Below are 99,336 nucleotides of genomic sequence, written 5' to 3' on the forward strand. Positions count from 1 at the left end.
GATGGCCTGCATCCCCTCGTAATCGAAGCGGCTGGGGGTAGCCATGGGCGAATCCTCCGGGTGTCAAGTTGCTTCATTAAGATGATAGCCACCAGCCCTCCTCCACCCCGTTCCCATTTTCCGGTTTTCATTGAACGGGTGTGAGGGTATCCCGAAATCCGTCGAAGGGTGCGGGTGTTTCAGGGAACGGAGGATGAGCTGAACGTGGAGAGGGCCTACGCGCTCCGGATCCGCTATGGGGCGGGTTTTGGAGATCGGGGGGCTGGGAGCGTCTCAGATCTCCGGAGGGGCAGTGGGGGTGTCTTTCTGCGGGGGAGGGCTGGGCTCGTGAGCCGGGATCCCGCACCGACATCTCCGGCTGCTGCGGGGAAGGTTGAAGGCGGCGGGCCCAGACAGGCTACCGCGGGGCCCGCTGGGTATCGCCCTTTTGAGCCATCCTGTAATAAGGGGGAGGCGGAGATCCCGGGGGCAAAGCCCTTCTATCCGTGGACTGCGGGGAGGGCACCGGTTTGGAAGGCGGCTTGCCGGCCCGGGACGCGGGGGGAGCGGCTACTTCTCCTCTCGGTAGAGCCGTTCCCGGATGGCCATGATCTCCCGGCGCAGGCGCTCGTTGTGCTCCAGCTCGCTCTGCACCTTCTCGATGCCGTAGAGCACTGTGGTGTGATCGCGGCCCCCGAAGGCCTCGCCGATCTGCGGCAGCGAGGCCCCCGTCTCCTCCCGGGCCAGATACATCGCCACCTGGCGGGGATAGACCAGCTCCTTGTTGCGCCGCGGCCCCCGAATGGCTTCCGCTGAAACCCCGTAGAAATCCGCCACGACCTCGATGATCTGATCGATGGAGAGGGAACGGCGCCGGGGCAGCAGATCCGCCAGGGCCCGGGTGGCCGCCTCCATGGTCAGGGGCAAGCCCATCAACTGCGCGTACGCCACCACCCGGTTCAGCGCCCCCTCCAGCTCCCGGATGTTGCTCTGGATCTGCCGGGCGATGAACTCCATCACATCGTCCGGCACCGGCACGGCCAGCCCTTCAGCCTTCGCCCGCAGGATGGCGATGCGGGTCTCCAAATCCGGCGGCTGGATGTCGGCGATCAGCCCCCACTCGAACCGCGAGCGGAGCCGCTCCTCCAGGGTCACCAGGGCCCGGGGCGGGCGGTCGCTGGAGATCACCAGCTGCTTGCCGTTGCTGTGGAGCGTGTTGAAGGTGTGGAAGAACTCCTCCTGCGTGCTCTCCTTGCCGGCGATGAACTGGATGTCGTCGATCAGCAGCACGTCGATGGAGCGATACTTGTCCCGGAACTGGTCGGTGGTCTGGGCCCGGATGGCGTTGATCAGGTCGTTGGTGAACTCCTCGGAGGAGACGTAGAGCACCCGCAGCCCCTTGCGCAGGCAGACGTGGCCGATGGCGTGCAGCAGGTGGGTCTTGCCCAGCCCCACCCCGCCGTAAATGAAGAGAGGGTTGTAAGTCTGGGCCGGGCGCTCGGCCACCGCCAGGGCCGCCGCATGGGCCAGGCGGTTGCTCGGGCCCACCACGAAAGTCTCGAAGGTGTAGCGGGGGTTCAAACGCTGGGCCCACAGGGAGGCGAGGGAAGCATCCTCCTCGCCCGGGTTGGAGGCGGGGCCCTGGATTCGGCCGTTCTCGTAAACCACGAAGTCCACCGCCACCGGGCGCCCCAGGGCCTCGGCCAGCGCCCGCGCGATCACCGTCCGCAGCCGATGGGCCAGCCAGTCCCGGGCGTAGGCGCTGCGGGCCCCGATGACGAAGGTGTCCCCCCGCACCGAAACCACCTGCGTGCCCTTCACCCAGGTCTCAAAGGTGGGGCGAGGGATCTGTTGTTGCAGCGACTCCAGGACCGTCTGCCAGACCTCGTTTGGGTTCTCGATCCCGAGCATCCCTTCTCCCTCCTCATCCCTGCCGGAGGACGAGCCGGCCGGGGGAGGCCGCCGGAGCCTTCCGGATCCGCATCACGGGCGCGAAGGCCGTGGAGGATGTTCCGGATGGACGTTTCGGATGTTCCCGAAAAGCGGAGGGTGTCGTTCCTCCGGGCGATGCCCTTCTGATTCTACGCGGGGTCCCTGGGGTGGGCAATCCTTCCCCCAGCGGTTTAACCTCCCGGCTGCCCACAGGCTTTTCCACAGCCTGCGCGCCCCCTCTCCGGCGATCGCAGCCGGTTTTCCCCAGAGGGTTCCCCGTTTTGCCAGAGTTATCCACAGAGTTTTCCACAGCGGATCCGGCGGCGGGGCTTGGGGAAGGCGGACCGCCGCTGATCTCCGATCCGGGTGGCGCCGGGCGTGGGCCTGCGGGAAGGAGGGGCGCCGGCGCGCATGGCGGCAGCTGTGGCGATGGTCACGGATCTCCTGAGGGAGGGGCTTCTGCCTCGAGCCTCCGGCTTCGATGAGGCGAGGGGTCGCGGGGAACGCCGCCTCCGCCCTCATCGGTCTTCGTGGGAGGGGCTTCAGCCCCGAACTTCTCGTCTGGAACAGGCATACGGGGCGAGGGGATCCGGCGTCGTCTCGATCCCGCTCCCCCAGGACCTGAAGCCCGGCTATAATCCGGAAGGCCGGAGGCGCGCCTCCGGCGCGGATCCTTCGCAGGCAGGAGGCGGATGTGCGACGGTTGATGGTCACCGGCGGCGCCGGCTTCATCGGGTCCAACTTCGTGCGCTGGACCCTGGAGACGTATCCGGACGCGTATGTGCTGGTGTATGACAAGCTGACCTACGCGGGGAACCTGGACAACCTGAAGGACGTGGCGGAGAGATTCCAGGGGCGCTACGCCTTCATCCGCGGGGACATCTGCGACGCCCGGGCGGTCCGCGAGGCCATCCGCGCCCATCGCATCGAGGCCATCGTCAACTTCGCCGCCGAGTCCCACGTGGATCGCTCCCTGATGGAGCCGGGGAGCTTCGTGCAGACGGACGTCTTCGGGACCTACGTGCTGCTGGAGGCGGCGCGGGCCTTCGGCTTGCGCTACCATCAGGTCTCTACCGACGAGGTCTACGGTGAGGTGCTGGAGGGCGCCTCCACGGAGCGGGATCCCCTGATGCCGCGCAGCCCTTACTCGGCCAGCAAGGCGGGGGCGGATCTCCTCTGCCTGGCCTATTTCACCAGCTTCGGGGTCCCGGTGACCATCACCCGGGGCTCCAACAACATCGGCCCCTATCAGTATCCGGAGAAGTTCGTCCCCCTGTGCATCACCAACGCCATCGACGACGAGCCGCTGCCGGTTTATGGGGATGGCCAGCAGATGCGGGACTATCAATACGTGCTGGATCACTGCGAGGGGATCGATCTGGTGCTGCGGAGGGGGCAGCCGGGGGAGGTCTACAACCTGGGGACGGGGATCTCCACGCCGAACCTCGAGGTGGCGAAGCGGATCCTGGATCTTTTGGGGAAGCCGTATTCGCTGATCCGCCTGGTGCCGGACCGGCCGGGGCACGACCGGCGGTATGCGCTGGATATCTCGAAGATCGTGGCGTTGGGGTGGCGGAGCCGGCACACTTTGGACGAGGCGCTGGAGAAGACGGTGCGCTGGTATGTGGAGAACGAGTGGTGGTGGCGGAAGATCAAATCGGGGGAGTATCGGGAATACTACCGGCGCCAGTATGCGGAACGCCTGGCCCGAAGCCGGCCCGCCTTCTCCGGGTGACCGGTGTCGCCAGAGGTGGGGATACTCTCATTATTCCGCGAATCGGCGGAGAGGGGCGAAAACCGGGGGGATTCGCGGAAATTCGATCCAACCAACCGAAAGGACCCGCCAGATCTGGCGTTCATCGGGTTGTGCATGTCCAGATGTGGGGGGTCCGGGAGGCGATGGAGGGCGCCTTTTCCGCGAATCCCGGATCGGGGCGAAAACCCGGGGGGATTCGCGGCTGGTTAGAACGGTAGGAAAAGAAGCTTGACAGATCCACAGGAAGAGGCTATCATGGAAACCGAAGTCGGGTGGAAGATGGGGGGAAGGAAGAGGCGAGGGGGTGGCAGAGAGGGAAAGAAAAGAAAAACCTTCCTCCGCCCTTGCAGTGCTGAGACCCGTTTTCAGGGGATTGCGACCTGACATTCCTTTGCTGGCGTCGGACCAATCGCATCCGACTTGCAGTGCTGAGACCCGTTTTCAGGGGATTGCGACCCGTTGGAGCTTGCGGACTACCTGGTCCGATTCCTCTCCCACTTGCAGTGCTGAGACCCGTTTTCAGGGGATTGCGACCTGTTCTCGAGGATAACCCTCACCCATCCGGGGAGAATAACCCTTGCAGTGCTGAGACCCGTTTTCAGGGGATTGCGACGGTTGCGAACCAGCAACTCTCCTACGACAGAAAGACCCAGACTTGCAGTGCTGAGACCCGTTTTCAGGGGATTGCGACTTACCACCTCCTTTTCGAGTGTCACTTCTCTTCCTCAGCGCTTGCAGTGCTGAGACCCGTTTTCAGGGGATTGCGACGGGACAACGCTCCGGCTCGGGCTTCGGTTCAGGCTCTTCCCCTTGCAGTGCTGAGACCCGTTTTCAGGGGATTGCGACCGTTAACGATCCCGTAACGGGTGGCCACGTTGTAGGATCGCCTTGCAGTGCTGAGACCCGTTTTCAGGGGATTGCGACTCAATTTGCGGCCAGGCCAAATGGTTGTCCCGATGGGCCTGCTTGCAGTGCTGAGACCCGTTTTCAGGGGATTGCGACGCCCGCTCCTCCTTCTTTATGAAGACTTCTTCTAAACTACCCACTTGCAGTGCTGAGACCCGTTTTCAGGGGATTGCGACAAGATCGATGGCCTCCTCGTTGGTCGCAAACAATAGGGCTAACCTTGCAGTGCTGAGACCCGTTTTCAGGGGATTGCGACGCTTTCTTTCCCTCCTCCTTCGATAGGGCCGCCATAAGAGCGGCTTGCAGTGCTGAGACCCGTTTTCAGGGGATTGCGACGTGTTCTGGGACGACGTAGATCTCACCATCTTCCCTGTTGACTTGCAGTGCTGAGACCCGTTTTCAGGGGATTGCGACGCGCGAGGGCCGGAGGGGTCAATCCAGATTTCATGTAGGCGACTTGCAGTGCTGAGACCCGTTTTCAGGGGATTGCGACTTGATTTGCTCGATTCCTCCCTTAGAAAAGCCAGGGCCAGCTTGCAGTGCTGAGACCCGTTTTCAGGGGATTGCGACGCCTTCTCAACGTCATCCCAGCCCGGGAGGGACTCCCGGACCCTTGCAGTGCTGAGACCCGTTTTCAGGGGATTGCGACCTATTCAGTCGCTTCCCAGGCCGCCGCCAAGAGGCCTGGCTTGCAGTGCTGAGACCCGTTTTCAGGGGATTGCGACACCCGTCCAATTCCGTGGAGCTCGAGATGCCGGAGGGCAATTATGCTTGCAGTGCTGAGACCCGTTTTCAGGGGATTGCGACGGGATCCAGGGCGCCCCGAGCCCGAGGAGGCCATCCAGACTTGCAGTGCTGAGACCCGTTTTCAGGGGATTGCGACTTGCACAAAATATTTAGGGCCCACCTCTCGAGCTTGTCCGCGTCTTGCAGTGCTGAGACCCGTTTTCAGGGGATTGCGACGCCTCGGGCCGGCCCAGGGCCATGCCCCAGGAGATAACTTGCAGTGCTGAGACCCGTTTTCAGGGGATTGCGACGCGATCATGAGGACCAGATGGTTGTGCTCCCGCTTTGTGATCCTTGCAGTGCTGAGATCTGTTTCGGGGGATGGTGAGGGGGGATTTCCTCAAGCGAAGGGGGGATGGGGCACAGCACTAATGCGCCCCTGCGGTTTTCGTCGCCTTTCATCGCCGTCGAATCCGGAGGGCCAGCCGGGAGGTGAGGAGATGTGGAAGACTTCTTCGATCCCGAGGACCTTCACGAGCTGCGGGAGCAGATGGAACGGCTAAAGGAATTCCGCCGACGCCGCAAGGACCACGAGGCCTTGCGCCGTCGGGTGCCAGCAGATCCTCCAGATGCGCTCTGTCCCCTGTGGAACCCGCAAGCCCGTCCGCTCGGAACGCTGATCCCCTGCCTCCGCGCCTTCCGCTCGGCCTTCCTCTCGAGGAGCCGAGGCTTGCCTCCGGCGCCATGGGGAGCGACAGAGGGGGCGATGACGCCGATCACGCTCCCATGCGCCCTTTGTCGCTCGACGTTCCTTCCTCCCGCCCGTCCGCCGGATCTCACTCCGCTTCCATGATCAGGCGCACGGCCATGGTCCGCTCCACGCCCCGCCAGATCAGGAGCGCCTCCTCCCGCGTCCGGCCGCGCGCCCGCACCGTCCGCCGCTCCTTCACCCGCGCCACCCCCAGCCGGATGAGATCCTCCGGGTCCACCGGGATCATCGCCGTGGCGATGCGCGCCCCCTCCGCCGAGAAGGTGCCGGAGAGGGCGATGGCCAGAGGCGGCCGCTCCGCCTCATAGGCCCGCCAGAACCCCGAATCCCGCCCGATCCAGCAGATCACATCCGGCGTCTCCAGGGTCCGCCGTTTCCAGTCCACCAGCCCCACCATGTCGGGGAAGCCCGCCGCCAGATACCCGGCCAGCCGCCGCTCGTCGATGTGCTCCGGGATGGCGCGATCCCATCCCCCATCCTCCTCGGCGAACAGCAGGCGCAGCCGGGATCGCAGGTCCGGCAAATAGATGTGGGCCGCCTCGTCCAGCACCCGGTCGGCGAACCCCTGGGCCCGGGCCTCCTCCGCCGCCGCCGAGGGGTCCTGGGTGTAGCGATGCATGTAGCGGATCAGGGCGCCCAGGGCGGCGTTGAGGTCCCCCTCTCGGTTCGGCGGCGGGCCGTATCCCGGCAGCCGCCACGGCCGCCCCACCGCCAGCAGGGAGACCGCGGCGATCAGGCCGTCGAGGATCTCCTCCGCCTCGCCGGCGGCCCGGGCCACGAGCAGCGGGATGGCGAGTCGAGCGGGAAGACCCAGCTCCAGGATCTGATAGCCCCGCGGCGTGATCCGCCCCCGGGGGTCCAGGGCCTCCAGCCGCCGCAACAGCCGGACCGCCTCCTCTACTGCCTCCCGAGCGGGCGGGTCCGGCAGCGGCAGCTCCCGCACCGAGAGCCCCAGGGCCGCCCCCACCAGCACGATGCGCTCCGGGGAGGTCCGCTGGGTCTCCGGAGGCCGGGCGGCCTCCCGCAGCTCCGCCATCCGGAAGCACCGGATGCAGATCCCCGGCGCGGTCCGGCCCGCCCGGCCTGCCCGCTGGGCGGCCTCCGCCTGGGAGATGGGCACCACCGGCAGCCGGACGAACCCCCGGGTGTCCGCCTCGCTCCGGCGCACCAGCCCCAGGTCCAGCACCAGGCCGGCGTTCATCGTCAGCGACACCCCGGCCAGCTCGGTGCTGACGAAGATGCGGGTGGCGCTGCGGTCGGCCGCCTTCTCGACCACGGCCTCCTGCTCGCTCACGGCCATGGCCCCGTAGAGGGGGATCACCTCATTGCGGAACTGGGCCCGCAGCGCCTCCACGGTGGCCTCGATCTCCCGCACGCCGGGCATGAAGATCAGGGCGTGGAGGGGGATCCCCAGATGGGCGATGCGGATCTCATCCGCCCCGACCTCCACCTGGGTCCCCTGGAACTTGAGCTGGCGGTAGCGGCGGAGGGCCTGGAGGACCACCCGGGCCGGCTGATCGACCCGGGTGGAGAAGCGCACCGGCCACTCGATCAGGCGGATGGGATACTGGGGGGCCGGGAGCTCGATCTCCACGATCTCGTAGCCGAACCGCCGGGCGATGCGGGCGAGGCGCTCCTCCACCCGCTCCATGGTGGCCGACATCACAGCGAAGGGGCGGCCTTCCTTCACGATGAGGGCGAAGGCCAGGTCCCCCTCCATCTGGCGGAGGTGGACCTCATCCACGATGGGGAAGATCTCCGAGAGGCCCTGGCTCAGGATGTATTGGATGAGGATGCCGGTGGTGACGTAGGCCACATGCACGTCGAGCATGCCGTAGGGGAGGGTATGGCTGCCCCGCACGGTGTAGCCCACCCGGCCCCGCAGGATCAGCCGAGGCCCTCCCGCCAGCTCGTAGACATCCGGGTGGAGGTCCGGCGGCAGCTCGTAGACCCCATCGCGGGTGCGGTGGTTCACATACCAGGCCAGGGAGATGGCGGCGGCCCGGGTGGGGACCGCCACCATCGCCGGCTGGTCGGCCCACGCCGCCAGCAGGAAGGGGACCACCGTGGATTTGCCCGATCCCGGCGGCCCCTTCACCAAGACCATGACGCGGGATCCCCGGGGGATCCGATCGAGGGGCGGAGGGATGCTATCCCCCATAGTTGTAGAAGAACAGGGTCAGGGCTTCGATGCCGCGGGCCCAGGTGGGCAGGTGGAGCTTCTCGTTGGGGGCGTGGAAGCGGTCGTCGGGCAGGCCGAAGCCCGTCAGCACCGACTCCACACCCAGGAGCTCCTGGAGCTGCGTGACGATGGGGATGGTGCCGCCTTCCCGCTTGAAGACCGGTCGCCGACCCCAGACCATCTCCAGGGCCTGGGAGAGGGCCTGCACGGCCGGATGCCGGCGGTCGGTGAGGGAAGCCCGCACCCCCGCCATCCGGATCAGCTCCCAGCGCACGGTCCGGGGCGCCCGCTCCTCCAGGTAGCGCCGCAGCTGCTCATAGACCTCGTCGGGATCCTGGTCCGGCACCAATCGCATCGAGATCTTGGCCATGGCGGAAGCGGGCAGCACGGTTTTGGCGCCGGGGCCGGTGAAGCCGGCCAGCAGCCCGTTGACCTCCAGGGTCGGCCGAGCGGTGGCCCGCTCCACCGGCGTGTAGCCGGCCTCTCCCCACAGGGCGGGCGCGCCGGTGTTGCGAAGATAGAAGTCCTCGCCCATGGGCAGGCGGGCCAGCTCCGCCCGCTCCTCCTCGCTCAGGGGGCGGACCCGGTCGTAGAACCCGGGGAGGGTGACCCGGCCTTCGGCATCATGCATGCCGGCGATCAGCTCGCAGAGGACCTGGGCCGGGTTGTGGACCACGCCGCCGTAGAGGCCGGAGTGCAGGTCGTGGGCCGGCCCGTAGATCCGCAGCTCGAAGTAGGCCAGGCCCCGCAGCCCGTAGGTGATGGTCGGCAGGTCCGGGGCGATCATCCCGGCGTCCGGGTTGAGGGAGATGGAGGCCCGGAGCCGGTCCGCGTGGGCGGCCAGGAAGGCGGGGAGGCTGGGGGAGCCGATCTCCTCTTCCCCCTCGATCAGGAACTTCACGTGGACGGGGAGGGGGCCGCTGCGGGCGACGGCCTCGAAGGCGGCGATGGTCGCCATCACCTGGCCCTTCATGTCCGACGCCCCGCGGGCGTAGAGGTTCTCCCCCCGCACCGTGGGCTCGAAGGGCCCGCTCTCCCATTCCTCCAGCGGATCCGGCGGCTGCACGTCATAGTGGCCGTAGACCAGCACGGTGGGGGCGTCGGCCCGCGCCGCCGGGGCCTCCCCGTAGACCACGGGATGGCCGTCGGTGGGCATGATCTCCACATGCGGGGCGCCGGCGGCCCGCAGCCGCTCGGCGACCCAGGCCGCGGCCCGCTCCACGTCAGCGCGATGGGCCGGGTCGGTGGACACCGAGGGGATGCGGAGGAAGTCCTTCAGCTCCTCCAGGAACCGATCCCGGTTCCGCCGGACGTATTCCAGGGCCTGCTGTCGTGGCTCCGTCATCGATGGCCTCCTGCGCGGAAGATCTTAGGTCACCGGAGTCGCCTCAGGATGAGCGACCCCACCGAACCGGGCGGCGATCTCCTCAGAGGAAGGATACGCCTCGCAGCCCATGTAGGCCGCCAGGGTCGGGTGCACGGTGCGGATGGCCTCGTAGATCCGCATGGCGATGTAGCGATAGGCGAAGTGGCCGTTGGGGCCGCCCCGCAGGCGGCACAGGTGATAGGCCTCCCGCAAATTCATGGTCATCAGCACCCGTCGGTAGACAGCGTTGGGCAACACATAGGCCGCCGCCTCCCCGATGGCCGGGTGCATACGCTCCCACAGCGCCATGGCCGCCTCCACGGCCGCCCGATAGGCGGCCCCCAGGCCGGCTTCCTCGATCGCCCGGGGGACCGCGTAGCCGTAGGCGGCGGTCAGGGCCTGGGGCGTCTGGGTCATCATCCGGTGCCGCTTGAGATCATAATAGGCGCCCTCGTCCATCAGGCAATCGAAGGTGTAGACGATGTGCTCCAGCTCCCGGACGGGCGGGTCGAAGGGGCTGCGGCCGCCCAGGGCGGCCTCCAGAACCTCCCGCCGTTCCTCCGGGCGCATCGCCCGGACCTGCCGGAGGGCTCCTTCGTAGCTCACGGCCCGGAACCGGTAGAGGCAGGCGGCGATGAACCGGACCTCCGCCTCCGGGTCCCAGGCGATCAGTCGGACCCCATCCCGGGGTTCGGGGTCTTCGGGGAGGACGCAGGCCCATCGCCGCAGGCGCTCCGCGCTGGTCTGGAGATAGGCGTTGGGCTCGGCGTATTTAAGGAGGGTGGGGACCTCCTGGAGGGCGGCGGCCTTCACCGCTGCGGCGATCTCCCGGACCTCCGCGAGGGGGTGGGAGAGCCATTTACGGAGGCCGTGCTCCAGGGCGCGGGCGTTCACCGTCATCCCCACGTTGGTCAGGGTGGCGGTGGGCAGCAGATAGCGGCAGGCGTCCATGGCCCGGATCCGCAGCCGGGTGCGGTAGGCTCCCTCGCTCTCCTCCGGGCGGCGGGGGAACCAGCCCTCCATCACCCGACGGACGGGCTCCAGGGCGGCGTGGTAGGTCTCGAACAGCCGCGTCATCGTCTCGGCGTAAGCCTCCCGGAAGGGGGAAGCGGCGATCTCCGGCGGCAGGTAGAAAGCCTCCCGGTCGAGGATCTGGAAGCGGGTGGATTTCTCCGTAAAGGAGGCCAGCCGCACCCCTTCGATGGCTTCGGCGGCCAGGCGGGAGATGTTCTCGAAGGCGATGTGGAGGACGGCGTGCTCGGCCACCGAGGCGTGGCCGTAGCCCACGACCCATTTCTCGTGGAACTGGGCGGCGGATTCATCGCTCAGGCCTTCCGCAATCATGTCAAAGGCCTCGGGGCTGCGGCTGGTCTTGGCGAAGGCCACCGCGATGACCTCCGGCCGGTATCTGCGCGGATCTAGCAGGTAGATCCGTCGCTCCCGCATGCCGCTCCTCCTTTCCGGGTCAGGCATCGCTCTGCCATGCTATCACAAGGCCGCGCCATGGGGGCTTCGCTGGGAGGCTTTCTTGATGCGTCGAATGAATTCGACCTGTGGGACCTACGGCCGATGGTCGGCCTGCGCCGACCGGAAAGGCATTCTTTGCGTCGGCGGAGGCCGACGCCTGGCGCGAGAGCGCCTTAGAAGGCCGATTTCAATCGGCGCAGAAGCCTTAGCCGGTGGCCGGCCTGCAAGGCGGACGAACACATTCGTGCATTCGTGCCCTAATTCGTGGACGGCCTCCCTCCTCCCTGCACGTCTCGCGGTTTTCCACAGAGAGGGAGCCACATCGGTTATGATTGAGGAGGGAACCCATTCCGCGCGGCCCGGGCCACCGGGCCGCGCGATCCTCAACCCGACGAGGTGGCCCCATGCGCGCGGTGGAGATCATCGAGAAAAAGCGCGACGGCGACGAGCTGAGTCCGGAGGAGATCCGGTTCTTCGTCGAGGGCTTCACACGAGGGGAGATCCCGGACTACCAGGCCGCCGCTTTCCTGATGGCCGTTTACTTCCGCGGGATGACGCCCCGGGAGACGGCGGATCTCACCCTGGCCATGGCCTACTCCGGGCGGGTGCTGGATCTCCACGATATCGCCCCGGTGGTGGTGGACAAGCACTCCACGGGCGGGGTGGGCGACAAGGTCAGCCTGGTGGTGGTGCCCCTGGTGGCCGCCGCCGGCCTGCCCGTGGGCAAGATGAGCGGCCGGGGCCTCTCCTTCACCGGCGGGACCATCGACAAGCTGGAGTCCATCCGGGGCTTCCGGGTGGAGCTCACCGTGGAGGAGTTCCGGGAGCAGCTCCGGCGGGTCGGCGCCGTCCTCTGCGGCCAGTCGGCCGATTTGGCGCCGGCGGATGGGAAGTTCTATGCCCTGCGGGACGTCACCGGGACCGTCCCCAGCATCCCGCTGATCGCTGCTTCGATCATGAGCAAGAAGATCGCCGCCGGGGCCGACGCCATCGTGCTGGACGTCAAGGTCGGCAACGGCGCCTTTATGAAGACCCTGGAGGACGCGCGGGCCCTGGCCCAGCGGATGGTCGACATCGGATCCGCGCTGGGCCGGCGGGTGGTGGCGGTGATCTCGGATATGAACCAGCCCCTGGGCGAGGCGGTCGGCAACGCCCTGGAGGTGAAGGAGGCCATCGCCACGCTGCGGAGCGATGGGCCGCGGGATTTCCGGGAGCACTGCCTGACCATCGCTGCCTACATGCTGTATCTGGGCGGCCGGGCGGGGAGCGTGGCGGAGGGCCGTCGGCTGGCGGAGGAGACGCTGTCCTCCGGAGCGGCCTGGGAGAAGTTCCGGGCCCTGGTGGCCGCCCAGGGCGGGGAAGTGGAGCAGATCGAGGAGCCGGAGCGCCTCCCCCGGGCCCGCCTGATCCGGGAGATCCCGGCGCCCGCCGATGGATACATCGTCGAGATGCGGGCATACGAAGTCGGCATGGCCGCGGTGGCCCTGGGGGCCGGACGGACGAAGAAGGGGGAGCCCATCGACCCCGCGGTGGGGATCCTGGTCCATCGCAAGGTGGGCGATCCGGTGCGGCGGGGTGAGCCCCTGTTCACGGTGCACGCCAACGCAGAGGAGCGGCTCGCGGAGGCGCAGGCCTGGCTCTCCCGGGCGGTGCGCATCCAAGAGGCCCCTGTCCCGCCGCTGCCTCACGTTTATGAGACGATCCCTGCGGGGATCGGATAGCGGATGGCTTCGGCCGGAGGGCTCCCGGATTTCCGATGGGGGGGAGGATGTGGCGTTCCCACGCAGGGGCCGCGTTCGGGTTGATCGGTGCGGGCGGGTTGATGGCCCTGTTCACCCTCTGGCGCCTGTATCCGGATCTGGCGCTCGCGCGCCTGCTGATGGTGGCGGGGATGGGTCTGATGGCCTGGGGGCTGCTCTGGTTTCCGATGGCGCTCCTTCACCGGCGAGGGGAGGAGGGGGCACCGCCACGATGGGAGCGGATCTGGCGGCGCAGTGCGTGGGGAGGCCTCGGAATCGCAGCCCTGACGCTGTTGTGGCTCCAGCGGGCCCTACGGCCGGAATGGCTCGCCCTGTTCGCGACCTTGCTGCTCGGCGCCGAGCTCTTGTGGTGGGCCACCGAGCCGGACGCGGGGCACATCGAATGAATCCGGCCTGGTGAGGCCTTCGGCCGACGGTCAGCATAGGCCGACCGGAAAGGGATTCTTGGCGTGGGCGGAGGCCGACGCTTGGGCGCGAGGCGCTTTGGGAGGCCGATTTCCAACGCCTTTGTTTCCTATAGGAGGGGCTTTAGCCCCGAACCTCTGTTTTCGAGATAGCAGGGTCGCGGCCGAAGTCGCTCCTGCAGCGTTAGTTTTTCCGTGGGAGCCGCCGATCTCGTGGCAGGAGGGGCTTTCAAGAATGTTCCCAGCTAAGGCCGCTCCCACCCTGCTGAGCAAGGGGGCGGCTGTGGGGAATAGCGGATCGGACCTGTAACCGGAGGAACGGTGGGGATGGATCCCCGTCGGGAGCTGCCCAGCGTGGATCGGCTGCTGCGGGCGGAGGGCGCGGCGCCCCTCGTGGCGGCCTTTGGCCGTGATGTCGTCGCCGACGCCCTGCGGGAGGCCCTGACGGAGTTCCGCGCGAAGCTCCGGCCGGGCGACCCCCCGCCGTCCGAGCGGGCCGTTCTGGAGCGGGCCGCCGCCCTTCTGGCCTGCTGGCACACCCCCCGCCCGCGCCCGGTGATCAACGCCACCGGGGTGATCTTGCACACCAACCTGGGCCGCGCGCCCCTCTCCGAGGCCGCCCTGGAGGCCATTCGGGCCGCCGCGGCCTACAGCGACCTGGAGTTCGATCTGGAGAAAGGGGAGCGGGGGGAGCGTCAGGCCGCGGTGGAGGAGCTCCTGCGTCGGCTCACCGGGGCCGAAGCCGCCCTGGTGGTCAACAACAACGCGGCGGCGGTGCTGCTCGCCCTCACCGTCATGGCCCGGGGGCGCGGGGTCCTGATCTCCCGGGGCCAGCTCATCGAGATCGGCGGCGGCTTCCGCATCCCTGAGGTGATGGCCCAGAGCGGCGCGCGCCTGATCGAGGTCGGCACCACCAACCGGACCCACCTCCGCGATTATGAAGAGCCCCTCGCCCGGGGGGAGGACATCGCCCTCATTCTCCATGCCCACCATAGCAACTTCCGCATGATCGGCTTCGTCTCCGAGGTGCCCCTGGCTGAGCTGGTGGCCCTCGGGGCCCGTTACGACGTCCCGGTGATGGACGATTTGGGGAGCGGGGCGCTGCTGGACACGGCGGCCTTCGGCCTGGCCCACGAGCCGATGGTGCAGGAGAGCGTCGCGGCAGGCGCGGCGGTGGTTTGCTTCAGCGGCGACAAGCTGCTGGGAGGCCCTCAGGCCGGGATCTTGGTGGGAAAGCGGGAGCTTCTGGCCCGTATGCGGCGGCATCCGCTGATGCGCGCCCTGCGCCCGGACAAGCTCACGCTGGCCGCCCTGAGCGCCACCCTCATCCATTACCTCAAAGGGGAAGCCACCCGGGAGATCCCGGTCTGGCGGATGATCGCCACGCCCCTGGAGGAGCTGGAGGGACGAGCCCAGGCCTGCGCCGCCCGGCTCCGGGCCGAAGGGATCCCCGCGGAGGTCCGCCCGACCCGTTCCACCATCGGCGGGGGCAGCCTCCCCGGCGAAACTCTGCCCAGCGCCGCCCTGGTCCTGCGGCCGCCGGACCCCGAGGCGCTGGTGGCCGCGTTACGTCGAGCGGATCCGCCCATCATCGCCCGGGTTCAGGAGGACGCGGTGTGGCTGGATCTGCGCACCGTGCGCCCGGATCAGGAGGACGCGCTCCTGCGGGGGATCCGCCTGGCGTGGTCGCGAGTCGGAGCGCAGGGGGAATCATGAGCGTTCCGGCGATCGCTCAAATGTTTCCTTGGTTGAAAGGCGTGGCTTTCATCCTCACCCATCGGCTTCAATGCTCATGAAGCATGAGGACTTCGAGGGGATGTTCCGGCGCGTGCTGGAGGAGGGCCTGAGCGGGCTGGGGTGGACCCTGCCGGAGTCGGCCCTGGAGGCCATGGCGCGCTACGCCCGCATGGTGCGGGAGTGGAACGAGCGGATCAACCTCACCACCCTCGTGGATCCGGAGGCCATGGCCGCCCGCCATTTCATCGACTCGCTGACCGCCCTGATGGTCCTGCGGGAGCCCGGATGGCCGCCCGCGCCCGCGCAGTGGCCGGCGCGCCGGCTGGCCGACATAGGGAGCGGCGCCGGGTTCCCCGGCCTGGCGCTGAAGCTGGCCTGGCCGGCCCTCGAGGTCACCCTGATCGAGTCCGTGGGGAAAAAGGCTCGCTTCCTCGAGGCGGTGGCGCAGGAGCTCGGGCTGGACGGCGTGACGGTGCTGGCGCGCCGGGCCGAGGAGGTGGGACAGGATCCGGCGCACCGCGAGCGCTACGACATCGCCATCGCCCGCGCCGTGGCCGCTCTCCCCGTTCTCCTGGAATATCTGCTCCCCCTGGTTCGGGTGAATGGGATGGCGGTGGCGATGAAGGGGGCGGAGGTGGAGGAGGAGCTGGCGGCAGCCCGGGGGGCATTGGAGCGGTTGGGCGGTCGGCTTCGGGAGCGCCGGGAGGTGGCCTGGCCGCCCCATCTTCCCCCGCGGACGTTGCTGGTCTTCGAGAAAGCGGCGCCCACGCCGGCCGGCTACCCCCGGCGGCCGGGGATCCCGGAGAAACGTCCGCTTCGTTGAGGGGAAAAGTTAGGAGGCGTGCCGATGGGGGCGATCCGTCTGATCGCTGCGTTAACCCTGCGCGAGGTGTCGCGCCGCCGGCTGGTGCTGGCGGCCTTCGGCCTGGGGGCCGCCTTCCTGCTCCTCTTCGGCCTCGGCATGGCCCTGGTCCATCGGGAGCTCACCCGCTTCGGCCCCCCAGACCCCCGGGCTCGGGAGGAGGCGGTGGGGTTCCTGATGCTGGCAGCCCTCTATGTGGCGAACTTCCTGATCATCATGGCCGCGGTCATCGGGACGGCGGATGCCATCGCCGGGGAGATCGCCTCGGGGGTGATCCAGGCGGTGGCGGCGCGGCCGGTGGCCCGCTCCCAGATCCTCCTGGGCAAGTTCCTCGGGCATGCCCTCTGGTTGCTCCTCTACGCCCTGGGGCTGGGAGGTGGGATCATGGGCTTGACGGCCCTGATCACGGGGTGGATCCCATCGGGGTGGGCCCGAGGGCTCGCCCTCCTCGCCCTCGAGGCCCTGGTCCCCCTCTCCCTTTCGTTCTGGGGAGGGACCTGGCTGTCGAGCCTGGCCAATGGGGCGTTGGGGCTGGGTCTCTATGGCGTGGCGTTCGTCGGGGGATGGATGGAGCAGGTGGGGAGCCTGATCGGGCAGCCGGTCGTGATGGACCTGGGGATCCTGGCCTCGTTGCTGATGCCGGCGGAGGCCATCTGGCGGCGCACGGCCTATGAGCTCCAGAGCCCCCTCGCCCGCCTGGCCGGCTTCAATCCGTTCACCGCCGCCACCATCCCCAGCGACCGGATGCTCCTCTACGCCGTCCTCTACATCGTCTTCTTCCTCGCCCTGGCTGTCTATCAGTTCGAGCGCCGGGACCTGTGAGGCCGGGATCCGGGAGTAGGGGCGACCGGCCAGTCGCCCCTACCGGCCCCGCACATCCGAAACCCGTCGACCAGGAACCGATCCCCCGGCCCCCTGATCCGTTCTGCATCTGGAAAAACCGGAAAGCCCTGGGAGCGAATCGGAGGATCTTCCGGCCCCTTAGGACCAGTGGGGCCCGATGTGGGTCTCCACGTCCAGCGGCACGCGCAGGGGGTAGGCGTTCCGCATCCGTTCGTCCACCAGCGCCCGGACGATCTCGACCTCCTCCTCGGGCACCTCGAACACCAGCTCGTCGTGAACCTGCATAATCATGCGGGTCCGCAGGCCCTGCTCCCGGATGGCCTGGTCGATCCGGATCATAGCGATCTTGATGATGTCCGCAGCGCTGCCCTGGATGGGGGCGTTGATGGCCTCCCGCTCCGCCTTCCGGCGCACGGCCTCCGGGAGCCGGCGTGGGGGCTGCCCGGGCGCCGCCGGCATCAGCTCCGGGAAGTAGCGCCGGCGTCCCAGGAGGGTCTCCACATACCCCTGTCGGGCGACCCGTTCCTTGATCGTCTCGATGTAGACCTTCACCCGGGGGAAGGCGGTGAAATACTGCTGGATGAACCGCTCCGCCTCGCGCCGCGAGACCCCCAGCTGCTGGGCCAGCCCATGGGCGCTCATCCCGTAGATCAGCCCGTAGTTGATCCGTTTGGCGAAGTTGCGCTGCTCCTCCGTCACCTGCTCCAGCGGGATCCCGAAGGCCTTCGCCGCTGTGGCCCGGTGGATGTCCTCTCCCGCCCGGAAGGCCGCGATCAGCCCGGGATCCCCGGTGATGTGGGCCAGGATGCGCAGCTCGATCTGCGAGTAATCAGCGGAAAGGAGCACGCAGCCCGGCGGGGCGATGAAGGCCCGTCGGATCTGTTTGCCCAGCTCGGTGCGGATGGGGATGTTCTGGATGTTCGGATCGCTGGCCGAGATGCGCCCGGTCACCGTCCCGGTCTGGTGATAAATGGGATGGATCCGGCCGGTATCCGGATGGATCATCCGCGGCAGGGCGTCCACGTAGGTGCTCTTCAGCTTGGCCAGCTGCCGGTATTCCAGGATGAGCTCGATCACCGGATGCGCCCCCCGCAGGCTCTCCAGCACCTCGCTGGAGGTCGAATACATCCCCGTCCCGGTCCGCGGCACGTCGGCGGTGGGCAGCTGCAGCTTGCCGAACAGGGCATCGGAAAGCTGGCGCGGGGAGTCCAGGTTGAACGGATATCCCACCCAGCGGTAGATCTCCTGGGCCAGGGTCTGGATCCGTTTCTCAAACTCGACGGACATCTGCTGCAGCAGGGGGACGTCGATCAGGATCCCGGTCTGCTCCATCCGGACCAGCACGGGGATGAGGGGGATCTCGATCTCGGCGAAGAGCTTCCACAGCCCCTGCCGCCGCAGCTCCTCCTCCTGAACCCGGGCGATGCGCAGGGTGAGATCGGCGTCGGCCGCGGCGTAAGGGGCGGCGGCGGAGACCGGGACGTCGGCGAAGGAGCGCTGGCCCTTCCCTTTCCCGATCAACTGCTCGATGGAGGTCATCTCCACGCCCAGCCGGAGCCACGCCAGATGCTTCAGGTTGAGGCCGTAGGCGGCCGGGTTCAGCACCCATTCAGCGACCATCGTATCGAAGGCCAGCCCCTCCACCTCCACCCCGTGGCGGGCCAGGATCAGCATGTCGAACTTGGCGTGATGGGCCACCTTGGGGCGCCCCGGGTCGCTCAGGACAGGCCCCAGGACCTCCAGAACCCGGCGGAGGGGCAGCTGGGGGGTGCCGTCCCGATGGCCGACCGGGACGTAATAGCCCCGCCCTTCCTCCACGGCGAAGGAGAGGCCCACCAGGCCCGCCCGCATCGGGGAGAGGGCGTCGGTCTCCACATCGAAGGCGAAGCGGGGCGCGCGCTCCAGGGCCTCCCGCAGCGCGGCCAGCCCGGCCTCATCGGTCACCACCGTGGCCTCCGTCGGGCGGGGCAGGTGCTCCGTCCGCAGCGGAGGGACCGTTAAGGGCTGGACCACGGCGGGCCCGATGGGCTCCGGGAAAAGGGTGGGCTGGCGGGCCGGTCCCGGAGGGGCCTCCGGAGGCTTCTCCTCCGAAGGGGTCGCGCCGTTCGGGAGACGGGGGATCAGGCTCCGGAACTCCAGCTCCTGGAAGAGAGCCAGAACCGCCTCCCGGTTGTAGCGTCCGACCCGGCACGCCTCCCAGTCCACCGCGATCGGGGCGTCGGTGCGGATGCGGACCAGCTCCTTGCTCAGGAAGGCCTGCTCCCGGCCGGCCTCCAGCAGCCGCCGCACCCGCTCCGGCTGGATCTCGTCCAGATGGGCGTAGACGTTCTCCAGGGAGCCGTAGCGCTTCAGCAGCTCGGTGGCCGTGCGCTCCCCGATCCCGCGCACGCCGGGGACGTTGTCGCTGGGGTCGCCGGTGAGGGCTTTGAGGTCCACCAGCTGATGGGGCTCCAGGCCGTAGCGCTCCCGGATGGCCTGCACGTCGTAGATCACGATGTCATCGAAGTGGCGGCGAGAGGTGAGCACCCGGATGCCCGGGCGGATCAGCTGGAAGGTGTCCGTGTCGCCGGTGACGATGAGGACCTCCATGCCCCGCTCGAGGGCCTGGCGGGCGGCGGTGCCGATCACATCGTCCGCCTCGTAGCCCTCCGCGGCCAGGATGGGGATGGCGAAGGCTTCGATGATCTGCCGGATGCGGGCCAGCTGGGTGTCGAAATCGGAGGGGCGCTCAGCCCGCGTCGCCTTGTATTCGGCGAAGGCCTCGTGGCGGAAGGTGCGCCCCACATCGAAGGCCACGGCCATGTAGTCCGGGCGGTGCTCCCGCCAGACCTTCAAGAGCATCGAAGTGAAGCCGTAGACCGCATGGGTCGGCTCCCCCTTGCGGGTCTGCAAGCCCTGCCGTAACAGGGCGTAATACGCCCGGTAAGCCAGAGAATGTCCATCCACCAGCACCACCAGGGATCCCATACCACGTCCTCCCTATCCAATCCGAAGCCCCTGCCGGCTTCTTATTGTAACCCTGGGCGGCCCTTCGTTCCCGGCATCTCAGATCTCGCCGTGGAATCACGGCGGGGGCCGCTCCGAGGGCCCGCGGGCCGAAGGCCTTCACGCCGATTGGAAATTGGCCTCCCCAGGCGTTGCGCGCCGGGCGTCGGCCCTCGCCGACGCAAAGGGCGCCTTTCCGGTCGGCGCAGGCCGACCGATGGCCGGAGGCCCCCTGAGGTCGAATTCATTCGACGCCCAAGGCGAGGCCTCCCAAGGCCGAAGGGGAGGCCACGGCGGCTTGTGCCGGGGCGCGTTCCTCCGTCGCTCGCGTTTGCCTGGGAGCGAGGAATTGCTTACTATAAGAAGCCAACCGGCTGATCCATGCGCCGGTCCCTGATGGAACTTCAACCCTCCCGGAGCGTGCAGGATGGCTGCGGTGCATCGACAGCGGGTGAAAGCCGTGCGCCGCCTTATGGCGGAAAAGAAGGTCGAGGCCTTCCTGGTCACCTACCTCCCCAACGTCCGCTATCTCTCCGGGTTCACCGGCTCCGCCGCGGTCCTCTGCATCACGCCCCGTGGCGCCTGGATCCTCACGGATTTCCGTTACTGGGAGCAGGCGGCCCACCAGGCCCCCGATTTCACCTTGTATCGGCTCCCGAGCCGCCGCTTCTCCGAGATCCTGCCGGAGTTCCTGAAGAAGATCGGCTCGCCGCAACGCATCGCCTTCGAGAGCGCCCGGGTCACGGTGGATCAGTGGAAAAGCTGGAAAAAGGCCGTCCCGAAGGTGAGGTGGATTCCGACCCGGGACTGGGTGGAGAGCTTGCGGGCGGTGAAAGATGAGGAGGAGCTGGCCCGCATCCGGGAGGCCGCCCGCATCGCCGATGCCACCATGGCCTATCTGCGTCGCCGCTTGCGCCCGGGGATGACGGAGCGCGAGGCCGCCTGGCTGGCGGAGCAATACCTGCGCACCCACGGAGGGGAAGATGTGGCCTTCGACATCCTGGTGGCCTCCGGGCCGAACGCGGCCATGGCCCACCACCACCCGGGGGACCGTCCCCTGAAGGTCGGTGAGCCCATCGTGGTGGACCTGGGGGCGCGGGTGGACGGCTATCACTCCGATCTCACCCGCACCTTCATCCTGGGCCGCATGCCCCGGCGCTTCCGGGAGATCTATGACATCGTCCTGCGCGCCCAGGAGGCCGCCATCCGCCATATGCGGGCCGGGATGCCGGGCAAGGAGATCGATGCGCTGGCGCGCGCCGTCATCGAGGAGGCGGGCTACAAGGACGCCTTCGGCCACGGCCTGGGCCACGGGGTGGGCCTGGAGATCCACGAGAAGCCCTCGGCCGGGCCCATCGCGGAAGACCCGGTGCCCGCCGGCGCTGTCCTCACCGTGGAGCCCGGGATCTACCTGAGCGGCTGGGGTGGCGTGCGCATTGAAGACATGGTGGTCGTAGGCGAAGATGGGGTCCGGGAGATCCTTACGCATGCCTCCCGCGACCCCCTGATCCCGGTGCGCGGATAGCGACCCCCAAGATCCGGAAGGAGGTCCGCCGTGGGAACGATCCTGCAGGCCGTTGGGATCCTGCTCCAACCTTACCGTCAGAGGCTGCTCATCGGAGGAGCCCTCTTCCTGGTCGGCCTGGCCCTCGGGCTGATCTATGGCTGGTATATCGCCCCGGTGGAGTGGACGGATGCCGCCCCTGTAGATCTGCGGGCGGATTACCGGGCGAACTATCTGCGCCTGCTGGCGGACGCCACTCGGGCGGGTTTTCTGCGGGTGGAGGAGAGCACGGGCTGGCTGGGCCAGCGCTGGAACCCCCGGGACGCCGCCCGGGAGATCCGGCGCCTGGCCGCCCAGGAGACGGATCCCGCACGTCGCGCCACGATGGAGCAGCTGGCCGCGGCGTGGGAGCAGGCCCCTGCGCCTCCCACGCCCACCCAGGGCGGGATCCCGGCTTTCTGCCTGGCGGGGCTGGCCGGCCTGATCCTCATCGGGATCGCCTTCTTCCTCCTACGCCGTCGCGCTCCTCAAGCCGTCCCGCGGCGCCTGACGCCCGCCCCCGCGGCGGCTCCGGCTGGCCCGATGCGAACCCCGGCTGCCCCCGAGCCGCCGGTGCCCATCGAGGCCTATCCGGCCGTCGGAGCGCCTCCCCTGGCGCAACGGCAAGTGACCTACAAGCTGGGGGATGATCACTTCGACCTCTCCTTCCCCATCGAGCTGCCCAACGGGGAGTTCCTGGGCGAGTTCGGCGTGGGGATCTCCGAGACCATCGGCGTGGGGGACCCGGCCAAGGTGACCGCCTTCGAGGTCTGGCTCTTCGACAAGAACGACATCAAAACCGTGACCAAGGTGCTGGCCAGCGAGCACGCCTATCGGGACACTGCCCTTCAGGCCCGCTTGCGGCAGAAGGGGGACCTGGTGCTGGCCTCCCCCGGGGCCATTGTGGAGCTGGAAACCCAGGGCCTCCGGCTTCAGGCCCGCGTGGCGGAGCTGGAGTATGGCAGCGGCGCGCTGCCGCCCAACAGCTTCTTCAGCCGCCTTACCCTGGACCTGGCGGCGTGGCGTAAAGAGGAGGAAGAGACCGCCTGAGCCCGGCGGCGGACAGGCGGGCAGGATCCCGGCTGAGCCGGCGATCCCTTCGAAGGAAGACCCGAAACCTCAATGGATCCAGACTCCATGGATCCAGAAAGGAGCCCTGCCATGGTGATGGACGAGCCGGGGGATGAGTTCGCGATGGAAACGCTGGCGGAGACGGAGCATTTCGCCGTCTGGCGCAGCACCGGCGACGACGGTCAGTCCCTCTTCCATCTGGAGCTGGGCAACGTCTCCATCCACCTGACCGAGGAAGAGTGGGAGGAGCTGGTCGAGCTGGTGGATCAGGCGGTGGACGCCCTGGAGAGCGGGGGCGTTGGATAAGGGGCCGCCGAGGACGGACGACGACAGCCTGGGCCGCGCCCGAGCCCAAGATCCTAATCTCAGGCCAGCGGAGGTCTCCGATGACCCGTCCCCAGGTTTACATCACGCGACGCATCCCGGAGCGGGCCTTCGAGGTCCTGCGGGAGCATGCAGAGATCAAAGTCTGGGACAGCGATCTCCCCGTCCCCCGCGAGATCCTGTTGAAGGAAGTGGCCGATGCCGACGGCCTCCTCTGCCTGTTGACCGAGAAGGTCGACGCGGAGCTGCTGAACGCCGCGCCGCGCCTGAAGGTGGTCAGCAACATGGCCGTCGGCTTCGACAACATCGATGTGGCCGAGTGCACCCGCCGGGGCATCCCCGTGGGGAACACCCCCGGGGTCCTCACCGAGGCCACGGCGGACCTCACGTGGGCGCTGTTGCTGGCCGCCGCCCGGCGCATCCGAGAAGCCATCGATTACGTGCGGGAGGGCCGCTGGATCACCTGGGGCCCCATGCTCCTGCTGGGCCAGGACGTCTACGGAGCGACCATCGGCATCATCGGCATGGGGCGGATCGGGACGGCGGTGGCCCGCCGGGCGAAAGGGTTCAACATGCGCATCCTGTATCACGACGTCCGCCGGAACGAGGCCGCGGAAGCCGAGCTCGGGGCCGTCTTCGTGGATATGGACACCCTCCTCCGGGAGAGCGATTTCATCACCATCCACACGGATCTCAACCCGAGCACCTATCGCCTGATCAACCGGGAGGCCTTCGCCAAGATGAAGCCCACCGCCGTCTTGGTGAACGCCGCCCGGGGCCCCATCGTGGACACGGAGGCCCTCTACGAGGCCCTCAAGGAGGGGCGGATCTTCGCCGCCGCCCTCGACGTCACGGATCCGGAGCCCCTCCCGGCGGATCATCCGCTCCTCCAGCTGCCGAACTGCATGGTGGTTCCTCACATCGGCAGCGCGACGGTGACCACGCGGAACCGCATGGCGGAGATCGCGGCCCTGAACGTGCTGGCCGGCCTCCGGGGCGAGCGGCTCCCCTACTGTGTGAACCCCGAGGTCTACGAACGGGCCGCGGGCTGACCCCATCGCCCCCGGTTGAGACCGGGGCCGGATCCTCTCCGGGTCCACCCGCGGGCCTGGGCTTTCTGAAAGATCGAGGGGCGGACGGTGGATCCGATGGTCTCCCGGGCGGGGGAGCTCTGGCGGCGCCGCCAGGGCTCCCCCGTTTTTGGGGCGAGGCCGCTGTTTTCGCCCCGCGATTCAGCGGAGATCCCAGGCACCGGAGGCGATCCGGCCGGAAGCCCGCCGATTCGCCTGTGACCAAAACGAACTCGGGCCGCGCGGCGATGTTGACAGGGTGGGAAGTTTGGAGGAAATTCAGGAAAATGAGGAAGCGATCCAGATCGGAGGTGGAAGGGATGATGCCCACCCGGGAGGACGCGTGGGCGCTGGTGTGCGAGTTCACTCAAAGCGAGAACCTGCGGCGCCACATGCTGGCGGTGGAGGCGGCCATGCGGGCTTACGCCCGCTACTTCGGAGAGGATGAGGAGTCCTGGGGTCTGGTCGGGCTCCTTCACGATTTCGACTACGAACGCTACCCGAACGTCGCCCCCGACGGCCACCCCAACCAGGGGGCGCGCATCCTCCGGGAGCGCGGATGGCCGGAGGACATCATCCGCTCCATCCTCTCCCACGCCACCGAAGTCACCGGCGTCCCCCGGGTCACCCGGCGGGACAAGGCGCTTTTCGCCGTGGACGAGCTGACCGGCCTCATCACCGCCGTCGCCCTGGTCCGGCCCGACCGCAGCCTATATAGCGTGACCGTGGACTCGATCTTCAAGAAATGGAAGGATCGGCGGTTCGCCGCCGGGGTGAACCGGGCGGACATCGAGCGGGGGGCGGCGGAGCTGGGAGTGCCCCTGGAGGAGCATGTGGCCCGCGTCCTGGAGGCCATGCAGGGGATCGCTCCCATCCTGGGCCTGGATGGATCGGCACGATGAGCGAAGCCCGCCGCTCCGGACTCTTCCGGCGTTGCCCGACATGCGGGATGCCGGTTTCCCGTCGCTCCCGCACCTGCTGGCGGTGCGGGGCGGATCTCACAATCCCACCGGAGGCCCTCCAGCCGGAGCCCGAGCCGCCGATCCCTTGGCGATCCGCCCTTCTGGGGTTCGCGCTGGTTGTGCTGCTTTTTCTGGCAGTGGGTGGGCTGGCCTGGCGGATGGCGCGGGCGGCGATGGCCCGCCCGACGCCCACCCTCACTGGGACGCCTTTCACACCCCCCGCCACCCCCACGCCCCGGCCCACCGTTACGCCGACGCCCACGCTCACTCCCACCCCGATCCCACCGCTGGAGCACCAGGTGCAGGCGGGGGAGACGCTGCTCTACATCGCCGAGCGCTACGGGGTCACGGTGGACGACATCCGGCGTTTGAACAACCTCTCGGGGGATCTCATTGTCGTCGGGCAGGTGTTGCGGATCCCGGTCTACACGCCGACGCCGATCCTGGTCACTCCGACGCTCCCGCCGGGGGTGACCCCCTCTCCCACGCCGCGGCCGGATAAGATCCTCCACGTGGTGCAGCCGGGGGAGACTTTGCTGGCCATCGCCCAACGCTACGGGGTCTCCATGCGGGCCATCCAGGCGGCGAACGGCATTGCAAACCCGGAGCGGATCCAGGCCGGGCAGACCCTGGTGATCCCCCTGGCCACGCCCACACCGGCCCCCGGCCCGACGCCCACTCCGACCCCCACGCCGGTGCCGACCTATCCGCCGCCGCCCTTGCTCAGCCCGCCCGATGGCGCCCGGGTGGAAGGAGCCGGGCTGCCCGTCCTCGTCCAGTGGGCGTCCGTCGGGCTGCTCGAGCCCAGCGAGATGTATGAGGTCCGGCTGTTCCGGGAGGACGGCGTGGAGATCGACCGTTTCCGCACCCGGGCCACCGCCTGGCACATCCCCGCTTCCCTCCTCCGATCGGCCGTGGAAGGGGAAGCGGGTCCCTATATCTTCCGCTGGACCGTTCAGGTGGTGCGGCGGGTGGTGGAGCCGGATGGGACGGTGCGGTTCGAGCCGGCGGGCCCGGCGGCCGCCCGGACCTTCCGCTGGAGCCCCGGCGAGGTCCCTTCCACCCCCATCCCCGGAGGGGGATGAGGGGATTCCGGTCGCTTCCATCCCGCATCAGGGGGAGCGCGCGATGCCTTTCGCGGACAAGCTGTTGACGTGTGAGAAGTGCGGCCGACCCTTTGTGTTTACGGTGACGGAACAGCGGCGCATGGTGGAGGCCGGCCAGCCCCTGGTGGAGCCCACCATGTGCCCGAAGTGCCGGGCGGAGGCGGCGCGACCGAAGCGCAAGCTGGAGCCCGGGCAGGTCTATGAGGGGCGGGTGAAGTGGTTCAGCCCCGAGAAGGGCTACGGCTTCATCCGCTGCGAGGACGGCACCGAGATCTTCTTCCACCGGACGGGGATCGTCCGCCCCGGGCTGGTCCTGGAGGCCAACCAGCCGGTCACCTTCGAGGTCGAGGTGACTCCGAAGGGGCCCCAGGCCGTCCGCGTCACCCCCGTCGCGGCGACACAGGCTTCTGCTTCGGCGGAGCGGGATCCCGAGGCGGGCATCCTCCGGGAAGGCTCTGGATGAACCGGGAACGCCTGTATCGCACGGAGGCCATCATCCTGCGACGGATCGATTTCGGCGAGGCGGACCGGCTCCTGGTGTTGCTCACGCCGGAGCTCGGGAAGCACCGCGCGCTGGCCAAGGGGGTCCGCAAGATCCGAAGCCGTAAGGCCGGCCACCTGGAGCGCTTCATGCGGACCTCCCTGCTCCTGGCCCGGGGGCGGGAGCTGGATGTGATCAGCCAGGCGGAGGTCATCGCTCCCCATCCCCATCTGCGGGAGGACCTGGACCGCAGCGCCCTGGCTCACTACGCGGCGGAGCTGGCCGAGGCCCTCGCCCCCGAAGGGGAGGAAAGCCGCGCTCTCTATCGCCTGCTGTCGGACACCCTGGACCGCCTGGACGGCGGCGAGGATCCCCAGCGGGTCATCCGCTACTACGAGCTGCATCTCCTGGAGATCGCGGGGTTCCGGCCTCAGGTGGAGTTCTGCGTGGGCTGCGGGGAACCGCTGCGGGAGGAGCGGGGTCCGTATGGGTTCGATCCGCGGCGCGGCGGCGTCCTCTGCCCGGGGTGCGCCCGGGGCGCCCCAGGGGCTTATCCGTTGAGCCGCGCGGCGCTGAAAGGGATGCGCTTCATCCTGCGCACACCTTACCCGGCCTTCCGGACGGCCCCCCTGCGGGCGGAGACCCTGCGGGAGATCGGCGAGCTCATCGGCCATCACCTGCGCGCCATCCTGGAACGCCCCCCGCGGGCCCTCGCCGTCCTCGGCCAGCTCGCCCGCTCCGCCCCCTCCGAGGAGCAGCCGCCTCGCCCGCCCTCATAGGGCTTGCGGTCCGGTTGCTCCTTCCCGCCCCGCACGGATCCATCCTCTCAGGTAATCGAGCTCGGGGCATTTCCGTTCTCATAGTGCTCGGATAAAATCCTCGAAGCCCTTCTCCTCCGAACTCAGGAAACGTTCGAGATCGAAGAAGAGGCTGCAGCCGGCGTCCACGATCTCCTGGATCTCCGCCTCACCCAGCGGACGGATCTGCGTGGCTCCCTCCCGCCAGGCGGTCAGAAACACCGCCACATCCTCCCGGGGGGCCTTCTCCAGGATGGCGAGCAGGAAATAGGGATTGTGGGTAGAGATCCAATACTGGTTCCGGGCGTCGAGGGCGATCCGCTCGGCCAGATACTTGGTGTAGTAGGGGAAGGCATGGGCCTCGGGCTCCTCGAAGATCAGGAGAGCCCCCTCATTGGTCTCGATGGCCAGCAGGTGGAAAACCAGGCGGCGGAGCGTATCGGAGGCCAGGATGTAGGGATAAGCGATGATCACCCCATCCGCTTCTTTCTGGAGCTCGATGCGGTCCTCCTGGGGCTTCAGGACCAGGCGCAGGCCGTATTCCGCGAAGATCTCGGCGATCTTCTGCCGCAGCGGCTTGTGAAGGAGGAGCAAGTGGAGCATGTTCTCCCCGTGGGGCGGGCGGAGGAAGCCCGGCTCCTTCGCCGGGAAGCGATCCAGAGAGACAAACCGATAGAAGCGGAAGGGAAGGCGGCGAGGATCGGAGACGCCGCCTCCCTCAAAGGTGGTATCAAATTTATAGCCATAGGAAAAGAAGTCACCATAGGAGAAAAGCTTGGCTGCGATGTGGAATGGACGAGGATCCGATGGCTCGTATTTCAGGGTCCACGTGTAATCGTCGGCCCGAACCCGAACGGGGCTCCCCACGTCCTGATCATGGAAGAGATCCGCCATCGTCTGGCAACGGGCGAAGGCGCGGAGCTCCGCGGGGGCGTAGGGGAGGCTGAACATCCCCAGGCTCTCCAGCAGGTTCGATTTGCCGGTGTTCGGGGGGCCGATGAACAGGTTGATCCGCCGGCACTCCAGGCGGAGCTTCCGGATCGACTTGAAGCCCTCGATCTCCACCTCGCGGATCATCCCCGGGCCTCCTGACGGTCTCCGGCTCGATGATAGCCCGGCGGGATCCGGGCGGCGATCCTTCCCCCTCAGCGTCCTTCCTCTGCGCCGAAGATGGGGCTATCCTCTACTTGGAGAGACGTCCGGGAGGCGCCGATGGACAAAGCCACGCTGATCCGCCGGATCCACGAGGAGCGGGAACGTTTGCTGCAAGCCCTTGAGGGGCTCTCCCCGGAGGAGATGACCGATGTGCCGGTGGTTGGGGAGTGGACGGTCAAGGACATCCTGGCCCATCTGGCCGTCTGGCAGGGCCGCCTGATCACGGCCCTCTTCCAGCTGGAGCAGGGCCGGCGTCCGAAAGACCTGGAGCTCTCCCCGGCGGAGGTGGACGCGCTGAACGCGCGGATCTATCGGGAGCAGAAGGACCGCCCGCTGGAGCGGGTGCTGGCCGATCTCCACGGGACGTTCCAGCAGCTGTTGAGACGCCTGGAGCGTTTCTCGGATGCGGATCTCACACAGCCCGGACGCTTCCCCGGCCTTGCGGGACCCCTATGGGAGCTCATCGCCTCGGAGACTTACGAACACGATGCGGAGCACCGCGTCGACATCGAGCGCTGGCGCGCCGCCCGGAGAGGCTCACCGGGCGGATGAAGACCGCCCTCCGAGCAGGAGGGAGAAGGGGCCCAGGCTCATCAGCAGGAAGAGCAAGAGCCACGGGCCCAACCCCTCCAGGACGGCGCACCCGGGCGGCTGCGGGCGCAGCGCCGCCTCCACCTCCCGCTCCAGGCGCTCCAGGGACCGCCCCAGGACGCGGCGGACGCCGCTCTCGCAGGAGAGGCCCTGGGCGTAGGCTTCCAGCAACCGCCGCAGCCCTCCGATCCCCTCGCGATCGTGGAGATAACGAACGGTGGCGCCTGCGAGGGCATAGGCCTGCCGGGCCCGCAGGGGATCCGTGGGGAAATCCCCACACAGGCCGATCAGGGATACGCCCTCCAGGCGGGGCTCCTGGAGGGCGCGCAGGAGCGTCGGATCCGGCGGCCCCTCGCTCCAGACCGCCCATCCCTCGTCCAGCCAGGCCGGGAGGGGCTGTCCGCCCGCCAGGTCGTGGAGGACAACGTGGGTGAGCTCATGGGGGATAGCGCGGCGCAGTGCCTCCAGCCCCGCGCCGTCGGGGGAGGCCATCAGGATCACGGCGCGCCAGCGGGGTCGAACCTCGCCTTCGATCTCCAGGCCGGCCAGCCGGAAAGCCGCCCGCGCCAGCTCCGGATCCGCATACCAGAAGAGATCGATGGGCTCCGGCGCGGAATATCCCAGAGGCCCCCCGATCCGCTCCAGGCTCCGGCGGGCGAGCTCCAGGACAGAGCGGGCCAGCCCGGGGTCTCCGGCGTGCCAGTGCAGCCGCAAGGGGCCGGCGCTCAGGGTCTGCCAGGCCACCCGGTTGTCTAGATACCGGAAGGTCTGGGGCTCCGTGGAGCGCCATCCCCCGGGATCCTCCCGCACCTCCCACCAGAAGGTGATGGGGACGAACGGCGGGAGGGGTTCCCGGCGCAGATCCCGCTCGTAGATCACGCGCAGGCCGTCGGAGGCCTCCGGGGTCCGGCGCACCCGGTAGGGCGTTTCCATCCCCGGCATCGTGTAGTAAAGGATGGCCTCGGAGATGGACGGAAAGCCCTCGCCCTCCAGGACGAAGCGCATGCGCTGGCCGAAGGTGTATTCCACTGTCGCCCGTCCGGGGAACGTTCCCTCAGGGGTTGAGGTTTGGAGGGGGCGGGCGAAGATCGGGAGCAGCAGGACGAATCCGAGGAGGGCCTGCTTCATAGCCTTACCCTCGCAGCCAGGCGATCCAGATGCTGAGGGTGAGCGGGCTGAGCAGGGTGGAGAGGAAGATGATGCCGGCGATGGTCCGCGGGTAGATCCCGAACTCCATGGCCATCACCACGTTGGAGATCGCCGCCGGCATCGCGCTCTCCAGGATCCCGGCCTGCCAGGCCGGGCCCTCCAGCCCCCAGAGGCGGGCCAGGGGGATCGCGATCAGAGGGATCCCGACCAGGCGCACCAGCGCCCCGAGCCCGATGAGCCGACGTCGATCCTCCAGGCGGATGCGGGCCAGCTCCAGCCCCAGCACCAGGAGGAGGACGGGGATCGCGCCGCGGCTGAGCAGGGCGATCCCGGCCTCGATGGGCTCCGGGGGATGCCAGCCGCTCCAGCGCACCAGGGCGGCGGCGAGGGCCGCGTAGAGGGTAGGGATGGAGAGCAGCCGTCTCCAGCTCCAGCCCCCTCCGCCATGCAGGGCCAGGGTGGCCCCCAACGTGTTGAGCAGGACGTTGTTGGTCATGAAATACAGCACCGCCCGGGCCAGGGCGGCATCTCCGAAGGCCCGTTGCACGACCCCCAGCCCGTAGCTGCCGGCGTTCACGAACATCGCCGTGAGCATCAGGGCGGTCCGCTCCGCGGCGGAGAGGCTCAGGGCCAGGCTGAGAAGCAGGCTGAAGCCTCCCGCGACGAAAGGCACGGAGGCAGCGAAGCCCAGGAACCGGAACAGCTCCACGCCGCTGATGTCCGAGCGGACCAGAGACATATAGACCAGGGAGGGGTTCAGGATGTAAAAGGAGAGGCGGGCTGCCGGATGGGAGGGCACATCCAGGTAGCGGCCCAGAAGCCAGCCCGCGGCGATCGCCAGAAGGACCGGGGTCAGATCGTGGAAGAGGATCTGGGGGATCAGGCGCAGGATCACCGGTGGCGCTCCGTCCTCCGCGTCAATCCCGTCGCCCCTCCTCATCGTCTTCCCCGCCTTCCTCCTCTCCCTCCTCCTCCCAGAGGGCCTGCCAGGCCTCTGCCTCGGCCGCGTCGGACTCCAGGTCCATCTCGAGCAGGGGCAGGAACGTCTCGGCCTCTTCCATCAGGTTCAGCTCCTCGAGGGCTTCCTCGGCCAGGGCGGCGAGGTCCTCGTCTTCTCCTTCGGCCAGCTCCTCCAGGATCTCCCGGGCTCGCGGGCCGCCGATCTCCCCCAGGGCCCAGATCGCGGCCTCCTGAATCTCCGCGTCCCCCTCTTCGATCAGGCGGGCCAGGAGGGGCACGGCCTCCCGGATGCCGATCTCGCCGGCGGCTACCACTGCCTCATAGCGCATGGCGGGGCTGGGGCTGCGCAGCGCCTCCATCACATAGGGCGCCCAACGCTCCTCGCCGGTGCGGCCCATGGCGAAGACGGCGCTCATCCGCATCCGCTCGTCGGGATCCTCATAAGCTCGGGCGATCATCAGCGGGAGGTCCGGCTCCAGGGTGTTGCCCAGGGCCTCCAGGGCGCGCCGGCGCACCTCCAGGGACTCCTCCGGGTTGTAGAATGCCTGCCGCAACGCCTCGATGGCCGGGCGCACCGCGGAGAGGGGGATCTGCTCCATGATGCAGGCGTTGAAGAGATAGCGCCCCAGCCCGAGGGCCGCCCGAGCCCGCACTTCCACGGATGGATCTTTCTCGAACAGCTCAAAGAAACGCCGCATCAGCTGGAGGTCCTGATCCTCATACCATAACCCATCGATGGCCAGCGCCCGCACCTCGGGATCCGGGTCGCTCAGGGCCATGCGGAAGATGCGCCCGAAGTCCACCTCGGTGCTCTCTTCGCTGATGTCCACCAGATGGCTCATGATGGCCCGCCGCCGCGCCGTCGACAGCGTCAGCCAGACCCGTGCGACCTGCTCGAGCTCCTCCTCGCTCAGGTCCGAAAGCCAGTAAAGCCGCGGGATGGAAAGCGGCGTGGCTTCATCTTTGAGATGAGCAAGCAAAGCTTCCACCGAAGGCATGAGAAAACCTCCCGAATCTGCTGAAAGCCCTCACCCGGGCAGGGGGTCCATGGCCTCCCACCGCCCCGAGATCGCCGAACAGGACTTTCCTGTGGCCGAAGCGTCTGCTTTCGGAAGGGATCGAAAACGCCGGATCGGCGCTTAGAATTATAGAGTTTATCCTCCGGCTTTACGAAAAACCGCTCCGCGCCCGGGGGTGCGTCATTCGTGTCATTCCTCCCCCGGGGGATCCGCTTCCTGGAGGGCCGGGGACAGCGCTTCGTAACCTTCCCGAGCGTGGCGGATGTGCCGATAGAGGTAATAAGCGAAACCAACCAGCAGGGCCAGAGCGATGGGGATGTCGAAGGGGCGCATGAGGCGGCGCAGCTCCTCCCAATGTTGCCCGAAGATGTAGCCTCCCGCAGCCAGGCCGGCGCACCAGAGGAATGATCCGGTGAAGGTGAGGACGGTGAAGGGGAAGATGGAGACGCGGGCGACGCCGGCCGGGAAGGAGATAAAGGTGCGCACGATGGGCAGCAGACGGGAGATGAAGGTCGCCCACATCCCCCAGCGGGCGAACCAGCGATCCGCGGCCTCCAGATCCCGCGGGTGGATCAGCAGGTAGCGCCCATATCGGAACAAGAAGGGCCGGCCGCCGTAATACCCCAGGGCATACGAGAGCAGGGACCCCAGGGTGCACCCCAGCCCGCCGTAGAACCCCCCTTCCAGGATCGCCTGGAGGAGCGTCCCATCGCGGGCCTGAACCAGCATCCAGCCCGCCAGGGGCATGGTCACCTCGCTGGGGATGGGGATGTTGGCGCTCTCCAGGGCCATGATCGCCACCACGCCGCCCCAACCCATCCCCTGGAACAATCTCTCCAGGAACAGCACCAGCTGATGCTCCAGCGCTTCCATCGAGCCTCCTGTTTGCTTCCGAATCCATACAGGGACATTCTCCCATCGGTCTGAATATAACCGATTCCCCAGGGCAGGCCAAGCGCTTCCCCAGATATGGTAGGAGCGGCTTCAGCCGCAACCCCTTGCGGGATCGAAGACGGAGGTTCAGGGTTAAAGCCCCTCCTACAGAAGAATCGATGCGATGGGCACGACTTCGGCCGCGACCTTGCGGGATCGAAGAAGACGAGGGTTCAGGGTTGAAGATCCTCCTGTCAGAAGTGACCAGCGGTGCCGTTGAGACAAACGTTCGGGGCTAAGGCCCCTCCTCCAGAGGCCGTTGGCTGTAGGAGCGGCTTCAGCCGCCGTGAAAGCCGGAATTCATCGATCCATGCTCGAACGATTCGAGGTTTCGGTAAAATGAACGAGGAGGAGTGCGTATGCCGGTTCGCTCGCTGCGACAGAGTCTGAGCGATCTTGATGTGGCTCATCTGCGGGTGATCGCGCGCTTCTGGGAGGTGGATCCGGATCTGCTCTCCCGGGAGGCGCTGATCGCCCGCCTGCTGCCTGCGATGATGGACCCGGAGCGCCAGGCGGCGCACTGGGCCCGCCTGGGAGAGGAGGAACGAGCGGCATTACAGGCCTTGCTCGCAGCGGGCGGGATGATGCCCGCCGCCTCTTTCCAGCGGCGCTTCGGGGAGATCCGGCGGGTCGGGGCTGCCCGCCTGGAGGGCGAGCGGCTCTGGGAACGACCGACCGGCCCGGCGGAGGCCCTCTGGTTCCGCGGGTGGATCTTTTTCGGGTTCGCCGAGCTGCCTGCTGGCTTCGAGGAGGTGGTGTTCCTCCCCGAGGAGCTCCGGCTCGGACTGCCCGCCGTGGAGGAGTCCCCCCCGCCCGAGCCTTCCGAGCGGATCCCCACCGCGCCGGCCCCGACGCGCATCCGGCGGACCGGCACGACGCCGGCGGATGACTTCTGCACGCTGCTGATCTTCCTCCACAACGAAGCCCCCGCGGCGTCCATGACCGCGGAGGAAGCCTGGTCCCGTTTCCCGGCGGTGCGCCGGCAGCTGCGCTGGCCTCATCGGGAGCGCTGGTCCCTGCTCTGGCATCTGGCCCGGGTCCTGCGGATGACTCAGGTGCGCCGGGAGGCTCTGCGTCTGGACCCCGAGGTGACCACCCGCTGGCTGCAGGCCCCGCTAATGGAGCAGCTGCGGGCCCTGCTGGAGGCATGGCGGGACGATACGACGTGGAACGATCTCTTCCATGTGCCCACCCTGCGGCCGGAGCCCACCGGATCCTGGCAGAACGACCCCCGGCTGGCCCGCCGGACGCTCCTGGAGCTGCTCCGCCGGCTGGATCCGGGAAGCTGGTATGCGGTCCCGGATCTGATCCACGAGATCCGGAACCGGAACCCCACGTTCCAGCGCACCGAGGCGGAGTTCACAACCTGGTATATCCGGGACGCGGAGACCGGGGAGTATCTGCGAGGTTTCGAGCACTGGGATCGGGTGGAAGGGGCGCTCCTTCGCTATCTGCTCCTCGGCCCGCTGCACTGGCTGGGGGTCCTGGAAGTGGGGGAGCCGGATCGGATCCGCCTCTCTCCCTTCGGGGCCGCCTACCTGGGTCGGGGGGATCCGCCCCCGGAGGGGGACACCCGGTTCGTCTTGCTGGCGGATGGGACGGTTGAGGTGGGGGCGGGCCGGCGGTATGAGCGCTTCCAGGTGGCCCGCATCGCCGACTGGATCTCCTCGGGGGAGGTGTATCGTTACCGGATCACCGCCCGTTCCCTAACTCGCGCCCGATCCCAGCACATCGACCCCGAGCGCATCCTGGATTTCTTCCGACGTTACGAGCTGACGCCTCCCGATGCCCTCCGACAGGCGCTGGCCCGCTGGGCCGCGCGGGGGACGGAAGCGCGCGTGGAGTGGGCCCTGGTGCTTCAGGTCAGCGATCCGGAGCTGCTCCGTCAGCTGCTGGCCACCGAGGCCCGCCGCTATGTGCAGGACGTGCTCTCCCCGACAGCGGTCATCCTGCAGCGGGCCGGCTGGCCTCACGTGCGAACGGCCCTGCTCCAGCTGGGGGTGGTGCCGGAGGAGCGCCTCGAAACCTCCCCGGAGCCGGAGACGGAATGAGCAGGGCCCCACGGTGCTTCCACGCTCGGGATATAATTCGAGTCATGATCCCAGATGTTGGGAGGGTCCAATTCCAATGATGCCTCGTGGGAGAGGGCGGATCCTCGGGGGCGCCGCGTTGGTGTTCCTCTTGTGGACCGGTTGCGGCCGGGTGGTCTCGGAGCGGCCGACGCCGACCCGGGCGTCCCCGGACGTTCAAACCAGGACCCCCACGGCCACGCCGGTGATGGTGCGGGTGCCCACCGCCACGCCGATCCCGACGCCCACCCCCAGCCCGACGCCGATCATCTACGTGGTGCAGCCCGGGGACACACTGTATGGGATCGCCCTGAAGTATGGGGTGTCCGTGTCGGCCCTTCAGGAAGCCAACGGGATCACCGATCCGACGCTGCTGCAGGTGGGGCAGCAGCTGGTGATCCCAGTGCCCGGTGGGGGAGGAGGGGAGAGCCCCCGCCTGCCCACCCCTACGCCGATGCCGCTGCTGGTGCAGGGATTCGGCTGCACGGCCAGCGCCCTGGGCAGCCTGAGCTGCGTGGGGGAGGTGATCAACCCCCAGCCCCATCCGATGCAGAACGTTCAGGTGCAAATCGTGCTCCGGGACGAGGAAGGCCGGGAGCTGGAGGCCGGGATCGCCGGGACGGCGTTGGAGATCCTGGCCTCGGGCGGGCGCTCCCCCTTCGCCCTGGTGTTCGCCACCGTCCCGGCCGGCTACGCCCGGGCCGAGGCTCGGGTGGTCCGCGCCGAGCCGACCCGGGAGCCCGGCCAGCGCTACGGGCCCGTGGAAGTGCTCCGCGCCCAGGGGGGCGAGGAGGGGACCGATTTCGTGGTCCGCGGCCAGGCCCGCAACGCCGACGCCGCTCCGCTGCGCCGGATCAACGTGGTTGTGGCCTTCTACGATGGCCAGGATCGCCTGCTCGGCTTCCGCCAGGTGGTCTTCTCCCAGGAGCCCACCCCGCCCGGGGCGGCGCGGGACTTTGAGGCGCGGTTCCCCGTCACGGACGTTCGTTCCTTCCGGGTGTTTGCGGAGGGACAGCGATGAGCAAGCGGGGAGTAGGGGTGCTGATGCTGCTGGGGGCTCTGGCGCTGGCCGGGTCGCAGGTGCTGATCCAGGCCATGCGGATGGGCCGTTCCCCAGAGTGGGGGCCGCTCCAGCAGGCGGCCCTGGCGGTGGCGGTGATCCTGGCGGTCCTCGCCCTTCCCCTGCTCGTGTGGGATGGCCGGCCGGCCTGATCCTCGGATGAGCGTAGCGACGATGACCGGTCTGCCGTCGCGTCTTCTTCGAACCATCGCCCACGGGCTGTGGGCCGCGGTCCTGCTCGCCTACCTGGCCTATGCGCTGATCTTCGGGATCTACGCCGCAGCCCTCTTCCGCTTCCCCTTCGATTACGATCAGGGGGAGGGTTTCGAGCTCTTAGACGCTATCTACTTCTCCCGAGGGCAGTGGCCCTACCGCGACATCGAATCTTACCCCTTCTACGCCTCCAACTACCCGCCGCTTTTCCATTTGCTGGCCGTTCCGCTGGTGTGGATTTTCGGGCCGCGGCTGATCGCCGGGCGGCTGCTCTCGACGGCGGCGACCCTGGCCCTGGCGGCGGCGGTGGGCCTGGCGGTCCGGCGGTGGACCGGGCGCTGGGCCCTCGCGGGATGGGCGGGAGGGATGGTGCTGGCCTCGAATTACGTCTATCACATCGGTCCGCTCTCCCGCAGCCACATGATGATGGTGCTGTTCGAGACCCTGGCGGTGCTGGCCCTGGCCCGGGCGGACGGCTTCCCGGACCGCCGGGCGTTGATCTGGGGTTCCCTGGCGCTCATGGCGGCGGGATGGACCAAACAGCACGCGCTGATCACCGTGCTGGCAGTCCTGGCCTATCTCTTCCTGCGGGATCCGCGTCGGGCGATGGGATGGGCCCTGGGGTTCGCGGGGGCCAATCTGGTCCTCTTCTTCCTGGTCAATTGGGCGACGCAGGGCTACTGGTGGTTGCACATCATCGAGGCCAACATCAACGAGTATGACTACCGCCAGGCCTTCTTCCTCTATGGTCAGTGGTTCCGGCTCCACGCGGTGGTCCTGATCCTGGCGCTGTCGCTGGTCCTCTATGAGCTCTACTTCGACCGGCTCTCGCTGTTCAGCGTCTGGGCGGTCTTTGCCGCAGCCGGCGGGGCCCTGGCGGGCAAATGGGGGGCAGGGGAATCGTATTTCATCACCGCGGTGGTGGCGGGCATCCTGGCCGCAGCCCGTTTCTTGAGCCGTCTGGAGGGATGGACGGGGCGGGCTGTGACCGACCTGGCCGTCCCCCTCGCGCTGCTCCTCCAGGCGGCCCTGGTCTTCCATCTGCCGACGGATCACCCGCTGACGCGGCCGGTCGCCCGGCTGCTGGGCCTGGAGGGGGTCCGCTATGTGGATCGCGTGGGCTACACCCAGCTGGGGCATCTGCCCACGGCGGAGGATCTCCACAATGGCTGGAAAGTAGTGGCCTATGTGCGGAGCGCGCCGGGTCCCGCCCTCACCGAGGAGGCCTCGTGGGCGCTGTGGGCGGATAAAGAGCCGGTCACAAACCCCACCCAGTTGCTGAACCTTTACAAGAACGGCCAGCTCAACCCGGAGCCGCTGATCCGGATGATCCGGGAGCAGCAGTTCGGGGTGGTGGTGTTGCGGGCCCAGTTCTATCCCCAGCCGGTGTTGGACGCTATCGGCCAGGCCTATCGGCCCATCGACGACGTGCCGGTGAACGGCTTCCTCTACCGGATTTTGGCCCCCCGGGAGCGGAGCGCAGCTCCCTGAGTCCCCTCCGGAGCGGCTTGCCAGGCCTGGAGCTGACTTCGGATCCGGCGCACCAGCTCAGGCAGAGCCTGTCGGACCGCCGGGGTGAGCTCCCCCCCAAAGGTGGAGGCGTCCGCGACTTCCACCGCGTAGATTCGGATCTCCTCGGGGAAGGGGATCCGAAGCGCCCGGGCAACAGCCAAAAGCTCCGGGAGGCCTGTGGCGTGGGGGGAGGGAGCCCGGACCGGGAGAGGTTCCCTCACCGTCCATTCCAGGATCGTCCCTGGGGGAACCTGTCCGGTCTGGATCGCGTCGATCACGATGGCCCGCTCGTAGCCGGCCATGAGATCCAGCAGGGCCAGGCCGGAGCCGGCGCTCTCCACGATTTCAACCCCTTTCTGGCCCTGCAGGAGGTCTCGCAGGGCCCGGGCGGCGAGCAACCCAATCCGGTCATCGCCGAGGAGATCGTTCCCCAGGCCCAGGACCAGGATGGCCATGCAGAATCCTCCCCCGCTTGGGCGACCCTCCCGCTCAATCCCGGCGGAGCTCGCGGACGAGCTCTCCGCGCGGGTTATAGATCCGAATCAGGAGAGGCATCTGGCCGGGGAGGGCGTGGGTGGCGCAGCCGTGGCACGGGTCGTAGGCCCGGAAGGCCATCTCCACCAGGTTCAGGAGGCCGTCGTCGACCACCCCTCCTCGGATCACGGAGCGGGCGGCCTTGTCCACGGACATGGCGATGCGGGCGGCGTTGTTCTGGGTGGCGACGATGAGATTGGCCCGGGTGATGATCCCCCGCTCGTCGGTCTCGTAATGGTGGATCAGCGTGCCGCGGGGCGCTTCCACTACCCCGATCCCTTCGCGGGGGATGGCCGCAGGCAGGTTCCGCACGTGCGGGTCCAGGATCTCGGGATCGCGCGCCAGCTCCTGCATCCGCTCGGCGGCGTAGAGCAGCTCGATGAGGCGAGCCCAGTGGTTGGCCAGGGTGTGGTGGACCGGCTTGCCGCCCAGGGTGGCGTAGAACTGCTCATATGCCTCCTGAGCCCGCGGGGTGGCCATGCCCTCCGCGGCGTTCAGACGCGCCAGCGGGGCCACGCTGTAAATCCCGCTTTCCGGCCCATCGGTGAAGCCTTTCCATCCAACATCCCGGAGGTAACAGAACTTGATGTAGCTCCACGGCTCCACATGCTCGGCGATATGCCGGAGGTAGTCGCGGGCCGGGAACTTCAGGAACTCCCGCCCATGGGGGTCCACTACCCGGAGCCATCCGTCATAGAAGTTCACCCGGTTCCGCTCGTCCACCAGGCCCATGTAATAGGTGCGGTGGGTGTAGGCCTCCGAGCGGATCCATTCCACATACTGCGGGTTCCTGAGGACGATGTCCTCAAACAGCTTCAGGCTGAAGAGGGCGAACTCGACGGCCCGATCGGCTCCGGCCAGGAAGGCCTCCCGGTCCTCCGGGGTGAGGGCTTTGGCGATGCCGCCGGGGAGCCCGAAGACCGGATGGATGACCTTGCCGCCCACCCGGGTGATGAGCTCGCGCAGCTGTTTGCGCAGCCCGATCACCTCCCGCCCGATCTCCAGGCCGACGCGGGCCAGGACCCCCAGGATGTTCCGTTCGGCGCGGGGCGCTGTCGGGCCGACGACGAAATCGGGCCCGCCCAGGAAGTAGAAGTGCAGAGCATGGTCTTCGACCATGAAGGTGCAGTAGATCAGCTCGCGGATCTTCTTCGCCGCCGGCGGGGGCTCCACCTGATACAGGTCATCCAGGGCTTTGGTGGCTGCCATGTGATGGGCGGTGGGGCAGACCCCGCAGATCCGGGAGGTGATCTGGGGCATCTCCTCGGCGGGACGGCCGACCACGAACTTCTCAAAGCCCCGCAGCTCCGGGACCTGGAAGTAAGCCCGTTCCACATCCCCTTTTTCGTTCAGGAAGATGTGGATCTTGCCGTGCCCTTCCAGGCGGGTGATCGGGTCGACCACGATCTCACGACGGCTCATCGGGTCCTCCCTTCCTGGACGCGCCGGCCGTTCCCGGCCCGCCGGTGGAGCAGCGAGGCCGGGAGGCTGTAGCGATAAAACAGGCCAACTGGGTCAGGGATGCCTTCCAGGATGCGCTCGATCTCCGCCTCCTCGGTGGCGTCCAGCAGCGAGGCCAGGGCGGAGAGGGCCTTCGCGCCGCCGTCCAGGACGCGGCTGGTAGGCCCCAGACAGCCGGTGCAGGGCATGTTCCCCTGGATGCAGGCGGCCCCGCAGCCGCTGCGGGTCGCCGGGCCCAGGCAGATGATTCCCTGGGCCAGCAGACAGGTTTGCGGGTCGATGAGGACCTGATGGGGGCGCTTGAGGTCCTTCAGGGCCAGCCGCTCCGGCTTGGTGGGCTTGCGAGGGCACTCGGCACACAGGGCCACGTCCGGGGCCAGCACGGAGCCCCTGGGCGGCAGCTGCCCCTCCAGAAGCGCTTGGAGGGCGCTTCGGATCAGCCCCACCGGCGGCGGACAGCCCGGCAGGTAGTAATCGACCTCTACGGTCTGGTCCAGGGTGCGAACGGCTTCGTCGAAGGCGGGCAAGGTGAGGAGGCCCTCGTCCACCTCGATGCGCGTCTCCGGGCGCACCCGCTGGGGGTTGTGGACCGTGGGCGCTTCTTCATAGACGTAACGGAGGATCTCCTCCCGGTCGAAGAGGTTGGCCAGCCCGGGGACGCCGCCCATATGGGAGCAGCTGCCGAAGGCGATGAGGAGGCGGGCCTTGGCGCGCAGAAGATGGGCCATTTCCACCTGCTCTGAGGTCCGGATGGCGCCGTTGATGAAGGCGGCGGCCAGCTCCCCGTCCGCCAGCCGTTCCACGTCCTCCCGCTTGAAGTCCAGGGCCACCGGCCAGAAGGCGATCTCCACCGCCTCCACGACCTGGAGGATCTCCTCAGCCAGGTCGACGATGGCCTCCTCGCAGCCCCCGCAGGAGGCGCACCAGTAGAAAGCCACCTTCGGCTTGCTCATGGCTGCGCTCCTTCCCGGACGGCGGGCTGAGGCCCGGGCTGGGCGGGCGCCGGGAGGTGGATCCGCCCGGGCCGCGGAGCCAAGCGCAGGGGCCCCAGCCGGCGGATGGTCTCGGTGAACTCGTTCGCCACCTTCTGGACGCGGTCTCCTTCGGAGGCGGAGATCCAGACCAGCCGCAGGCGCTCCTCTTCGATGCCCAGGTCCCGCAGCAGGCGTTTCAGCAACAGGTAACGGCGCAGGGCTTTATAGTTGCCCTCCTGGTAATGGCAATCGCCCGGGTGACATCCGCCGATGAGGACGCCGTCGGCGCCCTGTCGGAAGGCGGCCAGGACGAACTGAGGATCCATTCGCCCGGAGCACATCAGACGGATGATCCGGATGTTGGGCGCATAGGTCATGCGGGCGGTCCCTGCCAGATCGGCCGCCGTGTAGGTGCACCAATTGCAGAAGAAAGCGACGATGCGCGGCTCGAAGGAATCGCCGTTCCCTGCCGGTCGCTCAGACATAGGCCAGCACTCCTTCGATCTCCTGGAGGATCTGGGCATCTTCGAACAGATGCTGACGAGCTGCGCCGGACGGGCATGCGGCGACGCAGGTGCCGCACCCCTTGCAGAGGGCCTCGTTGATGACGGCCACCCCTCGGGCCTCATCGAAGGAGATGGCGTTGTAGGGGCAGAGGCCGATGCAGGTCTTGCAGCCGGAGCACAGCTCTTCGACGATGTAAGCGGTGTTGGGCTCCAGCTCCACGTAGCCCTTATCGATCAGGGCCATGGCTTCCGCCGCCGCCGCCCCTGCCTGGGCCACGCTGTCCGGGATGTCCTTAGGGCCCTGACACGCGCCGGCCAGGAAGATGCCGTCCGTGAAGGTGGAGACGGGGGCCAGCTTGGGATGGCGTTCCAGGAAGAAGCCCTCCTTGCTGCAGGAGATGTTGAACATCCGTCGCACGGCATCGGCGTCGGGCTGCGGCTCCAGGCCCACGGCGAGGACCACCATGTCCACCGGGATCCGGCGCACCACCCCGATCAGGGTGTCCTCCACTCGGATGATCAGCTTGCCCTCTTCCTCGGGGGTGACGGCCCAGTCGGTGACCTCTGCCACACGCCCCCGGATGAAGTGCACCCCTTCTTGGAGGAGACGATCGTAGAACTCCTCGTAGCCCTTCCCAGGGGTACGCATGTCGATGTAGAAGTTGTAGACCTCAGCGCCGGTCCGCTCCTTGATGAGATGGGCCAGCTTGAGGGAATACATGCAGCAGACCCGGGAGCAGTAGCGGTTGAACCGCTCGTCCCGGGATCCCACACAATGGATGATCCCGACCCGCTGGGGGATGCGCCCGTCCCGCAGCCGCACCTCCCCCCCCGTCGGGCCGGCGGCGTTGACCAGGCGCTCCACCTCCAGGGCGGTGTAGACGTTGGGGTATTTCCCGTAGCCGTATTCGGGGATGCGGCGCGGATCGAAGGTTTTGAAGCCGGTGGCCAGGATGATGGCCCCCACCTCGATCTCCTCGATCCGTTCCTGCTGTTCGAAATCGATGGCCTTCCGTTCGCAGGCCTCCAGGCACGTCCGCTTGCACTTGCCGGTCTTAAACCAGATGCATGTCTCGGGGTCGATCAGGACCACCCGCGGGGTGGCCTGGGGGAAGGGGATGTAGATGGGCTTGCGTTTGCCCAGGCCCAGGTTGAACTCGTCCGGGAAGCGGGCGTCTTTATAGACGCAGGCGTCGATGCATTGCAGGCAGCCGACGCAGAGCTCCTCGATCACATAGCGGGGTTTCCGCCGCACCCGGACCCGGAAGTTGCCCACGAATCCCTCGACCCCGATGACTTCGGAGTAAGTCCAGAGGGTGATGTTGGGATGGGAGGCCACGGCGGACATCTTGGGGGTCAGGATGCAGGCAGCGCAGTCGAGGGTGGGGAAGGTCTTGTCGAACAGGGCCATGTGGCCGCCGATGGTCGGCTCCCGCTCCACCAGATAAACGTGCTTCCCGGCATCGGCCAGGGTGAGGGCGGCGTGGATCCCGGCGATGCCGCCGCCGACCACCAGGACCCGATCCTTCACCGGCACCCGCCGGCGCTGCAGGGGCTCGTGGAAGATCACCCGCCGGACGGCGGCCGCCACCAGGGCCTTCGCCTTCTCCGTCGCCTCGCGGGGATCCTCGGTGACCCAGCTGACGTGCTCGCGGATGTTGACCATCTGGAAGAAGAAGGGGTTCTGGCCGGCCTGCTCCAGCACACGGCGGAAGGTCGCCTCATGGAGGAGCGGAGAGCAGGAGGCCACCACCACCCGGTTCAGGTTCAGCTCGCGGATGTCCTCCCGGATCAGCTCCTGGCCGGGATCCGAGCACATGAACTTGTATTCACGGGCCACGACCACAAAAGGCAGCGTCCGCGCGAACGCCACCACCTCGTGAACATCCACCTTCCCGGCGATGTTCAGGCCGCAATGGCATACATAAACGCCGATGCGAGGCGCCCCGTCCGGATAGACTTCATGCCCGCCCATGGACTCCTCCCTTCGCGAAAGCCCCCACGGGCTGGATCAAAGGGACCATCAGGCGCTGCATCCCGAGGGCCTGCGGCGGGAGACCCATCGCCAGCCCGATGAGCTGGGTGAAGTAGAGAACCGGCATGGCGTTCAGATCCGGATAGCGCCGCCGGATCTGATCCTGATAGGCCTCCAGGTTGAACTGGCAGAGCGGACAGACGGTGATGATGCAGTCAGCCCCCCGGCGCTGAGCCTCGCGGAGGAGCAGGTAATTCAGGCGCAGACCCACCTCCGGTAGGGTCCCGGTCAGGCTTCCCCCGCAACAGTGCGTGCGAAGGGCCCAGTCCACCGGCTCTGCGCCCAGGGCGCGGACCAGATCGTCCAGGGTGGTGGGGCGATGGGGATCGTCGAAGAGGGCGTAAGGCCGCACGATCTGACAGCCGTAGTAGCACGCCACCCGCATTCCCCGAAGGGGATGCTGCACGCGGCGGGAGAGCTCCTGCAGGCCGACGTCGTGGACCAGCACGTCCAGCGGGTGGCGGATGCGGACGCGGCCGCGGTAGCAGAGCCCTTCTTCCTTCAAGGCGGTGGAGATGCGCTGGCAGAGGGAGGCCTCCGTGGCCAGACACTGCTGCGTTTTCAGGAGGACCAGGTAGCACGCGCTGCACGGGGCGATGAGCTCCACCCCGTCGGCGGGGGAGGGATTCTGCGCTTCCGCCAGGGCGAGGTTGCGAGCCGCCAGGGCGAAGGCCTGGCGCTCGTCAATGGACATATACGTGGTGGCTCCACAGCAGTTCCAGTCCTCGAGCTCAATGAGGGGAGCTCCCAGGGCTTCGAACACCGCCCGCAGGGATTCCTCGTAAGCCCGGCCGGTCCCTTTCAGCGAACACCCGGGGAAGTAGAGATAGGCCATCGCGAGCCCTCCTTTTCTTCGGCGACCCGAAGCACCCGCTGCAGCCCCGGGCGATCCCGGATGCGCTCCGGGCGGAGCGGGAAACGTCCCCGGCGCAGCAGCTTCCATCCCATCGGCGCCATCGCCAGGATGCGGAGGGGATACGCCTGCAGGTAGAGCTTCAGGACCGTCCAGCTCTCGGTGAGGCGCCCGTTGCGGCGGACGGTCTCGTAGAACAGGCGGGCCAGGAGGGGGGTGGGGAAGCGCCGGGGATGGATTCCCTCCCGGATGGCGTAGCGCTTGAGGGCATACATGACGTCTGTGATGCGGATCCCCTTCGGGCACTCGACCGTGCACGCATAGCACGAGGCGCACAGCCAGATCGTCAGGCTGCGCAGGACCTCCTGTTTGAACCCCTCGCGGACCATAGCGATGATGCGGCGCGGGGTGTAGTCCATATATAGGCTGAGGGGACAGGCGCTGCTGCAGGTCCCGCACTGGATGCATTCCATCAAGGAAGGGGAGCCGCTCAGCGCGATGATCTCCCGGGCGAACGAGGGGTCCAGTTCCGCCTCATAGCGGATGCGGCGCTCCAGGGCGGCCATGCGCCGGCTCCTTTCTCTAACGGCGCTGGGGTCCGATCTGTCCGCATGTGTCACGCTCCTCCCGTTCCCACCTCAACCGGGAGGAGGTCCGAGATACCATCCCCAGCTTCTATTCCAGCAGATCCCCGGGAGGCAAAAAGTGAAGAATTTCACATTATATGGTGAAAAAGATCACAAGGAGGGGTGGGCTCCGGGGAATCGTGAAAAACGCCCCGGGGGTCTACCCGGGGCGCTTGGGGTTCCGCGAGTGGCGAGGGTGGGACTCGAACCCACAACCCGCCGATTATGAGCCGGCTGCTCTGCCACTTGAGCTACCTCGCCAGTCTGTCATTATTATAACGCCGTCGAGGCCGAGGCGTCAACGCGGCCGGGTGCCTGGGTGTGTCCCAAAATCGCAGGACAACTGCTCGCGGTTGTCCTACAAGGCGGCCAGGCCCGACAAAATCGGGACACACCCGGGATCGAGGCGCGGGATCCCAGGGCGGGGATCCTGGGCCAGCCGGTGGACGTCCGGGGAGGGACCACGGGGCATGGTCGGCTGGGGATCCGGGAGTCGTGGATCGGTCTCTTGCGGGCCCTCAGCGCCTGAGCCGACCGGGGCCTAAACCTGCGGATCGGCCTACAATCATGCAAACTGAAACCCCTGTTTACGGGCTTCGATCGATGGAAGCAGGAAGAAATCCGGGGATCAAGTTCCACGGATCCCGGGACGGCTTCTGCGGATGCCCGGCCATCCGCAGGGATGAAAGGAGCGTCTCCATAACGTAGATGGGGCGATTCCGATGCGTGACGGAAGGGGATGGGGGACAGCGATCGCGCTGGCCCTGGTCGGGCTGGGGCTTCTGAGCCTGTGGAGGGCCGGGCCGGCCCTGATGGATTGGGCTTACACGGTGACCGGGGAGGAGAACCCCCTCGCCCGCCTGCGGGGTGTCCTGCATTATCTCACCAACCCCTTGCGCCCGGCTCCCCTGCTGGCCCCCGACGTGCCGGTGGCCCACACGGAGGATCCCCCCTTCGGCATCAACACCTTCCTCGAGCAAGAGGTCGAGCCGGAGAAGCGGGAGCGGACGGTGCGCATGATCGCCGAGGCGGGCTTCCGCTGGATCCGACAGGAGTTCCCCTGGGCGGACATCGAGATCCACGGCAAGGGGGATTTCGAGGACCGCCGGCATCTCCCGCATCGCTCGGCCTGGGAGAAATACGACCACATCGTCGCGCTGGCAGAGCGCTACGGCCTGCGCCTGATCGTGCGGCTGACCAGCCCGCCGGCTTGGTCGCGCCGTGACGGGGAGGCCCGGGGCGCCTTCGCCCCACCGGACAATCCAGAGGATTTCGCCGATTTCGCCGAGGCGGTGGCCCGTCGCTATCGGGGACGGGTTTTCCACTATCAGATCTGGAATGAGCCCAACATCGCCCCGGAGTGGGGCTCCTGTCCGACCTGCGCCGTGGACCCCGAGGCGTATACGGACCTGTTGTGCCGGGCCTATCGCCGGCTGAAGGCCGTGGACCCCCGCATCGTGGTCATCGCCGGGGCCCTGGCCCCCACCCTCTCCCTCAACCCCTATCCGCCCAACGGGATCAACGACGTCGTCTTCCTGGAACGCATGTATCGGGCCGGGGCAGGATCCTGCTTCGATGCCCTCTCCGTCCAGGGCTACGGCCTGTGGTCCGGGCCCACGGACCGCCGCCTGCGACCCTACGTCATCAACATCAACCGGGCCCTTTACATCCGGGATGTCATGGTGCGCCATGGGGATGCGCACAAGCCCATCTACATTGCGGAGATGGGCTGGAACGCGGTGCCGGACTGGGTGGGGGACAAGCGCTTCGGCCAGGTGACCGAGGAACAGAAAGCCCGCTATCTGGTGGAGGCTTTCGAGCGCATCCGGCGGGAGTGGCCATGGGTGGCGGTGGCCAGCGTGTGGTTCTTCAAGCGGGCCTCGGATCGGGAGCGGGATCAATCGTTCTATTACTTCGCCATCGTGGAGCCGGACTTCACGCCGCTGCCGGCTTATCAAGCCCTCAAGTCCTATCTCCATCAGCCTCCCCGGATGGACCCCGGGGTCCACACGGCGGCCCACTGGGCGCTGCGTTGGGAGGGCCCGTGGGCGGAGGCGGGGGAGGGCGCCCGTCGGGGCGCTCCGGGAGCCCGGGTGATGTGGACCTTCTACGGCGGACGGCTGCGCCTGGAAGGGACCAGCGAGGGGGATGCGCGCCTTCGGGTGGCGCTCGACGGCGGGCCGCCTCGGGCGTTCCGTTTGCCGGCAGGAAGCTGGGCGGTGGAGCTTCCGAGCGGGGTGGGTCTGCATTCGGCAGAGGTCACCGTGGAAGCAGGGACCGTGGTTCTGGCACGCATCCGGGTGGGGCGGGAGGGGGAGGCGATCTCGCCGGCCCTCAGCCTGGGATGGCTGGCCGGGCTGATGGGAGGGCTCCTCTACCGAAGCGCCCGATGGCGTTCTCAGGAGCACAGGGACGCGCCTCCCGATGACCGGCCTCCGCCCCCGTGAGGGACGGTGTGCCTCCCGGCACAGATCCCCCGGGCCGAAAGCCCGCGCTCAAAATGGACGGATCGGTCAGGTTTTAGGTCATTCTCAGATTGTGAAGAGGTTCACTGGCCTTGGCATCCGACCTCCGTTATTGTGGCAATGGAATAATCATTAGGAGCTTGGGGCTTCGACCCCTCGAGAGGACACCCCTCGGGGAGGCTGCGGATGCGGACGACCGTCTACTGGGCGATCGGAGGGGTGATCGGTGTGCTCATCGTCGCCGGGCTGGGCGCGCTATTCCTCACCCCTCAGGGCCTCGGCGCTTATCTATCTGATGATCCGCAAGCCTGTAACAACTGCCACGTGATGAACGCTTCCTACGAGGGCTGGTTCCACGCCGCCCATCGCCGGGTTGCGGTGTGCAACGATTGCCATACTCCCCATGAGTTCCCCGCCAAATGGGCGACGAAGGTCACGAAGGGAATCCAACACGTCTACTTCTACACTACGTATCAGATCCCCGCCCAGATCCGTGCAGACCCGTTGACCCAGCAGATCGTTCAGGCGAACTGCGTGCGCTGCCATTTCAATACGGTCTCCGGTCAAAGTGGATTGCTTCAGGGGGAGCGGTTCTGCTTCGATTGCCATCGCACGGTGGCCCATGGGGAACGCCGTTCCATCGCCTTCGGCACCCTCTCCGAAAGGAGGTGAGGATGTTCCAGCGAATGCCGCCGCTCTGGCTACGAATTACGGGTCTGGTGGCCCTGGTGATCGTGCTGGGCCTGGCCCTGGCGCTGGTGATCGTCCAGCTGCGCGGGCCGCGCCTGGAGGTGGTGCGGCCGGTGGCCATTCCCGAGGGGGAAACGAACCCCGCGGTATGGGGCTTGGCCTTCCCCCGGGAGTATGAGAGCTGGCTCCGCACCAAGGAGGGCCGCAAGACCCTCTACGCGGGCTCGGTGCCCTTCGACAAGCTGGAGGAGGATCCCCGCTTAAAGATCCTATGGGAGGGCTACCTCTTCGCCGTCGAATGGGGGGAAGACCGCGGGCACGCCTACTCCGTGGAGGACACGCTCAAAAGCAAGCGGCGCCAGGCCCTGGCCCAGAAGCGCGGCGGGGTGACCCCGGGGACCTGCTGGAGCTGCAAGTCAGCCGATGTCCCCCGCCTGCTGGAGGAGATGGGCCCGGCGAACTTCTACGCGGCCTCCTTCGAAAAGCTCTATGAGGAAGGGAAGGTGAAGCATCCGGTCTCCTGCGCCAACTGCCACGACCCCAAGACCATGGCGCCTACGATCCAGCAGGTGGCCCTGAAGGAGGCCCTCCAGAAGCTGGGCAAGGACATCCATCAGCTCACCCGCCAGGAGCTGCGCACCCTGACCTGCGCCCAGTGCCACGTGGAGTATTACTTCGCGAAGGAGCCCAAGGATTACTTGGTGTTCCCGTGGGAGAAGGGGACCCGCTTTGAGGACATCGAGGCTTACTACAACGAGCGCAAGTTCGCGGACTGGACCCATCCCTCCACCGGCGTGCCGCTGGTCAAGTTCCAGCATCCAGAATATGAGATGTATACGGCTAACTCTACTCACTATCTGGCCGGGGTGGCCTGCGCGGACTGCCATATGCCCTTTGTGATCGAGGGTGGGATCAAATACACCTCCCATCAGGCGGCCAGCCCGTGGCATCGCATGGAGCAGGCCTGCGGCACGTGCCACCTGGACATCCCCTTCATCCGAAAGCGGGTGGAGATCATCCAGACGACCACCAAGGCCCTTCAGGATGCGGCGGAGATGGCCCTGGTGGAGGCCGTCGAAGCCCTGAAGGCGATCAAGGACAACCCCAACGCGGATCCCCAGCTGGCGGAGGAGGCCCGGACGCTGTTCCGCAAGGCCCACATGCGCTGGGATTTCGTGGCCGTGGAGAACTCCCTCGGCTTCCACAACCCCCAGGAGGCCATGCGGTTGCTGGCGGAAGCCATCAACTACGCTCGCCAGGCCCAGCTGAAAGCCGTGCAGGCCCTCCAGCGGCCGCAGGCCCAGGCTGCCACCCCGTAACCTTGCCCTTTGTGGTCGATCTGTGGGGCCGGGCCCGCTGAAGGCCCGGCCCCGTTGTTTCATGCTTGGCCGCTCGCGAGCCCCCAGCGTGCGATAGAATAAAGAGCACATGGTGGGGGCACATATGACGCGGGTTCTGGTGATCGATTACGGGATCGGCAACCTGGGGAACGTGGTGCGGGCGCTCCAGCGCCTGGGCGCCGAGGTGCGGCTGAGCGAGGATCCGGCGGACCTGGAGTGGGCGGACCGCCTGATCCTGCCCGGCGTGGGGGCCTTCGGGGACGGCATGGCCGGCCTGCGGGCCCGGGGCTGGGTGGCGCCGCTGCGGGCCGCCGTCGCCGCCGGCAAGCCTCTCCTGGGCATCTGCCTGGGGATGCAGCTCCTCTTCGAGGAAAGCGAAGAGATGGGCCGCTACACCGGCCTGGGGTTGCTGGGGGGCCGCGTCCGCCGTTTCCCTCCTGAAGCCGGGAAGATCCCCCAAATCGGATGGAACCAGCTGGAGCGTCAGGGCGACCATCCCCTCCTGCACGGAGTCCCGGACGGCGCCTACGCTTATTTCGTGCATGGGTATTATTGCGAGCCGGAGGATCCGGAGGTGGTCATCGCCACCACGGTTTACGGGATCCGCTACGCCTCGGCGGTGGCCCACGGGCCGGTGATGGGCGTCCAGTTCCACCCCGAAAAAAGCCACCGCGTGGGCCAGCGGATCCTGGAGAACTTCTTGCGCCTGTGAGACCCCCAATGGTGCTGGAGCTGATCCCTTCCCTTGATTTGCTGGAGGGCCAGGTCGTCCGCCTGATCCAGGGGGACCCCCGCCGTCGGATCGTGTATCCGTTGGATCCCCTGGAGCAGGCGGCGCGCTGGGCGGAAGAGGGCGCCCGCTGGCTGCACGTCGTCCACCTGGATGGCGCCTTCGGGGCCTCGGGGGCCAGCGCCGCGGCGATCGCCCGCCTGGTCCGGGAGGCCCCGCTCCAGGTCCAGATGGGCGGCGGCCTGCGCAGCCTGGCGGACTTAGAGCGGGCCTTCTCCTGGGGGGTTGCGCGTGCGGTGGTGGGGACCATGGCCGTGCGGGATCCCGCATCCTTTGAGGCCGCCCTGGCCCGCTTCGGGCCCGAGCGCCTGGTGCTGGCAGTGGAGGTGCGAGGAGGGCAGCTGACCTGGGCGGGCTGGCAGGAAGCGGCGGGGGACCCCGAGGCCTTCGCCCGGGCGTGGGCCGCGCGGGGAGTGTGCCGGGTCCTTTATACGGACACGATGCGGGACGGCACCCTCGCCGGGCCGGATGTGGAAGGAGCCCTCCGGATCGCCCAGGCCAGCGGCGCGCGGGTGTTGCTCTCCGGGGGCGTGGGGACCCTCGAACACGTGGAGGCGGCGGCCCGCGCGGCGGCCCACGGCCTGGAGGCGCTGATCCTCGGCCGGGCGCTGCATGAGGGGCGGTTCACCCTGCGCGAGGCGATGAGGCGCCTGCGTCCGACCGAACCCGGAGGCCCCAGATGATGCGGCCGCGGTTCTTTCTCCCGATGGCGGAGCGGGAGCGCCTGCTGGACCGGCTGCGGGCGCAGGTGGAGAGGGAGGCGGAGGTCGAGTTCGCTACCGTCTTCGGCTCCTTCCTGGATCCCGAGCTGCCCTTCGCGGACATCGACGTCGGCCTGGGGCTGGCCCTGGGGGCGGACCCCGAGCGCTATGAGATCGATCGCGCCGCGGACTGGAGCGTCGCCCTGGGCTATCCGGTGGATGTGGTGGTCTTCACCCGCGCGCCGCTGGGGCTGCAGGTTCAGATCCTGAACGGCCGCCCGTTGCTCATCCGCGATGTGGAGCGCTTCGTGGAACTCCTGGAGCGGACGGGCTGGGAATGGATGCACTGGGAGCCTTATGTCCGCCAATTCCTGAGGGAGCTGTTGCCGTGAAGGTCGATCCGGAGCGTGTGGCCGGCTCAGCGTAGGCCCAAATTCCGTATCAAAGGCGAGGTGAAGATGGCGCTGGCCAGGCGTATCATCCCGTGTCTGGACATTCGTGCTGGGCGGGTGGTCAAGGGGGTGCGGTTCGTTGACCTGCGCGACGCCGGGGACCCGGTGGCGCACGCTCGGTTCTATGAGGAGGAGGGGGCTGACGAGCTGGTCTTCCTGGATATCACCGCCTCCGTGGAGGACCGCGGGATCCTGCTGGAGGTGGTGCGGCGCGTGGCGGAGGTCCTCTCCATCCCCTTCACCGTCGGCGGGGGGGTTCGGGATGTAGAGGATTTCCGGGCCCTGTTGCGGGCGGGGGCGGACAAGGTGAGCATCAACACGGCGGCGGTGCAGCACCCCGAGCGGATCACGGAGGCGGCGCGGCGTTTCGGCTCCCAGTGCGTGGTGGTGGCCATCGACGCCAAACGGGTCGGCCCGGACCGGTGGGAGGTCTACATCCACGGCGGGCGCACGCCCACCGGGCTGGACGCGGTGGCGTGGGCCCGGGAGGCCGAGCGCCGGGGGGCCGGGGAGATCCTGCTCACCAGCATCGACGCGGACGGCACCCGGGAGGGTTATGATCTGGCCCTCACCCGCGCCGTGGCCGAGGCGGTGGGGATCCCCGTCATCGCCTCCGGGGGAGCGGGGGCGCCGGAGCATTTCTACCGGGTCTTCACCGAGGGGAAAGCCGACGCGGCCCTGGCCGCCTCCCTCTTCCATTTCCGCGAGCTCCGCATCGCCGATCTCAAGCGCTATCTCGCGGAGCGCGGGATCCCTGTCCGCCTGGTCTGACCGGACGAAGCGGATCGCCAACATCCTCTCAGGAGAGGTGCCGAATGCCCACTCGCACGTATCGCTTCTTCGATCTGGTGATGGCCCTTTTCGTCACCGTGCTCATCGTGAGCAACATCGCCTCCTCCGCCAAGATCGTCGATTGGGGGGTGAGCCTCTTCGGCGTGCGCCTGGCCTTCGACGCCGGCACGATCCTCTTCCCGGTGAGTTACATCTTTGGGGATATCCTCACCGAGGTCTACGGCTACCGCCGCTCCCGCCGGGTGATCTGGACCGGTTTCGCATGTCTCGCGTTGAGCGCCTTCGTCCTGTGGCTGGTGCGGATCCTCCCCGGGGATCCGGAATGGGAGCGATACGCCGGCCAGCGCGCGTATGAAGCGATCCTGGGAGGGATGAGCACTGGCGGCATCGTCCTGGCCAGCCTCTTGGGCTACTGGTCGGGCGAGTTCGCCAACTCCTTCACCCTGGCCCGGATGAAGATCCTCACCCGCGGGCGCTACCTGTGGTCCCGCACCATCGGCAGCACCCTGGTGGGGCAGTTGGTGGACACCGGGGTCTTCGTCACCGTGGCCTCTCTGTTCGGGGTGTTCCCCTGGACGCTCTTCGCGACCCTGGTGCTCACCAACTATCTGTTCAAGGTCGGCGTCGAGGTGGTGATGACCCCGGTGACGTATCTGGTCGTGGGCGCCCTCAAGCGGCTGGAGCAGGAGGATTATTACGACTATGACACCGATTTCAACCCCTTCCGGCTGGAGCTCGGGATCTGAGGAGACGCTGCGCCCGGCGGTGGTGCAGGACGCGGTCACCGGCCGGGTGCTGATGCTGGGCTGGATGAACGAGGAAGCCCTCCGGCGCACCCGGGAGACCGGGGAGGTGCACTTCTGGAGCCGATCCCGGGGCCGCCTCTGGCGAAAAGGTGAGACCTCCGGGAACGTCCTGCGAGTGGTGGAGATCCGGCTGGATTGCGACGCGGACGCGGTCCTGGTGCAGGCCCTCCCGGCCGGCCCGACCTGTCACACCGGCCGGCCCAGCTGCTTTCATCGTGAACCGGAGGGGGGCGAGATCCCTCCGCCCCCTGGCTCGATCCTCCACCGCCTGGAGCAGGTGGTGGGATCCCGGCGGGATCATCCGGAGGCGGGGTCCTACACCGCGCAGCTGTTCGCCGCCGGCCCCGATGAGATCGCCAAGAAGATCGGGGAGGAGGCCGTCGAGGTGCTCCTGGCCCTCCGGCATCAGCCTGACCGCCGGGTCCTGGAGGAGGCGGCGGATCTTCTTTACATGTTGACGGTGGGCCTGAGCCTGCGCGGCTTAAGCTGGGACGCGGTGCTCCAGGTCCTGGCGGAGCGCCGGGGGCTTCGCTGATCTTCAGGGAGGAGAAGGCGATGGAGATCTACCGGTGGGAGGCGCTGGATCCGGAGACACGCCGTCGCCTGTTGCTGCGGGCCCGGTCGGATCTCACGGAAGTGCTCCCCGAAGTGAAGGCCATCCTGGAGGACGTGCGCCGACGGGGCGACGCGGCGGTGCGGGATTACATGCGTCGCTTCGATGGGGTGGACTGGCCGCCGTCGCAATGGCGGGTGAGCCGGGAGGCCATGGCGGCGGCCTGGGAGGAGCTCACCCCGGAGGTTCAGGAGGCCCTGCGCCGGGAGGCCGGGGCCGTCCGCCGCTTCCACGAGGCACAACGAGAGCGGCCGATCTGGCTGATGGAGATGGCCCCCGGGGTGCTGGCCGGTCAAATCATCCGGCCCCTCGATTCCGCCGGGCTTTACATCCCGGGCGGCCGCGCCGTGTATCCCACCATCGTCCATGCCCTGGGGATCCCCGCCGCCGTCGCGGGCGTCCCCCGCATCGTGGCCTGTACCCCGCCGGCCGGGCGTCACCCGGCCGTGCTGGCCGCGGCGGAGGCAGCCGGGGTCACGGATTTCTTCTTGGTCGGCGGGGTGGCCGCCATCGCGGCGATGGCCTACGGCACCGAGACCATCCCGCGGGTGGACAAGATCGTCGGCCCTGGCAACATTTATGTCTTGGCGGCCAAGATGCTGGTGATGGGGGAGACGGCCATCGACATGCTGGCGGGCCCGACGGAGGTGGTGGTGCTGGCCGATGAGACCGCCCGCCCCGACTGGGTGGCGGCGGAGCTCTTGGCCCAGGCGGAGCACGATCCCCAGACCTCGTGCCTCCTGGTCACCCCTGTCGAGGACCTGGCTTGGGCGGTGCGCCGGGAGATCGAGCGTCAGGGCCCGGCGCTGCCCCGCTGGTCCATCGCCCGCCAGGCCCTGGAAACCTACGGCGGGCTGATCGTCACCGCGGACTTGGAGACGGCCATCGCGGTGTGCAACGCCTACGCGCCGGAGCACCTCGCGATCTACACCCGCGATCCCTGGGCCATCCTCCCGCGCATCCGTCATGCCGGGTCGGTCTTCCTGGGGCCGTGGTCGGCGGTGGCAGCGGGGGATTACGCCACCGGGACCAACAACACCCTGCCGACGGGGGGCTGGGCCCGGGCGGCCTCCTCGGTGTCGGTGGACACCTTCATCCGGCGGATCGAGGTGGAGGCCCTTACGGAGGAAGGGCTGCGCCACCTGGCCCCGGTGATCACCACCCTGGCGGAGGTGGAGGGGCTCCACGGCCACGCGGCCTCCGTCCGCATCCGGCTTTCGGAGGGCGGAGAGGGCGCTGGGTTTGACAGGCCCTCCAGAGAAAGTTAGAATTGAACACGGAGGGGGCGGTAGCTCAACCGGCAGAGCAGCGGCCTTTTAAGCCGACGGTTGTGGGTTCGAGTCCCACCCGCCTCACTGCCTGCCTGAAAGCCTTCTGCGATGTCCCCATCGCGGAAGGCTTTTCGCTTTTTCGGGCGGGCCGTAACCGCTCATCCCTTTCATCCGGAGGAGGACCGATGGCTCAGGGAGCGCTGGCGGAGGAGCCCTTCGAGGGCATGACCTTGACCTTTGCCGAGGAGAGCACCATCACCGCCGTCTACCAGGTCCGCCGGGTCCTGGCCCACGAGCGCAGCTCGCTGCAGGAGATCGCCATCCTGGAGCTGGAGAACTGGGGCAAGGCCCTGGTCCTGGACGGCGTGATCCAGTTCACCCAGCGGGACGAGTTTTTCTATCACGAGTCCCTGGTCCACCCGGCGATGATGGCCCATCCCAACCCCCGCCGCGTGCTGGTCATCGGGGGCGGGGACGGTGGGGTGGCCCGGGAGGCCCTGCGCTATCCGACGGTGGAGGAGGTGACGGTGGTGGAGGTGGACGGCCGGGTGGTGGAGCTGTGCCGGCAGCACATGCCCGAGTTCGCCTCCTCTTTCGACGATCCCCGGGTCCGCTTGATCATCGGCAACGGCCGTTCGTTTCTCGAGGAGCAGGCCGGATCCTATGATGTCATCCTTCTGGACTCCAACGATCCTCTGGCGGAGCTGGCCCGCCGCCTCTTCGATCCCGTCTTCTTCCGGCTGTGCGCGGAACACCTCACCGATGAGGGGATGCTGGCCCTTCATCTTTCGGAATCTCTGTTCCGGGAAGGTTACCTGGGCTATGAGGCGCCGATGGTGCGGGGAGCGCTCAGCCAGCTGTTCCGGTATGTGGAGACCATCCCCATGCCCTATTCCACCTACCCCTGCAACTGGTGGAGCTTTATGGTCTGCTCGAAGGGGTTGGACCCTCGGGTGGTCCGCAACCCGCATCCCTTCCGAGGGCGCTACTATGACCCCGCTTACCACGCCTGGCTCTTCGCCCCAGCCGCCTTCATCGAGCGCCTGGAGATGCTGAAGGGGACGTTTTAGCCGGCCCCCCGCCCGGAAGGGAGGGCCTGAAGGAAGCAGCCCTCCCTTTTTGACAGCAAATAAAATTTATGAGATGATTAAATTGCTGAAGCTTGAAAACGAATTTTTGTGCAAAATGTCGGATAACGGGGGACAACGGATGTTTCTGGATGCCCAGGACTGGGCGCACTGGTATGGGCAGGAGCATCGGGTGGCGGGGGAGCGGGAGCGGTTGTGCCGGCTGGCGGAGCAGGGGAATCCGGATGAGGGGCTTGCCTTCCGGGTGGGAGGATGGCTGATCGGGCTGGGGCGGTGGCTGCGGGGTGAGGCTCCGCCGCTCTGGTGAATGAGGAAGGCTCATGGGGTGAGGGCCGTTAGATGCTCCCGAGCGGCCTGGAAGTTCGGGTTGAACTGTAGTGCCCGTTGGAACATGGCGCGGGCGCCTTCCCGATCCCCTAAGGCCAGCAGAGCCTGCCCCTTGTAGTCATACCACTCTTCCACGTAGGGCGTGACCCGGAGGTTGGCGTCGGCCAGGGCGATCACGTCGGCGTAGCGGCCGACAGCCAGGTAGGCCTCAAAGGGCTCGAAGCGATACCACAGGATCCGCCAGGGCAACCCCAGGGTCCGGGCCTGATCGAAGGCCGTCGCCGCCTCCTCCGCCCGCCCCAGACGGAGGAACGCCGCGCCGGCGTTGAACCAGGCGAAGGCGTCCCGTGGGCTGGCGGCGATCTCCTCCTGGGCCCGGGCGAGGGCTTCCGCCCACATCCGCCCATCGTCGTCCCAGACCGGCCCGATCAGCGCCCGCACCCGCTCCTCATCCTCCGGGCGATAGATCACGATATAAGCGCGCTGGAAGTGGCGCCAGTAGCGGTCCACCTCAGCGTAAGGGATCCCCTGGTTCGGCCCCATGTAAGAATCCATCACGATGAACTGGCCCCGCCGCTCGCTGAATCCGATGAGCAGGCGGTAGTGTCCCATCCATCCCTGCCGGGGGTCCGGCTCGAAGCCGGTCTCGATGATCACCGGGAACCCGTTCCGGAGCAGCTGTTGCAGGAGGGGGATGCTCCCGTTCACCCGCACCCGGGCCCCCAGCCCCAGACTCCGAGCGAAGGCCGCCATCTCCTCGGGGGAAACGTTCTTGTCCTCGGGGTCCGGCTTAAGGACGGAAGCAGTCTCTTTCTGGGTGCCTCGCCAGCCGTAGAAGCTCAACGCCATGACCAGGGTAGCCGGGCCGCAATTGTTCCAGGTCTGGAATGTGTGGCGCACGCCATACAGCAGGACATCCGCCTCTTCCAGAGCGGCCGGGGTGTTGCGCGCGGCCTGGGTGGGCCCCGGGAAAACCGGCGGGGTCACCGTCGGCGTCGGCAAGGGACGAGAAGTGGGCGAGGGCGATGGACGAGGAGGGGAAGGGGAGGGGACCGGTGTCCGGGAAGGGGTGGAGACTAGGGAGGGTCGCACTGTAGGCGTGAGGGGCGTCAGGAGGGCCGCCAGCCGCTCCGGGGATACCGGCGTCGAGGGAGTAGGGACGGCGGCGGGATGGGCGGGCCAGAACCAGACCTGAAGGGGCTCCGGGACCAGACGGGCGACATACCGTGGGGGAAGCAGGTGAAGCCCTTCCCACAGCGCTCCTAATCCCATGAGGAGGATCAGCGCTCCTCCCATCCGCCAACCCCAGCGGCCCATCGCCGCTCCCGGTTCCACAGGTTGCCCCACATTTTACCCCAGGTCAGGAGGTGACAGCCATTGCCGTTTTGTTGGCATCCATCTCGGCAGGGTCGCCTCGGGGCTGGCGAGCTAAATTACAGGGGAAGGCGGGGGATGCCCAGGGCACTCTCCAGCAGCGCCACCAGGCCGGCGGAGACCAGGGTGTGGCCGCCCAGCAGCACCGGGAGGGGCGCCCCGGCGGCCGCCTCCACCCACTCCCGCAGGAGCGGATCGCGGATGGTTTCCCACGCGAGCAGATCAGCTGCGTAGCGATCCGCGGGTTCCGGCCAGCGCCCGGCCGCGGCCATCCAAACCCGGATGTCCAGGAGGGCCCCGTCCGCCAGCTCCCCTAAGATCTGGAAGAACGCGCGGGGCCCGACGGCCTGCAGGTAAGCATACACCAGGGAGCGCACCTCCCCGCGCTGCATCCGGGCGCTGGCCTGCATGCCGCGCTCCTCGCTGAACACCCGCGTCCAGATCTGGGCGTGGCGTTCCAGGGCCGCCCAGGCCCAGGAGGGAACCCGGCCGGCCAGGATCAGGCGGCTCCCCGGCGTCCGCAGCAGGGCCTCTATCCGCGCGACCCGGCGGTCGTCCCACCCGGTTTCCACCACCGCCGCGCGCAGGGCAGGCGGGGCCAGGGGATGACGGGCGACGATCAACGCATCGACCGGCGTATCCAGGTCCAGGAGGGAGGCGGTGGAGCGCGGCCAGGCGCGCGCCGGGAGCCCCCCTTCCCGGTGAAGGACCCAAGCCATGGCGTTGTCGGTGGGGAGCCGATGGGGACGTGCTCGAACGGCCTCCGCGGGGGCGACGGCGATCCAGTCGCTGGAGTGCAGGTTGTTGGTCAGCAGCCCCTCCTCCATCTCCTGGAAAGCCTCCAGGGCTGCGTCCCAGTCTTCGGATGTCATGAGCGGGGAAGCGCCTGCGCCGACATACAGAAGGCGCGAGATCCGGTAACGCGCGATCAGATCCGCCAGGCGGGAGCCGAAATCAAAGGGTTGCGAGGCGGGATCCAGATCGATTTCGAGGGGAAAGGACGCGTGGCCCAGGGATTCCAGTCCCTCCAGATCCGGGGCCGCCAGGACAGCCCGGGTCACCCGACCGGTGCCTATGATTCGGCTGAGGGTCTCCCGCGCGGCCACCCGCAGGAGGAACCCCATGGTGCGCTCGATGGGGTGAGCTCCCAGGGGGCCCACCATCATCACCAGGGTGAGGTCCTTCATGGATGTCATTTCGTTCCTCTGTGGATCCCGCAGTCGTGATCCTAACCTGCCGCGCTCATGATAAGGCGGGTCCCTCGGCGTCGGATGAGCCGCGTTCCTCCCGACGATCCGCTCGGGGGCATCTCTCCGCCTGCGGCGGGAAGCCGTAAAATGGAGATGCACCGCTCCCCGCCCTGCGTGGCGGCCGGAGCCACACCTTTGGGATCTCTGGAGGCCTCGATGATCGCCACCCCGCGCGGCGCCGCGACGACGTGGCCGCAGTGGATCGTCCTGAGCCTCTATGGGCTCGCCCTGACTATGACTTCGAACGTTGTGGACCCGCCGTGGCTGAGCCAGAAGGCCCACCAGCTGGCCGGCCCGGGCTGGCAGAACACCCTGCTGGGGAGCGTCGCCTTCATCGGCCTGGTGTGGGCCGCGCTGGTCCAGCCGATCTTCGGTGCCTGGAGCGATCAGCTCCGGAGCCCCTGGGGTCGCCGGAAGCCTTTCCTCTGGCTCGGAAGCCTTCTCCTTGCCTTGGCCCTCGCCCTCTTGGTGGCCGCCCCCTCGGTGCCCATGCTGATCCTGGCCCTGCTGCTGGTGCAGACGTTCTCGAACATGGTGCAGGCTGCCTATCAAGGGTTGATTCCCGATCACGTGCCCGAGGATCGGCGAGGGCGGGCCTCCGGGATCAAGGGGTTCATGGAGATCCCGGCGGTGGTGATCGGCCCCTTAGTCGCCGGATATTTCCTGGGGCGCGGCCAGATCTGGGGGCCGTATCCGGTGTTGCTGGGGGTTTATCTGGTGGTAGGCCTGATCACCGCCGTCACAGTGCCCTCCCAGGCCCTGGCGGAGCCGCCCTCCCGTCGTCCCACCTGGATCTATCAGGTGGATTGGAGCCGGGCACCCACTTTCGCCTTCTGGCTGGCCCATCGCCTGGTCTTCTGGTGGGCGCTGCTGACGCTGCGCACCTTCCTGATCTTTTTCCTTCGCGACACCATGGGCCTGACGATGGAGCAGGCCCAATCCCTGAACGGGACCCTCTCGGCGATCCTGGGGGCGATGATCCTGCTCCTAATGGTGCCAGCGGGGGCCCTGGCGGACCGCTGGGGGACGCGGCCGCTGTTGCGCGGGGCAGGGGTCCTGGCAGGCTTGGGCACCTTCGGGTTCCTGGCGGTCTCCCGACTGGTGGGGCGGCCGGAGCTGCCCGCCCTGGTGGCGGCCTCCCTGGTGATCGGGATCGGGGTCGCGCTGTTTGTGGCCGCCAGCTGGACCTGGATCACCCGCATCGTTCCCCCCGAGGAATCCGCGCGCTACCTCGGGCTGGGGAACATGGCCACCGCCCTCGGCAGCGCCATCGCCCGCTTGAGCGGCCCGGCCATCGACGCCATCAACCGGAGCACCGGAGGGCTGATGGGCTATGATGTGATCTACAGCCTCGCCGGCCTGCTTTTCCTGGGAAGCCTGCTGCTGGCTCGTCCCCCGATCCAAGCAGCTCGGATTCGTTCGCATTGACAGCCCGCGATCGGCTGTGTAAAATAACACGCGTCTGTTCGGCTCGAGATCCAATCGGAAACACAAGGGGGATCCGGGAGCATGCCGACATTCAATCAGCTGGTGCGCAAGGGGCGAAAGCCTAAGGTTCGGAAAAGCAAGTCGCCGGCGCTCCACTGGGTGTATAACTCCCTCACCGGGGAGCGCTACTGGGATCCGAAAGGCGCACCCCAGCGCCGGGGGGTGTGCGTGGTGGTGCGCACCATGACCCCCAAGAAGCCCAACTCGGCCCTGCGGAAGATCGCCCGGGTGCGCCTGACCAGCGGCGTGGAGGTCACGGCTTACATCCCCGGCGAGGGCCACAACCTACAGGAGCACTCGGTGGTCCTGGTGCGAGGGGGCCGTGTGAAGGACCTGCCCGGGGTGCGCTACCACATCATCCGCGGCGCCCTGGACGCAGCGGGAGTGGAGAAGCGGCGCCAGGGCCGATCCAAATACGGCGCCAAGCGTCCGAAGGAGCAGAAGGCCCAGAAGAAGTGATTCCGATCCGATCGTCTCAAATGATAACCAACAATGAGCCCGACTCTGCTGAGAAAGGGGCCATATCGGGTTTATATTTACTCCCACGATTGTAACGAGCCTCGCCATGTCCATGTAGATCGAGAAAACAAAAGTGCCAAGTTTTGGCTCGATCCTGTTGTAATTCTGGCCGTCAATTATGGCTATAGTCGGGCTGAGTTGCGGCAAATTGAATCAATTTTGACGGAAGATTTGGATCTTCTGCGGGAGCGGTGGGATGACTTCTGTGGTGGCCACTCTGGTGCTTCCTAAAATTCTTCACGTCCGCGTGACCGAGGATAGTTTGGTTGTGGATCTGGAGGACGGCCGCACCCTCATGGTGCCTCTGAGCTGGTATCCACGCCTGGTTCATGGGACGCCGGAGGAGCGGCAGAGGTTTGAGATCGCCGGGGCCGGCTATGGCATCCACTGGCCGGATCTGGATGAGGATGTGAGCGTAGAGGGCTTGCTTCTGGGAAAGCCCTCCGCCGAGAGCCCGGCGTCCCTGGCCCGGTGGCTGGCCTCCCGAGGGAGGAAGCGGGCCTGAGCTCTTCGATACAGGGGCTTATCCCTTTTGGGCCGCAGACCTCTGCTCTGCCCGGCGCGGGCGGGAGCGAGGGGATTTCTCGGCCTTCAGAGATCGGAGCTGTCGGAGCTCCTGTTCGGTGAGCGGACGCCATTGGCCGGGCTTCAGCCGCCCCAGGGTCACCGATCCGATGCGGATGCGGATGAGGCGGCGCACCGGATGGCCCAGGCGGGCGGCGATACGCCGGATCTGTCGTTTCTTCCCCTCCCGCATCTCCACCTCCAGCCAGGTGTGCGCCCCCTCGTAACGGATCACCCGCACCTTCGCCGGCCGGGTCCGCCGGCCGTCCAGGAAGATCCCGCGCCGCCAGCGCTCCAGGGTTTCCGTCTCCGGTCGTCCTTCCACGAGCACATGGTAAACCTTAGGGTGCTCGTAGCGCGGGTGCGTCAGGCGATGGGCGAGCTCCCCATCGTTGATCAGGAGGATGAGCCCTTCGCTGCGCGCGTCCAGCCGTCCCACCACGTAAAGGGGCCTCACCGAGGGGACCAGATCATACACGCTGGGTGAAGAGGAGCCCGGCATGGGGTCCGAGAGCACCCCACGTGGCTTGTAGAGGGCGAATCCCATCAGGGGCGGGATCTTCACCGGCCGTCCGTCCACCCGGATGTCATCCCGTTCCGGATCGGCGCGCATTCCCAGATGGGCGGGGATCCCGTTCACGGTCACCCGCCCTTGTCGGATCATCTCCTCGCATTCCCGGCGGGAGCCCAGGCCGGCCCGCGCTAGGATCTTCTGCAGGCGCTCCTGGGGCATGGGGGCTTTCCTCATGGGCCGGTGAATTCTTGGAGCTTCCCGGCCAGCTGGGGCACCCCATCTGTTCCTCGTATACGGATCCGTGGCCACAGGAAGCGGTTCTCCAGACGCTCATCGGCCCCGTAGGCGGTGGTCACCGCTCCCCAGAACCGATAGCCCTCCAGGAACCGGATCAACGTCTCATCGTAAACGGAGGACGGATAGGCGAAGAAGCGCACCGGCCGGCCGGTATGGGCCTCGATGGATTGCTTGCCGCCGATGATGTGGTAGAACAGGAAGGCCTCATCCCGCCCGTTGAGCGGGATGTGCTCCCGGCCATGGAGCTGGATCTCCATCCCGGCCTCGCTCATCCGGCGGATCTGCTCCCAGGAGAGATAGCGCGGATCCCCTTCATCCGCGCGCCCCGTGAGCACGAAGAAGGTGCCTCGGAAGCCGTAGCGTTGCAGCAAAGGGAAGGCTTCCTCATAGGCATCCCGGTAGCCGTCATCGAAGGTCAACACGACGGGGCGCGGCGGCAGGGGCTTCCCCTGGGTCAAATGGAAGATGAGGTCGCTCAGGGAAACCGTCTCGTAACCGGCCTGACGCAGGTATTGCAGATGCGCTTCGAATTGAGAAGGCCGGACGGAGAGATCCAGGCGCAGGCGGTCCGCCCCCGGAGGCGGGTCGGAGATGTAGTGATACATCAGGATGGGAACCCGCAGGGCGCGAGGGGTTCCGTCGGAAGGCGGCAGCGGCTCCTGGAAAAACGGATAGGGGGTCGGCGTCGGCGTCCCGGTCGGGGTTGGAATCCGGGTGGGAAGGGGCGTTGCGGTCGGCGGAGGGAGGGTCGGCGTCGAGGAAAGGACGCGCTCCGGGGTCGGGGTCCCGGTGGGGGTTGGAGAGGTCTGAGGGGCCGTTCCCCAGAAGGGGAGGGCCAGGGCCTGTTGGATACTCAGGAGGATGAGCACGATCAACCCGCCCGGGAGGGCGATCCCGGCGATCGGAGGCCGCGGGCGCCGCCGGCGCATGGAGGGGATCCGTTTCGGGAACATCGGAATCAGTGCTCCGGGCTCTGCCTCGGGGATCCGGGATCCAGTTGTTCCGCCGGGACACAAATCCCCGCATCCCCGGTGAGGGAATGCGGGGCCAGGTGCCCCCGAGGGGATTCGAACCCCTGACCTCCGCCTTGAAAGGGCGGCGTCCTAGGCCACTAGACGACGGGGGCGCGTTCCACACTCAATTATACCACAATTTGGGGCTGCCTCTCTCTCCGGGAAGGTGTTCCCGCCTCACCGTCGGCGGTGGGCCTCGCGGACGTTGGGGATCTGTTCGATCCGCGCCAGGGCGCGGTGCAGCTGAGCCGCCGAGCGGACCTCCAGGGTGGCCTGGAAGACGGCGAAGCCGTTGCGGGTGTCCACGCTGATGCGAGCGATGTTGATCTGCTCGTCCTTCAGGACGCCGCTGATCTCGTGGAGCAGGCCGACGCGGTCGATGGCGGTGATCTCCACCTCTACCGGGTAGCCCTTCTCCCCAGCGGGGAACTGCACCTCAATCAGTCGCTCCGGCGTGCGCACGTTCAGGATGTTGGGGCAGCTCCGGCGGTGGATGGTAATCCCCCGATTGCGGGTGATGTAGCCGATCACCTCATCTCCGGGCACCGGATTGCAGCAACGGGCCAGCTGCATCAGAAGACCCTGGGGGTTGTTCTCCACCAGCACCGGCCGGGAGGCGTCGTAGCGCTCCGAGGGAGCCTGGGGCTCCGGGGCGGCCCGCTGCTCCTCCCGACGCCGTTCCTCCTCCATCCGGATCAGGCGCGGGGCCAGCTGCTCCGGGGAGACGTCGCCCCAGCCGATGGCCGCCAGCAGGTCCTCCGGCTCCTTGTAGCCGAACTCGGCGTAAAGCCGGCGCGCCGCCTCATCCACCGAGAAGGGCACCCCCAGGCGCCGGATCTCCTGGGCCAGGATCTCCCGCCCGTGGACGATGTTCTCCGCCCGGCCCTGCTGTTTGAACCACTGGCGGATCTTCTGACGGGCCCGCGAGGTCTTCACGTAGCCCTTGGCCGGATCCAGCCAGTCGCGGCTGGGGCCACCCTGCTTGGCCGGGATGATCTCCACCTGATCGCCCATCTGGAGGACGTAATTGAGGGGGACCCACCGGCCGTTCACCCGGGCGCCGCGGCAGCGGTGCCCCAGCTCGGTGTGGATGTGATAGGCGAAGTCGATGGGTGTGCTCCCCCGGGGCAGATCGATGACGTCTCCCTTCGGGGTGAAGACGTAAATACGATCCTCGAAGACATCGGTCTTAAGGGATTCGACGAACTCCTTCGCCGAGGTGACCTCGTTTCGCCACTCCAGGAGGGAGCGGAGCCATGCCACCTTCTTCTCGAAGGCCAGGTCCCGTTTGGAGACCTGCTCTTTGTAGAGCCAGTGGGCGGCGATGCCGTATTCCGCCTCCCAGTGCATCTCCCAGGTGCGGATCTGCACCTCGAGGGTCTTGCCGTCCTCCAGCATCACCGCCGTATGCAGGCTGCGGTAGGAGTTGTCTTTGGGGTTGGCGATGTAATCATCGAACTCCTTGGGGATGGGGCGCCACATGGAGTGGATGATGCCGAGGACCTGATAGCATTCCGGGATGGTGTTCACGATGATGCGCACGGCCCGCACGTCATAGACCTGATCGAAGGAGACGCCCTTGCGGAGCATCTTGCGGTAGATGCTGTAGATGTGTTTGGCCCGGCCGGTGACCTCCGCCTGGATGCCCTCCTCGGCAAGGCGGGCCTGGATGCGCTCCACGATTTGCTGGATGTGGCGCTCCCGCTCTGCCCGGCGCTCGTCGATGGCCCGGGCGATCTCCCGGTATTTCTCCGGCTCCAGGTAGCGGAAGGCCAGGTCCTCCAGCTCCCACTTCAGCTGCCAGATGCCCAGGCGGTTGGCCAGGGGGGCGTAGATCTCTAAAGTCTCCCGGGCGATGCGCTTCTGCTTCTCCGGAGGCAGGGCCCCCAGGGTGCGCATGTTGTGCAGGCGGTCGGCCAGCTTGATCAGCACCACGCGGGGGTCCTCGACCATGGCGAAGAAGATCTTGCGGATGTTCTCCGCGCTCTGCTCGTCCCGCGTCGTGCGCCGGGCCTCCCCGTCCTCCGGCTGGGCCCGCAGCCGGTCGATGTATTTCAGCTTGGTGACCCCATCGACCAGGCGGGCGACCTCCTCCCCAAACTCGCGGCGGATCTCCTCCAGGGTCACCCCCGTGTCTTCGACCACATCGTGGAGCAGGGCGGCCGCGATCACCGGGGGGTCCATCCGCAGCTCGGCCAGGATGCCTGCCACCGCCAGGCAATGGTAAAGATAGGGTTCCCCGGAGGCGCGGGTCTGGCAGTTGTGGGCCCGCTCCGCCAGCGCATAGGCGCGCTCGATCAGCGCACGGTCCGAAGGGCTGAGGGGATCGCGGATCTGTTCCAGCAGGAACTCCAGGGTGGTCGGGTTCTGCACCCCTACCATGCCGCCACCGCCTTTCCGTCCCTTTCCCCAATTTTAGCACGGATCCGGCAAGGGAACCCACGGGGACCCTTTGCCCGGAGCTTTTTCGCTTTTCTCCGCTTCCGACCGCGAGGCAAAGCGAAAACGGCAAGGCAATGGGCAAACAGGAGAGCAGGAGGGACTTTCGTTCCGAACCTCCTGATCTTCAATCCTGTCGAAGTCTCCTCAGGATGAATTTCTGGTAAGGAGGGCTTTGATCCTATTCCTCTTCCTCTGTCTTCGAGCCACGGGGTGTCGCGGCGAAAGCCGCTCCTGCGAAAGGCGGTTTTTGCAGGAGGGGCTCCCATCCCGAACCCCCGCTTTGGATGACTCAAGAGTCGCGGCGAAAGCCGCTCCTGTGGAGCGATCTTCGTGAGGGGCTTCAGCTCCGAACGTTCGGTATTCGTGAGGCCACGAAAGCCGGAGTTCATAGCCGAAATGAATTTCGGCTTGCCAGGGGAGCGGTCGCGGCGAAAGCCGCTCCTACGGAGGATGGACTGGTCTTTCATGAGGATGGGATCTCCGTCCAGCCCGCCTGGGCAGCGGCCTCGGTCAGGGCGCGGCGGAGCAGCACCGCCACCATCTCCCGCCGGTATTCGGGAGAGCCCCGGAAGTCCCCGGGCGGGTTCACCCGGGCCCGGGCTTTCTCTGCGGCCGTGGCGAAACGCTCCGGATCCGGGGGCTGCCCCTCCAGGACCTGCTCGGCCTCGATCAGGCGCATCGGCCGCGGCGCAACACCTCCCGCGGCGATCCGCACCCCATAGCAGGCGCCATCCACCCCCCGGAACAACCGGACAGCGACCCCTACGATGGGGGCATCGGCGGGCGTGCGAGCGACCTTGTGGAAAGCAGCGCCCATAGGGGCAGCGGAGAGGGGGATCCGGACCTCCGCGACGATCATCCCCTGGCGCCGGAGGGCCTCCCGGTAATCGTAAAAGGCCTCCATGCGCAGCGCCCGCGGGGCCTCCGGCTCCGTGAACACCACCAGCTCGGCGTCCAGGGCCAGCAACACCGTTGCCAGAGGTTGCTCCGGGGAGGCGCCGACCACGGCCCCGCCGATCGTGCGCTGGTTCCGTAGCGGAAGAGGCGCGGTCTCCCGGGCGGCCAGGGCGAGGATGCCCCCGCCGAAGGACGCAGTCTCGGGCGCTTCCACCAGGGTCTGCAGCGGGGTGGTCGCCCCGATGCGCAGCGTCATCCCTTCCTGCCGAACGAAGGACAGGCTCAGATCCTGGAGATCCACCACCGCCTCCACCTCCCGGGATCCCTCCGCCAGGATCTGGGTACCCCCGCCGATGGGCACTGTCTGGATGCCGGGGCGTCGCAGCAACGCCAGGGCCTCCGCCAGGGTCTTCGGGCGATGATATTCCCGCAAGTTCAGCAGCGTCATCTGCACCTCCCTCGCCGGGGTTCTCATCCGCTCTCCTCCGGATACACCCGCCAGAAAGGCCGTTCGGCCTCGAAGGCCGCCTGGATTTCCGCCGGAACCCGGATCAGGATCGCCTCGGCTTCCGCGCACAGGGTGCCATCGTGCAGATGCAGCGTCGCCTGCGCCCGGGCGACGCGGGATCCGATGCGGAGGGGGCGGGCGGTGAGGACCAGAGGCTGCCCCATGGGGACCGGGCGATGATAGCGCACCCGGAGCTGGGCGGTCACCATGAAGCGCATAGGGTCCCCGATCATCAACGCCCGGCCGGCTGCCTCATCCAGCAGGGCGGCCACGATGCCACCGTGGGCCACCCCTGGATACCCCTGGTAGACCTCGGGGATCACCACCTCCGCCCGCACCCCATCGGCCCCCTCCTCATAGAAGCGCACCTTCAGGCCGACCGGGTTCTGCATCCCGCAGACGAAACACATCCGGGAGTTCGGCTGGAGAGATGCGCGCATCGGTGCCCCTTACGCCTGGGCGAAGATGTCGATCATCAGCTTCACGTCCCCCAGCGGGTAGAGGACCGGGCAGGTGCACCCGGCGGCGCGATATTCGTCCACCTTGCGGCGGACCTCCTCCGGCGACCCGCTGGCGGTGATCAGCTGGACGATATCGTCGGGGACCAACTCCATGGCCCGCTCGATTTGCTCCGGGGTGGCCGGCCAGGTGAGGACGCGCCCGATCTCGTCCAGCAGCTCCTGGGGCACCCCGCTGGCCTTCATGATGTGGGGCTGCTGGCCCAGATACTGGGTCACCAGCTTGCGGGCGCTGTCCAGCGCTTTCTTGCGGTCGTGGTCGACGGAGCACACCACCAGCTGCGGGCGGTCGATGTCCTCGAGGCGGCGGCCGGCCCGCTTCGCCCCGATCTCCAGGTGATGGAGGGCCAGCTCGTTGTATTTCGGGGAGACCAGGTAGTTGAGCAGCACGCCGTCGGCGATCTCGCCGGCCAGCTCCATCATCTGCATGCCGGTGGCCCCGATGTAGATGGGGACATTGCGGGGCTCCCGGCGCCCATACACCACATCCAGCTCCACATCGGTCAGGTGGACGAACTCGCCGTGGAAGGTCACGCGTTTCATGGCCAGGAGGTCGCGCACCGCGGTGACCACCTCGCGCATGGCCTTGAGGGGCTTCTCCCGTTTGATGCCGACCTTGGAGGCCAGGGGATCCCACCAGGCGCCGATGCCGAGGATAATGCGGTTGGGGGCGAGGTCGTCCAGGGTGAGGAAGGTGGCGGCGATCAGGGCCGGGTTGCGGGTCCAGTTGTTGATCACCCCCGAGGCCACCTTGATCCGTTCGGTGACGGCGGCGTAGGCGGCCATGGGGACGATGGCGTCGCGGACCAGCCGGGATTCCGCCTGCCAGACGGCCTCGAAGCCGCGCTGCTCCGCGTATTGCACGTAACGCATGGCCTCCCGCAGATCGTGGGCGTCCTGGAGGTAAAGGGCGACGCGCTCCGGCATGGGCGCCTCCATGCGAGGTGTTTTCCCCCATTTTAACCGGAAGGCTGGGCGTTTGCCGGGATGGGCGTCGCTCCCCATATAGGTTTCGGGGTTCGAACGGAGGAAGGGGAGGGCAGAGAGATGGATCGCGCTCCGGGTCGGCAAGGCCGGGCGCGATGGGTGGCGCATGGGCCGATTCACCCCCGGCCGGGCGAGGCCATGGATGGCACCACTCAGGCGAAGAATTTCCCTAAGGCATCCATAGTCGAAGAGAAGCCGGGCCTCAGGGTGTGAGGGGGAATTCGACCGCGACCTGGCGTGGGAAGAAGGAGAAGGCATCCACGGCGTGGGCGGTGGGGGCGGGGGGTTCATAGGACCAGATTCCCACCTCTCCTTCTGCGAAGGTGTCATCCTGAGCCTGGAGCACGGGCTGCCCGCCCACGGTCACCGTCATGGTGGTTCCCACGGCTTCCACCTCCAGGGTGAGCCAGGCGCCGGGGGTGAAGCCGGGCAGGGCCGTCTGGCCCAGGAGGGTCCAATCGCTCACCCGCCACAGCTGGACGGCGCCCTCGGGGCTGACCTCGGCCAGGTAGCCGCGGGTGGGCCGGCCCGCTTCGCCGTAGCCGCCGAGGCGGATGCCCAGGCCCAGGGTGCCGGTGGATCCTTCCAGGCGGAGGCGGGCTTCCACCCGTCCGTCCTGGAGGCGCCAGCCGTTGAAGGTGAGGAGGTGTTCCCCGCCGGGGGTGAGGGGGAGGAGGGCGCCGTTCTGGCGGCCCCAATCCCCTGCCCGCTCGGTCCAGGCCGGTCCCACAAAGGTCCCTTCTTCTCCCTCAAAATCATCGGTCTGGCAGAAGAGAAGGGGCTGGTCGGGCTCCTCGCAGGGCCAGTGGGAAGCATCCCGGAGGAGGGGATGGTGGCCCCAGCCGCCGCCGAAGTCATCGATGGCGGCGTTGGCGAGCTCGAGGCCGATCCAGCCGCCGCGGCCGATGAAGAAGGGGGTGGTGGGGACGCGGCCGAGGCGCTGGTCGTTGTGGAAGACTTCGAGGGAGCCGTCGGCCCAGGCGCGGGCGCGGAGGCGATCGCCGGGTTGGGGGGAGAGGGGCCAGGCGGCGTGTTCGACCCATCCGGTTTGGGGGTGGAAGGATTCGACGCGGAGTTGGCGGGTTTGGAGGTTGAGGTGGAGGGCGAGGGTGCCGGCGCCGGTCCAGTGGGGGCTTTGGGATTTGAGGAGGAGGTGGACGGAGGCGCTGGGGTCGAGGCGGGCGAGGGTGAGGCAGGCTTCCTGGTTGGCGGGGAGGGGGTCGGCGGTGCCGTGGGGGTTCCAGAAGGCCCAGCCGCCCTGGCGGGCGGTGAGGGTGCCGTGTTCGAGGGCCAGGTGGGTGGGGCTGGTGAGGCCGGACCAGTGGGGGCCGAGGGGGCCGTCGGGGCGGTTGAAGTCGTCGCGGGGGAGGCAGTCGAGGAAGCGGCGGGTGGCGAGGTCGAAGTAGAAGCGATCCTCCACCGGATGGCCAGGGTCGGTGTAGGGGTTGGGGGTGGTGATGGGTTGGAGGATGAGGATAGAGTTTTCCACATCGACGATGAAGACAGGCCCCACCGCCCGGGGGGTGGGGTAAGTGACCGCTTCCACGAGGGTCCCGCCATAGACGCTCTCAGGTTGGGAGGGGTCGTAGACGGTGACCACGAGGTGGAGCTGGCCCTGGGGGGAGGGGAGACGAGTGGTTGTAAGAGGATCCCGTTCCATTTCGGATCCGGCGAAGACGATGGTTTGGCGGCGGCTCTCGGGGGAGACGGTGATCCATTCATTCTCGGGCCAGCCGCCGGCGAGCATGGCGATGGGGAGGTCGGTGAGGTGGAGGAAGCCCTCGCCCAGAGGGGTGCCGAAGACACGGAAAGAATAAGCCGGCGTGGGGCTGGGGCCGGGGGTGGGCCGCCAGACAGGGGTGGGGGAGGGATAGAGCCAGAAGGGAATAGCGGTTTTGGTGGCAGCCAGGCGGGTGAGGGGGAAGACCTTGGTGGCGTCCGCTGGATGGAGGGTGGGTTCCTGGACGCTCTGGGCAGGGCCGGTGCGCCTGAGGTGAGGGGGCTGGGTCAGGAGCGCCCACAGTCCGATCCCCAGCATGAGGAGCAAGCTTCCCTGGAGGAGGGGAAGAAGCCATCGCCGTTTGGGGAAGGGAGAACGCGCCATCGCTCACCTCTCCCACGAGATGTCTGATGAAAAGCGAGGGTAGGCTTGCGACAGGATGGGATGGGATGACAGGATCCGATGCATCTGCAGGTAACCTTCCATGGGCTGGTTATCGATGCCCGCCCGCCTTTCCGTGGTTTGACATTGTTCATCCCTTGTCTCCTGGCAGGCGGTCCAGGTGGTCAGCACACCGGTGAAGATCATCACGCGTTGATGGGTTTCCAGGCCGTAGCGGGCGACGTGGAACCATTGTTCTGCGTTCACTCCATTTGTGAGGTAAATTTCAGGGAACGGCTCCGCTGCCTCTGCGCCCCAGGAGATATACCAGAGGTCCTCCAGGGTCCACCCATTGAAAGGCTGACAGGAAGGGCATCCCCGGAACGGGCAGCCATCGCAGGAGCCGAAGTTGAGCAGGTAGGAGCCGAGGTCGAGGAGGTCGGCGACCTCGGTATAGCCCTCCACCCACTCCCGGGTGGCCTGGGCGGTGTTCCAGCCTGGCTCCGCATCGATGGCGCCCAGGGCCCAGAAGCGCCCCAGCCAGTGGGGGTTATCCCAGACGTCCTGGTTAAGCCGGTTGATCATCTGCGCCCACGCTCGCCCGTGCGCCCGGGTCACGGCCTTGCTGGCATTGTTAACGCCCAAAGCCAGATAAAGCCGGGCGGTTCCATTGCACTCCGCAAAGCCATCCAGAAAGCTTCGGGTCAGAGTGACGATGGTCGTAGTGGAAACAAAAGTGAAATCAACGAGGGTTTCTGCTCCATATTCTCCATTCTGCATCCGGGGATATCCGAAGTCCAGGATGACGGTGCCCCAGCCCCACGGGGGGAGGGATTCTCCTCGGGCGCAGCCCCAGGCCCGGAAGGTTTCGGGGGAGAGCTGATCTTTTCGCGCCACATAGCGGGAGAGGGTGGTGAGGGGATCGATCCACTGAAGGCGAACGGTGCCCCAGGAGGGATAGTTGTGATTGGCCGCGGGCAGGGTGGCGGTGTCCAGCACCACATTGAGGAAGTTGGGAGCCCAGGGCCTGGCCTCCAGGAACACCTGCTCGCTTCCCATCCGGGTTTCCAGGAAGCCATCTCCGTAGGAGGTGCCGCCCCACAGGAAGCCCAGGCGCAGGGGATCGGTGTCTCCCAGGGGATCGGAGAGCGGGAGAGCCCAGTAAGGGGCGTTGGAGAGGCTCACGGAGAACGAATCCCAGTAACCGGTTCCACCGTTGTAAGGGGGATTGGGCGTTCCGGGGGCGTTATAAGAATCCCAGGTGGCGAGGGTGAAGGTGAACGCCACCCGATAGCCCCAGGCGGGGGGCAGGGGGAGGGAGGCTCCGTGGATGCTGGTGTTCTGGCTGGCCCTTTCTGGAACCTGAGGGCGTCCCAGGTGCAGGGTATTGGTCACGGCGGTCCCTCGCCAGAGGGGGGCGCCTGAGAAGGCGATTTCGGGCGGCTCCGGGCATGCGCTACAGGGGCATGCGCTACAGGTTTGCTAGGTGAGGGGGGGTCTGAGGTCTGGGCCTGGGTCAGGGCCAGGCTGCCCAGCGCGCCGAGCAGGAGCCATCGGAGCATCCCGCGTTTCCGGTTGTTCATATATTGTTTCCTCCGAATAGCAGGTTTGGGGAGGAGCTTTCTGAGTCCAATCATAGAGAGTTTGGGGGGCTGTGTCCAGCTCGGAGTGTTCATGTTTTTGACATGTGGGTGTTCCGATTTTTGACAGCGGGCGGATCTGCGATGGTGCGAAGGAGTCGCCAAGCCTGAAGAGGGGGTGCCAGTCGGGGGGCGCTGGGAGAGCCCACCCAGATCCCGATGGCAAAGCCCCAGGAGCGTAAGTCCATTGGGCTTGGTGCCCCCAGACGCTCGGCGAGGCGGTGGAGATAACGGCTCACGCCAGCAAGGGAGAGACCCCAGCGGGCCGCCAGGGCCTTGAGGGGAAGCCCGGCGGCCAGATCCCGCCAGCGGCGCCAGTCCCGGGCGGAGAGGCGACGCAGCCGTCCACCGAGAGCGCGCTCGAAAGCAATGGCTTGATCCACGAGCTCTGAGGGCCAAGCCACTTGGCCGTGGGCCAGACGGGAAAGGGTCTCCGCCCATTCTTCCGGGGTTTGGATGAGATCCAAGATGCCGCTCAGACCGATCTCCCAGGCGATCCAAATAGAGAGAGGGGTGCATCGGCTCTCCAATAGAGCTATGGGCCGATATGGGTTTCGTTCTCGCAAGAAGGCGGCAAGAAGCCACCCGGAGGGGCAACCCCCTCGCCGGTTAGTAGCAGGGGAAGGGCCTCGGAGCAGGTGTCCAGCTCCTCCACGTTGCAGAGCGGACGGAGGTTGGGAAAGAGGGTCCGGAGCGCTGCGCGGAGTCGCGAGGGTGCCCACAAGCCGATCCCATCGATCCGTTGAGCCCCCCCTAACTCTTTGGGCAGCCTAAGATTATCGTTCGCTTTCCCGACGGTCAAGTTTTCAGGGCTCCCAGAAAGCAGGCGCGGAGGTTTCAGGGGGCCTCCAGCTCGTCCGGTTCGCGTTCGACGAACCGCTCGATCACGCGGCCGACCGCTTCCAGGGTAGCCGGGGAGATCCGATCCAGGGTGTCCGCCGTGGTGTGCCAGGCCGGGTAGTCGAAGTCGATGATGTCCACGGCGGGGATGCCTCGCTGCAGGAAGGGGAGATGATCGTCGATCAGCGCCCAGCGGGGCTCGGGGATGAACCAGGCCCCGTAGCCCAGCTCGGCCGCGATCCGCCATAGCTGCTCCCGCAGGGCGGGATCCGAGTGCTGTTCGTAATAGAACTGGGGATCCGCATCCCCGACCATGTCCACCAGGATCATCGCCGTGGGGGTCACCGCCATGGTGGCGGCGAAGTGGGTGGAGCCGAGGATCCAGGGGAGACCCTCCAGGCCTCCCTGGTCCTCGGCATCGAAGAAGACCAGCCACACCTCATAGCGCAGGCGAGAGCGGTCCAAGACGCGGGCCAGCTCCAGGAGCACGGCCACCCCGCTAGCTCCATCGTTGGCCCCGGGCACCGGATCATCGGGACGCTCGGGATCCCGATCCGCCCGGCGTCGGGTGTCGTAGTGGGCCCCGATCACGAGGACCGGCCCTCGACCGGCCCGGGCGATCAGGTTGCGGCCGGAGAGCCCCGCAGCGGCGAAAGGCTGAACCTCGAAGGCCCAGCCCTCTCGGGTTACGTGTTCCTCAATGTAGCGCTGCACGGCTTCCCATCCCGGGCTTCCGGGATAGCGGGGACCCAGGGCCAGCTGGGCCTGCACGTGGCGGAAGGCCTCCCGGCCGTCGAAGGTCCGCCCCCCGGCCGGAGCGGAAGGACGGCAGGCCCCGATCAGGAGCAGGATCAGCAGCCCGAGCCGGGGTGAGGATCCCCGAAGCATCCTCTTCCCTCACGCGCCCAGGCGGCTCAGGCGCCCGGCGTGGGCGAGGATCAGCGGCATCAGATCCGTGGCCATGAAGATCCCCAGCCCGCCGGTCCGGCACGCCCGCTCCCCGAAGCCCGGGGCCCCATCCGGCCGCGCCGTCCGCGGCGCCCACAGCAGCACCGGCACCGGATGCCAGGTGTGGGTGCGCAGGGCCGCCGGGGTGGAATGATCCCCCGTGATCACCAGGACGTCCGGGCCGCGCTCCAGCAGGATGGGAAGCGCGGCGTCCACCGCTTCGATGACCCGGACCTTGGCGGCGAAGTCGCCATCTTCCCCCCGGCTGTCGGTGGGCTTGATGTGGATGAAGAAGAAATCAAAATCGTCCCACCGGGCGACGGCCTCCCGGAAGAGCGCCTCCGGGCTCTCTCCATGGACCTCCAGGACCTCCATCCCTACCAGGCGGGCGACCCCACGATACATCGGGTAAGCGGCGATAGCGGCGGCCCGGAGTTTGTACACTTCCGAAACGGAAGGAAGGCGCGGCGGACGGTCAAATCCTCGCAGGGTGACCATGTTCGCCGGGTGGGCATCGGCCAGCAGCGCCCGCGCCTGCTCGATCCACCGGTTGACCAGGGCGGCGGTGCGCTCGGCCTCGGGCTGGAGGGCGCGGACCGGCAGGGGCGGCACGCCGGTTTTGCCGGGGTCCGTCTCCGTGAGGGCCGGGGAGAGCCCTTCTCCGCGCAGGACCAGGACGAAGCGGTGCTCCTTGACCGGCTCGATGCGCACCTCCACGCCCTCCAGCCGGATGGTCCGCAGCCGCTCCACCAGGCGGGCGTTCACCTCGGTGGGGATCCGGCCGGCCCGCCGGTCGACGATGCGGCCCTCCGCATCGACGGTGACGAAGTTGCCCCGCGCGGCGATGTCGTGAGGTTCCAGGGGGAAGCCGATCCCGACGGCCTCCAACACACCCCGGCCCACCGGATAGATCAGCGGATCGTAGCCGAAGAGGGCGAGATGGGCGTAGCCGCTCCCCGGGGCCAACCCCGGCCGTATCGGGATGTGCAGCCCCAGCGTCCCTTCCGCGGCGAGGCGGTCCATGTTCGGCGTGCGGGCGGCCTCCAGCTCCGTAGGCCCGCCCGGTTCCACCGGCATCCCGCCCAGCCCGTCCATCACCAGCAGGACGATCTTCGTCGTCCCCTCGGTCGCCAGCTCCGCGATGAGAGAGAGGTCCGCCATGGGAACTTCCTCCGTGCTTCAGGGTAACGATTCCGGGAATAGGGGCACCGCTCATTCCCCTTGCAGCGCCTGGATCCGCTCTCGCAGCCTGCGGGCCAGCGGGAGCACCGTTTCCGGCGGCGCCTCAGCGGCCGTCAGCGCCTGGAGCTGTTCGAAATCCGCTCGCCCCTGTCGCACCTCCGCCGGGCGGGTGAGGGACAGGTGCCCGGCGGCCTGATCGAAAGCGGAGCGGGCCCGTTGCAGCGCTCCCCGAGCCTCGCCGGGGGCAGTCGGATACGTCTGCAGGAATAGATCCAGCTGGTGGGTCGCCTCCCGCAGCGACCGACGGGCCAGCGCAGCGGTCTCCGCCTCCGCCCGTGGCCGCAGTGCCCAGGCCAGCCCGCCGATCAGCCCGAGACCGGCGGCCGCCAGGGCCAGGGCCAGCGGCCATCGCATCCGTTGCCGTGGCATCATGGAACCTCCGGGATCTCCAGGATCTCTGAGCCTTCATCTTAGCGAGGCCATGGGCCCGTGTCCAATCGGGTAGGGGCGATCCGGCGGGTCGCCCGCATGAGGCGCATATTCCAGGAATCGATCCCCCAGTGCTCTTCTCCCTCCCGCATCTGGACAGACTGGAAAGCCCTGGGGGGATAACGGCCAGCCCATCCTGAGCGGAGGAGGCGATGCGGCCCATCCATCTGCTCCTGCTTTCCTTTGCGCTCATCGGGGCGCTCTTTCAAATCGCGACGCCGCTCTTTGAGACACCCGACGAGCTCTGGCATGTGGGGATGGCGGCGCACTTGGCCCGAGGAGGGGGATTGCCGGTGCAGCGGCCCGGCGAGGACACGCCCTGGCGACAGGAGGGTAGCCAGCCGCCGCTCTATTACGCGATGCTGGCCGCCTTCTCCCGCCTTTTCCGCTGGCCCCTGGAGGACTTGGAGGCCGTGCGCGTGGAGAACCGGCATCCATCCCCGGGGAACGCGGAGTTGCCGGACAACAAGAACATGGCCCTGCACGGCTCCTGGGAGCGGTTCCCCTGGCCGGGGGCGGTGGGCACCCTGCATCGGTGGCGTCTGATCTCCCTGCTCCTCGGGCTGATCACCGTGGGGGCGATCTACGCCGCGGTTCGGACGGTGGCTCCCGGCCGCCCGCGCTGGGCCCTGGGGACGGCCGCGTTGACCGCGTGGAACCCCATGTTTCCCTTCGTGATGAGCGCGATCAACAACGACACGCTGATCAACGCCCTGTCCGCCCTCACCCTGTGGGCGCTGGCCCGCCTCTGGCGATACGGGATGACGTGGCCCCGGGCGATCCTCCTCGGGCTCCTGCTGGGGTTGGCCGCCCTGAGCAAACTCAGCGGCCTGGCCCTCTGGATCTTCACCGCCGGTGTCCTCTTCGCCCTCGCCTGGGAAAGGCGCTTGCGCATCCGTTCGCTGCTCTTCCACGGAATCCTGATCTATGCCATCGCCGGTCTCCTCTCCGGGTGGTGGTTCCTGCGCAACTGGATGCTGTATGGGGATCCCACCGGGCTGAACGCGATGCTGGAGATCTTCGGGCGCCGTTCGGTCACGCCGGCCCAGCTGCTCGCCGAGGCCCGGGGCTTCGTCTGGTCCTTCTGGGCGGTCTGGGGCTGGTTCAACATCGTGGCGGACCCGCCGGTGTATTTCTTTCTGGAAACTTGGCTGCTGCTGTCCGGGATCGGAGCGGCCTTCGCCATACACCGGGCATGGCGGAGGCCGGATCCGGAGGCCTGGGCTCTCTGGGCAGGCGCCTTGGGCTATACCGGCCTGATCTTCGCCGGGCTGGTGCGATGGACCTCCATGACCTCTGCCTCCCAGGGTCGGTTGATGTTCCCGGCCATCGGCCCCATCGCCTGGATGCTCTGGGTCGGCTGGGAGTCCATCGTGGAGCGCGGGATCCCCTGGGGGCGAACCGTCGGGCGATGGGCCCCGGCGGTGATCTGGATGGCAGTGGCCTGGATCGCGCCGATCCGCTACATCGCACCGACCTATGCCGGCCCCACACCGATCCGCGAGCTCCCTCCGCAGGCCCGACGGGTGGAGGCCGTCTTCGGCGATCGCTTGCGCCTGCTGGGCTACCTCCCCGGCACAGTGACGCTTGGCGGCGCGCTCCACTTGACGTTGTTCTGGGAGTGCCTGGAGCCCACCGCCCGGCCGTGGAGCGCCTTCCTGCATCCGGTTCGAACCCCTCTGGTTCAGGATGTCCGGCAAGTGGATCGCCATCCCGGCCGCGGCCTGTTCTCCACCACCGATTGCCGCCCTGGCTTCCGCTTCGCCGATCCATACTGGGTGCCCGTCGGAACCGGTAACATCCCTCCGGCCGTGATCCGCCTGCATGTGGGGCTCTATGAGGCGGACACCGGCTGGATCGCCCCGGCGCGGGACGGCCGGGGACGGCCTGTCGAGTATGTGATCCTGGAGGCGGGAAAGCTGCGGGGGACCTCCGTGTTGTCCCCCGCCGTGCCCCTGAATGTGCGGGTCGGGCCCGCCCGCCTGATCGGCGTGGACCGGCCGGCGGAGGTCCGACGCGGGGAGGTGATGACGGTGACCCTCTACTGGCAGGTCGAGGCGGTCCCTTCAACGGAATGGCGGGTCTTCCTCCATTTGGGGGATCCCGATCAGCCGCCTCGGGCCCAGCACGATGGCCCTCCTGCTCTGGGGGAGTTGCCCTCCTCGTGGTGGGAGCCCGGTGACCGCTTCGCCGATCCGCATCCTCTCTGGATCCCAGGGGATCTGCCGCCGGGTCTCTACGGCCTGCGCGCCGGCCTGTATCAGCCAGGCGGCGAGCGCGCGGAGGTCGTCATGCCGGATGGCGAACGCCCGCCCCATCGGGCGGTGGAGCTGGGGGAGATCCGGGTCCTCCCCTAAGCCCGCGGGAGCGTGGTGTGGGAGATCGGGGATTCGGCTATAATTTGGGGCAACCGGACAGGCCATCCTGGGAGAGGATCCGAAGCCTATGGATCTCACCGATCTGATCCTATTGCCCATCGCCTTCCTGGGCGCGACCGTCGCCGCCTTCTGGCTGAGCATGGTGATCTGGACCTTCCGGGACATCCGGTCGCGCACCCGGGATCTGCCGACCCAGTTTCTGGCCACCCTGCTGGTGGCGGTGCTGAACGTCCCGGGCCTGTTGATTTACCTGATCCTGCGCCCCCGGGAGACGCTGGCGGAGGCCTATGAGCGGGCCCTGGAGGAGGAGCTGATCCTCCAGACCCTGGAGGAGATCGAACAGTGCCCGGCGTGTGGCCGCCGGGTGAAGGCCGAGTTCATCGTTTGCCCCTACTGCCACACTCGTCTGAAGCAGCGCTGCCCGCGGTGCCAGCGGCCGCTTCGCCTGGAGTGGACCCTCTGTCCCTACTGTGGGGTCAGCGTGAGCGGGGCCGCGCCCTCCCCGGCTCTCGCCGCCCCCGCCCGAGGAGGCTCCGCCGGCCCGGAGTGAACCGGATCGTCGATCGTTTCCGGAGGAGAAGCGGGGATGGGGCGATATCAGCCACCGGACGCGCTGGCTTTCCCGCGGTTTGCGGGGATCCGCACCTTCATGCGCCTGCCCCACGTCCAGAGCCCGGAGGGGGTGGATGTGGCCGTCGTGGGTTTGCCCTTCGATACCGGGGCCACGTTCCGGGTGGGCGCTCGCTTCGGCCCGGAGGCCATCCGCAGCGCCTCGGTCCTCCTGCGTCCCTATCATCCGTTTCTCCGGGTGAACCTCTTCGAACATCTCTCCGTGGTCGATGCTGGGGACGCTCCGGTGGCCCCCGGCTTCATCGAGGATTCCCTGCGGCGCATCGCGGAGTTCCTGACGCCGTGGGCCGCCGCCGGCGTGATCCTCATCGGGTTGGGCGGGGATCACTCGGTTCTTCTGGGGGAGCTGCGGGCAGTGGCCGCGGCGTACGGGCCGGTGGCCCTGGTTCAGCTCGACAGCCATCCCGATACCTGGGACGCTTATTTCGGGCATCGGTATACCCACGGCACGGTGGTGCGACGGGCCATCGAAGAAGGGCTGATCCTCCCCCAGCGGTCCATCCAGGTGGGGCTGCGCGGGCCGATCTACGGCCCCGAGGACTGGGAGGCGGCCCGGGCCCTGGGCCTGGAGATCGTGACCGCCGGGGAGGCACGCGCCTTGGGTCTGGAGGGCACCGCCCGCCGCATCCTCCAGCGGGTAGGAGATCATCCCGCGTTCCTTTCCGTGGACATCGATTTCTTCGATCCGGCTTATGCGCCGGGCACCGGCACGCCGGAGGTGGGCGGCTTCGCCTCGTGGGAGGGCTTGACCCTCCTGAGGGGTCTCATCGGCCTGCCGCTGGTGGGGATGGACGTGGTGGAGGTGCTGCCGGCCTATGATCCGGCAGGGATCACGGCCCTCCTGGCGGCCAACGTCGTCTACGAAGTCTTGGCGTTGCTGGCCGCCCGCCGGCGGGATGGCCTGCCCGCCGTCGCGTTGCTCGGCGCCCGGCCGGAGGGCATGTGAGGCCGGGATCGGATCCATCTTGGAAGGAGGGGCTTCCGGGATGGTTTACGCAGTCGAGCTGCGGGAGGTGAGCAAGCGCTTTGGAGAGGTGGAGGCCGTCCATCAGGTCTCCCTGCAGATCCGGGAAGGGGAGTTCTTCTCGCTGCTCGGCCCTTCAGGGTGCGGGAAGACCACCACCCTGCGCATGATCGCCGGCTTCGAGCGGCCGGATGCCGGCGAGATCCTCATCCGCGGCCAGCGTATGAATGAGGTCCCCCCGTTCCACCGCCCGGTGAACACCGTCTTCCAGCACTACGCCCTCTTCCCCCATATGACGGTCTTCGAGAACGTCGCCTTCGGCCTGGAGATGAAACGTCTCCCCCGGGAGGAGATCCGCCGTCGGGTGGCGGAGGCCCTGCGCCTGGTGCGCCTGACCGGGCTGGAGAACCGCTATCCTCGCCAGCTTTCCGGTGGCCAGCAGCAGCGGGTGGCCCTGGCCCGCGCCCTGGTCAACCGCCCGGCGGTTCTGCTCCTGGACGAGCCCCTGGGCGCCCTGGACCTCAAGCTGCGCAAGGAAATGCAGCTGGAATTGAAGAACCTCCAGCATCAGGTCGGCATCACGTTCATCTACGTCACCCATGATCAGGAAGAGGCCATGACCATGTCCGACCGCATCGCCGTGATGAATCAGGGGCGGGTGCTCCAGGTGGGCACGCCGGTGGAGATCTACGAGCGCCCCGCCACGCGCTTTGTGGCCGATTTCATCGGGGAGACCAATTTCCTGGAGGGTCGGCTGGTCGCCTTTGAGGAAGGATACGCCCGGGTGGAGGTGGAAGGATTCCCCCTCCTCGCCGCGCGGCCGGATGGGCTCTTCCCGGGCCAGTCGGTCACGGTCGCCATCCGCCCCGAGCGGATCCATGTGAGCCTGGAGGAGCCCCTCGCGTTCCCCAATCGCTATCCCGGCCAGATCGAGGAGGTGATTTACATCGGGACGGACACCCTCTTTCGGATCCGCTTGAACGAGCGCCTCGCCCTGCGGGCGCGCATGCAGAACCGGGAGGGCACCGCGCCCCTGGCCGGCTATGCGCCGGGGTCCGCGATCTGGGTCGCGTGGATCCCGGAGAGCGTCCGGGTGTTGCGGGAGTGAGGCAAGGGCGCCGGCAGGCGGGGCCATCGCGTGCCTGGACACGGTCGGATGAGGGCCGGAGGTCGTCACTATGGTAGGCGTGTTGCGTTTCGGAGGTCGAACCGGGACCGCGCTCGGCGTGTTCGGGGTCCTGGTGGGAAGCGGGGTGGCCCTTCTTCTCCTGGCCCAGAACACGGAGCCTCCTGGGCGGATGATCCTGGGTGGGCTGGGGCTGCTGGATGGGGTCCTGGCGGCCGTCTGGATCCTGGGTCTTCCGGGGGTCTCCGCCCTGATCCTCGCCCGCGCCGGGGCGGGGCTCGTCGGAGGGGTGGGGGCGATGTTCGCCCTGGGCCTGGAGCGGGGTCTGGTGATCGCCCTCCTGGGCATGGCCCTCCTCATCGCCGCACTCCCCCGGGCTCGGCTTCCCATGCTCCTCATCCTCCCTGGGACCTTTTATCTGATGGTCTTCTTCTCTTTCGCCGTCGGCATCATCGCCGTCATCAGCTTCATGAAACGGGGACCTTATGGGGGGATCCGCTGGATTTTCACCTTGGAGAACTACCAGCGGGCTCTGGATCCCCTCTACATCCAGATCGTTCTGACCTCCCTCTGGATCGCCCTCGTCACCACGGTCCTCTGTCTGCTCATCGGCTATCCCGTTGCCTACGCTATGGCCCGGGCGCCGGCCCGCTGGCGCAACACTCTGCTGGTCCTGACGATGATCCCCTTCTGGACCAACTTCCTGGTGCGCACCCTGGCCCTGATGTTCGTGTTGCGCTCGGATGGTCCGATCAACGGCCTGCTGATGGCGCTGGGCCTGATCTCGGAGCCTCTCCCCCTCCTGTTCACGCAAAACGCGGTGATCCTGGGCCTGGTATATGGGGAGCTGCCCTTTATGATCCTTCCCCTCTATGCTACCCTGGAGCGGTTCGATTTCTCCCTGGTGGAGGCGGCCCAGGACCTGGGGGCGAACGAATGGCATGCCTTCCGGCGGGTGATCTGGCCCCTCACCCTCCCAGGGGTCCTGGCCGGCTCCACCTTGGTCTTCATCCCCTCCGTGGGGGCCTTCATCACCCCGGATCTCCTGGGAGGGGCCAAAACGATCATGATCGGCAACGTCGTTCAGTATCAGTTCCTCACGGTGCGCCACTGGCCCTTCGGGTCTGCCCTCTCTTTGATCTTGATGGCCATGGTCCTGGCGGCGACGATGATCTACCTGCGCGTCGGCGGAAGGGAGCGTGTGCTATGAGCGTCCCTGCGGTCACCCGGCCGGAGCGCGCGGCGGCGCGCGTGTGGCCGCCCCTGGTGCTGTATCTGGTGGAAGGGCTGGAGTGGACGGCTGTGGGCCTGGCGCTGCTGCATCTGGGGAGCGCCCTCGGGACCCTCATCCCCTGGCTGACCGGCCTGGGGGTGCTGGGCGACCTGCTCCGCCTGGCCCGGATGTGGACGGGCCCGGAGGGTCCCGGATGGGTTTCGCTGGCCAGCGGCTGGCTGGCCCTCTACGGTCTGCTGTTGCTGTGCGGCTACCTGTGGCGTCGCCCCGGCCGGATGGGGCGGATCCTGCGGCATCTGTTGACCTGGGGTTCCCTCACCCTGGTCTTCCTGCTCCTGATCCTGCTGGATCTCAACCGCGAGCATCTGTTGAACCGCTTCCTGCGGGTGGAGCCCTGGCCGGTCCCCGCCTTTCGTTTTGCCGCGGAATGGCGGGCAGGGATGATCGGGCTGACCTTCTTGTTTCTGTATGTGCCGATCTTCATCCTGGTCCTCTTTTCCTTCAACGCCTCGCCGATCTCCACGGTCTGGCAGGGTTTTTCCACGGCCTGGTATCAGCGGGTGCTCCAGGATGAGCTGGTGCGAGGGGCGGCTGGGCGCAGCCTCCTTATCGCTTTCCTTGCCACGTTGATCTCCACCATCCTGGGCACGATGCTGGCCCTGGGGCTGGATCGCCATCGCTTCTTCGGAAAGGCCTTCCTCGAGGGCCTGCTCTATCTTCCCATCATCATCCCCGAGATCGTGATGGGGGTGGGGCTGCTGCTCTTCTTCGTCCTGACCCGCACGCCCCTCGGCCTCTGGACCATCCTCATCGCCCACGTGGCCTTCTGCATCCCCTTTGTGTATGTGATCGTCCGCGCCCGGCTGGCCACTTATGATCGCACGCTGGAGGAGGCGGCTCAGGATCTGGGGGCGAACGAGTGGGAGACTTTCCGCCGCATCACCTTGCCGCTGCTGATGCCGGGGATCCTGGGCGGGGCGCTGATGGCCTTCACCCTATCCATCGATGACTTCGTCATCACTTTCTTCGTCACCGGGCCCGGTTCGACCACTCTGCCGGTGTTGCTCTATTCCAAGGTGCGGCTTGGGATCACCCCGGAGCTCAACGCGATCTCCTCTCTGCTCTTCGGCGCCTCTTTGACCTTCGTGGTGCTCTCCCTGATCGCTCAGCGTCGCTCATGAGCGGGAAAACGAAGCCGCAGGGGATAAACCCGGCCTCGAAGGGCCTCCATCGACGGACTCGGCCGCCCATGGCCTATCCACGTGGGGAACGACCTCCTGGGCGGCCTGGGGCGCCCCTGTTCAGCCCATGGTGGATTCTCCTGCTTATATTGGGCGGTCTCCTGGCCGGCCTGGGCATTGCCCGGGGCCTGTGGATGCTCTCCTCCAGCTCCGAACCTTATCTGGCGCCCCAGCCGACCTCCTCTGCTCGGACCCCGCGGGTGGGTCTGGTGGCCGGGCATCTGGGGCACGACAGCGGGGCGGTCTGCGCCGATGGACTCACCGAGGTCGAGGTCAACGTGGCCATCGCCCGGGAGGTGGCCCGCCGTCTGGAGGACCTAGGGTATCAGGTGGACGTCCTGGAGGAGTTCGACGAGCGGCTGAACGGCTATCGGGCGGCGGCCCTGCTCTCCATCCACGCCGACTCCTGCGAATACATCAACGAGCAGGCGACCGGCTTCAAGGTGGCCCGGGCTCAGGCCGACGCTGTGCCGGAGCAGAGCGATCGCCTGGTGGCCTGCCTGATCTCCGCCTACCGGCAGCACACCGGGCTGCGCTTCCACGCCGACAGCATCACCTACGATATGACCGACTACCATGCCTTCCGGGAGATCGATCCTCGCACCCCCGCGGCGATCATCGAGACCGGGTTCCTCTACCTCGATCGAAGGATCCTCACCGAGAGGCGGGAGCGAGTGGTGGAAGGCATCGTGGAGGGTCTGCGTTGCTTTCTGGAAGGCCGGTAAGAGGGGGATCCGCCGGGGAGGCCATGTGGGGAAGGCCCCCCCGGCGTTTCAAAAGCACAGCTCTTACGGGACCGGCTGCTCCGCCGGACGGCGGAACCATGTCCGCCACTCCCGCTTCTCCCAGACCACCAGGATGGGCGCCGCGTTGAAGATCGAGGAATAGGTCCCGCTGATCATCCCGATCAGCAACGTGGCGATGAACTGGCGGATCGTCGTCCCCCCGAAGAGGAGCAGGGCGACCAGGGTGAAGATCAGCGTCAGCTGGGTGTTGATCGAGCGGTCCAGGGTCTGCAGGATGCTGTGGTTCACGATCCGCTCGTAGGGCTCGCCGCGATAGCGGAGCAGGTTCTCCCGGATCCGGTCGAAGACCACGATGGAGTCGTGCACGGAGAAGCCGATGATGGTGAGCACGGCGGTGAGGAAGAGGGCGTCCACCTCCCACCCGAAGACTTTCCCGAAGATCGAGGCGGTGCCCACCACCACCGCCACATCGTGCAGCAGGGCCAGGACCGCGGCCACGCCGTAGCGGAAGGCGTGGGGGACCTGGCGGAAGGCGAAGGTGAGGTAGAGCATGATGGCCAGGGAGGCCATGGCCACCGCCACCAGGGCGCCTCGTGTGACCTCCGCTCCCACCGTGGGCCCCACCGACTCGAAGCGCTCCAGGACGACATCGCCGTAGCGGGCGCGCAGGGCTTCCATCACCCGGGCCTGGGTCGTCGCGTCCATCTCCCGGGTGCGGATGATCAGCGTCCCCTGCAGGGAGGGCTGGGCCCGGATGTCGGCCGTGGAGAAGCCGGTCGCCTGCCCCACGATCCGGATCACCTCCTCGCTGGAGGGCGTCGCCCCCGCGGGGAGACGGAGCTCCAGCATCGAGCCGCCGGTGTAGTCGATGGCCAGGGGCAGCCCGTAGAGGGCCAGAGAGATCAGGCCCGGCACGATGACCAGCAGGGAGAGCGCGAAATACCAGTATCGCTTGCCGATGATGTCGATCATCCCTTCGCCTCGCGATTGGAGAAGTTCAGGAATGCGTCCGTGATGCATCCGCAGATGATCAAAGCCCGAACCATCCCCGGTGGACGCCGGGGCGCAGGCGATCCAGCAGCGCGTGGAGGAAGGCCCGGGTCACCCAGATGCCGGTGAACAGGCTGGCGGCCACCCCGATGGCCAGGGTCAGGGCGAACCCCCGCACCATGCTGGCCCCGAAGTTCAACCCGAAGATATAGAGGATGGCGCAGGTGATCAGGGTGGAGATGTTGGAATCCCGGATGGAGGGCCAGGCCCGCTCGAACCCATAATCGATCGCCATGGACAGATCCCGCCCGGCGCGGAGCTCCTCCTTCAGTCGCTCGAAGATCAGGATGTTGGCGTCCACCGCCATCCCGATGGAGAGCACAAACCCGGCGATCCCGGGCAGGGTCAGGGTCACCGGGAGCAGCTTGAAGATGGCGAAAACCAGGGCGGTGTAGAGGCTGAGGGCCAGCACCGCCAGCACCCCGGGGACTCGGTAGTAGAGGATCATGAACAGGGCGACGGTGGAGAACCCGATGATGCCGGCGATCAGGCTGCGACGGATGGACTCCTGCCCCAGCGTCGGGCCGATGTTGCGGGTATCCACGATCTTCAGCGGCACCGGAAGCGCCCCGTAGCGCAGGGTCACCGCCAGGGCCTCCGCGTCCGCCAGGGTGCTCCCGGAGCCCATCCGGATCACCCCCTGGCCCTGGGTGATCGGCTCCTGGATCACCGGGCAGGAGATGACTTTCTTGTCCAGCACGATGCAAAGGTAGCGCCCCACGTTCCGGGAGGTGTATTCGGCGAAGAGCCGGGTGCCCTCCGCGTCCAGGGTGAAGGCCACCTCCGGCTGACGGAACTCATCCAGCTGGGGCCGGGCGCTGCGCAGGTTCCGGCCGGTCATGATGGTCCGGTAAACCGGCTCCGTCGGGCTGAGGGGCGCCGTTCCGGTCACCTCCGCTGTTCCGGTCAGGGAAGGAGTGGGAGCAAGGGACGGCGTGGCGGTGACCGGCGCGGTCCCGGTGATCGGAAGGTCCAGGCTGGTGCGGATGGTGGTGCCTTCCGGGATCGGGGTTGCGCCGGCGTCTACGAACTCCAGCAAGCCGGTCTGCTTGATCGTGTTCACGGCTTGCTCCAGGTTCGTCACCCCGGGCAATTCCACCACGATCCGGCGTGTCCCTGCGATCTGGACGACGGGCTCGGAGACGCCCAGGGCGTTCACTCGGTTCTCGATGATCCGGCGCGTGTCCTCCAGGTTGCCCCGGTCCACGGGCTGGTTCGGCGGGACGTCCGCCTCCAGGAGGATCTGGATGCCTCCCTGGAGGTCCAGGCCGAGCACGGTGCGGATCTCCCGCTGCAGCCCCAGGAAACCGATCTCAATCCGGGTTTCCGTGAAGTCCACCCAAAGGGCGAGGACGGCCAGCAGGCCGATCAGCGCCAGCCAGAGATTCCGGTTGCGCATCGGGAAATTCACCCTCGGATCAGGTTGACCTCGTTCAGGCGGCAGGAGGATGCGGCGGGTTTTCGCCCTTTTCTCCCGGCTCTCCCGGTGATCGGGCTTGGGAGAGCGGCTTGATTATATGAATCCGGAGGAGGGAAAGCAAGCCCCCCGGTGCCGGGCGACGCCCGAAGTTGTTCCCTCAGCCCCATCGGATGTTCGCACGGCGTTCATAGCAGGCGGGTAGATTCGCCAAGGATCTTGGTTGAGGAGGCGCCGATGTCGGGACAGGGTTCGACGTCCTCTTCGTGGAAACTGTGGGCGGTGATCGGCGGGCTGGTGGCGCTTCCCGTGTGTCTCTGCGCGTTCTGTGTGATCAGCGGTCTGGGAGCCACGCTTCTGGGAACCGTGGGTTTGGTAGGCCTGATCGCTGGAGAGGTCCGGCCGGCCCAGGAGGCTGCGGAGCAGTTCCTCTCCGCCTTGCGGGATGAACGATGGGAGGACGCCTACGCCCGTTGCGCTCCGTCCCTTCAGAGGCAGCTGGGCGGGCCGGAGGAGCTGGCCCGGCGGTATAGGGGCGATCACCGGCCGGCCGAATGGTCTTTCTCCAACTGGAGTGTGGAGGTGAAAAACGGGGTTCGACAGGCCACGCTGGGAGGAACCCTCACGACGGCGGGTGGAGAGAAGTTCGCTTTCTCCATGGAGCTACGCACGCGCACGGTCGGGTCCGGCGAGGTGTGGGAGGTCAGCGCCTTCAGGACGGATTAAAGTAGGCGTCAGGGGCTTCAGGGGCCCGGGGGAGCGGAGCCGGGCCTCCCTGTGCCGGCAGCCCGGCGGGAACGGCGTTTCAACGACCGAAGGGGTGTCGCGGCGCGCGGCGATCCCGAGCTTTGCGGCGTGTGTAGGGAGCATGGCCGGAGGGGTGGTTCCGCCCTATCTGCAAGGCCCTGGCTCGGATCAAGGCCCGAATTGAGGCCCAAAAGGGGCGGCCTTCGGTGAGGGGATCCGGGTCACCCCCCATCCGAAGGCCCGAATGCGTTAGGCCAGGTAATCCTTCAACTTGCGGCTGAACTGGGGATGGCGGAGCCGACGCAGGGCCTTGCTCTCGATCTGGCGGATCCGCTCCCGGGTCAGCCCGAACATCTGCCCGACCTCGTCCAGGGTCCGCCACTGGCCGTCCTTCAGGCCGAAGCGGACCTCCAGCACCTGCCGCTCCCGCTCGGGCAGGGTGTCCAGGATCTCCCGCAGCTGCTCCCGCAGCATCTTCAGGTGGGCCTCCTCCAGCGGGCTGAGGGTCCCGTGATCCTCAATGAAGTCCCCTAGCTCGCTGTCCTCCTCCTCGCCCACCGGCGTCTCCAACGACATGGGCTCAGCGGCCCAGCGCAGCGCCTGCTCCACCTTCCGGGTGGCCTCCCGGAGACGGCGGGCCAGATAAGGGGGCAGGGGCTGGTTGGCGTTCCACGCGGCCTGGATCTCCAGCACCTCCTGTGGGGACAGCAGATCCAGCTCCAGGGCCAGCTCCTCCGGGGAGGGGTCCCGCCCCAGGGTCTGCTGGAGCTTCTGCTGGGCGCGCAGCACCCGGCTGAGGAACTCCGCCAGATGCACCGGGATCCGGATGGTGCGGGCCTGATCGGCGATGGCCCGGGTGATGGCCTGACGGATCCACCAGGTGGCGTAGGTCGAGAATTTAAAGCCCCGCCCGGGATCGAATTTCTCCACCGCCCGCAACAGCCCCAGGTTCCCTTCCTGGATCAGGTCCAGGAAGGAGACGCCCCGGCCCAGGTATTTCTTAGCCACGCTGACCACCAAGCGCAGGTTGGCACGGATCAGATAGGAGCGGGCCTCCGCGGCCTGATCCCGCACGTGCTGCCACCATCGGCTCAGCCGCTCCTCCGAAGGCAGGTGGGCCCGAAGGGCCCGCTCCCCCGGCCACTGGACCGCCGGCGGGCGCCCGGAGCCGGGTCGGGCGGGATCCGAGGCTGCGTGCGCTGCGAGATACGAGAGCACTTCGGGGGGCAACAGCAGCAGGTCGGCGTAGATCCGGACGAGCAGGCGCAGCAGCTCGGCCAGGCGGCGGCCGCCCCGCTGGCGCTCCAGGTAGGGCTCCAGGGAGGTGGCCCGCGCCTCCGGGATGGGGCGGCTGAGGTCGGCGATGAGGTCGGTCAGGCGCGGCATCGGGCGGTGGAGACGGGCCGCGGTCGCTTCCGCTTGGGCCCAGGTGGCCACCAGGTCCCGGTAAACCACCAGGGCCAGATCGGCCTGGGAGGGCTTGCGGAGCGAACTGCGGAGGGCGTCGAGGACCCGGGGGGCCTGGAGGCGGATGGCCAGATCCAGCTCCTGGGTGGGCTCCAGCAGGGGAACCCGGCTGATCTCCCGCAGATACATCCGCACCGGGTCCTCGGCCAGCTCCGGACCCCACCATTCGCCCAGGGCCTCGATCTCCTCCTCGATGGGTTCGCTCTCGATCTCCTCCAGCTCCGTTTCCTCGGGCTCCTCCGGGAGTGGCTCCTCGGGGATCCCCTCTTCCTCCTCTTCCAGGATCCCCTCTTCTTCCTCCAGCCACTCCTCCTCGAGGCCCCGCGGCTCTTCGTTCTCCCACGATGGCTGAGTCATTCGCATCCGCTCCCTTCCCATCGCCTCAGGCAACCGGGCAGTGGTCGCGACCCCTGTAGTGGAGTACCTTCAAAAAAGGACAGGCCCTTCGAGGGTGAGCCCTGTGGGCCTGCATCGCCGGATCCCGATCAACGCTCCGTTGTGGACAGTCGATCCTCCGGGATCGCGCGCCGGTAACGGAAGCGCTGGATTTGATTCAACGCCTCCGTCAGCCGTTGCCATTTTGCCATGAATTCCTCTTGAGGCCAATCGGGCGCGGAGTCGGCCAGGGCGTGCAGATCCGTAAGAAGCTCCTTCAGGCGCTGCTCGCGGACCCAGAGGGCGAGGCGCAGCGTCTCCTCCGCCCATCGTTCGTCCTCCGGGTCGAAGCCCTGCAGCAGGGCCCTGCGGCGCTCCAGCAGCCTCGCCCAGGCCGCCCGCAAGAACGGCTCCCCTTCCTCCTCCGGCCATTCCTCCACGGGCCCGAGCTCCGCGATGTGTCGGAACAGCGCGCGGAAGGTGGAGTCCATGAAATCCTCTTCGGAAAGGGGATCCAGCCCCAGCTCGGCGAAGCGGACGTGCAGGTAGGGCAGGAGATCCGGGGCCAGGCCCAGCATGACCAGGAGCGTCGCCTCCGCCTCCGCCCCTCCTCCCCGCTCCCTCTGCGGCGCGAGGGAGGGCGCAGGGGCTTTGCGGAGGCGCCGTTCCGTCTCCTCCATCCGGCGGCTGGTCACCTGTTCCAGCAGCACCCGCTCGTTGAGCCGGGCCATGCGGGCGGCCTGCTGGATGTAAACGTCCCGCTCCACCGGATCGGGGATGGCGGCCAGGATGGGCACCACCTCGCGGACGAAGGCGGCCTTCCCCTTCGGATCCTCCATGGGGAACCGGGCAGCCAAGTAATCAAGCAGGAAGGCGATCACCGGGCGGGCTGTCTCCACCGCCCGGGCCCAGGCCTGGGGGTCGCGACGGATCAGCTCGTCAGGATCCATCCCTTCGGGCAGGGTCAGCACCCGCAGGTCCACTCCGAGCTGGCCGCTCAGGCGGATCAGCCCCCGCGGCCCGAGCTCCAGGGAGGTCTCAGCGAAAGCCTCGCGGGCGGAGGCGAGACCCCGCAGCACCGCATGCATCCCTGCCGGGTCGGCGTCCAGGGCCAGCACCAGACGCTGGAGTCCACGGTGCAGCTGCCGCAGCTGCGCCTCGCTCAGGCTGGTCCCCAGGGCGGCCACCACATTGGTGAAGCCGGCCTGATGGGCCATGATAGCGTCGAAGTAGCCCTCCACGATCACCGCCACCCCCGTCCGCCGGATCTCCGCCCGGGCCAGGTCCAGGGCGAAGAGCACCGCGCTTTTGTCGAAGAGGAGGGTCTGGGGGGAGTTCAGATACTTGGGCTCCTCGCCGGAGAGGGCGCGGGCCCCGAAGCCGATCACGTGGCCCTGGGGATCCCGGATGGGGATCATCAGGCGTCCCCGGAAGCGATCGAAGGCCGTGCCGTCCTCCCGCACCACGATGAGCCCGGCGGCCTGCATTTCCTCTATAGAGAAGCCGCGGCCGCTCAGGTAGTCCAGCAGGGCATGCCAGGCCCCGGGGCTGTAGCCCAGGCCGAAGCGCTCGATGGTCTCCGGGGTCAGCCCACGGGCGACCAGATACGCCCGCGCCGGCTCCGCCTCCGGCAGCTGGCGGAGCTGGTGTTGATAAAAGAGGGCAGCAGCCGCCAGGGCTTCCCGCAGGCGGGCGCGCTCCCGTTCCCGGGCTTCCATCTCGGGCGTCTTCGGCGTGAGGGGAACGCCGGCCCGCTCCGCCAGAACCCGCAAGGCTTCGGAGAACGACAGGCCGTCCCGCTTCATCACGAACTGGAAAACATCCCCGCCGGTGTTGCACGCCCCGAAACACCGCCATGTCTGGGTGTCGGGGAAGACCACGAAGGCCGGCGTGCGCACGTTATGATGGAAGGGGCAGAACCCGATGTAGTTCTTCCCCGATCGCCGCAACGGGACGGTCTCCCCGACGATCTCCACGATATCCAGTCGGGACTTGATCTCCTCGATCACGGAATGGCCGGGCGGGATATTTCGGGTCATCGGCACCGTTCCTTCCGGGACGTCCGCGCAAGGGGCTTCCACTCTGCCCCCTCTCCCTCGCGCGTAGGAGCCGCGACAGGGGATAGGCCTGTGTTCGCCCGATGTTGATTTCCACCATAATCGGGGGAGGATCGGCTGTCAAATCCACGCGGAAGTGGGAGTGGCCCACGTGGCAGTAGACGATGAAGGAGGGAGGATCGGCTGTCAAACCCACGCGGAAGCCTGGAGGAACCGATGCGCCTGGTGGTCTTATCCGGAGGTGTCGGCGGTGCTCGCATGGCGGACGGGTTCGCCCGCATCCTCCCGCCGGAGCTGCTCGCGGTGGTGGTGAACACCGGCGACGATTTCGAGTGGCACGGCCTGCGGGTGTGCCCGGACCTGGACACGGTGATGTATACCCTGGCCGGGATCGCCAACCCGGAGACCGGGTGGGGGATCGCCGGGGACACCTGGGAGGCCCTGGAGATGCTGGGGCGATACGGCGGGGAAACTTGGTTCCGGGTCGGGGATCGGGATCTGGCCACCCATGTCTACCGCACGTTCCTGCTGGGGCAGGGCCTGCGGCTGAGCGAGGTGGCCGCCCGCCTCTGCCGCGCCCTGGGGGTGCGCGTCGCCGTCTGGCCGATGAGCGACGAGCCGGTGCGCACCATCGTGGACACGGAGGAGGGGCCGTTGCCGTTCCAGGAGTATTTCGTGCGCCGGGGATGCCAGCCCCGGGTGCGGGGGTTCCGCTGGGAGGGGCTGGAGCGGGCGCGCCTGGCTCCGGAGGCCCGGGCCGCCCTGGAGGAGGCGGACCTGGTGGTGATCGCCCCCTCGAATCCGTATGTCAGCATCGGCCCAATCCTGGCCCTCCCAGGCGTTCCGGAGCTCTTGAAGGAGCGGACGGTGGTGGCCGTCTCGCCGATCCTCGGGGGGCGGGCGCTGAAGGGGCCGGCGGCGAAGATGATGGCCGAGCTGGGGGAAGCCCCTTCCGCCCTCGCCGTCGCCCGGCGCTATCAGGCCTTCCTGGACGGCTTCGTGCTGGACCGGACGGATGCGGCGCTGGCCCCGGCCGTGGCGGCGATGGGGATCCGCCCGCTGGTCACCGATATCCTCATTCTGGATCCCGCCGCGCGCCTTCGTCTCGCAGAGGAAATCTTGCAATGGGTGGCCTCCTGGGCGGGCCGCCCGTCTCCTCGATGAGGCGAGCATGGAGGAATGGAGGAAGAGCACCTGCTCAATGGTAAGGCCTCTCATCGCCGGGCCAGGGCCTCCAGAGCGGGGCGATACTGCTCCATGAACTCGGTGACCTAGCGGGCGAACTCCTCATTGACGCCGGGGAGAGCGAGACCTGCTGGGGTGATGATGATCCGTCGCTGCTCCCACTCGATTTCCACGGAGACCTCCGCTCCTTCATCCAGGCCCAGCATATCCAGGATGTCCTTGGGGAGGGAGACCACGAGGCTGTTGCCCAACCGGAAGATTTTCCGCACCATGGCGTGCTTTTCCTCAGGGTGTGCTTACAGTGTAGGCATACCTCCATATGGCCTCTTTATCCAACCTTTTGGAGAAAGGGGACGTGGCTGCCCGCTCTCATTTCTGCTTTCCGCAGTCTGCCAGCCATGTATGTTGCAGATACCTTCCCGGGCCGATCAGGATCCCGAAGCGGCCTGGGCGGCGCGGGCGCGGAGCTCCGCCCGCAGCGCCATGATGTCCCGGGGAGCGGACCAGATGGCCAGGGCGAACAGGAAGCCACACAGGAGCCAGGTCCCCACGCAGATCGTCAGGATGGCGGTGTGCAGCGAGGTCCGCACGGCCAGCAGGCCGGTGAGGAAGGGGGCCAGGGAGGCCCCGCTGCCCTCGATGAAGGACTCCAGGGCCTGGGCCGAGCCCCGGATCTCCGGCGGGCTGATGTCGAAGACCGTGGCCAGGACGTTGGGGGCGGCCAGGGGGATGGTGAAGGCGGTGAGGATCACCATCGCCCAGAAGGCTCCGAAGGCCTGCGGCGGGATGGACATGGTAATCGCCAGCAGGACCGCGCCGGCCAGCACCCCGGCCATGGAGACGATGAGCCGTCCCCGCAGGGTGCGTCGGAACAGCCAGTCGCCCATCGCCCCGCCGGCCAGATACCCCAGGGACATCACGATCACCGCGGAGGCCATGACCACGAAGATCTGGGCGTTGCTGTAGCCCCGCTCCACCTCTAGGTAGCGGAAGAACCAGAAAGAGATCACGTTCCAGGGGAAGACCCCGAAGAACCCCTGGGTGACCAGAAAGAGGAAGGTGGGCTTGCGCAACAGGGCGCGGACCTCGTGGAGGTTGAAGCGGTAGGCGGGGATCTCGGCCAGGGCGGCCAGCTCCGGCTCGCTGCGCCCCCGGGGGACCTCGCGGACGACACGCCAGATCAGCAGGGCCATGATCAGGCCCAGGGAGCCGGTGATCAAGTAGATGGCGCGCCAGCCGATGAGGTCCTTGAGGCCGAGGGCCAGGGCCACGCCCATGAGGTAGCCCACGGGGCCGGTCATCTGCAGGAAGCCGTAGATGCGGCTGCGGAGCTGGGGCCCGAAGTAGTCGGAGATCAGGCTGTAGAGGCTGGGGTAGGCGTTGTCATCGATCCCGGTGGAGGCTCGGGTGAGCAGGAAGAGCGGGTAAGTGGGGGCGATGGCGCTGAGCCAGGTGGTGGCCCCCCAGATGAAGGAGGCCAGGGCGATGAGGGCGGGCCGGGCGAAGCGATCGGCCAGGTAGCCCCACAGCGGATAGAGGAAGAGGCCCACCAGCAGCGCCGCCGTGGAGGCCAGCCCCATGAGATCTTCCCCGATATGGAAGGTGTTCATGATCTCCGTGGTCAGGGGGCCCAGCAGGAGCTTGTCCGTCTGGTGCAGCAGCATGAAGGCGAACAGCACCGCCACCACCGCCCACGGCCCGCCCATGGTTTCCTCCAAGGCGAAGGATCGTGTTCGCCGCCATTGTAACGCGAGGATGCGAATTAAGGGATGGCCTCCTACCCCTTGGCCCTCAGCGCCCTTTGTAGCGGGCGGCCCACTGGGCGGTGAGCTGCAGGTAGAGATCGCCGAAGCGGACGCTGGGCTCGATGTAGGAGCCCTCCACCCACTCGTTGAAGGAGTGGATCAGGATGAAGTCGGGTCGCGTGGGCAGCACCGCCTCCCACGTCCGTGCGTAATACGCTCCGTTCTCCCGGTCCCGGGCGAAGGGGGCGCTGCTCACCCGTAGGTCGGCGCACTGGGGCTGGGCGGAGTTCAGGTCGTCCCATCCGGGCATCACCGTGCCCACCCACAGCTTGGGCCGGCCGGTCCGCCGCTCCCAGTCCCGCACCCATCCGGCCCAGCGGGAGGCCCCCCGATAGGCGTTGGGGCAGCAGGCGTGGTCAATCTTGTAGACATAGAGCCCGTCGAAGACGGAGAGATAATCCGGCTGCAGGCCCTCCGCGATCCACCAGGCCGTGTGGTTCGGATCCACCGCCTCCCGGATCGCTGCCCAGCGGGCCACGGCGGTGGCGACATCCTTATCCGAGGCGGGGCGGTTGCCGGCGGGATCCGGGACTCGATACATGTCGCTGAACAGGATCACCGGCCGCCCGGCGATGCGGAGGAAGCGAGGGTGAGCGGTGTAGCGGCCCATCACATAGCGCAGGGCGTCGATAACTCCCTGCTGATTCGCCCCGGGAAGGATGTGATAGAGAAAAGTGATGGTGGATTGGAAGCCTTCGGGGGAGAGGTTCAGGACCTTCTCAAAGTTGGCGTCGGTGCGGTTGCCGGGGGCGAACCAGTGGACGGCGAAGCCGTCGATACCGGCGGCGCGGGCCTGGCCGATGTGGCGGGCGATCACGCCGGGATCGTCGGAATGATACACCCCGTCCCGCGGCTGATCGCTGTCCGACGTGCAGCCCGTGGACCAGGTCCATGGATCATACCAGGGGAAATAGTTGGCCAGGACCATGGGGGGGACCGCAGGGTGGATCCCCGAAGTTTCCGCGGCGGGCGTCCGGGTGGGCGCGGGAGTGGGAGATGGGCGCGGCGTGGCCGTGGGCCCGGGCGTTCGGGTAGGGCGCGGCGTCTTCGTTGGGCCGGGGGTGCGGGTCGGGCCCGCGGTGGGCGTGGGACGTGCAAGGGTCGGCGTGGGAGAATGCGCCCGCGTCGGCGAAGGCGTCGCCAAGGAAGAAAAAGGCGTCGCCAAGGAAGAAACCATCCGCGACGGGGACGGTGTCGCTGGGCTGCGGAGGGCGGGCGCCGCCGTTCTGGTCGGTGCCTTCGTGGGCCCCTCCTCGCGGAAGGAGAACGATGGGAAACAACCCGCAAGGAGGATCAGGATCAGCGTCCCCCACAGGCCTCTACGCATGGACGATCCCTCCGGATTCAGAGTCGGGACGCTCGGCGGATCAGCGCTCGTGGTTGTCCCTCCGGGTTGGATGAATTATACCATGGCGAGCCCGGAGAGAAGCAGGGCCCTTCGCAAGAGGACCCCGCAAGGCGGCTGGCCGCCGGCCATCGTTGTGAGGAAAATGGGAGGAGATGATGGGCCCAGAGTTCAGGATAGCCTCCGGCGAATCTGCGGATGGAGGGGAAGTGATGACGCTGCCTGCCACGGCGGACGTGGTGATCGTGGGAGGTGGGGTGATGGGCCTGAGCACGGCCTATCATCTCCTCAAGAAACAGCCCGGCCTCCGCGTGGTTGTCCTGGAGAAAGGCCCCTTCTTTGGCTGTGGCTCCACCAGCAAGGCCGCCGGCGGCTTCCGCCATCAGTTCGCCACGGAGATCCACATCCGCCTCTCCCTCCTGAGCGTCGCGATGATGGAACGCTTCGCCGAGGACCCCGGGGCGCCGCTGGCGATGCGTTTCTGCGGCTATCTCTTCCTGCTCACCCGGGAGGAGGATGTGGCGATCTTCCGGGATCAGGTGGCCCTCCAGCGCCGCTTGGGAGTGCCCACGGAGTGGCTGGACGGGGAGGAGGTCCGCCGCCGCCTTCCGATGATGCGCTTGGATGACGTGATCGCCGGCACGTTCTGCCCCCGGGATGGGCTGCTCAGCCCGATGGACCTGGTGAACGGCTACGCCGCGGGGATCCGCCGCCTGGGGGGGATCCTGCGGACGGACACGCCGGTGACAGGCGTGCGGCGGCAGGGCGGGCGCGTCGTGGGGGTGATCACTCCTCTGGGGGAGATCGCGGCGCCGGTCCTGGTCAACGCCGCTGGGGCGTGGGCGGCGCAGATCGGCGAGATGGTGGGCATCTCTCTTCCGATCCGCCCCTATCGGCGTCAGTATCTGATCACCACGCCTATTCCGGAGATCCCGGAGGACTTCCCCATGGTCATCGACTTCGCCCGCAGCCTGTATTTCCATCGGGAGGGGGAGGGGATCCTGACCGGGATGTCCAATCGGGACGAGCCTCCGGGCTTCCGCGAGCAGCCGGATTCGGAGTGGGAGCTGATCCATATGGAGGCGGCGGTGGCGCGGATGCCGCTGCTGGAGCGGGCGGGGGTGCGGGCCCGGGTGGCTGGCCTCTATGAGGTGACCCCGGACGCGCATCCGATCCTCGGGCGCATCCCGGGGGTGGAGGGCTTCTATGTGGTGGCGGGTTTCAGCGGGCATGGGGTGATGCACGGCCCCATCGCCGGCCTGCTGATGGCGGAGGAGATCCTGGACGGCCGGGCCCACACCCTGGACATCGCCCCGCTGCGTTACGAGCGGTTCCTGACCTCCCCACCGCCCGCGGAATACAACGTGATCTAATCGGGAAGCGAAGATCCCGCAGGTCCTCTCGTCCCAACCAGGAGATGGAGTGAACGTTCGACGTTCGCTGAGGGCCTATGGAGACAAGGAGATGCTTGTTGAGTAGGTGGCTGGCTGAAAGATCTAAGGAGAGAGTTGCCCTTTGAACCACTCTGCCAGCCGGGAGCTGATTCGGATGGGGCTGTTTGCGAGTTGATCCACCGCTTCCTCTGCTTCCGCCCGTGAAAGGAAGCCTGCGTGGTAAGCGGCCAGTAGCACTCCTAAGGTTCCCTTTACCTGGAGTCCCAGGGCACGGGCGATCTTTCTACCCAGCCTCTCGTCGATCAGCACCCAATCGGCCATAACTTCTTGAGCCAATAGGATCACATCCACTTCGCCTCTATCCAGACCGAGGAGCGCGGGAGGAAGAGGCAGGCTTTGTTCGGGCTTCCGAACCACCAACCAGTCTGCTTGCCTGACCTCCTCCTCGCCCGGTCGCCCGCGCCCCTGGGCGACCACCTCCTGATAGACCGAGGCAGGGACGAGCACTTCATCGAAGAGGGCCTTCAGGAGATCGAGACGTCCGATGAAAGAAAGCGCGATCAGAGGGGTGCTGTCCACGACAACCCGGATCATCGTGGACGGATCCTTTCTGCGAGTTGACGGCTGGTTTCAGCCTCCTGTTCCAGATCCTCGGGAGGGTAGTCGATCACTGCGAAACCGTTCTCGGAAAGGAGCCGGTAGAATTCCCAACGATCACAGCCAAGGATCTGAGCGCCCAGCCCTCCGGAGATCTGTCCTGTTTCATAGAGCTTTCCAAGGGTATAAACCAGAGCTTTTTTGCGAAAAGTTTCAGGATCCACCTTGAGTGCGATCAGTAATTCTTCTGGAAAGACCACGTTGACTCCCATCGTCATCCCTCCAATCTTTGCGATCACCAGACATTATATTCGTGAAGGATGAGTGGGTCAATTTTATGCTAATCGGAACCATCTCGTTTGGATTCAAGGCGAGGATCGCTCGCGACCGGGGCTGGGGCCTCGTGGGGAGCGCTTCTGTCGTTGAGGGGAGCCGCTACATAGGAGTTGATCCATATGGAGGCGGCGGTGGCGCGGATGCCGTTGCTGGAGCGGGCGGGGGTGCGAGCCCGGGTGGCCGGCCTCTACGAGGTGACCCCGGACGCCCATCCCATCCTCGGGCGCATCCCGGGGGTGGAGGGCTTCTATGTGGTGGCGGGTTTCAGCGGGCATGGGGTGATGCACGGCCCCATCGCCGGCCTGCTGATGGCGGAGGAGATCCTGGACGGCCGGGCCCACACCCTGGACATCGCCCCGCTGCGTTACGAGCGGTTCCTGACCTCCCCACCGCCCGCGGAATACAACGTGATCTAATAAAGCGGTGAAGATTCCAGGGGTCATTGCATCCCCGCAGAAGTGAGGGCTTTCAAGAGATCAAGACCTCTGACGAAAGAAAGCCCGATTAAGACGAAAGTCCTCCTTCCTGGGCCTGTGGCCGAGGGTCGGCCTTCGCTGACCCTTTCCGGGTGGAATGCATATAGAGTGGGATGCATATAGAAGGGTATGGGCGAAGGCCGACACCCGGTCCGCAGGGCCCAGGGAGGACGGATTTCTATTGGCTGAATCGTTACCTGAGCGAAATAAGGGGTATGCGCTTTCCCGTCAAGGAGCTCCCCGGGGGGATGGATGCTCCGGCGAGCAGGGAGAAAGGGGAACCTGCGGCATGTCCTTGGGAAGCATATAAAACGAAACCCAGTCGGCGATCGCCTTCGAGAGCTCCGTGTTGAACAGATCCTCCAGGAGGGTGATGGAATGGCCTGTTCTATCCTCGATCCGGATCACCCAGATCCACCAGAGGGTGGCATACGGCGGAGGCCGGAAGTTGTGGTCGAACAGCTCTGGGTGGGCTCTAGTGTGCTTCGTAGAAACGAAAGGAAGGCGATCGGGAAGCGTCCCTGCTCGGCCAGGGTGCGGGCCAGGGCATGCTGATCCGGCCACCCGGATGCATTCGTCGGAGCGGTCAGAACCTTCCTGGAGCGGAGATCGACCCAGTAAAGGCCCCCCGGAAACGTGAGAGGTGAGGGCGTGAAATCCGGAACCACTTTCCGGAAAAGCTCTTCCCCTTCGGACATCGGCCCTCCCTCGGGAGCAACGGCGATCAGGGCGTGCCGCTGATCCGGCGAGAGACATCCCTCCGCATCGACGCGATCATAGATCTTCCATTGGTTGAAGACCACGGATTCCGAGATCGGGAAGCGCAAGGGAGGAGAGAGCCGCTTGTCCGGCGGGATTTGCGCGCGGAGTTCCGCACGGTTTAAGGTGGTAGATCTTATTTCCCTGAGGCCCGCTGCGATCCTTGCGGATCGCCAGGATGTCTGGGGCCTGGACACAGTGGGGAGGGACGTCGGTAGTGGCCAGTTCGGCGAACCATTCGCTGTCCCGCCAATAACAGAAATGCAGGTGTCCATTCCAGAGCGTCCAGAAGGGCATGGTGAGATCCAGAGGCCACGGCCCGATCCAGCGCTGGCCGTCCGTCAACGTGGAGCGATCCAGCCCTCCTCGATCGCCTGGGCGGCCGCATAGAAGGCCTCCTCCAGGCGCTGGAGGGCCGTTTCG

At 67.4% G+C, this 99,336-nt stretch carries 86 protein-coding genes, 3 tRNA genes, 1 pseudogene and 1 CRISPR repeat array; of the genes and pseudogenes, 47 read left to right on the plus strand and 43 right to left on the minus strand.

Annotated elements, in window-relative coordinates; all coding sequences use genetic code 11:
• Positions 1-549 precede the first annotated feature (549 nt).
• The gene (dnaA, locus tag CFB18_RS04200) at positions 550-1,890 is read right to left on the minus strand and encodes a chromosomal replication initiator protein DnaA (protein ID WP_088570557.1); all 1,341 of its coding nucleotides are present in this window, start codon (positions 1,888-1,890) and stop codon (positions 550-552) included.
• 715 nt (positions 1,891-2,605) lie between these two features.
• Here dnaA and rfbB point away from each other — a divergent pair.
• A complete protein-coding gene (rfbB, locus tag CFB18_RS04205; RefSeq protein ID WP_088570558.1) occupies positions 2,606-3,646 on the plus strand; it encodes a dTDP-glucose 4,6-dehydratase in 1,041 nt (346 codons plus the stop codon).
• Positions 3,647-4,010: 364 nt separating this feature from the next.
• A CRISPR array of direct repeats spans positions 4,011-5,610; the repeat unit is 37 nt; unit sequence CTTGCAGTGCTGAGACCCGTTTTCAGGGGATTGCGAC.
• A 525-nt stretch (positions 5,611-6,135) separates the two neighbouring features.
• On the opposite strand, the gene CFB18_RS04215 is transcribed toward rfbB, so the two are convergent.
• Genes CFB18_RS04215 through CFB18_RS04225 form a run of 3 tightly spaced genes read right to left on the minus strand, consistent with a single transcriptional unit; the run spans position 6,136 to position 11,062 of the window.
• On the minus strand, positions 6,136-8,175 hold the full coding sequence (locus tag CFB18_RS04215; protein ID WP_143597512.1) for a helicase-related protein: 2,040 nt from the start codon (positions 8,173-8,175) through the stop codon (positions 6,136-6,138).
• A 43-nt stretch (positions 8,176-8,218) separates the two neighbouring features.
• Positions 8,219-9,595 (minus strand): dipeptidase, encoded by a 1,377-nt coding sequence (locus CFB18_RS04220; RefSeq protein ID WP_088570561.1) that lies wholly within the window; start codon positions 9,593-9,595, stop codon positions 8,219-8,221.
• A gap of 24 nt (positions 9,596-9,619) precedes the next feature.
• On the minus strand, positions 9,620-11,062 hold the full coding sequence (locus CFB18_RS04225; protein WP_159461570.1) for an FAD-dependent thymidylate synthase: 1,443 nt from the start codon (positions 11,060-11,062) through the stop codon (positions 9,620-9,622).
• A 425-nt stretch (positions 11,063-11,487) separates the two neighbouring features.
• Between CFB18_RS04225 and CFB18_RS04230 the strand changes: the two genes are divergently transcribed.
• The 5 genes from CFB18_RS04230 to CFB18_RS04250 all read left to right on the plus strand — a co-directional run bounded on the left by CFB18_RS04230 (position 11,488) and on the right by CFB18_RS04250 (position 16,668).
• Positions 11,488-12,804, plus strand: a complete 1,317-nt coding sequence (locus CFB18_RS04230) for a pyrimidine-nucleoside phosphorylase (RefSeq protein WP_088570563.1) — start codon at positions 11,488-11,490, stop codon at positions 12,802-12,804.
• Positions 12,805-12,851: 47 nt separating this feature from the next.
• Positions 12,852-13,229, plus strand: a complete 378-nt coding sequence (locus CFB18_RS04235) for a hypothetical protein (protein WP_088570564.1) — start codon at positions 12,852-12,854, stop codon at positions 13,227-13,229.
• A 345-nt stretch (positions 13,230-13,574) separates the two neighbouring features.
• Complete coding sequence (selA, locus tag CFB18_RS04240; protein WP_088570565.1) at positions 13,575-14,963, plus strand: L-seryl-tRNA(Sec) selenium transferase; 1,389 nt, start codon at positions 13,575-13,577, stop codon at positions 14,961-14,963.
• Between the two features lie 100 nt (positions 14,964-15,063).
• Positions 15,064-15,807, plus strand: coding sequence for a 16S rRNA (guanine(527)-N(7))-methyltransferase RsmG (gene rsmG, locus CFB18_RS04245; RefSeq protein WP_088570636.1), 744 nt, complete (start codon positions 15,064-15,066; stop codon positions 15,805-15,807).
• A gap of 24 nt (positions 15,808-15,831) precedes the next feature.
• Entirely contained in the window at positions 15,832-16,668 is an 837-nt protein-coding gene (locus tag CFB18_RS04250) for an ABC transporter permease subunit (protein WP_088570566.1), read from the plus strand.
• A 159-nt stretch (positions 16,669-16,827) separates the two neighbouring features.
• On the opposite strand, the gene polA is transcribed toward CFB18_RS04250, so the two are convergent.
• Entirely contained in the window at positions 16,828-19,656 is a 2,829-nt protein-coding gene (gene polA, locus CFB18_RS04255) for a DNA polymerase I (protein ID WP_088570567.1), read from the minus strand.
• Between the two features lie 445 nt (positions 19,657-20,101).
• Between polA and CFB18_RS04260 the strand changes: the two genes are divergently transcribed.
• The 8 genes from CFB18_RS04260 (at position 20,102) to recO (ending at position 27,010) form a co-directional block, all read left to right on the plus strand.
• Positions 20,102-21,199 (plus strand): M24 family metallopeptidase, encoded by a 1,098-nt coding sequence (locus tag CFB18_RS04260; protein ID WP_088570568.1) that lies wholly within the window; start codon positions 20,102-20,104, stop codon positions 21,197-21,199.
• Between the two features lie 30 nt (positions 21,200-21,229).
• Complete coding sequence (locus CFB18_RS04265) at positions 21,230-22,267, plus strand: hypothetical protein (protein ID WP_088570569.1); 1,038 nt, start codon at positions 21,230-21,232, stop codon at positions 22,265-22,267.
• 111 nt (positions 22,268-22,378) lie between these two features.
• A complete protein-coding gene (locus tag CFB18_RS04270) occupies positions 22,379-22,594 on the plus strand; it encodes a hypothetical protein (protein WP_088570570.1) in 216 nt (71 codons plus the stop codon).
• 80 nt (positions 22,595-22,674) lie between these two features.
• Complete coding sequence (locus CFB18_RS04275; RefSeq protein WP_088570571.1) at positions 22,675-23,664, plus strand: 2-hydroxyacid dehydrogenase; 990 nt, start codon at positions 22,675-22,677, stop codon at positions 23,662-23,664.
• Between the two features lie 341 nt (positions 23,665-24,005).
• Positions 24,006-24,584, plus strand: coding sequence for an HDIG domain-containing metalloprotein (locus CFB18_RS04280; RefSeq protein WP_088570637.1), 579 nt, complete (start codon positions 24,006-24,008; stop codon positions 24,582-24,584).
• Complete coding sequence (locus CFB18_RS04285; protein ID WP_088570572.1) at positions 24,581-25,729, plus strand: LysM peptidoglycan-binding domain-containing protein; 1,149 nt, start codon at positions 24,581-24,583, stop codon at positions 25,727-25,729. The genes CFB18_RS04280 and CFB18_RS04285 overlap by 4 nt, the downstream gene beginning before the upstream one ends.
• A gap of 43 nt (positions 25,730-25,772) precedes the next feature.
• Positions 25,773-26,213, plus strand: coding sequence for a cold shock domain-containing protein (locus tag CFB18_RS16375; RefSeq protein ID WP_159461571.1), 441 nt, complete (start codon positions 25,773-25,775; stop codon positions 26,211-26,213).
• Complete coding sequence (recO, locus tag CFB18_RS04295) at positions 26,210-27,010, plus strand: DNA repair protein RecO (RefSeq protein WP_088570573.1); 801 nt, start codon at positions 26,210-26,212, stop codon at positions 27,008-27,010. Before CFB18_RS16375 ends, recO begins: the two co-directional genes overlap by 4 nt.
• A 78-nt stretch (positions 27,011-27,088) precedes the next feature.
• On the opposite strand, the gene CFB18_RS04300 is transcribed toward recO, so the two are convergent.
• Entirely contained in the window at positions 27,089-28,105 is a 1,017-nt protein-coding gene (locus CFB18_RS04300) for an AAA family ATPase (protein WP_088570574.1), read from the minus strand.
• A gap of 135 nt (positions 28,106-28,240) precedes the next feature.
• Here CFB18_RS04300 and CFB18_RS04305 point away from each other — a divergent pair, with 135 nt between their 5' ends.
• Entirely contained in the window at positions 28,241-28,735 is a 495-nt protein-coding gene (locus tag CFB18_RS04305; protein WP_159461572.1) for a DinB family protein, read from the plus strand.
• On the opposite strand, the gene CFB18_RS04310 is transcribed toward CFB18_RS04305, so the two are convergent.
• The 4 genes from CFB18_RS04310 to CFB18_RS04325 form a co-directional block, all read right to left on the minus strand.
• Positions 28,721-29,902 (minus strand): peptidase MA family metallohydrolase, encoded by a 1,182-nt coding sequence (locus CFB18_RS04310; RefSeq protein WP_088570576.1) that lies wholly within the window; start codon positions 29,900-29,902, stop codon positions 28,721-28,723. The genes CFB18_RS04305 and CFB18_RS04310 overlap by 15 nt on opposite strands.
• Positions 29,903-29,906: 4 nt before the next feature.
• Complete coding sequence (locus CFB18_RS04315) at positions 29,907-30,818, minus strand: AEC family transporter (RefSeq protein ID WP_159461573.1); 912 nt, start codon at positions 30,816-30,818, stop codon at positions 29,907-29,909.
• 22 nt (positions 30,819-30,840) lie between these two features.
• Positions 30,841-31,881 carry a HEAT repeat domain-containing protein gene (locus CFB18_RS04320; protein WP_088570578.1) on the minus strand — a complete coding sequence of 347 codons (1,041 nt, stop codon included), beginning with the start codon at positions 31,879-31,881 and terminating at the stop codon, positions 30,841-30,843.
• A gap of 210 nt (positions 31,882-32,091) precedes the next feature.
• Positions 32,092-32,775, minus strand: a complete 684-nt coding sequence (locus tag CFB18_RS04325; RefSeq protein WP_088570579.1) for a DedA family protein — start codon at positions 32,773-32,775, stop codon at positions 32,092-32,094.
• A 419-nt stretch (positions 32,776-33,194) separates the two neighbouring features.
• On the opposite strand from CFB18_RS04325, the gene CFB18_RS04330 reads away from it, so the two are divergent.
• The 4 genes from CFB18_RS04330 to CFB18_RS04345 all read left to right on the plus strand — a co-directional run bounded on the left by CFB18_RS04330 (position 33,195) and on the right by CFB18_RS04345 (position 37,668).
• Positions 33,195-34,886 (plus strand): helicase-associated domain-containing protein, encoded by a 1,692-nt coding sequence (locus CFB18_RS04330; RefSeq protein ID WP_088570580.1) that lies wholly within the window; start codon positions 33,195-33,197, stop codon positions 34,884-34,886.
• A 79-nt stretch (positions 34,887-34,965) separates the two neighbouring features.
• Positions 34,966-35,925 carry a LysM peptidoglycan-binding domain-containing protein gene (locus tag CFB18_RS15560; RefSeq protein ID WP_200808073.1) on the plus strand — a complete coding sequence of 320 codons (960 nt, stop codon included), beginning with the start codon at positions 34,966-34,968 and terminating at the stop codon, positions 35,923-35,925.
• Positions 35,922-36,116, plus strand: coding sequence for a hypothetical protein (locus tag CFB18_RS04340; RefSeq protein ID WP_088570582.1), 195 nt, complete (start codon positions 35,922-35,924; stop codon positions 36,114-36,116). Before CFB18_RS15560 ends, CFB18_RS04340 begins: the two co-directional genes overlap by 4 nt.
• 7 nt (positions 36,117-36,123) lie before the next feature.
• A complete protein-coding gene (locus CFB18_RS04345) occupies positions 36,124-37,668 on the plus strand; it encodes an ArnT family glycosyltransferase (protein ID WP_143597513.1) in 1,545 nt (514 codons plus the stop codon).
• On the opposite strand, the gene CFB18_RS04350 is transcribed toward CFB18_RS04345, so the two are convergent.
• The 8 genes from CFB18_RS04350 to CFB18_RS04385 all read right to left on the minus strand — a co-directional run bounded on the left by CFB18_RS04350 (position 37,626) and on the right by CFB18_RS04385 (position 44,939).
• The gene (locus CFB18_RS04350; protein ID WP_088570584.1) at positions 37,626-38,144 is read right to left on the minus strand and encodes a hydrogenase maturation protease; all 519 of its coding nucleotides are present in this window, start codon (positions 38,142-38,144) and stop codon (positions 37,626-37,628) included. The two genes, CFB18_RS04345 and CFB18_RS04350, sit on opposite strands and share 43 nt — an antisense overlap.
• Before the next feature lie 34 nt (positions 38,145-38,178).
• Complete coding sequence (locus CFB18_RS04355) at positions 38,179-39,645, minus strand: Ni/Fe hydrogenase subunit alpha (RefSeq protein ID WP_088570585.1); 1,467 nt, start codon at positions 39,643-39,645, stop codon at positions 38,179-38,181.
• Positions 39,642-40,637, minus strand: a complete 996-nt coding sequence (locus CFB18_RS04360; RefSeq protein ID WP_088570586.1) for an NADH-quinone oxidoreductase subunit B family protein — start codon at positions 40,635-40,637, stop codon at positions 39,642-39,644. The genes CFB18_RS04355 and CFB18_RS04360 overlap by 4 nt, the downstream gene beginning before the upstream one ends.
• The gene (locus CFB18_RS04365; RefSeq protein ID WP_088570587.1) at positions 40,634-41,143 is read right to left on the minus strand and encodes a hydrogenase iron-sulfur subunit; all 510 of its coding nucleotides are present in this window, start codon (positions 41,141-41,143) and stop codon (positions 40,634-40,636) included. The genes CFB18_RS04360 and CFB18_RS04365 overlap by 4 nt, the downstream gene beginning before the upstream one ends.
• A complete protein-coding gene (locus tag CFB18_RS04370; RefSeq protein ID WP_088570588.1) occupies positions 41,136-43,139 on the minus strand; it encodes a CoB--CoM heterodisulfide reductase iron-sulfur subunit A family protein in 2,004 nt (667 codons plus the stop codon). Before CFB18_RS04370 ends, CFB18_RS04365 begins: the two co-directional genes overlap by 8 nt.
• Positions 43,126-44,034 (minus strand): CoB--CoM heterodisulfide reductase iron-sulfur subunit B family protein, encoded by a 909-nt coding sequence (locus tag CFB18_RS04375; RefSeq protein ID WP_088570589.1) that lies wholly within the window; start codon positions 44,032-44,034, stop codon positions 43,126-43,128. The genes CFB18_RS04370 and CFB18_RS04375 overlap by 14 nt, the downstream gene beginning before the upstream one ends.
• Positions 44,001-44,618 carry a 4Fe-4S dicluster domain-containing protein gene (locus CFB18_RS04380; protein WP_088570590.1) on the minus strand — a complete coding sequence of 206 codons (618 nt, stop codon included), beginning with the start codon at positions 44,616-44,618 and terminating at the stop codon, positions 44,001-44,003. The genes CFB18_RS04375 and CFB18_RS04380 overlap by 34 nt, the downstream gene beginning before the upstream one ends.
• A gap of 248 nt (positions 44,619-44,866) precedes the next feature.
• Positions 44,867-44,939: transfer RNA gene (locus CFB18_RS04385), tRNA-Met, on the minus strand.
• A 461-nt stretch (positions 44,940-45,400) separates the two neighbouring features.
• Between CFB18_RS04385 and CFB18_RS04390 the strand changes: the two genes are divergently transcribed.
• The 13 genes from CFB18_RS04390 to CFB18_RS04450 all read left to right on the plus strand — a co-directional run bounded on the left by CFB18_RS04390 (position 45,401) and on the right by CFB18_RS04450 (position 55,993).
• The gene (locus CFB18_RS04390; protein WP_088570591.1) at positions 45,401-47,125 is read left to right on the plus strand and encodes a cellulase family glycosylhydrolase; all 1,725 of its coding nucleotides are present in this window, start codon (positions 45,401-45,403) and stop codon (positions 47,123-47,125) included.
• Positions 47,126-47,329: 204 nt separating this feature from the next.
• On the plus strand, positions 47,330-47,815 hold the full coding sequence (gene nrfH, locus CFB18_RS04395) for a cytochrome c nitrite reductase small subunit (RefSeq protein WP_088570592.1): 486 nt from the start codon (positions 47,330-47,332) through the stop codon (positions 47,813-47,815).
• Positions 47,816-47,817: 2 nt separating this feature from the next.
• Positions 47,818-49,152 carry an ammonia-forming cytochrome c nitrite reductase subunit c552 gene (locus CFB18_RS04400; RefSeq protein ID WP_200808074.1) on the plus strand — a complete coding sequence of 445 codons (1,335 nt, stop codon included), beginning with the start codon at positions 47,818-47,820 and terminating at the stop codon, positions 49,150-49,152.
• A gap of 124 nt (positions 49,153-49,276) precedes the next feature.
• Complete coding sequence (gene hisH, locus CFB18_RS04405) at positions 49,277-49,885, plus strand: imidazole glycerol phosphate synthase subunit HisH (RefSeq protein WP_088570593.1); 609 nt, start codon at positions 49,277-49,279, stop codon at positions 49,883-49,885.
• A gap of 8 nt (positions 49,886-49,893) precedes the next feature.
• Positions 49,894-50,646 (plus strand): 1-(5-phosphoribosyl)-5-[(5-phosphoribosylamino)methylideneamino]imidazole-4-carboxamide isomerase, encoded by a 753-nt coding sequence (locus CFB18_RS04410; RefSeq protein WP_088570594.1) that lies wholly within the window; start codon positions 49,894-49,896, stop codon positions 50,644-50,646.
• Positions 50,643-51,056, plus strand: a complete 414-nt coding sequence (locus tag CFB18_RS04415) for a nucleotidyltransferase domain-containing protein (protein ID WP_088570595.1) — start codon at positions 50,643-50,645, stop codon at positions 51,054-51,056. The genes CFB18_RS04410 and CFB18_RS04415 overlap by 4 nt, the downstream gene beginning before the upstream one ends.
• Positions 51,057-51,122: 66 nt before the next feature.
• Positions 51,123-51,887 (plus strand): imidazole glycerol phosphate synthase subunit HisF, encoded by a 765-nt coding sequence (gene hisF, locus CFB18_RS04420; RefSeq protein WP_088570596.1) that lies wholly within the window; start codon positions 51,123-51,125, stop codon positions 51,885-51,887.
• 44 nt (positions 51,888-51,931) lie between these two features.
• Positions 51,932-52,654, plus strand: a complete 723-nt coding sequence (locus tag CFB18_RS04425; RefSeq protein WP_088570597.1) for a queuosine precursor transporter — start codon at positions 51,932-51,934, stop codon at positions 52,652-52,654.
• The gene (gene hisIE / locus CFB18_RS04430; RefSeq protein WP_088570598.1) at positions 52,611-53,249 is read left to right on the plus strand and encodes a bifunctional phosphoribosyl-AMP cyclohydrolase/phosphoribosyl-ATP diphosphatase HisIE; all 639 of its coding nucleotides are present in this window, start codon (positions 52,611-52,613) and stop codon (positions 53,247-53,249) included. Before CFB18_RS04425 ends, hisIE begins: the two co-directional genes overlap by 44 nt.
• Before the next feature lie 20 nt (positions 53,250-53,269).
• The gene (gene hisD / locus CFB18_RS04435) at positions 53,270-54,595 is read left to right on the plus strand and encodes a histidinol dehydrogenase (RefSeq protein ID WP_088570599.1); all 1,326 of its coding nucleotides are present in this window, start codon (positions 53,270-53,272) and stop codon (positions 54,593-54,595) included.
• Positions 54,596-54,609: 14 nt separating this feature from the next.
• Positions 54,610-54,682 (plus strand) — tRNA-Lys (locus CFB18_RS04440).
• A gap of 101 nt (positions 54,683-54,783) precedes the next feature.
• The gene (gene speE, locus CFB18_RS04445; RefSeq protein WP_088570600.1) at positions 54,784-55,668 is read left to right on the plus strand and encodes a polyamine aminopropyltransferase; all 885 of its coding nucleotides are present in this window, start codon (positions 54,784-54,786) and stop codon (positions 55,666-55,668) included.
• Between the two features lie 139 nt (positions 55,669-55,807).
• Positions 55,808-55,993 carry a hypothetical protein gene (locus CFB18_RS04450; RefSeq protein WP_088570601.1) on the plus strand — a complete coding sequence of 62 codons (186 nt, stop codon included), beginning with the start codon at positions 55,808-55,810 and terminating at the stop codon, positions 55,991-55,993.
• A gap of 11 nt (positions 55,994-56,004) precedes the next feature.
• On the opposite strand, the gene CFB18_RS04455 is transcribed toward CFB18_RS04450, so the two are convergent.
• Positions 56,005-57,330 (minus strand): C39 family peptidase, encoded by a 1,326-nt coding sequence (locus CFB18_RS04455; RefSeq protein ID WP_200808075.1) that lies wholly within the window; start codon positions 57,328-57,330, stop codon positions 56,005-56,007.
• A 116-nt stretch (positions 57,331-57,446) separates the two neighbouring features.
• Complete coding sequence (locus CFB18_RS04460) at positions 57,447-58,583, minus strand: hypothetical protein (protein ID WP_088570602.1); 1,137 nt, start codon at positions 58,581-58,583, stop codon at positions 57,447-57,449.
• 210 nt (positions 58,584-58,793) lie between these two features.
• Here CFB18_RS04460 and CFB18_RS04465 point away from each other — a divergent pair, with 210 nt between their 5' ends.
• The 4 genes from CFB18_RS04465 (at position 58,794) to CFB18_RS04480 (ending at position 61,149) form a co-directional block, all read left to right on the plus strand.
• Positions 58,794-60,065 (plus strand): MFS transporter, encoded by a 1,272-nt coding sequence (locus CFB18_RS04465; RefSeq protein ID WP_159461574.1) that lies wholly within the window; start codon positions 58,794-58,796, stop codon positions 60,063-60,065.
• Between the two features lie 81 nt (positions 60,066-60,146).
• Positions 60,147-60,584, plus strand: a complete 438-nt coding sequence (gene rpsL, locus CFB18_RS04470; RefSeq protein ID WP_088570604.1) for a 30S ribosomal protein S12 — start codon at positions 60,147-60,149, stop codon at positions 60,582-60,584.
• Between the two features lie 33 nt (positions 60,585-60,617).
• On the plus strand, positions 60,618-60,875 hold the full coding sequence (locus tag CFB18_RS16480) for a DUF4160 domain-containing protein (protein ID WP_088570605.1): 258 nt from the start codon (positions 60,618-60,620) through the stop codon (positions 60,873-60,875).
• On the plus strand, positions 60,841-61,149 hold the full coding sequence (locus CFB18_RS04480; protein ID WP_088570606.1) for a DUF2442 domain-containing protein: 309 nt from the start codon (positions 60,841-60,843) through the stop codon (positions 61,147-61,149). The genes CFB18_RS16480 and CFB18_RS04480 overlap by 35 nt, the downstream gene beginning before the upstream one ends.
• An 18-nt stretch (positions 61,150-61,167) precedes the next feature.
• Here the strand turns inward: CFB18_RS04480 and CFB18_RS04485 are convergent, their stop codons facing one another.
• The 13 genes from CFB18_RS04485 to CFB18_RS04545 form a co-directional block, all read right to left on the minus strand.
• The gene (locus tag CFB18_RS04485; RefSeq protein ID WP_088570607.1) at positions 61,168-61,941 is read right to left on the minus strand and encodes a pseudouridine synthase; all 774 of its coding nucleotides are present in this window, start codon (positions 61,939-61,941) and stop codon (positions 61,168-61,170) included.
• Positions 61,942-61,952: 11 nt separating this feature from the next.
• A complete protein-coding gene (locus CFB18_RS04490) occupies positions 61,953-62,972 on the minus strand; it encodes a polysaccharide deacetylase family protein (protein WP_088570608.1) in 1,020 nt (339 codons plus the stop codon).
• Positions 62,973-63,071: 99 nt separating this feature from the next.
• Positions 63,072-63,145 (minus strand) — tRNA-Glu (locus tag CFB18_RS04495).
• 64 nt (positions 63,146-63,209) lie between these two features.
• On the minus strand, positions 63,210-65,414 hold the full coding sequence (locus CFB18_RS04500; protein ID WP_088570609.1) for a RelA/SpoT family protein: 2,205 nt from the start codon (positions 65,412-65,414) through the stop codon (positions 63,210-63,212).
• A 523-nt stretch (positions 65,415-65,937) separates the two neighbouring features.
• Positions 65,938-66,819, minus strand: a complete 882-nt coding sequence (locus CFB18_RS04505) for an FAD binding domain-containing protein (protein WP_159461575.1) — start codon at positions 66,817-66,819, stop codon at positions 65,938-65,940.
• Between the two features lie 23 nt (positions 66,820-66,842).
• Positions 66,843-67,319, minus strand: coding sequence for a PaaI family thioesterase (locus tag CFB18_RS04510; RefSeq protein WP_088570611.1), 477 nt, complete (start codon positions 67,317-67,319; stop codon positions 66,843-66,845).
• Positions 67,320-67,328: 9 nt separating this feature from the next.
• The gene (locus tag CFB18_RS04515; RefSeq protein ID WP_200808076.1) at positions 67,329-68,324 is read right to left on the minus strand and encodes an LLM class flavin-dependent oxidoreductase; all 996 of its coding nucleotides are present in this window, start codon (positions 68,322-68,324) and stop codon (positions 67,329-67,331) included.
• Positions 68,325-68,586: 262 nt separating this feature from the next.
• Complete coding sequence (locus CFB18_RS04520) at positions 68,587-70,488, minus strand: hypothetical protein (protein WP_088570613.1); 1,902 nt, start codon at positions 70,486-70,488, stop codon at positions 68,587-68,589.
• Positions 70,489-70,491: 3 nt separating this feature from the next.
• Positions 70,492-71,880, minus strand: a complete 1,389-nt coding sequence (locus tag CFB18_RS04525; RefSeq protein WP_088570614.1) for a hypothetical protein — start codon at positions 71,878-71,880, stop codon at positions 70,492-70,494.
• Positions 71,881-72,157: 277 nt separating this feature from the next.
• On the minus strand, positions 72,158-72,592 hold the full coding sequence (locus CFB18_RS04530; RefSeq protein ID WP_143597514.1) for a hypothetical protein: 435 nt from the start codon (positions 72,590-72,592) through the stop codon (positions 72,158-72,160).
• A 370-nt stretch (positions 72,593-72,962) separates the two neighbouring features.
• Positions 72,963-73,853: a M28 family peptidase gene (locus CFB18_RS04535; RefSeq protein ID WP_088570616.1), complete on the minus strand. Its 891-nt coding sequence runs from the start codon at positions 73,851-73,853 to the stop codon at positions 72,963-72,965.
• Positions 73,854-73,862: 9 nt separating this feature from the next.
• Positions 73,863-75,074: a 2,3-bisphosphoglycerate-independent phosphoglycerate mutase gene (locus CFB18_RS04540; protein WP_088570617.1), complete on the minus strand. Its 1,212-nt coding sequence runs from the start codon at positions 75,072-75,074 to the stop codon at positions 73,863-73,865.
• Between the two features lie 51 nt (positions 75,075-75,125).
• Positions 75,126-75,524 (minus strand): hypothetical protein, encoded by a 399-nt coding sequence (locus tag CFB18_RS04545; protein ID WP_088570618.1) that lies wholly within the window; start codon positions 75,522-75,524, stop codon positions 75,126-75,128.
• A 212-nt stretch (positions 75,525-75,736) separates the two neighbouring features.
• On the opposite strand from CFB18_RS04545, the gene CFB18_RS04550 reads away from it, so the two are divergent.
• The 7 genes from CFB18_RS04550 to CFB18_RS04580 all read left to right on the plus strand — a co-directional run bounded on the left by CFB18_RS04550 (position 75,737) and on the right by CFB18_RS04580 (position 83,882).
• Positions 75,737-77,941, plus strand: coding sequence for a glycosyltransferase family protein (locus CFB18_RS04550; RefSeq protein ID WP_088570619.1), 2,205 nt, complete (start codon positions 75,737-75,739; stop codon positions 77,939-77,941).
• Between the two features lie 88 nt (positions 77,942-78,029).
• The gene (locus CFB18_RS04555) at positions 78,030-78,512 is read left to right on the plus strand and encodes a zinc ribbon domain-containing protein (RefSeq protein WP_088570620.1); all 483 of its coding nucleotides are present in this window, start codon (positions 78,030-78,032) and stop codon (positions 78,510-78,512) included.
• 36 nt (positions 78,513-78,548) lie between these two features.
• Complete coding sequence (speB, locus tag CFB18_RS04560; RefSeq protein ID WP_088570621.1) at positions 78,549-79,538, plus strand: agmatinase; 990 nt, start codon at positions 78,549-78,551, stop codon at positions 79,536-79,538.
• Positions 79,539-79,578: 40 nt separating this feature from the next.
• Complete coding sequence (locus CFB18_RS04565; protein ID WP_088570622.1) at positions 79,579-80,664, plus strand: ABC transporter ATP-binding protein; 1,086 nt, start codon at positions 79,579-79,581, stop codon at positions 80,662-80,664.
• A 70-nt stretch (positions 80,665-80,734) separates the two neighbouring features.
• The gene (locus CFB18_RS04570) at positions 80,735-81,892 is read left to right on the plus strand and encodes an ABC transporter permease (protein ID WP_200808077.1); all 1,158 of its coding nucleotides are present in this window, start codon (positions 80,735-80,737) and stop codon (positions 81,890-81,892) included.
• On the plus strand, positions 81,889-83,097 hold the full coding sequence (locus CFB18_RS15565) for an ABC transporter permease (RefSeq protein WP_200808078.1): 1,209 nt from the start codon (positions 81,889-81,891) through the stop codon (positions 83,095-83,097). The genes CFB18_RS04570 and CFB18_RS15565 overlap by 4 nt, the downstream gene beginning before the upstream one ends.
• 68 nt (positions 83,098-83,165) lie before the next feature.
• On the plus strand, positions 83,166-83,882 hold the full coding sequence (locus CFB18_RS04580; RefSeq protein ID WP_159461576.1) for an N-acetylmuramoyl-L-alanine amidase family protein: 717 nt from the start codon (positions 83,166-83,168) through the stop codon (positions 83,880-83,882).
• A gap of 63 nt (positions 83,883-83,945) precedes the next feature.
• On the opposite strand, the gene secF is transcribed toward CFB18_RS04580, so the two are convergent.
• Both secF and secD read right to left on the minus strand, forming a co-directional pair.
• Positions 83,946-84,875 (minus strand): protein translocase subunit SecF, encoded by a 930-nt coding sequence (secF, locus tag CFB18_RS04585; RefSeq protein WP_088570624.1) that lies wholly within the window; start codon positions 84,873-84,875, stop codon positions 83,946-83,948.
• Between the two features lie 58 nt (positions 84,876-84,933).
• Positions 84,934-86,352 (minus strand): protein translocase subunit SecD, encoded by a 1,419-nt coding sequence (secD, locus tag CFB18_RS04590; RefSeq protein WP_088570625.1) that lies wholly within the window; start codon positions 86,350-86,352, stop codon positions 84,934-84,936.
• 255 nt (positions 86,353-86,607) lie between these two features.
• Here secD and CFB18_RS04595 point away from each other — a divergent pair, with 255 nt between their 5' ends.
• Complete coding sequence (locus tag CFB18_RS04595) at positions 86,608-87,096, plus strand: hypothetical protein (protein ID WP_088570626.1); 489 nt, start codon at positions 86,608-86,610, stop codon at positions 87,094-87,096.
• 270 nt (positions 87,097-87,366) lie between these two features.
• On the opposite strand, the gene CFB18_RS16380 is transcribed toward CFB18_RS04595, so the two are convergent.
• The 3 genes and pseudogenes from CFB18_RS16380 to dnaG form a co-directional block, all read right to left on the minus strand.
• Positions 87,367-88,398: a sigma-70 family RNA polymerase sigma factor gene (locus CFB18_RS16380; protein WP_407084003.1), complete on the minus strand. Its 1,032-nt coding sequence runs from the start codon at positions 88,396-88,398 to the stop codon at positions 87,367-87,369.
• A 249-nt stretch (positions 88,399-88,647) separates the two neighbouring features.
• Positions 88,648-88,962, minus strand: a pseudogene (locus tag CFB18_RS16485) (sigma-70 factor domain-containing protein); the annotation flags it as partial.
• A gap of 107 nt (positions 88,963-89,069) precedes the next feature.
• Positions 89,070-90,998 carry a DNA primase gene (gene dnaG, locus CFB18_RS04605; protein WP_088570628.1) on the minus strand — a complete coding sequence of 643 codons (1,929 nt, stop codon included), beginning with the start codon at positions 90,996-90,998 and terminating at the stop codon, positions 89,070-89,072.
• A 234-nt stretch (positions 90,999-91,232) separates the two neighbouring features.
• On the opposite strand from dnaG, the gene cofD reads away from it, so the two are divergent.
• Positions 91,233-92,180, plus strand: coding sequence for a 2-phospho-L-lactate transferase (gene cofD / locus CFB18_RS04610; RefSeq protein WP_088570629.1), 948 nt, complete (start codon positions 91,233-91,235; stop codon positions 92,178-92,180).
• A gap of 107 nt (positions 92,181-92,287) precedes the next feature.
• On the opposite strand, the gene CFB18_RS04615 is transcribed toward cofD, so the two are convergent.
• The 3 genes from CFB18_RS04615 to CFB18_RS04625 form a co-directional block, all read right to left on the minus strand.
• Positions 92,288-92,473 (minus strand): AbrB/MazE/SpoVT family DNA-binding domain-containing protein, encoded by a 186-nt coding sequence (locus CFB18_RS04615; RefSeq protein ID WP_088570630.1) that lies wholly within the window; start codon positions 92,471-92,473, stop codon positions 92,288-92,290.
• 156 nt (positions 92,474-92,629) lie between these two features.
• A complete protein-coding gene (locus CFB18_RS04620; RefSeq protein WP_088570631.1) occupies positions 92,630-93,907 on the minus strand; it encodes an MFS transporter in 1,278 nt (425 codons plus the stop codon).
• An 85-nt stretch (positions 93,908-93,992) separates the two neighbouring features.
• The gene (locus CFB18_RS04625) at positions 93,993-95,171 is read right to left on the minus strand and encodes a glycoside hydrolase family 99-like domain-containing protein (protein WP_143597515.1); all 1,179 of its coding nucleotides are present in this window, start codon (positions 95,169-95,171) and stop codon (positions 93,993-93,995) included.
• A 392-nt stretch (positions 95,172-95,563) separates the two neighbouring features.
• On the opposite strand from CFB18_RS04625, the gene CFB18_RS04630 reads away from it, so the two are divergent.
• Positions 95,564-96,724, plus strand: coding sequence for an NAD(P)/FAD-dependent oxidoreductase (locus CFB18_RS04630; RefSeq protein WP_200808080.1), 1,161 nt, complete (start codon positions 95,564-95,566; stop codon positions 96,722-96,724).
• Between the two features lie 123 nt (positions 96,725-96,847).
• On the opposite strand, the gene CFB18_RS04635 is transcribed toward CFB18_RS04630, so the two are convergent.
• Together CFB18_RS04635 and CFB18_RS04640 are read right to left on the minus strand one after the other, a co-directional pair.
• Complete coding sequence (locus tag CFB18_RS04635) at positions 96,848-97,339, minus strand: PIN domain-containing protein (protein WP_200808081.1); 492 nt, start codon at positions 97,337-97,339, stop codon at positions 96,848-96,850.
• A complete protein-coding gene (locus CFB18_RS04640) occupies positions 97,336-97,614 on the minus strand; it encodes a UPF0175 family protein (RefSeq protein WP_088570633.1) in 279 nt (92 codons plus the stop codon). Before CFB18_RS04640 ends, CFB18_RS04635 begins: the two co-directional genes overlap by 4 nt.
• A 183-nt stretch (positions 97,615-97,797) precedes the next feature.
• On the opposite strand from CFB18_RS04640, the gene CFB18_RS04645 reads away from it, so the two are divergent.
• On the plus strand, positions 97,798-98,094 hold the full coding sequence (locus tag CFB18_RS04645; protein ID WP_088570634.1) for an NAD(P)/FAD-dependent oxidoreductase: 297 nt from the start codon (positions 97,798-97,800) through the stop codon (positions 98,092-98,094).
• The last annotated feature ends 1,242 nt before the right edge of the window (positions 98,095-99,336 follow it).

The sequence above is a fragment of the Thermoflexus hugenholtzii JAD2 genome, from assembly GCF_900187885.1.
Lineage (GTDB): Bacteria > Chloroflexota > Anaerolineae > Thermoflexales > Thermoflexaceae > Thermoflexus > Thermoflexus hugenholtzii.

What these genes read in the sequence shown, in the direction of transcription:
- CFB18_RS04450 (WP_088570601.1), top strand. Translation starts at nt 55,808, where the DNA reads ATGTTTCTGGATGCCCAGGACTGGGCGCACTGGTATGGGCAGGAGCAT.
- CFB18_RS04325 (WP_088570579.1), bottom strand. Translation starts at nt 32,775, where the DNA reads ATGGAAGCGCTGGAGCATCAGCTGGTGCTGTTCCTGGAGAGATTGTTC.
- speB (WP_088570621.1), top strand. Translation starts at nt 78,549, where the DNA reads ATGGGGCGATATCAGCCACCGGACGCGCTGGCTTTCCCGCGGTTTGCG.
- hisH (WP_088570593.1), top strand. Translation starts at nt 49,277, where the DNA reads ATGACGCGGGTTCTGGTGATCGATTACGGGATCGGCAACCTGGGGAAC.
- CFB18_RS04260 (WP_088570568.1), top strand. Translation starts at nt 20,102, where the DNA reads ATGGCTGCGGTGCATCGACAGCGGGTGAAAGCCGTGCGCCGCCTTATG.
- hisIE (WP_088570598.1), top strand. Translation starts at nt 52,611, where the DNA reads ATGACACCGATTTCAACCCCTTCCGGCTGGAGCTCGGGATCTGAGGAG.
- CFB18_RS04320 (WP_088570578.1), bottom strand. Translation starts at nt 31,881, where the DNA reads ATGCCTTCGGTGGAAGCTTTGCTTGCTCATCTCAAAGATGAAGCCACG.
- nrfH (WP_088570592.1), top strand. Translation starts at nt 47,330, where the DNA reads ATGCGGACGACCGTCTACTGGGCGATCGGAGGGGTGATCGGTGTGCTC.
- CFB18_RS04330 (WP_088570580.1), top strand. Translation starts at nt 33,195, where the DNA reads ATGCCGGTTCGCTCGCTGCGACAGAGTCTGAGCGATCTTGATGTGGCT.
- CFB18_RS04300 (WP_088570574.1), bottom strand. Translation starts at nt 28,105, where the DNA reads ATGATCCGCGAGGTGGAGATCGAGGGCTTCAAGTCGATCCGGAAGCTC.
- CFB18_RS04415 (WP_088570595.1), top strand. Translation starts at nt 50,643, where the DNA reads ATGATGCGGCCGCGGTTCTTTCTCCCGATGGCGGAGCGGGAGCGCCTG.
- CFB18_RS04370 (WP_088570588.1), bottom strand. Translation starts at nt 43,139, where the DNA reads ATGGGCGGGCATGAAGTCTATCCGGACGGGGCGCCTCGCATCGGCGTT.
- CFB18_RS04510 (WP_088570611.1), bottom strand. Translation starts at nt 67,319, where the DNA reads ATGCGCGCATCTCTCCAGCCGAACTCCCGGATGTGTTTCGTCTGCGGG.
- rpsL (WP_088570604.1), top strand. Translation starts at nt 60,147, where the DNA reads ATGCCGACATTCAATCAGCTGGTGCGCAAGGGGCGAAAGCCTAAGGTT.
- CFB18_RS04540 (WP_088570617.1), bottom strand. Translation starts at nt 75,074, where the DNA reads ATGGCGGACCTCTCTCTCATCGCGGAGCTGGCGACCGAGGGGACGACG.
- recO (WP_088570573.1), top strand. Translation starts at nt 26,210, where the DNA reads ATGAACCGGGAACGCCTGTATCGCACGGAGGCCATCATCCTGCGACGG.
- secF (WP_088570624.1), bottom strand. Translation starts at nt 84,875, where the DNA reads ATGATCGACATCATCGGCAAGCGATACTGGTATTTCGCGCTCTCCCTG.
- CFB18_RS04250 (WP_088570566.1), top strand. Translation starts at nt 15,832, where the DNA reads ATGGGGGCGATCCGTCTGATCGCTGCGTTAACCCTGCGCGAGGTGTCG.
- CFB18_RS16480 (WP_088570605.1), top strand. Translation starts at nt 60,618, where the DNA reads ATGAGCCCGACTCTGCTGAGAAAGGGGCCATATCGGGTTTATATTTAC.
- hisF (WP_088570596.1), top strand. Translation starts at nt 51,123, where the DNA reads ATGGCGCTGGCCAGGCGTATCATCCCGTGTCTGGACATTCGTGCTGGG.
- dnaA (WP_088570557.1), bottom strand. Translation starts at nt 1,890, where the DNA reads ATGCTCGGGATCGAGAACCCAAACGAGGTCTGGCAGACGGTCCTGGAG.
- CFB18_RS04555 (WP_088570620.1), top strand. Translation starts at nt 78,030, where the DNA reads ATGGATCTCACCGATCTGATCCTATTGCCCATCGCCTTCCTGGGCGCG.
- CFB18_RS04645 (WP_088570634.1), top strand. Translation starts at nt 97,798, where the DNA reads ATGGAGGCGGCGGTGGCGCGGATGCCGTTGCTGGAGCGGGCGGGGGTG.
- secD (WP_088570625.1), bottom strand. Translation starts at nt 86,352, where the DNA reads ATGCGCAACCGGAATCTCTGGCTGGCGCTGATCGGCCTGCTGGCCGTC.
- CFB18_RS15560 (WP_200808073.1), top strand. Translation starts at nt 34,966, where the DNA reads ATGCCTCGTGGGAGAGGGCGGATCCTCGGGGGCGCCGCGTTGGTGTTC.
- speE (WP_088570600.1), top strand. Translation starts at nt 54,784, where the DNA reads ATGGCTCAGGGAGCGCTGGCGGAGGAGCCCTTCGAGGGCATGACCTTG.
- CFB18_RS04215 (WP_143597512.1), bottom strand. Translation starts at nt 8,175, where the DNA reads ATGGTCTTGGTGAAGGGGCCGCCGGGATCGGGCAAATCCACGGTGGTC.
- hisD (WP_088570599.1), top strand. Translation starts at nt 53,270, where the DNA reads ATGGAGATCTACCGGTGGGAGGCGCTGGATCCGGAGACACGCCGTCGC.
- rsmG (WP_088570636.1), top strand. Translation starts at nt 15,064, where the DNA reads ATGTTCCGGCGCGTGCTGGAGGAGGGCCTGAGCGGGCTGGGGTGGACC.
- CFB18_RS04235 (WP_088570564.1), top strand. Translation starts at nt 12,852, where the DNA reads ATGTGGCGTTCCCACGCAGGGGCCGCGTTCGGGTTGATCGGTGCGGGC.
- CFB18_RS04635 (WP_200808081.1), bottom strand. Translation starts at nt 97,339, where the DNA reads ATGATCCGGGTTGTCGTGGACAGCACCCCTCTGATCGCGCTTTCTTTC.
- CFB18_RS04280 (WP_088570637.1), top strand. Translation starts at nt 24,006, where the DNA reads ATGCCCACCCGGGAGGACGCGTGGGCGCTGGTGTGCGAGTTCACTCAA.
- CFB18_RS04275 (WP_088570571.1), top strand. Translation starts at nt 22,675, where the DNA reads ATGACCCGTCCCCAGGTTTACATCACGCGACGCATCCCGGAGCGGGCC.
- CFB18_RS04345 (WP_143597513.1), top strand. Translation starts at nt 36,124, where the DNA reads ATGAGCGTAGCGACGATGACCGGTCTGCCGTCGCGTCTTCTTCGAACC.
- CFB18_RS04340 (WP_088570582.1), top strand. Translation starts at nt 35,922, where the DNA reads ATGAGCAAGCGGGGAGTAGGGGTGCTGATGCTGCTGGGGGCTCTGGCG.
- selA (WP_088570565.1), top strand. Translation starts at nt 13,575, where the DNA reads ATGGATCCCCGTCGGGAGCTGCCCAGCGTGGATCGGCTGCTGCGGGCG.
- CFB18_RS04515 (WP_200808076.1), bottom strand. Translation starts at nt 68,324, where the DNA reads ATGCCGGAGCGCGTCGCCCTTTACCTCCAGGACGCCCACGATCTGCGG.
- CFB18_RS04355 (WP_088570585.1), bottom strand. Translation starts at nt 39,645, where the DNA reads ATGAGCCGTCGTGAGATCGTGGTCGACCCGATCACCCGCCTGGAAGGG.
- CFB18_RS04285 (WP_088570572.1), top strand. Translation starts at nt 24,581, where the DNA reads ATGAGCGAAGCCCGCCGCTCCGGACTCTTCCGGCGTTGCCCGACATGC.
- CFB18_RS04595 (WP_088570626.1), top strand. Translation starts at nt 86,608, where the DNA reads ATGTCGGGACAGGGTTCGACGTCCTCTTCGTGGAAACTGTGGGCGGTG.
- CFB18_RS04220 (WP_088570561.1), bottom strand. Translation starts at nt 9,595, where the DNA reads ATGACGGAGCCACGACAGCAGGCCCTGGAATACGTCCGGCGGAACCGG.
- CFB18_RS04410 (WP_088570594.1), top strand. Translation starts at nt 49,894, where the DNA reads ATGGTGCTGGAGCTGATCCCTTCCCTTGATTTGCTGGAGGGCCAGGTC.
- CFB18_RS04230 (WP_088570563.1), top strand. Translation starts at nt 11,488, where the DNA reads ATGCGCGCGGTGGAGATCATCGAGAAAAAGCGCGACGGCGACGAGCTG.
- CFB18_RS04390 (WP_088570591.1), top strand. Translation starts at nt 45,401, where the DNA reads ATGCGTGACGGAAGGGGATGGGGGACAGCGATCGCGCTGGCCCTGGTC.
- polA (WP_088570567.1), bottom strand. Translation starts at nt 19,656, where the DNA reads ATGGGATCCCTGGTGGTGCTGGTGGATGGACATTCTCTGGCTTACCGG.
- CFB18_RS04490 (WP_088570608.1), bottom strand. Translation starts at nt 62,972, where the DNA reads ATGTTCCCGAAACGGATCCCCTCCATGCGCCGGCGGCGCCCGCGGCCT.
- CFB18_RS04640 (WP_088570633.1), bottom strand. Translation starts at nt 97,614, where the DNA reads ATGGGAGTCAACGTGGTCTTTCCAGAAGAATTACTGATCGCACTCAAG.
- CFB18_RS04365 (WP_088570587.1), bottom strand. Translation starts at nt 41,143, where the DNA reads ATGTCTGAGCGACCGGCAGGGAACGGCGATTCCTTCGAGCCGCGCATC.
- CFB18_RS04545 (WP_088570618.1), bottom strand. Translation starts at nt 75,524, where the DNA reads ATGCCACGGCAACGGATGCGATGGCCGCTGGCCCTGGCCCTGGCGGCC.
- CFB18_RS04360 (WP_088570586.1), bottom strand. Translation starts at nt 40,637, where the DNA reads ATGAGCAAGCCGAAGGTGGCTTTCTACTGGTGCGCCTCCTGCGGGGGC.
- cofD (WP_088570629.1), top strand. Translation starts at nt 91,233, where the DNA reads ATGCGCCTGGTGGTCTTATCCGGAGGTGTCGGCGGTGCTCGCATGGCG.
- CFB18_RS04615 (WP_088570630.1), bottom strand. Translation starts at nt 92,473, where the DNA reads ATGGTGCGGAAAATCTTCCGGTTGGGCAACAGCCTCGTGGTCTCCCTC.
- CFB18_RS04465 (WP_159461574.1), top strand. Translation starts at nt 58,794, where the DNA reads ATGATCGCCACCCCGCGCGGCGCCGCGACGACGTGGCCGCAGTGGATC.
- dnaG (WP_088570628.1), bottom strand. Translation starts at nt 90,998, where the DNA reads ATGACCCGAAATATCCCGCCCGGCCATTCCGTGATCGAGGAGATCAAG.
- CFB18_RS04425 (WP_088570597.1), top strand. Translation starts at nt 51,932, where the DNA reads ATGCCCACTCGCACGTATCGCTTCTTCGATCTGGTGATGGCCCTTTTC.
- CFB18_RS04520 (WP_088570613.1), bottom strand. Translation starts at nt 70,488, where the DNA reads ATGGCGCGTTCTCCCTTCCCCAAACGGCGATGGCTTCTTCCCCTCCTC.
- CFB18_RS04225 (WP_159461570.1), bottom strand. Translation starts at nt 11,062, where the DNA reads ATGCGGGAGCGACGGATCTACCTGCTAGATCCGCGCAGATACCGGCCG.
- CFB18_RS04535 (WP_088570616.1), bottom strand. Translation starts at nt 73,853, where the DNA reads ATGCTTCGGGGATCCTCACCCCGGCTCGGGCTGCTGATCCTGCTCCTG.
- CFB18_RS04570 (WP_200808077.1), top strand. Translation starts at nt 80,735, where the DNA reads ATGGTAGGCGTGTTGCGTTTCGGAGGTCGAACCGGGACCGCGCTCGGC.
- CFB18_RS04620 (WP_088570631.1), bottom strand. Translation starts at nt 93,907, where the DNA reads ATGGGCGGGCCGTGGGCGGTGGTGGCGGTGCTGTTCGCCTTCATGCTG.
- CFB18_RS15565 (WP_200808078.1), top strand. Translation starts at nt 81,889, where the DNA reads ATGAGCGTCCCTGCGGTCACCCGGCCGGAGCGCGCGGCGGCGCGCGTG.
- CFB18_RS04480 (WP_088570606.1), top strand. Translation starts at nt 60,841, where the DNA reads ATGACTTCTGTGGTGGCCACTCTGGTGCTTCCTAAAATTCTTCACGTC.
- CFB18_RS04310 (WP_088570576.1), bottom strand. Translation starts at nt 29,902, where the DNA reads ATGAAGCAGGCCCTCCTCGGATTCGTCCTGCTGCTCCCGATCTTCGCC.
- CFB18_RS04580 (WP_159461576.1), top strand. Translation starts at nt 83,166, where the DNA reads ATGGCCTATCCACGTGGGGAACGACCTCCTGGGCGGCCTGGGGCGCCC.
- CFB18_RS04400 (WP_200808074.1), top strand. Translation starts at nt 47,818, where the DNA reads ATGTTCCAGCGAATGCCGCCGCTCTGGCTACGAATTACGGGTCTGGTG.
- CFB18_RS04350 (WP_088570584.1), bottom strand. Translation starts at nt 38,144, where the DNA reads ATGGCCATCCTGGTCCTGGGCCTGGGGAACGATCTCCTCGGCGATGAC.
- CFB18_RS04500 (WP_088570609.1), bottom strand. Translation starts at nt 65,414, where the DNA reads ATGGTAGGGGTGCAGAACCCGACCACCCTGGAGTTCCTGCTGGAACAG.
- CFB18_RS04375 (WP_088570589.1), bottom strand. Translation starts at nt 44,034, where the DNA reads ATGGCCTATCTCTACTTCCCCGGGTGTTCGCTGAAAGGGACCGGCCGG.
- CFB18_RS04305 (WP_159461572.1), top strand. Translation starts at nt 28,241, where the DNA reads ATGGACAAAGCCACGCTGATCCGCCGGATCCACGAGGAGCGGGAACGT.
- CFB18_RS04270 (WP_088570570.1), top strand. Translation starts at nt 22,379, where the DNA reads ATGGTGATGGACGAGCCGGGGGATGAGTTCGCGATGGAAACGCTGGCG.
- CFB18_RS04565 (WP_088570622.1), top strand. Translation starts at nt 79,579, where the DNA reads ATGGTTTACGCAGTCGAGCTGCGGGAGGTGAGCAAGCGCTTTGGAGAG.
- CFB18_RS04550 (WP_088570619.1), top strand. Translation starts at nt 75,737, where the DNA reads ATGCGGCCCATCCATCTGCTCCTGCTTTCCTTTGCGCTCATCGGGGCG.
- CFB18_RS04460 (WP_088570602.1), bottom strand. Translation starts at nt 58,583, where the DNA reads ATGACATCCATGAAGGACCTCACCCTGGTGATGATGGTGGGCCCCCTG.
- CFB18_RS04455 (WP_200808075.1), bottom strand. Translation starts at nt 57,330, where the DNA reads ATGGGCCGCTGGGGTTGGCGGATGGGAGGAGCGCTGATCCTCCTCATG.
- CFB18_RS04630 (WP_200808080.1), top strand. Translation starts at nt 95,564, where the DNA reads ATGACGCTGCCTGCCACGGCGGACGTGGTGATCGTGGGAGGTGGGGTG.
- CFB18_RS16375 (WP_159461571.1), top strand. Translation starts at nt 25,773, where the DNA reads ATGCCTTTCGCGGACAAGCTGTTGACGTGTGAGAAGTGCGGCCGACCC.
- CFB18_RS04505 (WP_159461575.1), bottom strand. Translation starts at nt 66,819, where the DNA reads ATGACGCTGCTGAACTTGCGGGAATATCATCGCCCGAAGACCCTGGCG.
- CFB18_RS04485 (WP_088570607.1), bottom strand. Translation starts at nt 61,941, where the DNA reads ATGCCCCAGGAGCGCCTGCAGAAGATCCTAGCGCGGGCCGGCCTGGGC.
- CFB18_RS04380 (WP_088570590.1), bottom strand. Translation starts at nt 44,618, where the DNA reads ATGGCCGCCCTGGAGCGCCGCATCCGCTATGAGGCGGAACTGGACCCC.